The sequence below is a fragment of the uncultured Phycicoccus sp. genome, assembly GCF_947495705.1.
GTDB lineage: Bacteria > Actinomycetota > Actinomycetes > Actinomycetales > Dermatophilaceae > Phycicoccus.
Genome location: NZ_CANLZR010000008.1, coordinates 1 through 113,939, shown reverse-complemented (window position 1 = coordinate 113,939; position 113,939 = coordinate 1). Strand labels below are relative to the sequence as shown.

The window sequence follows — 113,939 nt, the reverse complement described above, 5'->3', positions numbered from 1 at the left end:
GACCGGCGGAGCAGCTCCGCCAGGTCGGCCGTGGGGGCAGCCGCCCCCTCGGTGGCCGGAAGTGTCGGTCCCGAGGAGGCGGCTGTCATGAGAACCATCATCGCTGATCGGCTCAGCCCTCGGGGACGAGGACCTTGTCGATGATGTAGACCGTGGCGTTCGCGGTCTGCACGTTGCCGCAGATCACGGAGGCGTCACCGGGGGTCACGGTGAACTCCTCGCCGGAGCCCGCGACGGTGATCTTCCCGCCGCCGAGGGTCTCGTGCTCGCCGGCGACCTGGTCGGGAGCGAGGCGCCCGGAGACGACGTGGTTGGTGAGGACGTCGGTGAGCAGGCCCTTCGGGTCGGCCATCGCGGCGTCCATGGTCTCCTTGGGGAGAGCGTCGAACGCGTCGTTGGTCGGCGCGAAGACGGTGATGCCGTCCGCCGAGTTCAGCGTGTCGCCGAGACCGGCCTCGGTGACCGCGGTCACGAGGGTGGACAGGAGCGGGTTGTTGCTGGCCGCGGTGGCCACCGGCTCCTTGGACATGCCGTCGAACGAGCCGGCACCGTCGGCCGGGACGGCCGAGCAGGCCGCACCGAACGGCGAGTCCATGCTCGCGCTCTCGGTCTCCGAGGGGGAGGTGGAGGGGGCGGCGGACGTGGTCGCGGGTGCGGCGGCGGCGTCGGTGTCGCCGGTGTCCGTGCCACAGGCGGCCAGGGTCAGGGGGAGGGCGAGGGCCAGGGCGGCGACCTTCATACGGGTGGAACGCATTTGAGGAGCTCCTTGCGGATCGGGGTGGTTTCTTCGTGCAGTGGTGGTTCGGCACCCCCCGGTCGGTGGATTGCCTGCGTCGCAACTTTTTTCGCGTCCCCTCACGATGGGTTGCCCGGGTGCGGCGGGAACAGGCCGACGGCCGGCACCGAAAGGGGTGCCGGCCGTCGAGAGCGAGGAGCGGGGGTCACTCGATGGTGACGATCACCGAGTGCCAGCCGGTGGCCCCGCGCGGGAAGGGGGACTGCCGGTCCTCGGTCTGGGTGTTGCCGTCCTCGTCCGTCGCACGCGCCTCGAGCGTGTGCCGCCCGGGGGTGGCGTCCCAGCGCAGGAACCACTGGCGCCAGTAGTCGATGCCGGCGTCGGGCCCGAGCTCGGCGGGCATCCAGGTGCCGCCGTCGACGCGCACCTCGACCCCGGCGATGCCGCGCTGCTGCGCCCAGGCCACGCCGCCGATGAACGTCTCGCCGGCCGGCTGCCGGCTGAGTGGCCTCGGGGTGTCGATGCGGGACTCGGTGTAGATGGGGGCCTCGGTCGCCCAGTCGCGTTCGGTCCAGTACGCCGTGTCCTTCGCGTACGTCGTCGCCGTCAGCTGGGTCAGCCACTTCGTCGCGCTGATGAAGCCGTACAGCCCGGGGGTGACGAGCCGGGCGGGGAATCCGTGCGCGGCCGGCAGCGGCTCGCCGTTCATCCCGACCGCCACGAGGGCGTCGCGGTCGTCCATGAGCGCCTGGAGCGGGGTCGAGATGGTCATCCCGTCGGTGGAGCGGCTGAAGATCTGGTCGACGCCGTCCCGGACGCCGGCGCGCTCTAGGAGCGTGCGGACCGGCACCCCGAGCCAGCGGGCTCCGCCGACGTAGGGGCCGCCGACCTCGTTCGAGACACACGTCAGGGTGACGTCCTTCTCGATCATCGGCAGGTCGAGCAGCTCCTGGTAGCTCAGTGTGAACGGGTTGTCGACGTCGCCGTCGATCGTCAGCTGCCAGGAGTCGGGGTCGACCCGGGGGATGACGAGGGCGGTGTCGATCCGGTAGAAGGCGTCGTTCGGCGTGCGAAAGGAGCTGACACCACGCACCATCTCCTCCAGCCCCTGGGGGAGCGGCTCGAGGGTGACCGACGGGGCGGGCAGCACGACGTCCGCGGCCACGCTGGTGCGGCTGAACGCCTGGCCGAGCCCCCCACCCGCTGCGGCGACGGCCCCGAGCCCGGCGGCGGCGGCCAGCACGGTGCGACGCCCGCTCGTCCCGTCACCGTGGGCGGTGCGGTCGGGCCCGGCGCCGGCGGCGGGGTCGGCCGCCGCCGCCCCGGCCCGGTCGAGGACGCCGAGGAACCACTGGGCCGCGAGGACGCCGACGACGGCGGTCACGACCCCGGGGAGGAGGTCGACGGGCTGGCTCGTCGGCCGCAGCCCGGCCGCCGCGGCCGCGAGCAGTGCCAGGGCCCCGACGAGGGTGAGGCCCAGGGAGCGTCGGTCACGGGCGAGCAGCCCGATGGCGCCCGCGAGGAGCAGGGTGACAATCGTGACCGAGCCGACGAGGATCGGCTTGTCGGCCGTGCCGAATGTCGAGACCGCCCACTCCTTGACCGGGGTGGGGGTGGCGTCGATGACGGTGGATCCCACCGCGAGGACGGGGGAGGCCGAGGGCGAGACGAGCGCGGCGACGAGATGCCCGGCGCCGGCTCCTGCCGCGGCGGCGAGGAGCGTGCCGGCGGCGTACCACGCGGCGCGCGGTCGGTGCGGGGCCGGATTCCGAGGTGTCGTCGTCATGACCGTGGTTCGGAGCGGGCCGGGCTCCCGGATGGTGGGTGTCGGGACACCGGTCCATCCTCCCGGGAGCCGGGCGCCCGGGGCGAGCAGGGTTCGCCTACCGTAAGGACCGTGACACCAGCACGCGGCCCCCGGTTCTTCCCGTTCATCCTCACGGGTGCGGTGCTCGGGTTCCTCCTGGGAGCCGGCATCGCCGCCAGTGGGCGGTTCGAGGACACCGACTCGGTCCTCCTGCAGCAGGGCCAGTACTCACCGTCCGCCGGGATCGGCTACGTCGGCCTGCTCGGCGCGGCGCTGTTCGCGATTCTCGCGGCCCTTGTCGCGCTGGCACTCGACTGGTGGGCGCGCCGGTCCTGACCGGGCTCGCTGTGGGAGACTGGGGCACGTGCCACGCGGAGACGGACGCCTCAGCCACGACCTGATTCCGGGCGAGAAGGCCCCCCAGGACGCCTGCGGGGTCTTCGGCGTCTGGGCCCCGGGGGAGGACGTCGCCAAGCTCACCTACTACGGCCTCTACGCGCTGCAGCACCGCGGCCAGGAGTCCGCCGGCATCGCGACGTCGGACGGCAAGCGGCTGCTCGTCTACAAGGACATGGGGCTGGTGTCGCAGGTCTTCGACGAGCGCTCGCTCGCGTCGCTGCGGGGCCACCTCGCCGTCGGGCACTGCCGCTACTCCACGACCGGCGGGTCCACCTGGGAGAACGCCCAGCCGACCCTGGGCGGCCACGCCGGGGGGACGGTGGCGCTCGCGCACAACGGCAACCTCACGAACTCCGCCGAGCTGCGGGACCTGCTCGAGGGCCGCCGGGGTGCAGAGGGGCCGCGCGGCGAGATCGCGCGCGGGAACACCACGGACACCGCGCTCGTCACCGGTCTGCTCGCCGACGACGCCGACCGGACCCTCGAGGGCGCCGCGCTCGAGGTCCTCCCCCTCCTGCGCGGCGCGTTCTGCTTCGTCTTCATGGACGAGCAGACCCTGTACGCGGCGCGCGACCCGCAGGGCTTCCGGCCGCTGGTCATCGGCCGCCTCGAGCGCGGGTGGGTCGTGGCCTCCGAGACCGCGGCCCTCGACATCGTCGGCGCCTCGTTCGTCCGTGAGGTGGAGCCGGGCGAGCTCATCGCCATCGACGAGGACGGGCTGCGCTCGCAGCGGTTCGCCCCGGCCTCGCCGAAGGGGTGCGTCTTCGAGTACGTCTACCTCGCGCGCCCGGACACGACGATCGCGGGGCGGGGCGTGCACGAGGCCCGGGTCGAGATGGGGCGACGGCTCGCCCGGGAGCACCCGGTCGAGGCCGACATGGTGATGCCCACCCCGGAGTCCGGGACCCCGGCCGCCATCGGGTACGCGCAGGAGTCCGGGATCCCGTACGGCCAGGGCCTCGTGAAGAACTCGTACGTGGGGCGCACGTTCATCGCGCCGTCCCAGACGATCCGGCAGCTCGGGATCCGGCTCAAGCTGAACCCGCTCCGCGACGTCATCAAGGGCAAGCGCCTCGTCGTCGTCGACGACACCATCGTGCGCGGCAACACCCAGCGGGCCCTGGTACGGATGCTGCGCGAGGCCGGGGCAGCCGAGGTGCACGTGCGCATCTCGGCCCCGCCGGTCCAGTGGCCCTGCTTCTTCGGGATCGACTTCCCGACCCGGGCCGAGCTGATCGCGACCGGTCTCGGGGTCGAGGAGGTCTGCAACTCCATCGGGGCCGACTCCCTCGGGTACATCTCCGAGGACGGGATGATCCAGGCCACCGAGCAGCCGCGCGAGCGGCTCTGTACGGCGTGCTTCAGCGGGTCCTACCCCGTGGCGCTCCCGGAGGACGGGCGGCTCGGCAAGGGCGTCCTCGAGCTCGAGCTGCCACTCGGGGACGACGCCGCCCGCGCTGAGCGGACGGTGGGCGAGCGGCACCCGCAGCGGCAGGCGCCGATCGTCGACGTGCCCGTGCTCGACGTCGAGGGGGTGCGCACCTCAGCCGGTGGTGGCGCCGGCGAGGCCATCCTTCGCCCCTGACCGTCAGCGGCGCTCCACCCAGCCGCGCGGCGGGTAGAGCGGGATCTCACGCACCGCGTCGTCCGCAGGCGCCTCGTCGTCGGCGCGCACGACGGGGATCTCGCCGGTGTCGCCGAGCCGCCGGGGACTGCCGAGGTTGGAGCTGCGGTACCAGGTCTCGGGCTCCACGCGGGGCGGCGGGGGATGGCCGGCCCGCGACACCTCGACGCCGCCGGTGCCGGGGAGGTCGTCGGGGCCGTCCTGCGGCCCCCGCGCGCCGCCGCCGCCGTCCTCGTCGTCTCCGTCGTCCCGGCGTCGCCGTCGCGGGGCGGCGATCCGCGGCCAGGTGCGGCTCGCGTCGCCCCTCTTGGTGCGCGGCCGCTCGCCGAAGATCTCGGAGTTGAGGGCGGCGTTCACCTCGTCGGGCTCCGGCACGAACGTGAGGTCGCGGATGGCCTGGTGCTGGCCGGCGCTCTCGATGACGATGGTCCCGTAGCCGAGCAGCTCGCCGACGACACCCCGGGTGTAGGTCATGTCGGTGACCTTCGTCAGCCGCATCATCGGGACGCGCCGGGTGAGGACGCCTTCGTGCTTGAGGATCCGCTTGTTCGTCGCGACGAACCAGCGGTACCGGCGTTCGACCTCCATCCAGCCCAGCTTCAGCAGCCCGAGGAGCACGACGAGGCCGACGAGCTCGATGAGGCGAGGCGCTGCCTGGACGCGGAACACGAGCAACCACCACACCCAGCCCGCGACGAGCGGCCAGACGAGATGGCGGAGCAGCACGACCGGGTGCTGGCGGGTGCGGATGACGATCCGCTCACCCTCGGCGAGCTGGTGGAGCAGGCTGCGCCGGACCCAGCCGGGCATGACCGCGAGATCCGCCTCGACGGTCTCGGGGGTCCCGTCGCGGACGACGGCGCCATGCCGTCGCATCGCCTAGCCCCGGAGCAGGCTGTCGAAGAAGCGCCCGATGTTCTCCACGCCGTTCAGAATGACGTCCCAGGCGGAGCCGATGATGTCGGCCGCCTCCTGCGGGGAGGTGAGGATCGCGTACAGCAGGAAGATGACGACGAGCCACATCACGATCTTCTTGACCGGTGGCATGTTCACGTCCTCCTGCAGCGGGCGAGCCGGGTGCACGCCACGTTGTCCGATCGTCCCACCTGTGACGGGTGTGACGGATGATGGCCCGGCCCGTGGCGTGTCGCCCCGGCCGGCGCGGGTGGGGCGCGGTTACTGGGCGACGCCGTACAGCCGGTCGCCGGCGTCGCCCAGCCCCGGCACGATGTAGCCGACCTCGTTGAGCCGCTCGTCAATCGCCCCAGTGACGAGCGTAACGGGGCACTCCACGGCGGCCATCGACTCCTCGAGGTGAGCGATGCCCTCGGGGGCGGCGAGCAGGCAGACGGCGGTGATGTCGTCGGCCCCCCGCTCGAGGAGGAAGTGGATGGCGTCGGCCATCGAGCCGCCGGTCGCGAGCATCGGGTCCAGGACGTAGACCTGGCGGCCGGACAGGTCGTCGGGCAGCCGGTTGGCGTAGGTGATGGCCTCGAGCGTCTCCTCGTCGCGCTGCATCCCGAGGAACCCGACCTCGGTGCTCGGCAGGAGCCGCACCATGCCCTCAAGCATGCCGAGCCCGGCCCGCAGGATGGGGACCACGAGCGGCTTGGGGTTGGACAGCTTGATGCCGGTCGTCGGGGCCACCGGGGTGCGGATCTCGAACGGCTCGATCCGCACCTCCCGGGTCGCCTCGTAGGCCAGCAGGGTCATGAGCTCCTCGGCGAGGCGGCGGAACGTCGGCGAGTCCGTCCGCTCGTCCCGGAGGTAGGTCAGCTTGTGGGCGATGAGCCTGTGGTCCGGGTTGATGACGCGCATGGGTGAAACTTAGCGCGTGCCGTTCCCTCCCGATCCGCTCGACGTGTCCCGGATGCGGCATGCGCTGGCGCTCGCCGGGCAGGCCGGGCGCGCCGGGGACGTGCCGGTCGGGGCGGTGGTCGTCGGGCCGTCGGGTGAGGTGCTCGGTGAGGGCTGGAACGTCCGCGAGGCGGAGGGCGACCCCACGGGGCACGCCGAGGTCGTCGCGCTGCGGGCTGCGTCGCGGGCCGTCGGGCAGTGGCGGCTCGAGGGCTGCCAGCTCGTCGTGACGATGGAGCCGTGCCCGATGTGTGCCGGCGCGCTCGTCCTCGCGCGGGTGGCACGGGTCGTGTTCGGGGGGTGGGACCCCAAGCTCGGGGCGTGCGGCTCCGTGTGGGACCTGCCGCGCGACCGCCGCGTCACCCACCGTGTCGAGGTGGTCGGGGGTGTGCTCGAGGCGGAGTGCGGTGACCTCGTGCGCCGCTTCTTCGACGGCCACCGGGCCTGACCCGGCCGATTTTCTGGGGGACGCCGGGCTCGGGTAGCCTCTCCGGCGGTGGCGTGTCCGAGCGGCCTAAGGAGCACGCCTCGAAAGCGTGTGAGGGTTTACGCCCTCCGTGGGTTCAAATCCCACCGCCACCGCCAGACAGGAAAGCCCCCGGGAGCATGCGACCGGGGGCTTTCCCGTGGGCCCGGCGCCCCGGACCGTCTTGACCCCGCGCCTAGGGTGAGGGGACGCACCCCATCGGGAGGACGACATGGATCTGTTGACCCGAACCGAGCTCGTCTCGCTCGCGCAGCCGGGACCGGACGGCACCTACGTCTCGCTCTTCATGCCGACCCACCGCGTCGGGGAGCGCGTCGAGGCCGACCAGCTGCGGTGGAAGAACCTCGTGAACCGGGCCGAGGCGCTGCTGCTCGAGGACCTGCGCCGACCCGACGTCGAAGCCCTGCTCGCCCCGGCCCACCAGCTGCACGACGACCCGATCGCCTGGCGGTACATGAGCGAGGGGCTGGCCATGTTCCTGGGGCCCGGCGGGAACCGCACCTTCCAGGTCGCTGCGCCGATGCCCGAGCTGGCGACGGTCGGCGCGCGGCCGGTGCTGGGCCCGACGCTCCGCCTCTGCTCCGGGGACGAGCGTTTCCTCGTGCTCGCCCTCAGCCAACGCGACGTGCGCCTCCTGGAGGGCAGCCGCAACACGATGGAGCCGGTCCACCTGCCGGACCTTCCCACCAGCCTGCGCGACGCCGTCGAACCCGAGGAGCCGCGGTCCCACACGATGGCCAGGCCGGCGGACAAGGCCGGGCGCGGCGGGCCCGCGGTGTTCTACGGCCACGGCGCCGGGGACCGGCACCTGAAGAAGGACGAGGTGCTGCGCTTCCTCCGCTCCGTCGACGCGGGTCTGCACGCCGTGCTGGCCCGGGAGAGCGCCCCGATGGTGCTGGTGGGTCTCGACCCCCTCGTGAGCGCGTACCGCGAGGTCAGCACCTACGGGCACGTGCTGGACGACGCGGTCGAGCACAACGCGGACCAGCTCGAGGCCGACGGGCTCCACGAGATGGCGTGGCCCCTGGTGGAGCGGCGGCTCCGCGAGGAGCGGGCGAGGGTGGTCGACCGGTTCCACGAGCTGGCCGGCGCCGGCCGCGCCTCCGGCGAGCTGCCGGTGGTGGCCGAGGCGGCCGCCCAGGGGCGGGTCGAGACGCTGTTCGTCAGGGCCGACCCGTGGTGCTGGGAGCAGGCGGCCGACGGGACCCCGGCCGTCGTGGCCCTGGGGGCCGACGAGCGGTACCTCGGGTGCGAGCAGGTCGACGCCGCCGCGGTCGCGACCTTGACCACCCGTGGCCAGGTGTACGCGACCTCGGAGACCGTCGTTCCCGGCAGCGAGGTCGCCGCGATCTTCCGCTACTGACGGCTCCGGGGCCGGGGCAGGTACGGCAGGAGCCGCAGACCTCGGCCTGCGGCTCCGGGTCGTAGTCGTCAGATGAGCTCGGGGACGCGCAGGTGCGCCACCGCCAGCTCGAACTCGGCCACCTCGGAGATCCGGGTGCCCGATTCCTCGGCTGCCTGGGCTCGGGTCCGGTCGGCCAGGGGCCGGGTCTGTTCGAGGGCCGCCTGGCTGTCCCACGTGGTCGTGATGACGGCCCTGCCCCTCGAGCGGTTGACCAGCAGGCTGGCGCTGCAGAAGCCGCCCCAGCTCTCCAACGTGGGCAGGACCCCGCGGAACACCTCGACCATCCGGTCCGCCTCGCCGGGTTGGCCGTCCATCCAGCTCACCCGCGTGCAGGCACCGTCGGCCGTGCGGTGGTCACGGTGGAGTGCGGTGATCTCCCACTCCTCGACCTCGGGGTCCGCGCCGAGGATCTCCCCGGCCCGGTCCCGGATGGCGGCCAGCTGCCCGTCGCTGGCTCGCATCGTCTCCTCGTTCTCCCAGGCGCTGGTCGCGATGCAGCGGCCAGTCGTGCGGTCGACCATCATGGACAGACCGATGCAGCCGTCGATGTCGCGGATGAGCGGTAGTACCTCATCGCGGCAAAAGGCGATGCCGTCGTCGATCGAGCCCGGTCGCGCTTGGAACGTCGTGGCGCGCGCGTGCACGGGCCACCTCCTCACCTCGAGGCGGCGCCTCGGCCGGCGCCGCCGGCACCACCACTGTCCGCCACCAGGGTCTTCGTTGGCAACCCCTCAGGGCCGGGGCGCTCGCCTCAGCCCGGGGTCCCGAGCGTGACCTGCCCGTCCCGGACGTGCCACCGCTGGTCGAGCCGGACGCCCTCCAGCAGCCGCCGGTCGTGTGACACGAGCAGGAGTGAGCCGTCGTAGGAGTCCAGGGCCTCCTCGAGCTGCTCGATGGCCGGGAGGTCGAGGTGGTTGGTCGGCTCGTCGAGGACGAGGAGGTTGACCCCCCTGGCCTGCAGCAGCGCCATCGCGGCGCGGGTGCGCTCGCCGGGCGAGAGCCGGCCGACCGGGCTCGTGACCTGGTCGGCCTTGAGGCCGAACTTGGCCAGCAGGGTCCGGACATCGGCGGGTGTCATCTGGGGCACTGCGGCCTCGAACGCGTCCCCGAGCGGCAGGTCCTCGGCGAGCCCGGTGCGCGCCTGGTCGATCTCGCCGACCGCCACCGAGGCACCCAGGCCGGCCCGGCCGGACTGGGGGACGATCCGGCCGAGCAGGAGCCGGAGCAGCGTCGTCTTGCCGGCGCCGTTGGGGCCGGTGACACCGATCCGGTCCCCGGCGCTCACCTGGAGCGAGGCGGGGCCGAAGGTGAAGGAGCCGAGCCGCGCGGTGGCCTCGTCGAGGGTCGCGACGACCGAGCTGGACCGCGGGGCGCTGCCGATGGTGAAGCGCAGCGCCCATTCCTTCCGGGGCTCCTCGACCTCCTCGAGGCGGGCGATGCGGGACTCCATCTGACGGACCTTCTGCGCCTGCTTCTCGGAGGACTCCACCTGCGCCCTCCGGCGGATCTTGTCGTTGTCCGGGGCCTTCTTGATGGCGTTGCGGACGCCCTGGGAGCTCCACTCCCGTTGGGTGCGGGCGCGGCTGACCAGGTCGGCCTTCCTCCCGGCGAACTCCTCGTAGGCCTCGCGGGCATGGCGGCGGGCGACGGCCCGTTCCTCGAGGAAGGCGTCGTACCCGCCGTCGTAGACCGCGACCCGCTGCTGGGCGAGGTCGAGCTCGACGACGCGGGTCACGACGCGGGAGAGGAACTCGCGGTCGTGGGAGACCAGCACCACCCCCGACCGCAGGCCGCGGACGAACCGCTCGAGGCGTTCCAGCCCGTCGAGGTCGAGGTCGTTGGTCGGCTCGTCGAGCAGGACGAGGTCGAAACGGCTCAACAGCAGCGCGGCCAGCGCCGCGCGGGCGGCCTGCCCACCCGACAGCGACGTCATCAGGGCGCCCGCGTCGACGTCGAGGCCGAGGTCGGCCAACATCGGCGGGAGACGCTCGTCGAGGTCGGGGGCGCCGCTGGCCTGCCAGTGGTCGAGGCTTCGCGCGTACGCATCCTCGGCCGCACGCGAGTGGTCCTCGGCGCCGAACGCGGCGGCTGCGTGCTCCATCGCAGCGGTCGCCGCGGCGGCTCCCGTGCGGCGGGCGACGTAGTGGCCGACGGTCTCGCCGTTGATGCGCTCGTGCTCCTGGGGCAGCCAGCCGACGAAGGCATCGGCGGGTGCGGTGGCGACGGTGCCGTCGAGCGGGTCGAGGTGACCGGCCAGGATCTGCAGCAGCGTGCTCTTACCGGCGCCGTTGGCGCCGACCACGCCGACGACGTCGCCGGGCGCGACGGTGAGGTCGAGGCCCTCGAAGAGGGTGCGATGAGCGTGGCCGCCGGCCAGGTGCTTGGTGACCAGGGTGGCGCTCATCCGGCGATCGTAGTTGCGCGCCGTCCCCCGGCGACGCGCCGCCGGGACATCCACGGACGGCTGAGCGCCGAACCACAGGCGGTCCACAGTCGCCGTCGAGAGGCTCCATCCATGGACACGGTGCTCGCCCTGCTGCTGGCCGAGCCGGTCTGGGTCGTCTACGCCGTCGTCGGCGCCGTCGTGCTCCTCGAGGGGGCGGTACCGGCGGGGCTACTGCTCCCTGGGGAGGCGACGGTCCTCGTCGGCGGGGCCACGGTCGCCCTCGGCCGGACCGAGCTGCTGCCGATGGCGCTCGTCGTCGTGGCGGCGGCCGTCGCGGGCGACGGTCTCGGCTTCCTCCTCGGCCGCGCCGCCGGGCCCCGGCTCCTCGGTTCGCGGCTGTTGCGGACCCGGCGGGAGCGCCTCGACACACTGCGCGAGGCGATGGTGCGCCGCGGCCCCACCGCGCTCGTCGCCGCTCGGTGGACCGCGTTCGTCCGGACGATGGCGCCGGCGCTCGCGGGGGCGTCCGGGATGACCTACCGACGCTTCGTCGGGTGGAACGCCGTCGGTGCCGCGACCTGGGGCGTCACCAGCGTCGGGCTGGGTGCCGCCGCCGGGCGCTCCTACGCGCAGGTGCAGACCTGGCTCGGCGGCGGGGGCGCGGCCCTCCTGGCTGCGGTGCTCCTCGTCGGCGCCGTTGCGGCGCTCCACCGGCGCCGGTCCGCCGCGCCGGCCCGTCCGGCTCAGGACGGGGTGGGGGCGGGGCACATCGGCGGCTCGGTGCTCGTCGTGGCCGGGGCGAGGCCCTTGAACTCCGTCCCGAGGGCGACCTCCACGGTGGCGTCGGTGCGCTTGTCCTTGACGGCCTTGGTGCCCTCGGGCATCACGTCGAGGACGACGAGGGCCTTGGGCCGTCCCTCCTGGCCGTAGCGGACCTCGGCGACCTTCGGGGTCGGCCGGTCGGACGGGTCGTTCGCGACCTTGTCGATGACGAACCCGCGCTGCTCGAGGAGTGCGGCGCTGCGGCCCGCGAGGCCGTTGCGGCTCGTCGCGTTGTAGACGCTGATCTCGATGTCGGCCGGCAGGATCACGTCGGGGTCGTACGGACTGCACGTCGGGGTCGGGGGCGCGGCCCGGGCAGCCTGGCGGTCGGCCTCGTAGTAGGACAGGCCGTACCAGAACGCGAAGAACAGGCCGAGGAGGAGGACCCCGATCGTGATGAACGCACGACGCTGCCGCTGCCGGCGCTCCATCGAGAACGGGGACTCCGTCGTGTACTCGCTCATCGGGACCCGGCCTAGAGGGTGAGGACTCGGGCGTGGAGGGTGGGCCGCTGGTGGAGTGCTGCGCGGAGGGCCCGGTGCAGGCCGTCCTCGAGGTAGAGCGTGCCCTCCCACTCGACGACGTGCGCGAAGAGGTCGCCGTAGAACGTGGAGTCCTCGGCGAGCAGCTGCTGCAGGTCGAGCTCGCGCTTGGTCGTGACGAGCTCGTCGAGGCGCACGAGCCGCGGGGGCACGCCCGACCACTGCCGGCCCGAGTACCCGTGGTCCGGGTAGGGCCGGTGGTCGCCGACGGCCTTGAAGATCACGTCCCCACTCTATGCGGGTGCCGTCGCCGAGCCCGGGTGCGAAACCCCGGGCCGGGCTAGATTGACAGGCGTGAGCGAGACCAGCGACGACAACCTCCTCGACGAGATCCGTGCCGGGTACGGCTTCGAGGGGCCCGCACTCGAGTTCGGCGCGGCGGTCGTCGACGGCGCCGCCCACCCGGACGTCACCGTGCGGATCCCCCTGGCGGCGATGAACCGGCACGGCCTGGTCGCCGGCGCCACGGGCACCGGCAAGACCAAGACCCTGCAGCTCATGGCCGAGCAGCTCGCCGAGCAGGGCGTCCCGGTGTTCCTCGCCGACATCAAGGGCGACCTGTCGGGGATGGCGAGTCCCGGGCAGCCGAACGACAAGATCGCCGCCCGGTCCCAGGACGTCGGGATGACGTGGGAGGCCACGTCCTTCCCGGTGGAGTTCTACTCCCTGGGCGGGGAGGGCACGGGTGTCCCGATCCGGGCGGCCGTCTCGACCTTCGGGCCGACGCTGCTCGCGAAGGTGCTCGGCCTCAACGCGACCCAGGAGTCGAGCCTCGGCCTGGTGTTCCACTACGCCGACAAGCACGGGCTCTACCTCGACACACTCGCCGACCTGCGGGCCGTCGTGCAGCACCTCACCTCCGACGAGGGCAAGGCCGACCTCAAGGACCTCGGCGGTCTGTCGTCCGCGACCGCGGGCGTGATCCTCCGCGAGCTCATCACGTTCTCGGACCAGGGCGCCGACGCGTTCTTCGGGTTGCCGGAGTTCGACACGACCCATCTCCTGCGGACCACCGAGGACGCCCGCGGCCTCGTCTCGATGCTCGAGCTGCCGGCCGTCCAGGACCGACCGCAGCTGTTCTCGACGTTCCTCATGTGGCTGCTCGCCGACCTCTTCAACGACCTGCCCGAGGTGGGGGACTCCGCCAAGCCGAAGCTCGTGTTCTTCTTCGACGAGGCCCACCTCCTCTTCAACGACGCGAGCAAGGAGTTCCTCGACGCCATCCAGCAGACCGTCCGGCTCATCCGGTCCAAGGGCGTCGGGGTGTTCTTCGTGACGCAGTCCCCGAAGGACGTCCCCGCCGACGTGCTGGGGCAGCTCGGGAACCGCGTCCAGCACGCCCTGCGGGCGTTCACCCCCGACGACGCGGCGGGGCTCAAGGCGGCCGTGAAGACCTACCCGCACACGGCGTACGACCTGGAGGAGCTGTTGACGACGCTCGGCACCGGCGAGGCCGTCGTGACCGTGCTGTCCGAGAAGGGCGCCCCCACGCCGGTGGCGTGGACCCGGATGCGGGCGCCGGAGTCGCTCATGGCGCCCTCCCCGGCCGAGGTGCTCGAGGCCGCCGTCGCCGCCTCCCCGCTCCTGGCCCAGTACGGCGAGGCGCAGGAGCGGGAGTCCGCGCTCGAGATGCTCGACAAGGCAGCCTCGGAGCGGGTCAAGGCCGAGGAGGCGGCCGCCCAGGCAGCGGAGCAGGCGAAGGCCGACGCGGCAGCCGCCAAGGAGGCCGAGAAGGCCCGCGTCGCTGCCGAGAAGGCAGCGGAGAAGGAGCGGCTTGCGGCCGAGAAGGCGGCCGGGGCCGAGGCGAGTCGCGAGGCGGACGAGCCGGGGATGGTCCAGCAGGTCGTGAAGTCGTCGGCGTTCAGGTCCATGCTGCGCTCGGCGGGCACCGTGATCGGTCGCGAGATCACCCGCTCGGTCTTCGGGACCGCCAAACGTCGGTGACGACGGGCCGGCTCGGCCCCGTCCCCGTGTAGGGTCCCTGCGGTGTCGGGGGATGATCTGCAGGTCACAGCGTCGCGGTTCGGGCACGGTTACGTCCTGAGCCGGGGCGGGAGCGTGCCCGAGGCCGCCTCGGACTGGGCGACGCTCGACGTGGGAGCCGCGCAGCTGCGCACGCATCCGCGCACGGTCGTGTCGACGGCCCGGACGCCCCTGTCCGGCCGCGCGCAGGTGGTCCTCATCGGCCAGCCCCTCGACGTCGACGCCGGCACGTCCGACGGCGGCCGCATCGCCGCCTCCGTGCTGGCCGCCCTCCGTCACGGCCTGGACGCGGCGGTCGAGAGGGTCGCCGCGCTGTCGGGCCGCTACACCGCCGTCCTGCGGTCGGGGTCGCGGCTGCACGTCATCCCGGACTCGCACGCCACCCAGCCGGTCTTCTGGGCCACTCGGCCCGCGGCCGCCACGGGGGCGGAGGTCCTGGCCGTCGCCTCGCACGCCGTCCTCGCCGCCGATGTCGTGGGGGCCGGGCTCGACGAGAAGGCCCTCGCGCTGCACGACGGCATCCGCGAGTGGCGCAAGAACCGCACGATCTTCATGCCGGGCCTCACGACGACCCACGAGGGCGTGCTCCCGGTCTTCGCCAACTGCCTCCTCGACGTCGACCTCGACCGGCCCTCCGCCGCCCACCACCGCAGGTTCTGGCCCCACGAGCGGCGCGAGAAGGCGTCGGTCGACGACGTCGTCGCCGAGTTCACCGAGCGTTTCGTCGAGCTGACCCGGCTCGCCATGAGCCTCGGGCCCAGCGCGATCAGCCTGACCTCGGGGCTGGACTCCCGGATGACCCTCGTGGCGGCGTCGTGCCTCGCCCGCGCCGACGACTTCGCCTTCACCTATGTCCGCCCGCAGGACCTCGTGTCTCAGGAGGGGGTGCGCAGCGACCTGTTCGGTGCGAGCCGGCTGGCCTTCGCGGCGGGGCTGCGGCACCGCGTCATCCAGTGGCGGCTCCCCGACGAGGACGACCCGTTCCTGGTGGCCCACCGGCAGAGCTTCCCGGGGCTCAGGTCGTCGCTCGGCGCAGCCACCGCCATGTTCCACGACCTGCCGCACGACATCGTCGAGCTCCAGTCGATCCTCGCCGAGACCGGGACGTACTTCTACCGGCGCACCGCGTCGGGCCCCGACCCCCGGGCCATCGCCGCCCTCACCTTCGGCCCGCCCACGGCCAACCGACCCGAGTACGTCGCCGAGTTCGAGCGGCTCGTCGACTACACCCAGTTCACCCGAGACCGGCTGCTGGGCTACAACTGGCACGACCTGACGTACTGGGAGCACCGGATGGTCAAGTGGGCCGCCCGCAAGTTCCAGGAGGGCGACATGTCACACCGGGTGGCCCTGCCCTTCGCGGACCGCCGGCTCATCGCACTCATGCTGTCCGTCCCTCCGGAGGACCGGCTCGCCAAGACCCTCTTCTCCCGCTTCCTCGCGCGGCGTCCGGACCTCGCGACCCTGTGACGCCGGGCTGTCAGAGCGTGAGCACGGCCCGCGCGTAGGCGCATTCGAGGTCGGCGTCGGTGACGGTGCGCCGGACGTCCGGCTCCGGCTCGAAGGCCACCTCCCAGCCGTCCTCGAGCCGCCGAACGGCGACCAGCCGGTTCCCGAGCAGCTCGCGCAGCTGGTCCTCGCGGGGGAGCCACACCGCCTGGTCGAGGGTCACCGAGTCCAGCGCCCACTCCGTCGTGCCGTTGAAGCCGAGCAGCGGCTGCCCGCGGTAGGTCTGGACCTCGACGGTCAGGTCGGAGACCCAGAAGACCTGCGCGGTCAGCTGGTCGGCGTCGATGACGAACCGGTCGCCGGCGGTGGGCTCCCAGAGGACGCCGGCGGCCACGAGGTCGCGGGCGAGCTGGACGGTGATCACACCCCATCCTCACCCGGGGGCGGCCGGTTCGGGGACCCCGCCCGCCGTCCCCGTCGAGGACCCGATACCCTGAGGGGTATCGACTACCCTTCGGAGGTTGCCATGCCCCACACCCACGGCGGCGCCGTGCTCGACGACCTGCGCGAGCCCGCGAAGCGACTCCGGGCAGCCATCCCCGGCGTCTACGCCGGCTTCAGTGCCATGCACAAGGAAGCGCTCGCGGCCGGTGCGGTCGACGAGAAGACCAAGGAGCTCATGGCCCTCGCGATCAGCGTTGCCCAGCAGTGCGACGGGTGCATCGCCTCGCACGCCCGCGGCGCGGCGATGAAGGGGGCGACGCCCGAGGAGGTCGCCGAGACCCTCGGCGTCTGCATCCTCATGGCCGGCGGGCCGGCCACCGTCTACGGCCCGCGCGCCTACGACGCCTTCCTCGAGTTCCACGCGAAGTACGCCCGGGACTGACCGCGCCGCGGCCGTCAGCCCCCCGGGCGCAGCACCGGGGCGAGGGCGTCCAGCACGGAGGCGTCCTCGATGGTCCCCGGCACCTTGGGCGTCTTCCCGTCGGCGAGCTCGCGCATCGTCTTGCGCAGGATCTTCCCCGACCGCGTCTTCGGCAGGGCCGCCACGACGTCGACCTGCCGGAGGCTCGCGACGGCGCCCACCTCGTCGCGGACGCGCTGCACGAGCTCGGCGGTGATGCGCCCGCCGTCCGCCGCCGCGTCGACACTCCCCTTGAGGACGACGAGCCCCCGCGGCACCTGGCCCTTCATCTCGTCGGCCACCCCGATGACCGCGCACTCGGCCACGTCGGGGTGCCCCGCGAGGGCCGCCTCGATCGACCCGGTCGACAGACGGTGCCCGGCGACGTTGAGCACGTCGTCGGTGCGGCCCATCACGTAGAGGTAGCCGTCCTCGTCGAAGCGGCCGCCGTCCCCGGTGAGGTAGTAGCCGTCGTACACCGACAGGTATCCGGCCACGTACCGGTCGTCGTCGCCCCAGAGCGTCGGCAGCGTCCCCGGCGGGAGGGGGAGGCGGATGGCGATGGCGCCCTCGGTGCCGGCCGGCACCTCCGCCCCCTGGTCGTCCAGGACCCGCACGTCGTAGCCCGGCACTGGCACCGACGGTGACCCGGCCTTGATGGGCATCGGGTCCAGGCCGCGCAGGTTCGCCACGATCGGCCACCCGGTCTCGGTCTGCCACCAGTTGTCGACGACGGGCACGCCGAGGACCCCGGTCGCCCACTCGTAGGTGTCGGGGTCGAGGCGCTCACCGGCGAGGAAGACCGCGTCGAGGCAGGTCAGGTCGTACCCCTTGGTCAGCTCGCCGCGCGGGTCCTCGCGCTTGATCGCGCGGTAGGCGGTCGGGGCCGTGAACATCGCCCGGCAGCGGTAGGTGGAGATGACCCGCCAGAACGCTCCGGCGTCGGGGGTGCCCACCGGCTTGCCCTCGTAGAGCACTGTCGTGGCCCCGGTGAGGAGCGGCCCGTAGACGATGTAGGAGTGGCCGACGACCCAGCCGACGTCGGAGGCGGTGAACCACACGTCACCGGGCCCGATGCCGTACACGTTCTCCATCGACCAGCGCAGCGCCACGGCGTGCCCGCCGTTGTCGCGGACGATGCCCTTGGGGCGGCCCGTCGTCCCGGAGGTGTAGAGGATGTAGAGGGGGTCGGTGGCCTCGACCTCCACGCAGTCGGCCGGCTCGGCGTCGGCGACGAGCTCGTCCCAGGTCATCTCCTCCCACTCCGTGTCCCGGACGCCGACGGCGGCCGGGGCCTGCTCGCGCTGGAGCACGACGACGGCCTCGGGCTTGTGGCCGCTGCGGTCGAGTGCGCCGTCGAGCATCGGCTTGTACTCGACGACCCGGCTCGGCTCGATGCCGCAGGAGGCCGAGACGATGACCTTGGGCTCGGCGTCCTCGATGCGTGCGGCCAGCTCCGCCGGGGCGAACCCGCCGAAGACGACGGAGTGGATCGCCCCGAGCCGGGCGCACGCGAGCATCGCGACGACGGCCTCCGGCACCATCGGCATGTAGACGATGACCCGGTCGCCCTTCCCGACCCCGAGTGAGGCGAGGGCGCCGGCGAAGGTCGCCACCCGCTCGAGCAGCTCGGCGTACGTGAAGGTCCGCGAGGTGCCGGTGACCGGGCTGTCGTGGACGAGAGCGGCCTGGTCGCCGCGCCCGTCCCGGACGTGCCGGTCGAGGGCGTTGAAGCAGGTGTTGAGGGTGCCGCCCCGGAACCACCGGTAGAAGGGTGGGTGGGAGTCGTCGAGGACGGTCGGGGGCTCGGTGAGCCACTCGATCCCGGCCGCGGCGTCGCCCCAGAACCCCGCGGGGTCGGCCAGGGACCGCTGATGGGCTGCTGCGTACGCGCCGGTGCTCATGGCCCCATCGTGGCGTGGGTGGCCGGAGCGCGGCCAGGGGTGCGGCCCGCCCGTCCGGCGGGCGAGCCGTGCCGTGCGACGAGCGGCACGGTGGTGGTCCCGCCCGGGTTCGACGGCGGGACCCGAGCACGTAGCCTGTCTGCGGCAGGTCGGAGCACGGGAAAGCGGGTAGGCGGATGCGGCGTGGGGCGCGCGTGCTCGTGCTGCTCGCCGTGCTCGTGGTGGGAGGCGTCCTCCTGTTGACCCGGGAGGCCGCCTACGTGGCCACCGCCACCGTGACGGCGGTCGACGCCGGCGCCGCCGGCCAGGTGGAGGCCCGCGCCACCGCGGCGGGCTTCGCCGGTGAGGTGGCCGAGGCGCTCGCCGCGGAGCCGGCCTCGGCCCTGCCCGCCCTCACGGTGACGCGCTCCGGCGCCGAGGTGCGGGTGGGGGCACGCGACGTCGACCCCGCCCGCGCGCAGGACACCGTCGACACCGCGGCGTACCTGCTGGCTCGCGGCGCCACCGCGGACGCCGTCGAGGACACCACGTCCTCCACGCTGCCGACGGAGCCGGTCAACCGCTCCTCGCTGTTCTGGCTCGCGCTGGCGACGGCCGCGCTCGTCGTCGCCGGCCTCGTCGGGTCACGGCTCACCTCCCCCGAAGGGGACCGGGGATGAGCTCGCACGCCGGCTTCCGTGCCGACATCCAGGGCCTGCGCGCGGTCGCGGTGCTCACCGTCGTGCTGTGGCACGCGAACCCGGCGATCGTGCCGGGAGGGTTCATCGGCGTCGACGTCTTCTTCGTCATCTCGGGCTTCCTCATGACGGGGGTGCTGCTCTCCCAGATCGAACGGGACGGGCGCGTCGACCTGCCGGCCTTCTACGCGCGCCGCGCCCGCCGGCTGCTCCCCGCGGCGGTCGTGGCGCTGCTCGGCGCGGCCGCCGTCACGGTCGCGCTGCTGCCCGTCACCCGGTGGATCGACGTCGGGAAGGACATCGCGGCGAGCGCGCTGTACGTCGTCAACTGGCGGATGGCCAGCTCGTCGGTCGACTACCTCGCCCACGAGGGCCTGCCGAGCCCCGTGCAGCACTTCTGGTCGCTGTCGGTGGAGGAGCAGTACTACGTCGTCTGGCCCCTCCTGCTCGGCCTGCTCGCCGTGCTCGGGCACCGGCTGGGGGGCGGGCTGCGCCGCTGGGCCCTGGCCGGACTCACCGTCGCGATGGCGCTGTCCCTGTGGGCGTCGGTGGTCCTCACCGCGGAGTCCCCGGAGCGCGCCTACTTCGTCACCGAGACCCGCGTGTGGGAGCTCGCGATCGGGGGGTTCGTCGCCGTCGGCGTCCGCCGGTGGCCCCGCATCCCGCGCGGTGCTGCGCTGCTCCTCGGCTGGGGCGGGCTCGGTGTCGTCCTCGTCGCCTCCTTCGTCATCTCGGCCGAGACCCCGTTCCCCGGGTGGGCCGCCCTCGCGCCGACCCTGGGCACCGCCGCCATTCTCGTCGCAGGGCCGGCCGCGGGGGCACGCGGCCCGGTGCTGCTCCTGCAGCCCCGGCCGATGCAGTTCGTCGGCGACATCTCGTACAGCCTCTACCTCTGGCACTGGCCCTTCGTCGTCGCGGTGATGGCGATGACCGGGGAGGGCACGCCGTCGGTGCCGCTCGGGCTCGCCGCGGTCGCGGCCTCCGTCGTCCCGGCCTGGCTCTCGTACCGCTTCGTCGAGGAGCCCTTCCGCATCGCGGGGTCCCACCTGCCGCCGCGGGAGCGCCGGATCCAGGCCCTGTGGGGAGGGGCGCAGCTCTCGCTCGTCGGCGCCGTCATCGGTGTCGTCCTCGCGCTGCTCGTGTGGCCGCCACCGGTGCCGACCCAGGCCGGCACGCGCACGCTCCCCGTCGACGTGCTGGCTGCCCGCGGGCCGACGGGCGCCCAGCTGCTGGGCGAGGACCCCGCGACCTCGCCCGCCGGGGAGCCGGTGGACGACCCGGGCCCCGTCCAGCCGCCGGTCGAACAGATCGCCAACGACCTGCACACCGCGCTGCCCCGGGACCCCTGCCAAGCCGACCTCGTCGGGTCCGACCTCGTCCCGTGCGCCCTCGGTGACCCCGACGGCGCGCGGAGCATCGTCGTCATCGGGGACTCGCACGCCGCCCAGTGGGGCGCCGCCCTCGACATCATCGGCCGGGAGCAGGGCTGGCGCATCACCGTCCTCGCGAAGTCGTCGTGCGCGCCGGTGCTCGGCTACACGCTGCCGAAGGCGGGTCCCGGGGGCTATGACTCGTGCACCGTCTTCAACGAGAACACCCAGGCCGCCGTCGCGGAGCAGCAGCCAGACCTCGTCCTGCTCTCCTGGGCCCGCTACACCGGCGAGGTCGACCCCGAGGCGTTCGTGGCCGGGCTCGAGACGGCGATCGACGGCTTCGCCGCCCACGCCGGGGGCGTCGGCATCATCCGGGACACCCCGAGGCCCGGCTTCAACATGGCCGACTGCCTCGTGGGTAACGCGGGCCGGTTCACCGAGTGCGCCTTCCCCCGGAGCGAGGGCACGGGGCGGATCGGGACCGGGATGGCCGAGGTGCTCACCACCCGGCCCGAGGTGGGCGACATCGACCTCACCGCGCGGATCTGCCCGCGCGAGACGTGCGCGCCGGTCGTCGGGGGCGTCGTCGTCTACCGCGACACCAACCACCTCACCGACACGTTCGTCCGCTCCCTCGCGCCCTTCCTCGGCTCGGCGATCGAGCGGCTGCTCGAGGACTCCGCCACCTCCTGAGCCGGTCGACCGGGGGCTCCGCCCGGCGCGGGTTCCATGACTCCGCGGTCGCTTCCCGTTGCCGGATCGTCGGTACGTGACTAAGTTACGTACCGACCCACAACGCTGTGAACGAGTCACACCCGGAGGAAGCATGACCTGGACGCTCTCCCGACGCACCGCGCTCACCGGCTCCCTCGCCCTGGCCTTCGCCGGCGCGAGCGCCCCCGCAGCCTCCGCCACGGGGCGCCGGCCCGACGACGGGCGGGTCCACGGATGGGTCACGTCGACGATGGCCCGGATGACCCTGCACGAGAAGATCGGGCAGCTGTTCGTCCAGCAGGTCTACGGCAGCGACGCGAGCACCCCCGACGCGCGCAACGTGCCGCTCTACGGGCTCGCGACGCCCGCCGAGATCGTGCAGAAGTACGCGCTCGGCGGCGTCATCTACTTCGCGTGGACCGACAGCGTCAAGAACCCCGAGCAGATCACCGGGCTCAGCAACGGCCTCCAGGAGGCGGCGCTGGGCCGCCGCGACTCCAAGGTGCGTGTCCCGCTGACGCTCAGCGTCGACCAGGAGCAGGGAGTCGTCACCCGGATCGGCCCGCCCGCCACCCAGTTCCCCGGGTCGATGGCCCTCGGCGCCGGACGCAGCACCGACGACGCCCGCACCGCCGCCGCCATCACCGGCCAGGAGCTGCGGGCCATGGGCATCACGACCAACTTCGCTCCGGTCGCCGACACCAACGTCAACCCGCTCAACCCGGTCATCGGCACCCGGTCGTTCTCGTCCGACCCCGACCTCGCGGCCGCGATGGTCGCGGCCCAGGTCGCCGGGTACCAGGGTTACGGCGGGGTCATGGCCTCGGCCAAGCACTTCCCCGGGCACGGCGACACCGCCACCGACAGCCATGTCGCGTTCCCGGTCATCACGCACTCCAGGGCGGAGTGGGAGCAGCTCGACGCGCCGCCCTTCCAGGCCGCCATCACCGCCGGGATCGACATGGTGATGACCGCGCACCTGGCCTTCCCGGCGCTCGACGACTCCGGCGACCCGGCCACCCTCAGCCGCCCGATCCTCACCGGGGTCCTGCGCGAGGAGCTCGGCTTCGAGGGCGTCATCATCACCGACTCCCTCGAGATGCAGGGTGTGCGCGACCGGTACGGCGACGCCGAGGTCGCCGTGCGCGCCCTGCTCGCCGGTGCCGACCAGCTGCTCATGTCGCCGGCCCTCGAGGACGCCTTCGCCGCCATCGTCGACGCCGTCGAGACCGGGCGCATCGACCGGTCCGAGCTGGACGCCAAGGTCCGCCGGGTCCTCACCCTCAAGGCGCGCCGCGGCCTCGTCGAGGAGGCGTTCGCCGACCCCGACGCCCTCGACGACGTCGTCGGGACCCCCGAGCACCTCGCGGCGGCGGCGGCCATCACCGACCGGACGACGACGTTGCTGCGCAACGACGACGGCGTCCTGCCGATGAGCCTGCCGGGGGCCGACGTCCTCGTCGCCGGCTACGGGGTGTCGACGACGGCCACCCTCGCCGCCGGGCTCCAGCGGCACGGCGCGACGACGACGGTGCGCCAGACCGGGACCTCGCCCACCGACGCCCAGATCGCCGACGCCGTGGCCGCCGCGGCGGGCCGGGACGCGGTGGTCGTCACGACGATGAAGGCCTGGGACACCAGGGTCACCGACAAGCGGGCCGGCCAGCAGAAGCTCGTGGCCGCCCTGCGCGACACCGGCGTGCCCGTCGTCGTCGTCGCGACCCGGGACCCCTACGACATCGCCTACCTCGGCGACGCCCCCACCTACCTCGCCACCTACAGCTACAGCCCGGTGGCCATCGAGGCCGTGGCGCGCGTCATCGCCGGCGAGGTCACGCCCACCGGCACGCTGCCCGTCGACATCCCGGTCGCGGGGGACCCCAACACCGTCCTGTTCCCCTACGGCTTCGGCCTCGGCTACTGACCCGTCCCTCGAGGAGAGATCACAGATGACCCGTATGGACCGCCGCCAGCTCTTCGCCGCCTCCGCCGTCGGGGCGGCCGCCACCGCCGTCGCGGCCGCCCCGGCCGCCTGGGCCACCGGCTCGAGCCCGATGCCCAGCCGGCCGGTCACCCCCGGCGCCGACCGGGCCGCCGCCGGCGGCTGGAGCGTGCTCTCGGGCCGCACGGTCGGCGTCGTCACCAACCCCACCGGCATCCTGACGAACCTCCACAGCATCGTCGACGAGATGGTCGCCTCGGGTTCGGTCGACGTCGGTGCGGTGTTCGGGCCCGAGCACGGCTTCCGCGGCACGGCCCAGGCCGGGGAGGCCGAGGAGACCCAGACCGACCCGCGCACCGGGGTCACCGTCTACGACACCTACGGGGCGGGCGTCGACACGATGACCCGGATGGTCCGCGAGTCGGGCGTCGACACCGTGGTCTTCGACATCCAGGACGTCGGGGCGCGCTTCTACACCTACATCTGGACGATGTACACGGCGATGCGGGCCGCGGTCCGGGCCGGCGCCGACTTCGTCGTCCTGGACCGTCCGAACCCGGTCGGTGGCATCGCGCGCGGGCCGATGATGACGACACCGTTCACCTCGGGGGTGGGCGCGAAGGAGATCGTGCAGGCGCACGGGATGACCGTCGGTGAGCTCGCCCGCTTCTTCGAGGGCGAGTTCCTCGAGGGCGACGAGGGTGCGCGCCTGCAGCGCCTGGACGTCGTCGAGGTCAAAGGCTGGCGCCGCGACGTCACCCACGCCGGCACCGACCTGCCCTGGGTCATGCCCAGCCCGAACATGCCGACCCCGGACACCGCGCTCGTCTACCCCGGGACCTGCCTGTTCGAGGGCACGAACCTGTCCGAGGGGCGGGGGACCACCCGGCCGTTCGAGCTCGTCGGGGCGCCGTTCGTCGACCACCGCTGGGCCGAGCGGCTCGCGGGCCGCGACATCCCCGGGGTGCAGGTCCGGGAGGCGTACTTCAACCCGACCTTCAGCAAGCACGCCGGCAAGGTCTGCGGGGGCGTCCAGGTGCACGTCGCAGACCCGCGGGCGGTCGACGGGCCGCGGCTCGGAGCCGAGATGCTCGTGGCCGCCAAGGCCCTGTACTCGGACTTCGCCTGGCGCAAGGACAGCTGGGACACCAAGCGTCCGTACTGGGTCGACAAGCTGACCGGGTCGCAGCGGCTGCGCGAGATGGTCGACGCCGGCGCCTCGGCCGACGACGTCGTCGCCGCGTGGCAGGACGAGCTCGCCGCGTTCGAGCGCACCCGGCAGCAGTACCTCATCTACCCGGGGCCCACGAAGTGACCCGCCGGGCCCTGGCAGCGGTGGCCGTGGCCGGCGTCGTCGTGTCCGGCGTCGCCGGCGCCGCACCGGCCGCGGCCCACGACTTCGACCGACCCGAGAAGGGGTTCATGCCCGCCTCGACGATGCTGCGCGACGGCTCCCCACGGGACGTCGGGCTCGACCCCGCCCCGATCGAGGCGGCCGCGGAACGCGTCGCCGGGTACGAGGTGGCGCCCGAGGGTGGCCACCCGATGTACTCCGGCGCCGTCGGGGTCATGGGCCACGACGGGACGGTCGTCGCTCGGCACGCCAGCGGCCACGCGGTGCGCTGGCAGGACGCGAGCACCGAGCTGCCCCGCGACGAGTGGGTCCCGATGCGCGAGGACACGATCTTCGACCTCGCCTCGGTGAGCAAGCTGTTCACGTCCATCGCCACGGTCCAGCTCGTCGAGGACGGGCGGGTCGACCTCGAGGCGCCGGTGGCGACGTACCTGCCGGAGTTCGCGGCGAACGGCAAGGAGTCCGTCACGGTCCGGATGCTGCTCACGCACACGTCGGGGTTCACCTCCTGGCTGCCGTTGTACAGCCGCTACCCCGACGAGGCGTCCCGGATCCAGGCCGTCATGGACCAGCCCCTGCGCAACGCGCCCGGCTCCGCGTACCTCTACAGCGACCTCAACCTCATCACCCTCGGTGTCCTGGTCGAGCGGCTCACCGGCAAGGGCCTCGACGAGGTGGTGCACGCCGAGATCGCGGCCCCGCTCGGGATGGCCGACACCGGCTACAACCCCGAGGACCGGGAGCGCACGGCCGCCACCGAGTACCAGTCCACGCCGCCGCGCGGGCTCGTCCGGGGCGAGGTGCACGACGAGAACGCCTGGTCGCTCGGCGGGGTCGCCGGGCACGCCGGCGTCTTCTCGACCGCCGACGACCTCGCGATCCTCGCCCAGGCCCTGCTCAACGGCGGCGCCTACGACGGGCAGCGGATCCTCGACCGGCGCAGCGTCGAGCTGCTCATCACGAACTTCACCGAGGCGTTCCCCGGTGACGCGCACGGCCTCGGCTTCGAGCTGGACCAGCGCTGGTACATGGACGCGCTGTCGGGGCCGCGGACCGCAGGACACACCGGGTACACCGGGACCTCGATCGTCATCGACTTCGACAGCCGCTCGTTCGCGATCCTGCTGACCAACCGGGTCCACCCCTCGCGCAGCTGGGGCAGCAACAACCCGGCACGCCGCGACTGGGCCCACGGCCTCGCGGCAGCGATGCCGATCACCCCGAAGCACGGTGACTCCGCCTGGTACGCCGGTGGCGTGAACGCGACGACCGCCACCCTCACGGCCCCGGCCGAGGTGCCCGAGGGCGGGGCGCGGCTCGGCTTCGACCTCCTCCTCGACACCGAGGCGAGCGACGTCCTGACCCTCGAGACCTCGACCGACGGCGGGTCCACGTGGACGGCGCAGCCGTTCTCGGTGCGGGACCGGGGCGAGACCGTCGAGTCCGACGGCACCGTCTCGGGCACCTTCCAGCGCCGTTGGACCCAGGTCCGCGCGGAGCTCCCGGCCGGCGACCTGCTCGTCCGCTGGCGGATGACGACCGACGGGCTGTACCTGGGCCGGGGTGTCGTCGTCGACGGGGTGAAGGCCACCTCCGGGGCCGGTGTCGTGCTCGACGGCGAGAAGGGACCCGGCGCGTTCGAGGCCGATGGGTGGAGCCTGCTGGGTCCGGACGCCTAGGTTTGACCGCATGGCCTCCAGTCCCGCGCCCGACGCGGCCCCGCCCCTGCTCGTGCGGATCCGCGGGCTCCGCCCCTCGCTGTCGCCCGCAGAGGACCGGGTCGCCGAGCAGGTGCTCGCCGACCCACGGGCGGCGTCGGCGCTGACCATCTCCGAGCTCGCCGTCACGGCGTCGACCTCGGAGACGACGGTGCTGCGGTTCTGCAAGCGGCTCGGGCTGCGCGGCTACCCGCAGCTGCGTCTCGCCCTGGCCGAGGCCGGGACGGGGCAGCGGGTCTCGGCGGCGCCGACCACCGACATCAGCGCCGACGACACCGTCGACGACGTCATCACGAAGGTGGCGTTCGCCGACGCGAGCGCCGTCGAGGAGACCGCCCAGACCATCGACCGGGGCGCGCTCTCGGCCACGGCCGCCGCGATCGCCGCGGCCGGGAGGGTCGACGTCTACGGAATCGGGGCGAGTGCGCTCGTCGGGATGGACCTCCAGCAGAAGCTGCACCGCATCGGCTCGGTGGTGTTCGCCTGGAACGACCCGCACATCGCGCTCACGAGCGCCACGCTGCTCGGCCCCGGCGACGTCGCCATCGGTGTCTCGCACTCGGGGACGACGACCGAGACCGTCGAGGCGCTGGCGCTCGCGAAGAGCCGCGGTGCGACGACGGTCGCCATCACGAACTTCCCCGTGTCACGGCTGGCGGCGGGGGCGGACTTCGTCCTCGCGACGGCCGCCCGCGAGTCGAGCCTGCGCTCCGGTGCCACGGCGAGCCGCATCGCGGCCCTCACCGTCGTGGACTGCCTCTACATCGCCGTCGCCCAGCACGACCTGGCCCGGGCGGAGTCCGCGGTCGAGAGCACCCGGCAGGCGGTCGCCGGCCACCATGTCCGTTACTGATTCACGCCATTGACTCCAGTGCTGTAGGAAAGTAACATCGACCGGGTGAACACCGAGGCGAGCGTCAGCGCCCCCACCGAGGAGCGCCATCCCGGGACGACGGGCATCGACGCCCTCGACACCCTCGACGTGCTCCGCCTCATCAACCGGGAGGACGCTCTCGTGGCCCCCGCGGTCGCGCAGGTCCTGCCGGTGCTCGCCGCCCTCGTGGACGCCGCTGTCTCGGCCGTCGAGGCCGGCGGCACCATCCACTACGTCGGGGCGGGGACCTCCGGCCGTCTCGCCGTCCTCGACGCCGCCGAGCTCCTCCCCACCTTCAACGCACCCCCCGGACTCGTCGTCGCACACCACGCCGGAGGCGCCGAGGCCATCCTGCGCGCCGTCGAGAACGTCGAGGACGACGCCGACCAGGGCCGGGCCGACCTCGATGTCGTCGGCGGGGGCGACGTCGTGGTCGGCCTCACCGCCTCCGGCCGGACCCCGTACGTCGGTGGTGCGCTCGCCCTCGCCCGTGAGCGGGGCGCGGTGACCGCCCTGCTCACGGCCAACCCGGCTGCCGAGCTCGCTCCGCTGGCCGACCACGTCCTCGCGGTCGACACCGGCGCGGAGGTCATCACCGGCTCCACCCGGCTCAAGGCCGGCACCGCCCAGAAGATGCTCCTCAACGCGTTCTCGACCGCCGTGATGATCCGCCGGGGCCGGACCTGGTCCAACCTCATGGTCGACGTCGTCGCGACGAACGCCAAGCTGCGCGGGCGCGTCGTGCGGATCCTGCGCGAAGCCACCGGCGCGACCGAGGACGCCGCCCGGGCCGCGCTGGAGGCCTCCGACGGCGAGCTGAAGCCCGCCCTCGTCAGCGTGCTCGCCGAGGTGGACGTCGCGCTGGCCCGCTCCGTGCTGGAGACCTGCGACGGGTCGGTTGCCCGGGCGCTGACGGCCATCCGTCGCCCGTCCTCGGGGCACGATGACACCCGCACCGACTCCCGCAGCACCGGGGCCACCGCCCCGCAGAACCCCCGGGCCCTGGCCCATGTCCCGACAGGAGACCCCGCATGACAGCCCGTACCACCCGGTTCCGTGCCGCACTCGCCCTGGGTGCCGGTGCCCTCGCCCTCGCCGCCTGCGCCCCCTCGGCCGACACCGGGGACGGCGGCGGCGACGGCGACACCACGCTGACCGTCTGGTCCTGGCGGGTCGAGGACAAGGCCGCCTACGAGAAGATCTTCGACGCCTACGAGCAGTCCCACCCCGGCGTCACCGTCGAGTTCAAGCCGTTCAAGGCCACCGAGTACAACAAGATCCTCGCCACGGGGCTCGCCGGCTCCGACGGCCCGGACGTGCCGCAGGTGCGGTCCTACGGGGGGCTCCAGACCACCGTGGCCTCCGGCGCGCTCATGCCGCTCGACGACGCCGTCGACCTGTCCGCGTGGGACGAGGGCATCGTCGCCGGCGCGCGGGGCAAGGAGGACGGCAAGCTCTACTCGGTGCCGCTGGCCCGCCAGGCCACCGTCCTGTTCTACGACAAGGCACTGTTCGCCGAGCACGGTGTCGACGTCCCCACGACCTGGGACGAGTTCATCGCCGCCAACGAGGCGTTCCTCGCGAAGGACATCACCCCCCTCGCGGTCGGGGCCAAGGACGACTGGACCCTGCCGATCGTGCACGAGGTCCTCGCGGCCCCGCGGTTCGGCGGCAGCCAGTTCCAGGACGCTGTCGCGTCGGGCGAGACCGACTTCACCGACCCCGACTGGGTCGCGTCGGTCGATGTGCTCGGGGACCTCGAGAAGTACATGCCCAAGAGCGTCACGGGGGTCGCCGTCACCGACGCGATGACCCTGTTCAGCTCCGGTCAGGCCGCGATGTACCCGGGCGGCTCCTTCGACCTCGCGACCCTGCAGACCGCCAACCCGGAGATGGACCTGGGGGTCTTCCAGGTGCCCCCGCCGCCGGGCTCGCCGAGCGGGTCGGATGCCACCACCGCCGCGTGGGCCGACGGCAACTTCGCCGTCAACGCCGCCTCCCCCGACAAGGAGGCCGCGACCGAGCTCGTGACGTGGATGGCGACCCCGGAGTTCGGCCAGATGGTCGCCGACGAGATCAAGCAGATCTCGGCGGTGCCGGGTGTCACCTACTCCGACCCGGTGCTCGCCCAGGTCGCCGCCGACCTCGACGACCGCGGCTCGTCCTACCTCCTGCTCACCGACTTCCGGTACGGCTCCCCGTCGGGCACCGACCTGCTCGGCAAGGGCGTCCAGGAGTTGTTCCTCGGCAGCAAGACCGCCGAGCAGGTGAGCGCCGAGCTCGACAAGGGCGTCAAGACCTGGTTCCAGCCCGCGTCCTGACCCGTCCGCACCACCGGAGCACCCCCGGCGGCCGGCGCGCCCGACGCCCGGCCGCCGGGTGAACCGGTGGTGACCGCCACGACTCCCCGAGTCCCGACCCCCCTGGCGATGACATGAGCCGACGCACCGGACTCCTCTTCCTCACCCCCGCCCTCGCGCTGTTCGGGGTGTTCGTCCTCTACCCGATGCTCACCGCGTTCTCGTACGCCTTCTACGAGTGGCAGGGCACGAGCCGCGGGGGCTTCTCGGGGCTGACGAACTTCACGGCGCTGTTCACCCGCGCCCCGTTCACCACCGACCTCCCGCGCGCGCTGTGGCACAACGTCGCGTTCTTCCTCGGGACGATGGCCGTGCAGAACACCGTCGGCCTCACCATCGCCTTCCTGCTCCACCGCCGCGACCGGTCCCGCCGCCTGCTCCAGACCCTGTACGCGATGCCGTACCTCGTGAGCCCCATCGTCATCGGCTACCTGTGGACCCTGTTGCTGTCGCCGACGTTCGGGCCGGTCAACACCCTGCTCACGAAGGTCGGGCTCGAGTCGTGGGCGCTGCCCTGGCTCGGCGACCCCGACACCGCGCTCTGGGTCGTCATCCTCGTCAGTGTCTGGCAGTGGATCGGCTTCCCCGTCCTGCTCTACGGCGCCGCCCTCGGCGGGGTGCCCGAGGAGCTCACCGAGGCCGCCCGCGTCGACGGGGCCTCGCACGTGCAGGCGTTCCGGCGGATCACCTTCCCGCTGCTCGTGCCCGCCATCGGCACCGTGAGCGTCCTGACGTTCATCTTCGCGATGGAGGCGTTCGCGTTGCCCTACGCCTTCGGCGGGTCCACCGGCAACCCGGCCGGCGCCACCGACTTCATCTCGCTGCTCTTCTACCGGACCGCCTTCGACTCCGGGGCCACCGACGCCATCGGCACCTCGTCGGCACTGGCGACCCTGCTGTTCCTGCTCATCTTCGGAGGGGCGTACGCCGCCACCGCCGTCCTGCGCCGCCACGAGCGGAGGATCACGACATGAGCGTCGTCCCCGCCGGGGTCGGCACCGCCGACGAGGCCGTCGAGGTCCCGGTCGAGACCCCGCCCGGCAGGCCCAGTGGGCCCTCGCGCAGGCCGCGCCGGCGCCGGAAGCCCGTCGGTGGCGCCACCGCGAGCGTCGCGCTGTGGGCGTACGCGGCTCTGGCGCTCATCCCGCTCGTCCTCATGGTCAGCAGCTCGTTCCGCAGCAACGGCGACCTCATCTCCGACCCGCTCGGAGCGCCGTGGCCGCTGTCGGTCGACTCCTACCGGGAGGCGTGGACGACGGGGAACTTCGCCACGTACTTCGGCAACAGCCTCGCCGTCACCCTGGGCGCGGTCGTGCTGTCGACGACGGTCGCGACGATGGCGTCGTACGCGCTCGCGCGGGGCCGGTCGCGCATCTTCCGGTGGCTCGAGTCGCTGTTCCTGTCCGGGCTGATGCTGCCCATCCACCTCGCGATCCTGCCGATCTTCTACCTCTTCGACGGGGTCGGCCTCATCGACTCCCGGCTCGGCCTGGCCCTGATGTACGGCGCGTCCGGGGTGCCGTTCTCGATCTTCGTCCTCACGACGTTCTTCCGGCAGCTGCCGGGCGAGCTCGAGGAGGCCGCGGTGCTCGACGGGGCGTCCACCTGGCAGACGTTCTGGCGCATCATGGTGCCGCTCGTCAAGCCCGCCGTGGCGACGGTCGCGGTCTTCCGGTTCGTGCCGATCTGGAACGACTTCCTCTTCCCGCTCGTCCTCCTGCGCGACGATGCGAAGTACACCCTGCCCGTCGGGCTCACCCAGTTCTTCGGCGAGAACGCGACGAACTTCTCGGCGGTCTTCGCGGGGCTGGTCATCACGACGATCCCGCTCATCGTCCTGTTCCTCGTCGCCACGAAGCAGATCGTCGCGGGCTTGACCGCGGGCATGGCCAAGTGATCGGCTCACGGCCGTGAGCACGCTCGTGGCGGTCGACGTCGGGGGGTCGGGGCTGCGGCTCGTCACCGACACCGGGGCGGGCCCGCGCCCGGTGCGGTGCGCCCCGGGGGTGCGCGTCGGCGCCGGCGGCATCGACATCGGCGCCCTCGCTGCCGACGCCCGGGCGCTCCTGGCCGCCGAGGGGGTCGAGGCGGCGGACGCGCTCTGCTGGTCGACGCGCGGGCTCCTCTTCCTGTCCGAGCCGGCCGAGGTGCTCGCTGCGGTCGAGTCGGCGCTCGGGGCCCGTCGCACGGCCGTCGTCAGCGACGCCGTCGCCAACCTCGTCGGAGCCCTCGGCGAGGTCGTGCCCGGGGCCGTGGTGGCCGCCGGGACGGGGGCCGTGGCCTTCGGCACGGACTTCGCCGAGCACTGGGCCCGGGTCGACGGCTGGGGCCACGTCCTCGGCGACCGGGGATCGGCGGCGTGGGTGGGCCTCGAGGGCCTCAGGGCGGCACTGCGGGCCCGGGACGGTGTGGGCGGCGGGTCGGCGGCGGTCCTGGCTGCCGCCGGCACCCTGCTCGGCCCGGTCGGCTCCTGGCCGCGGCGGGTCATGACCGGTGCGGACGCTCCAGAGGTGCTCGCCTCGGTCGCGCCCCTGGTCACGGAGGCCGCCGAGGCCGGCGACGTGGTCGCCGCCGGCATCTGTGCCGCGGCAGGTGCCGCGCTCGGGGACTCGCTGCTCTCGGCGGCTGCCGGGCTCGAGGCGCCGCGCCTCGTCGCCACCGGCGGCCTGCTCGGTGCCCGGCCGGTGTGGGCGGCGCTCGAGGCGCACGTGGCGGGCGCCGGGTCCGCGGTGCGGCCGGCGGTCGGCGGAGCGCTGGACGGAGCCCTCGTCCTCGCCCGTCGCCTCGCCGAGACCGGGGACGTGCCGCGGCACGGGGAGTACGTGCACGTCGGCGCCCGGCCCGCCTGACAGACTCGCTCGCCATGGAGACCCCGCAGCACTGGGTCCGGGTCGAGGGGCACAGCCCCCACCTCGGGCGGTCCGGCGGGACCCTCTCGGTCTGGGGGTGGTCCTCGGAGTCCGACGCCGACGCGGAGCAGGTGGGCCGCCGGCGGCTCGCCGAGACGCTGGCCCGCATCGAGCGGGAGGGTCGGCTGACGCCCGGTCACGGCTACTACCCCCGGACGCCGCTGCGCGAGCCGGTCCTCGAGGAGGTGACGTCGGCCGACGGCCGACGCATCGGCGTCGTCACCCGCAACCGGATGGGGTGCGAGGTGCTGTGCTCCGACGTGCTGCTCATCGCGGACGTCGACGTCGCCGAGCTCGCCGACGAGGTCCCGGCGACGGCCCTGCGGCCGCCCGCGCACGCGCGGTCCGGTGGCATCGGCTCGCTCCTGCGCCGGTTCCTCCTCGGGCGCCCCGACCCGACGCCGCAGACCCCCGGCGTCGAGGACGCCGCGGGGCTCGACGAGCCGGAGTCGCCGGCCCTGCCGTCCACCGGCTACGAGGCGTACCCGGTGGACCCCGCCGAGCCGGAGGCGGGACCCCGCGTGACCGCGACCGGGCCGGAGACCCCGTCGGTCGCCGAGTGCCTCGCCGCCGAACCCGCCTGGGAGTTCGCGCGCACCCACCCCGACCTCGGCGTGCGGGTGTACCGCACGGCGGCCGGGCTGCGCGTCATCGTCACGGGGGCCGACGCCGCGCCCGCCTCGGAGTCGACCCGGCGGATCCTCACCGAGCTCGGGACCGACCCGCTGTACGTCGAGCTGTGCGCGACCCACGACAGCTACCGGGCCCGGCTGACCCCCAAGCCGTTCCGGGTCGGCGAGCCCGCTCTCGCGGTGCGCTGGCCGTGCGCCGACGAGGAGCAGGAGCGGCAGTGGCTGAGCTGGGTCGACCGCTACGAGGTGGCGTCAGCGGGGGCTGCGGTGTGCCGGCTCATCAGCGCCTCCGGGCCGGTGCCCGGCGCGGACGAGCAGCGCCTCGTCGAGCTGCACGACGAGCGCACCGGGGTCGGGGTCAAGGCCCCGCTCGCCTGAAGAGGGGGCTCGCCTCGTCCCTCGGCGAGTGACGCCCACTCACGGCATCGCCCACCCCGACAACAGGAAACCCCCGGTCGCAAGCTCCCGGGGGTTCCAGTTGGCGGAGGATGGGGGATTTGAACCCCCGAGGGTTTTATCCCAACACGATTTCCAATCGTGCGCACTAGGCCACTATGCGAATCCTCCGCCGAGGAGGCTACCCGAGCAGAGGCGCCCAGCCGAAATCGGGCCCCGGAACCGGTCGACAGGGGCCGGAGCCTGCTGCCAGGATCTGCTCATGACGACGGGGGAGTCGGCCCAGGCAGCCGCGCCGGACGCGGCGGTCGGCCCGCACCCGGGCCTGGGCAGCGCGCCTCGGGGCCGCCGCCGCACCGACCTGGCGACCGGCTGGGTCATGGTCCTGCTCTGGGCAGCCTGGCTGGTCCTCACCGCCATGACCCAGCCGCGACTCGTCACTCCCGATCGGCTCGCCGAGGACCTGGCGGCCGGCCGGGTCGTGACGTGGCAGGTCGTCGAGGTGCGCAGCGACCGCGACCAGATGGAGGGCTGGGCCGCTGACATCACGACCAACCCGCTGCCGCTCTCGGGTGGGGAGGCCGATCTGACGGCAGCCCAGCTGGGGCCGCCCGCCCTGGCGTACTGGGTGGACGGCCGGGTCGGACGGATGCGCATCGTCGACCCCGCCCTGGCGGCGCCCGGCGGGCCCGCGCCGGCCGTGGACCGGGTGCGCGGCGCCGGCGTGCCGGAAGCATCCGAGATGCGAGACGTCTCCGTCGTGCTCGGTCTGGAGCGGGACTGGCCGGCATGGGCTGCCGGGCCGCTCGGGCTGCTCTTCCTCGCGTCGGTCGTCCTCGGGCCGGCCCCGACCCGCGGGACGCGCTGGTTCTGGTTCTGGCTGGTCTGGGGGACCCTCGGCCTCGGCGTGCTCGCCTACGCGGTCTGGGAGGTGCTGCGGCCGGCCCCCCGGCAGGGCGCACCGGGGGCTCCGCGCCGGCTCCGCGGATGGTCCGGGCTCGTCGTCGCGATCGTCGGCTCGCTCGTCCTCACCGGCCTCGTGGATGGTCTCGCCGACGTCACCCACTGGCTCTGGCTCGTACGGCCCTGACCCGGCCGGTCAGGGCCCGGAGGCCGTGGCCCCGGGAGGACCGACCAGGAGCAGCACCGCCGTGGCCGTGAGCACCATGGCGCCGCCGGCCGCCGTCGCGACGGCCGGGCGCGCCAGGGCGCGGGACAGGACGTGCTCGGCGGGGTGGCCCGGGGCCTCGCCGTCCGGCCCGAGACGCCACCGGTTGCCCAGCCGCCCGGTGCGCTCGACGCGGCGCTCGATCCACAGCGTGGCGAACGGCGGGATGCCGGCGGCGAGCGCGGCCGCCCCCAGGCGCCACGACCAGCGCTGGTCGACCCAGACCAGGACCGTGACGAGGGCGTACGCGAGGAAGACCACGCCGTGGACGAGGCCGAAGACCGCGACCCCCAGCTCGGTGGTGGCGGTGACGTACTTGAGGAACATCCCGACGAGCAGGAGGCTCCAGCTCACCACCTCGGCGCGGGCGAGGGCGGGGAACAGCGTGCGCGGTGTCATCGGGTCCTTCGGTCGGGGTCCTCCATTCTCGGTGATCCGCCCGCGGCCGCCGCACCCGGGCCGGACATGGGCCGACGGCCGGCCCCGGGTGAGGGGACCGGCCGTCGGAGTTCGGGCGGGCGCGGGTGCGCTCAGTCGTGCGCGCCGGGGATGACCCGGTCGTGCCGCAACGAGGTCGCCCGGGTCTCCTTCGCGAGAAGGACCGAGACGACGGTGATGAGCGAGGCGGCCGCGAGGTAGATGCCGACGGCGGTCGTGTTCTTCGTCTCGACCGACCCCAGCAGCTGCAGGGCGATGATCGGCGCCAGGGCCCCAGCGAAGATCGAGGCCAGCTGGTAACCGACCGACGCCCCGGTGTAGCGCACCGAGGTCCCGAAGAGCTCGGAGAAGAACGCGGCCTGGGGCGCGTACATCAGGGAGTGGAAGAACAGCCCGACGAGGACGGCCAGGAGGATCTTCGGCCCGCTGAGGGAGTCGACGAGCCCGAAGAACACGAAGCCCCACACGCCGACGCCGACGGCACCGACGAGGTACAGCGGGCGTCGCCCGACCCGGTCCGAGAGCGCCCCGATCGCCGGGATGAGCACCGACTGCATGGCGGCCCCGCCGAGCAGGGCGCCGAGGACGACACCCTTCGTGGCGTCGAGGTAGGTCGTGACGTAGGTGATGACGACGATGGTGAAGATGTAGTACGAGATGTTCTCGGCCATCCGCATCCCCATCGCCAGCAGGACCTCCTTGGGGTAGCGCTTGACGACCTCGAGGATCGGCAGGTGGCTGCCGCCGGTGGCGTCCATCTCGGCCTTGGCCTCGGCGAAGACGGGGGAGTCCTCGAGGCTGAACCGCACCCAGAGGCCGATGAGGACCATGACCGCGGACAGCAGGAACGGGATGCGCCAGCCCCAGGCGACGAACGCCTCGTCGGACTGGAAGAGCGCCAGGAGCCAGAGGACGGCGGTCGCGAGCAGGTTGCCGAACGGCACACCGGCCTGCGGCCAGCTCGACCAGAAGCCGCGGTGCTCGTCCTTGCCGTGCTCGGCGACCATGAGGACCGCCCCGCCCCACTCGCCGCCGACGGCGAAGCCCTGGAGGAGGCGCAGCACGAGGAGGAGGATCGGCGCCGCGACGCCGATCGTGGCGTAGGTCGGCAGCAGCCCGATCGCCACGGTGGCCCCGCCCATCATGAGCAGCGAGACGACGAGCATCTTCTTGCGTCCCACGCGGTCGCCGTAGTGGCCGAACACGACCCCGCCGAGCGGACGCGCCACGAAGCCGAGCGCGTAGGTGCCGAAGGCGAGGAGGGTGGCGGTCAGCGGCTCGGACTCGGGGAAGAACAGCGTCCCGAAGACGAGGGCGGCGGCTGAGCCGTAGAGGAAGAAGTCGTACCACTCGACGGCGGTGCCGACGACGCTGGCGAAGACGATCTTGACGATGCTCGCGCGGGGCGGCGCTGAAGGCGCGGGCCCGGCTGCTGGGGTGACGACGGTGTCGGACATGGACGATGAAGATAGGGCCGGGGGGTGCGGTGGATGGTGTCGCGTGCCGACACAAGTCGTGGTCCCCGGTGGGGTGAGGTCACACTCACGGCGGGGCGACCTGACGATCCGCCGGCCCGCCGCCGGTCGGGTGGCCCGCGAATTTCCCCGGAGGCGTCCCGTCCCCGTACGATCGAGCACGGCACCCCGCGTGGTGGTACCTCACCGAACTCCCCCAGGGCAGGAATGCAGCAAGGGCAGGTGGGCTCTTCCAGGTACGCGGGGTGTCCTCGCGTCCGGGGACGGTCAGCGGGCGGAGGTCACCGGCTCGTCGGCGGTCTCCGGGCCGCACACGCCGCCGCAGCCGCCGGCGCCGCACCCGCAGCCACCGGCCGGCGCCTCCGCGGCCGTCTCCTCGGCGCCGGAGCCGCACGCTCCGCCACAGCACCCGCCGCCACAACCCCCGCCGCCGGTGGCCACCTCGGGCTCGGTGCCCTGGAGGTCCCAGACCTGGCGGATGGACTGGAGCAGCACGTCGACGGGCTGGGCGCCCGCGACGCCGTACTTCTGGTCGAGGACGAACATCGGCACCGACGAGATGCCGATCTGCGCGGCGAGTGCCTCGTCGGTGCGGACGTCGATGCCGAAGTCGTCACCCTCGAGCAGGCCCCGGACCGCGGCCTCGTCGAGCCCGGCCTCCACGGCCAGGCGCACGAGCGTCTCGGGGTCGCCGATCGCGGCGCCCTCGGAGTACCAGGCGCGCATCACCCGGTCGGTGACGACGTCCTCGAGGTCGACGGAGCGGGCGTAGTGGACGAGCCGGTGCGCGTCGTAGGAGTTGCCGCCGACGAGGCGCTCCCACTGGAAGTCGAGGCCGACGGCCGCGGCGTCCTCGGCCATCCGGGTGTGCTGCGCCCGCATCTGCTCGGGGCTCGTGCCGTACTTCTCGGCGACGCGGTCGACCTGCGGGGTGTCGAGGACCGCCGGCGCGTTGCGGTCGAGCTGGAAGCTGTGCCACACGACGCCGATCTCGTCGGCGTGCTCGAACTGCTCGAGGGCCAGCTGGAGGTGGCGCCGTCCCAGGTGACAGAACGGGCAGAGGATGTCGGACCACACGTCGATACGCACCCCCCGAGGGTAGGTCACCGGCCGCGCCGGGTGTCTCCCGGCGGCACTAGGGTCGGGGGATGAGCACCGCCTTGTACCGCCGCTACCGACCCGAGACGTTCGCCGACGTCATCGGGCAGGAGCACGTCACCGAGCCGCTCATGCAGGCGCTGCGCACCGGGCGGGTCGGGCACGCCTACCTCTTCTCGGGCCCCCGCGGCTGCGGCAAGACGACCAGCGCGCGCATCCTCGCCCGCTGCCTCAACTGCGCGCAGGGCCCCACCCCCGAGCCGTGCGGCACGTGCGACTCGTGCGTCGCGCTGGCCCGCGGCGGGTCCGGCACCGTCGACGTCATCGAGATCGACGCCGCGAGCCACGGTGGCGTCGACGACGCCCGCGACCTGCGCGAACGCGCCTCGTACGGGCCCGCGCAGAGCCGCTACAAGATCTACATCATCGACGAGGCGCACATGGTGACGCCGCAGGGCTTCAACGCCCTCCTCAAGATCGTCGAGGAGCCGCCCGAGCACGTGAAGTTCGTCTTCGCGACGACCGAGCCCGAGAAGGTCATCGGCACGATCCGCTCGCGCACCCACCACTACCCGTTCCGGCTCGTCCCTCCGGCCCGCCTCCAGAGCTACATGGAGGAGCTGTGCCGGCTGGAGGGGATGCAGGTGGCGCCGGGGGTCCTCTCGTTCGTCGTCCGGGCCGGGGGCGGCTCGGTCCGTGACTCCCTCTCGGTCCTCGACCAGCTCATGGCGGGCTCGGGCGATGCCGGCCTCACCTACGAGTCGGCGGCGGCGCTGCTCGGGTTCACCGACGCAGAGCTCCTCGACGCGACCATCGAGGCCCTCTCGGCCGGCGACGCCGCGGCCGTCTTCCGCGCCATCGACCGGGTCGTCGAGACCGGCCTCGACCCGCGTCGGTTCGTCGAGGACCTCCTCGAGCGGCTGCGCGACCTCATCGTGGTCCAGGCCGTCCAGGAGGGCGCCGGGCAGGTGCTGCGGCACCTCCCCGAGGACCAGATCGAGCGGATGCGCCGCCAGTCCGCCACCTTCGGGGCGGGGGCGCTCTCGCGTGCCGCCGACATCGTCAACGCCGGGCTCACCGAGATGACCGGCGCCACCGCGCCCCGGCTCCAGCTCGAGCTCATCGCGGCCCGCATCCTCCTGCCGGGCGCGGCCGGCGAGGCCGGCTACGCGGCCCGCCTCGACCGGCTCGAGCGGCGCCTCGACGTCGGTGGGGTCCCCACCTCGGCCGCCGGCGCCGCTGCCCCCCAGCCGCGCCCGGCCGCGGCACCCGTCGCTCCCGCTGCGCCTGCGCCTGCGCCTGCGGCTCCAGCTCCCGTCGCGGCACCCGCCCCGACGCGTGAGCCGGAGCCCGCCACCGCCGGGCCGGCCCCGGTCGCCGCTGCCCCCGGCGAGCCCGAGGCGCCGCCCCCGCGTCCGGCCGAGCCCGATCCCGCGCCGGCTCCCGAGCCGACGCGCGCCTCCGCGGCGCCCGCCCCCGCGCCTGTGCCCGACGCCCCGGTCGCCCGCGGCCCGGGCGGGATCGACACCGACGCCCTGCGCCGCTCGTGGCCGGACGTCCTCGAGTGGCTGAGCCGCCACAAGCGGGTCACCTGGACCTTCGTGTCGCAGAACGCGCAGATCGCCGAGTACGACGGCTCGCGGGTCGTCCTGTCGATCTCCACCGTCGGCCTCGCCGACACCTTCCGCCGCGGCGCGCACGCCGAGTACGTCCGCCAGGCACTGATCGACGTCCTCGGTGTCGACGCCCGAGTCGAGGGCGTTCCAGGCGACGGCCCGCCCGCCACCCCTCCCGAGCAGCCCGCCCCGGCGTCCCGCCCGGTGCGCGACGAGGCGCCGCCCGTGGACGCCCCCGATGACCCGGGGCCCGCGAGCCCGGACGGCCCCGTTGCCGGTTCAGGGGCGCAACCGCCCCGGGCCGCCGCGCCGAGCTGGTCCGACGCCCCGCCGCCGGGCTCCGCCCCGGCCTGGGCCAGCCCGCTCGAGCAGGCCCGCGCCGCGGTCGCCCAGGAGGCCGAACAGGAGCAGGTCCGCGTCGAGCACGTCGTCGACGACACCGCCATCAGCCACGACGACGAGTCGATCGACGACCTCACCGACGTGGGGGTGCCCGTCGTCGAGCGCATCCTCGGCGGCACGGTCATCAGCGAGGAACAGCGATGAGCCGTGCGGCGTACCGCGTCGGCCACCTGGCCGTCGCGCCCGCCGCCAAGCTCATCTGGCGCCCCACCGTCACCGGGCGCGAGCACGTGCCCCGGTCGGGCGGGGTCCTCCTCGCGAGCAACCACCTCTCGTTCATCGACTCCTTCGCGATCCCCATCGTCGCGCCGCGCCCCGTCAGCTTCCTCGCGAAGTCCGACTACTTCACGGGTCCGGGTCTCGGCGGTGCCGTCCGGCGGGAGTTCTTCCACGCCATCGGGGCCATCCCCGTCGACCGGCACTCGTCCCGGGCGGCGCAGGAGTCCCTCGACGCGGCGTTGGCCGTGCTGCGCGCCGGCCGGGCCTTCGGCATCTACCCCGAGGGCACCCGCTCGCGGGACGGCCGGCTCTACAAGGGCCGGACCGGAGTGGCGTGGCTCGCGCTCACCGCGGGTGTCCCCGTCGTCCCCGTCGGGCTCGTCGGGACGGACGAGGTCCAGCCCGTGGGCAGCAGCTTCCCCCGGCCCGCGAAGGTCCGGGTCTCCTTCGGGCGGCCCATCAGCCCCGAGCCCTACGCCGACCTGCCCGCGGGCAAGGCCCGGCGCCTGCTCACCGACGCCGTGATGGACGCCATCGCCGACCTCAGCGGGCAGGAGCGGGCCGAGGTCCACAACGAGCTGCCACCGGGGTCCACGGGGGCCGCCGTCGGCATCTGAGCGGCCGCCGGAGATACTGGGGGGAGGTACCCCTACACGCGACGGAAGGACCCCCCATGGCCACGACCCAGCAGTTCCACGCCACCGGGCTCACCTGCGGCCACTGTGCGCACGCGGTGAAGGAGGAGCTCCTGGCCGTGCCGGGCGTGCACGACGTCGACGTCGAGGTCCTGGTCGACGGCGCCTCGACCATCACCGTGACGACCGAGCACCACCTCAGCGACGAGCAGGTCGCGGCAGCGCTCGACGAGGCCGGCAGCTACGTGCTCGTCCACCCCTGACCTCCCCGACTTCCACCGCCCGGGCGGCGGAGCCGTCGCGGGGGGTGCGGAGGCCGTACGCTCGAGGTGTGTACGAAGGCGCGGTCCAGGACCTCATCGACGAGCTCGGCAGGCTGCCGGGCGTCGGTCCCAAGAGCGCCCAGCGCATCGCCTTCCACCTGCTCCAGGCCGACCCCGCCGACGTCGAGCGGCTCACCCACGCGCTGGCCGAGGTCAAGGCCCGGGTCCGCTTCTGCGAGGTGTGCTTCAACGTCGCGGAGGCCGAGCGCTGCCGCATCTGTGCCGACCCGCGCCGCGACAGGACGGCGATCTGTGTCGTCGAGGAGCCCAAGGACGTCGTCGCCATCGAGCGCACCCGCGAGTTCCGGGGCACCTACCACGTGCTGGGCGGCGCCATCAGCCCCATCGACGGCATCGGCCCGCAGGACCTGCGGGTGCGCGAGCTGCTGACCCGTCTCGCCGACACCAGCGTCACCGAGGTCATCATCGCCACCGACCCGAACCTCGAAGGTGAGGCCACTGCGAGCTACCTGTCGCGGATGCTGCGCGACGTCGGCGTGCCCCGGGTCACCCGACTGGCCTCCGGCCTCCCCGTCGGCGGCGACCTCGAGTACGCCGACGAGGTGACCCTCGGGCGGGCCTTCGAGGGGCGGAGGCTCCTCGATGCCTGACACCTCCCTGACGGACGCCGCGGCCGAGCAGGCCGCCGTCGCCGCCGACTGGGCTGCACTCGCGCGCGACACCGCGGACGATGCCCGGACCTACCTGACCACCATCCGCCACATCGCCGCCGGGGCCGCACCTGAGGCGTCGCTGCCGATGCTCCTCCTCGCTCTGTCGGACATCCTCGTCGCCGGGGCACGGCTCGGCGCCGTCCAGGACGTGGTGCCCGAGGAGCGCTTCGAGCCGGACGCCCCCGACCCCGAGCTCGCCCCGCTGCAGCAGAGCCTCGCCAACCTCTTCGAGGGACTCGACGAGTACGCCGACGTGGCCGACCCGCTCACGAGCCCCGAGCTCGCCGTGGGGTCGGTGTCCAACGACCTCGTCGAGGTGGCGGCGGCGCTCGCCCACGGGCTGGCCCACCACGCCGCCGGCCGGCCGTTGGAGGCCCTGTGGTGGTGGCAGTTCAGCTACCTCTCGCACTGGGGGGAGCGGGCGGCGTCCGCGCTGCGGGTCGTCCAGACCCTCCTCGCGCATGTGCGTCTCGACGCCGACGAGGAGACCGTCGCCGAGGCGGAGTTCGACGCGCTCCATCCCTGAGGCCCTGCCGGGCTGACAGCGGCCGCCGCCTCGTCAGTGCGGGCCGGTCGCATGGCACGGGGTCAGGCGGGGTCGGGGAGCTTCCCGGACCGGACGGCCTCCTTGATCGTGTCGCCCGCGTCCCAGTCGTTGACGTGCATCGCGGCGATGACAGCACCGTCGCGCCGCCAGAAGGCGCGGAACTGCTTGTCCGCCAGGCTGCCCTGGATGACGACCTCGTCATCGGCGCCGGCGCTGCCTACGTACTCCATCCCGAGGTCGTACTGGTCGGTGAAGAAGTAGGGCGGCTCGGCGTACTCCTCGTCGGCCCCGGCGAGGTTGTGGGCGGCGACCTTGGCCTGCTTGATCGCGGTGTCCCAGTGCTCGACCCGGATCCGACGGCCGAGCCGCGGGTGCGCGTGGTTCGCGATGTCGCCGACGGCGTAGACCGACGGCACGGAGGTCCGCAGCCGGGCGTCGACGAGCACCCCGTTGTCGACGTCGAGCCCGCCCGAGCGGGCCAGGTCGACCCGAGGGGTGACCCCGATGCCGACGACGACGAGGTCGGCGCCCTCGAGATCGACAGGCGTCACCTCGGTGCCGAGGCGGAGGTCGACGCCGTGCTCGCGGTGCAGGTCGGCGAAGACGGCCGCGACGGTCGGGCCGAGGACCCGCAGCAGCGGCAGCTCCTCCATCTCGAACACCGTCACGTCCGACCCCGCGGACCGGGCCGCGGCGGCCGCCTCGAGGCCGATCCAGCCGGCGCCGACGACGACGATCCGGGCGCCCTCGCCGAATGCGGACTTGAGGCGGTCGCTGTCCTCCACCGTGCGGAGGTAGGCGACCGGCACGTCGGCCGAGTCGGCGAGGGGCAGCGTCCGCGGCTCCGCCCCCGTCGCCAGGAGCAGCTGGTCGTAGGTGAAATCGCCGCCGGTGGTCGACAGGGTGCGGCTGTCGGTGTCGAGGCCGGTCGCGGTGACCCCGAGACGCAGGTCGACGTCGTGCTCGGCGTACCACTCGAGCGGATGGACGAGTGCCTTCTCGAACGGGTCGTTACCGAGGAGGTACCCCTTCGAGAGCGGCGGGCGCTCGTACGGGGCGTGCTCCTCGGACCCGACGAGCACCACAGGCCCCTCGTATCCCTGGTCCCTCAGCTCGGTGGCGGCGGTGGCTCCCGCGAGCCCGGCTCCGACGATGACGATCGACATGGCACCGACGCTACGCCGCACCGGGGCCGGTGTGGGCCGCGACCATCCCAGATGTACCTGCTTCGACCAATAGGTCACGCCAGGTACGGGAACGTCCGACCCGACGTCCCGGATTCGACCAATAGGTCACGCCAGGTACGGGCCGGGGTCCGGGGCCGGTGTACCTGAGGTGACCTATTGGTCGATGTGGGGGCGGACCGAGGGTGGGTGCCGGACGCGGCAGGCTTCCGCGATGTGGCCGTGAGGTCCGCCCTGTGGACCGCTGGCTACAGTTGGGGCGACCCCAGCGGACCCACCCACCCGGAGACCAGCGTGCCCATCGTCGTCCAGAAGTACGGCGGCTCCTCGCTCGCCGACGCCGAGAGCATCAAGCGCGTCGCCAAGCGCATCTCGGAGACGAAGAAGGCCGGCAACGACGTCGTCGTGGCGGTCTCGGCGATGGGGGACACCACCGACGAGCTGCTCGACCTGGCCCAGGACGTCAGCCCCCTGCCGCCCCCTCGCGAGCTCGACATGCTCATGACGGCCGGCGAGCGCATCTCGATGGCCCTCGTGGCCATGGCCATCACCGACCTCGGCCACACCGCGCGCTCGTTCACCGGCAGCCAGGCCGGCGTCATCACCGACAGCGTCCACGGCAAGGCCAAGATCATCGACGTCACCCCCGGCCGCATCACCGAGGCGCTCGGCAAGGGGCACGTCGTCATCGTCGCGGGGTTCCAGGGCGTCAGCCAGGACACCAAGGAGATCACGACGCTCGGGCGGGGCGGCACCGACACCACCGCCGTCGCGCTGGCCGCGGCGCTCGAGGCGAGCGTCTGCGAGATCTACACCGACGTCGACGGGGTGTTCACCGCCGACCCGCGCATCGTCCCGACGGCCCGCAAGATCGACCGCATCTCGGCCGAGGAGATGCTCGAGCTCGCCGCCTGCGGCTCCAAGGTCCTGCACCTGCGCAGCGTCGAGTACGCCCGCCGCTTCGACATCCCCATCCACGTCCGGTCCTCGTTCTCGCAGAAGATCGGGACCACCGTCACCGACCAGCCCGCCCCCGAAGGAGTTCCCGTGGAAGCCCCGATCATCGCCGGCGTCGCCCACGATCGCAGCGAGGCCAAGGTCACCGTCGTCGGCGTCCCCGACCGCACCGGCATGGCTGCCAAGATCTTCGAGTCCGTCGCCGCGGCCGAGATCAACATCGACATGATCGTGCAGAACGTGTCGGCAACCGAGACCGGCCTCACCGACATCTCCTTCACGCTGCCCAAGAGCGACGGCCCGACCGCCGTCCAGGCGCTGCAGAAGATCCAGTCCGAGGTCGGCTTCACGCAGGTGCAGTACGACGACCAGATCGGCAAGCTCAGCCTCGTCGGCGCCGGCATGCGCTCCAACCCCGGCGTCTCGGCCACCTTCTTCAGCGCGCTCGCGCAGGCCGGGGTCAACATCGAGATGATCTCGACCTCCGAGATCCGGATCTCGGTCATCACCCGGGACGAGCTGCTCGACGACGCGGTCCGCGCCGTCCACAGCGCCTTCGGTCTCGACTCCACCGACGGGGAGGCCGTCGTCTACGGGGGCACCGGCCGCTGACGATGGCGCCCAACCAGCCGCTCGACCCCGCACCCAGCCTCGGGATCATCGGAGCGACCGGTGCGGTCGGCCGGGTCGTGCTCCAGATCCTCCCGATGCGGCGGCACCGCTGGGGCCGGCTCCGGGTCGCGGCCGGGACCGAGGATGTGGGCAGCGTCCTGCGCATCGGTGACGAGGAGGTGACGGTCGAGGCCGTCAGTGCCGAGTTCTTCGACGGGATCGACGTCGCGATCTTCGACATCCCGACCGGGATCGCCCGCGAGTGGGTCGAGCTCGCCGCCGCGCGCGGGGTCGTCTGCATCGACAACAGCACGGTCTTCCGCACCGAACCCGAGGTCCCGCTCGTCGTGCCGGAGGTCAACCCGCACAAGGTCGCGGACCGGCCGCGGGGCATCATCGCCAACCCGGGCGCCACGGTGATGACGATGATCGACGTGCTCGCCGTCCTCCACGGCGGCTGGGAGCTGACAAGCCTCGTCGTCACGACCCTCCAGGCGGCCTCCGGTCTGGGGCGGACGGGCATGGCCCGGCTGCACGACGAGCTCGACGTCGTCCACGGCGACCGCGAGCTCGGCACCCGGCCCGGCGACGTGCGCCGCCTCGTCGAGCACGAGCTCGGCCTCGACTCGCCGTTCCCGGCGCCGCTGGCGCTCAACCTCGTCCCGTTCGTCGGGCACCACGTCGGCGACGGGTGGACGTCCGAGGAGGTCAAGGTCCGCGAGGAGACACGCAAGATCCTCGACCTGCCGCACCTGCCCGTCTCGGCGACGTGCGTACGGGTGCCGGTCATCTCCTCCCACTCGGTGACGGTGCACGCCACCTTCGCCCAACGCATCAAGGTCGAGGACGCCCGGCAGGCCCTGGTCGAGGCTCCCGACGTCGTCGTCCTCGACGACCCCGACGAGCCCGAGTTCCCTACTCCCAACGACGTCGTCGGCGCCGACCCCCGCTTCGTCGGCCGGATCCGCCAGGCCCCGGACGCCCCGACCACCCTCGACCTCTTCGTGTGCGGTGACAACCTGCGCAAGGGCGCCGCGCTCAACATGCTCCAGACCGCCGAGCTCGTCGGGCGCACCCTCTGACGCGAAGCCCTGCCGCAGCGCTCGGCATTGACACCCCACGGGGCCGGGTCGACCATGGCCGGAGGCGGGTGCTCACCCCGACACCCGGCAGACCGAACGGGAGGCCGTGATGAACGGCAAGCGTCTCGTCGCGGTGCTGGTCCTGGCCCTGATGAGTCTCGGACTCGTCGGGCCCGCCCACGCCGCCACCACATTCACCGCGCGGCTCAGCGCCGGGCAGGAGGTGCCGGCGAACGAGAGCAAGGGCCGCGGAGCGGCCGTGTTCCAGCTGTCCGCCGACGGTACCGAGCTCAGGTACCGGCTCATCGTCGCGAACATCGACAACGTCGTTGCGGCCCACATCCACGTCGCGCCCGAGGGCGCCAACGGGCCGGTCGTCGCCTTCCTCTACGGCAACGCCGCGGCGGGCGGCGGCGCCGTCAACGGCGTCCTGGCGACCGGCACGATCACGGCTGCCGACCTCGTCGGCCCGCTCGCCGGCTCCGACCTGTCGGTGCTCGCCGCGACCATGGCTGCCGGGAACACGTACGTCAACGTGCACACCAACGACGGCGTGGCCCCGACGAACACGGGCCCGGGCGACCTCGCCGGTGGTGAGATCCGCGGCCAGATCGGCTGACCACGAGGCTCGCCCTCACCCCCCGGCAGGGTCGGCGCCCGGCGGCTGCCAGCGGCGGATGACCTCGTCGGCCGCCTCGGCGCTGGGCCGGTAGCCCCCGACCGCGCGGATGAACGCCGCGCCGCTCAGCGCGCGCAGGTCGAGCTCGGTGTCGGCATCGACGGTGGCCGTGCGCGGCACCGGGCGCAGCAGGGCGATCTCGCCGAACCCGTCCCCGGGCCCCAGGTCACGGCGGTACTCGCCGTCGACGCTGACCCGGGCCCGGCCGTCGACGATGACGTAGTAGTCGTCCCCGGCCTCCCCCTGGCCGAAGACCCGGTCGCCTGCCGGCACCAGGCGCGGCACGGCGCGGGTCGCGAGCTGCTCGATGACCGGCACCGGCAGCGGCCGCAGGATGGAGACCCGCTGCAGCAGCTCCACCTCGTGGGTCCGCACCTGGACGTCGCGGTCGACACCCCGCAGCCCGGGTGAGAGCAGGAGGGGGAGCCCGGCGAGGGCGAGGCCGAGGGCGAGCAGGGCGCCGCGGACCCCGAACAGGTCGACCAGCAGCGGCGCGCCCAGTGACCCGAGGGCCATCGCCAGGGTCCACAGCATCTCGGCGGCGCCCAGGACGCGCCCCAGCACCCGGTCGGGGGTCAGCCGTTGGATCAGCGTGAAGGCGGTGACGTCGACGAGGGCGTTGCCGACGCCGACCACCGCGAGCAGGGCGAGGGTCAGGAGCCAGGACGAGGTCGCGGCGACGACAGCGAGCGGCAGGCCCCACGTGGCCATCCCGACGCCGAAGAACACGGCCATCCGGGGGCTGCCCGCCAGCCGGAAGGTCGCGGATGCGCCGAGCAGGGCACCCGCGCCGAACGCCGCCCAGAGCAGACCGACCGCACCCTCGTCCAGGGCGAGCAGGTCGATGACGACCACCACCGCGAGGACGTTCAGGGCGCCACGGACCGCCACCTGGGCCGCCCCGATGCCCACCAGCAGGCGGATCCGCCCGTCGCCGGCCAGTGCCCGCCACCCGTCCACCAGGTCCCTGGTCACGCGGGCGGGCGGCGGGGTCTCCAGCTCCGGAACCTCCACCCGGATGCCGACCAGCTGCCAGGTGGCCACGGCGGTGCACGCGGTGGCCACGGCGAACCCGACGCCGGGGCCCTGCGCCGCGAGCGCGGCCCCGGCGAGAACGGGGCCCAGCAGAGCGGCCACGCCGTCGAGCAGGCTGCGGGTCGCGTTGGCACCGGTGAGCTCCGCCGGTGTGGTGCACAACGACGGCAGGAGGGCCACGTGCGCCGGGCGGAAGACGACGAAGGCGAGGGTGGCGAGCACGACACCGACGTACACCGGTGGCGAGGGCGTTCCCAGGAGCGCGCCGAGGGTGACGCCCAGGAGGGCGATGGTGCGCACGGCGCTGCTCAGCACGAGGACCCGTTGCCGCGGGACCCGGTCCACGAGGAGCGAGCCGAAGGGCAGGGCCACTCCGGCGGGCAGCAAGCGCAGGAAGCCGATCAGTCCGACCTCGGCGGCGCCGCCCTGCTGGTACGCGTAGACCGCGAGCGCGGTGAGGAAGGCGCCTTCGGCGGTCCAGGCGGCGAGGGAGGCGACCTGGGCCCGCCGCATGACCGGCCTGGTCATCGCGGCCGCGAGGGCACGACGTTCGGACGTGCCGGGTCGGCGGGTCACCACGGACCCGTCCGGTGAGCCGGCCGGCGGACCACCTTCGCACCGTACTCCTGCGGCCGTGGACGCCGATAGATTCGGCGCGTGAGCGACGCGCGTGAGCCGGTGCCCTTCGAGGTGTACGAGACCGGGGTGTACCTGCACGGCACGAAGGCGAACCTCGCGGTGGGCGAGCTGCTCGTGCCGGGCCGGCATTCGAACTTCGAGGAGGGCCGGGTGATGAACTACGTGTACTTCACCGCGACCCTCGATGCCGCGGTCTGGGGTGCCGAGCTCGCCTCGGGCGAGGGGCGGGGACGCATCTACCTCGTCGAGCCGACGGGCGACGTCGAGGACGACCCGAACGTCACGGACAAGAGGTTCCCCGGGAACCCGACGCAGTCCTTCCGCAGCCGCGAGCCGCTGCGGGTGGTCGGTGAGCTCTCGACGTGGGTCGGCCATTCGGAGGCGAAGCTCACCGCCATGCGCGAGGGGATCGAGGCGCTGAAGCGGCGGGGCGCGGCGCGCATCGAGGACTGAGCGCAGCGCGGCCGGCGTGTCCCCATCGTGACCGGCGCCACGCAAACGGGCCGGGTCTTGCGAGAATGGGTGGCGCTGCGCTGCCCGCCCCGAAGGAGCCCATGTCATGACCGTCCGCACCGTCGCCATGCTCACCGCCGGAGGCCTGGCCCCGTGCCTGTCCTCGGCCGTCGGGGGGCTCATCGAGCGGTACACCGCGGTCGCCCCCGACGTGCGGATCATCGCCTACCTCGGTGGCTACGCGGGCCTGCTCAAGGGCGACTACGTCGAGGTCACCTCCGAGGTGCGCGAAAAGGCCCACCTGCTGCACCGGTTCGGCGGCAGCCCGATCGGCAACAGCAGGGTCAAGCTCACCAACGTCGCGGACTGCGTCAAGCGCGGCCTCGTCCAGGAGGGCCAGGACCCGCTGCACGTGGCGGCCGAGCGGCTCACCGCCGACGGGGTCGACGTCCTGCACACCATCGGGGGCGACGACACGAACACGACCGCCGCCGACCTCGCCGCCTACCTCCACGAGAACGACTACGAGCTGACCGTCGTCGGGCTGCCGAAGACGATCGACAACGACGTCGTCCCGATCCGCCAGTCCCTCGGTGCGTGGACCGCGGCCGAGCAGGGCAGCCGCTTCGCGCAGAACATCATCGCCGAGCACTCCTCCAACCCCCGGATGCTCATCGTCCACGAGGTGATGGGCCGGCACTGCGGCTGGCTCACCGCAGCCACCGCCGCCGAGTACCACCGCTGGGTCGGCGAGCAGGAGTACGTCCCCGCCATCGGCAACGACCCGCGGGCCTGGGACGTGCACGCGGTCTTCGTGCCCGAGCGCCACATCGACGTCAAGGGCGAGGGCGAGCGTCTCCGCGCCGTCATGGACGAGGTCGGCTGCGTCAACATCTTCCTGTCCGAGGGCGCCGGCGTGGCCGAGGTGGTCGCAGAGCTCGAGGCCGCCGGGCAGGAGGTCCCCAAGGACCCGTTCGGCCACGTCCAGCTCGACAAGGTCAACCCCGGCGCGTGGTTTGCCAAGCAGTTCGCGGAGGTCCTCGGCGCCGAGAAGACGATGGTCCAGAAGTCCGGGTACTTCTCCCGGTCCGCCCCGGCCAACGCGCAGGACCTCGCGCTCATCAAGGAGTGCACCGACCTCGCCGTCGACGCCGCCCTGCGGGGCGAGCCGGGAGTCATCGGGCACGACGAGGAGCGGGGCGACGAGCTGCGGCCCATCGAGTTCCCCCGGATCCGCGGCGGCAAGGCCTTCGACGCCACGGCGCCGTGGTTCGTCGAGCTGCTGGGGTCGATCGGGCAGGCATGAGCCCGAACCCTCCGACGCCGGCCCGCAGATGAGGGAGACCACGGGCCTGGTCGACGGCTGGTGGGTCGCCGTCGTCATCTACGCACTGCTGCTCGTCGGGCAGCGGCTGTGGCGGGCCCGGACCTGGGTGCCGCCGGAATGGCCCGACGCCGACTACGGGTGGAAGGTCACCCATCTGCACTGGGTGCCGTTCCACGTCCTCGACGTCGTCTTCGGGGTGCCGCTGCTGTTCGCCTTCGTCTTCGCGCTCGTCGCCATCTGAAGGGCGCCCCTCGCCCCGAGCCGCCCGACCCGGCAGGATGAGCCGATGCTCGAGGATCTCTTCCTCCTTCCCGAGGAGCGCGCCAACCCCGACACCCGGGTCGATGCCCGGCACCCCGCGGGCGTCGCGTGGAGCACGGGCAACCGGGTCCGCCCGATCGTCCACGGGGCCCCCTACTTCGCGGAGCTGCACGAGCGGATCGGCCACCTGGGAAAGGGCGACCTGCTCTTCTTCGCGGACTGGCGGGGCGACCCGGACGAGCGGCTGACCGACGACCCCGGCTCCACCCTGTCGGCGACGCTCGTCGCGGCGGCGCGCCGGGGCGTGGTCGTCAAGGGGCTGCTGTGGCGGTCGCACTGGCGCCACTTCGGCTTCCACGCGGAGAAGTCGCGCAACCTCGGGCTGGCCATCGAGGAGGCGGGCGGGGAGTGCCTGCGCGACATGCGGGTCGCCCCGGGCGGGTCGCACCACCAGAAGTTCGTCGTCCTCCGGCACGCGGACGACCCCGCACGGGACATCGCCTACGTCGGCGGGATCGACCTGTGCCACAGCCGGCGCGACACCATCGAGCACGAGGGTGACCCGCAGACCATCCCGATGCCGCAGGTGTTCGGGCCACGGCCCGCGTGGCACGACGTGCACTGCGCGGTGCAGGGGCCGGCGGTCCACGACATCGAGACGACCTTCCGGGAGCGATGGGAGGACTCCACCCCGCTCACCCTCAACCCGGGTCGTCTGCTCTCCAGCCTCATCCAGAGGGAGGACCTCGACCCCGGCCCGTTGCCCGAGCAGGCCCCCCCGCCGCCCTCACCCGAGGACGCGCACGAGGCGGTGCAGGTCCTGCGCACCTACCCCGACCTGCTGACCAAGGGGTTCGACTTCGCCCCCGACGGGGAGCGCAGCATCGCCCTCGCCAACGCCAAGGTCGTGGGGACCGCCCGACGCCTCATCTACCTCGAGGACCAGTACCTCTGGTCCGAGGACGTGGGCCGGCACTTCGGCGACGCCCTGCGCGACAACCCCGAGCTCCGGCTCATCGCGGTCATCCCGATCACCCCGGACATGGACGGCGAGCTGTCCGCAGCCGGGCAGGAGTACGGTCGCCGGCTCGCGATGGACCTGATCCTGGAGGCCGGGGGAGACAGGGTCGCGTTGTACGGCCTCACGAGCCCGCAGGGCTTCCCGGTCTACGTGCACTCCAAGGTGTGCATCATCGACGACCGCTGGGCGAGCATCGGCTCGGACAACTTCAACCGGCGGTCCTGGACCAACGACTCCGAGATCGCGTGTGCGATCCAGGACGAGCGGGTGACCGGCGGTGACGCCGCGGCCCCGCGCGACGCGCTCACGCTGCGGCTGCGCCGTGAGCTCGTCGGGGAGCACGTCGGTCTCGACCCCGACGACGTTCCGGACGACCCGGACCAGGTGTGGGACCTCATGGCCGAGACGGCCGACGCGCTCGACGCCTACTACGGGGACTCCGGGCCCGACCGGGGCCGTGTCCACGTCCCCCGTCCCCGGGCTCCGATGCGGGGGACGGCGGTGCGCTGGCGGCGGCGGGGGAAGCCGGCGGCGGGCTCGCCGGGTGTCGAGCGGCCTCGGGGTCGGCTCCGCCGGATCGGGCCGCCCGAGCTGACGCGCCTGCAGCTGCTGTGGGCCTCGCGGGTGTACGACGCCTTCGACCCCAACGGCGTCCTGGGCCGGGGGGACGACCCGATCCCCCCGAGCTGACCGGGCGGACCCGGCCGTCCCGTCGATTCGGGCGGGACCCGGCCGTGTGGGATTCTGGGTGGCCGACCCGTGCTGTCCCCGTTCCCGCCCTCAGGAGCCTCCGCGTGCCCGACGCCCCCGCCAGCGACTTCCGCCCGGTCATCCTCGGTGGCGACATCACCGCCTACACCCTCGTGCGCACCTTCCACGAGGCCTACGGGGTCCGCCCGCTCGTCGTCAACATGACCGACGGGGGTCCGATCGCGCTGTCGACCCTGTGCGAGCACGTGTACGTCGAGGGCTTCGAGGCCGAGGGAGTCTTCGTCGAGACGCTCGAGCGGCTCGGCCGCGAGCACGGGGGTGAGGGGCGCCCCGCGCTCCTGCTCGTCGCCGCCGGCGACTGGTACGTCCGGATGATCATCGAGCACAAGGACCGCCTCGCACCCTGGTACACGATCCCGTACATCGACCTCGACCTGCTCGACCGCGTCGTGCGCAAGGACGTGTTCTACGGGATCCTCGACGAGGTCGGGGTGCCGTACCCGGCGACGGTCGTCGTCGACATGGCGACCGACGCGGGGGAGGAGCGCGACCTCCCGTTCGGCTTCCCGGTCGTCGCCAAGCCCGCCGACAGCGCCCGGTACCACTACGCGTCCTTCGAGGGGAAGAAGAAGGTCTTCGTCTGCGACACCCCCGAGCAGCTCGAGGACACCCTGCGCCGGGTGCGCGCGAGCAGCTACGACGGCAACCTGCTCCTCCAGGAGTTCATCCCCGGCGACGACACGAACATGCGCGTGCTCACGTGCTACTCGGACCGGGACGGCAAGGTCCGCTTCGGGTCGGTGGGGCACGTCCTCCTCGAGGAGCACCACCCGCTGGCCATCGGCAACCCGTGCGTCATCATCACCACCGAGATCGACGAGGTCATCGAGCAGGCGCGCCGCTTCCTCGAACACATCGGCTACGTGGGGTTCAGCAACTTCGACCTCAAGTACGACCGCCGCGACGGGACGTACAAGTTCTTCGAGATCAACGTCCGGCTCGGCCGCTCGAACTTCTACGTGACCGCGAACGGCGACAACGTCGCCGAGTGGTACGTCCGCGACTGGGTGCGCCACGAGCCGATGCAGGGCCTGACCATCGCCCGCGGCGAGCACCTGTTCACCTTCGTCCCGAAGTACGTCGTCAAGCACTACGTCCTGGACGAGGCCCTGCGCGACAAGGCGCTCGGGCTGATGCGGGCCGGCCGCGCCAGCGACCCCAACCGGTACGGCCCCGACCTCACCCTGAAGCGGCGGGTGTACAACCTCGCCTACCACGTCAACCAGGTGCGCAAGTTCCGGGCGCACTTCACGGACCGTCGATGACTGCCGCCGACCCGGTCCACGGTCAGCCCGGCGGCGTCGCCGGCGGGCTCGGTCCGGTCGCGACCGTGCACTTCCTGCGCAGGGTCGTCGAGCTGACCGATGCACGCCGCGACCAGGACCATGTCGATCTGCTCGTGTGGCAGCACGGGTCGATCCCGGATCGCACGGGGTTCCTCCGCGGGGAGAACGAGAGCCCGGAGCCCGCCCTCGTCGCGGACGCGGTGGCGCTCGAGCGGGCCGGGGCGCGGTTCGTCGCCGTCCCGTGCAACACGGCGATCGTGTGGGTCGAGCCGATGCGGGCTGCCGTCGGCATCGAGGTGCTCGACATCGTCGCCGAGACGGTGGCCGCGGCGCGCGAGGCGGTCCCCGGCATCACCCGGCTCGGGGTGCTCGCGACCGACGGCACCCTGGCGGCCGGTACCTACGCGCGCGCGGCGGAGCGTGCCGGTCTCGAGCTCGTCGTCCCCGACGACGCCGACCAGCGCGCGGTCATGGCCGTCATCTACGACGGCGTGAAGGCCGGCCGGCCGGTGCCGCGCGGGGACTTCGACCGGCTCGTCGAGCATCTCCGGGGCAAGGGCGCCCAGGCGGTGGCCCTCGGGTGCACCGAGCTGTCGGTGCTCCGCGGCGACCTCGGGATCGAGGACGAGACCATCGTCGACTCCCTCGACTCCCTCGCCCGGGCGACGATCCTGCGCGCCGGGGGCCGGCTGCGGGAGTCGCGGCGCGTCTGACGCGCGGTGGTCAGTCGGCCAGGTCGCGCAGCCGGGCCGCGACCGTCTCGGGCCGGGTGTCGGTGACCCACCCGCCGACCGCGCTCTCGGAGCCCGCGAGGTACTTGAGCTTGCCGGGGCCCCGCAGGACCGACATGACCTGGAGAAACAGCCTCGAGACGTCGCGTCCGGTGCGGGTCGGGGCCTGGTGCCAGGCCGCGATGTACGGCAGGGCGATGGGTAGCCCGCCGTCGCCGACGTGGTACCGGTCCAGCCGCCGGAGGAGGTCGAGGTAGACGGTCGCCAGCTCGTCGCGCTCCGCGTCCCCGAGTGCGACGAGGTCGGGGACGTCCCGGTGCGGGGCGAGGTGGACCTCGACGGGCCAGCGTGCCGCGTACGGGACGTAGGCGGTCCAGTGCTCACCCGAGAGCACGACACGGGACCCATCGGCGCGCTCGGCGGCCAGCAGGTCGGCGCCGAGCAGCCGCCCGGTCCGGCCGTGGTGCTCGGTGGCCCGGGCCAGGATCTCGGCGGTGCGTGCCGGCACGTACGGGTAGCCGTAGATCTGGCCGTGCGGGTGGTGCAGGGTCACGCCGATCTCCTGCCCCCGGTTCTCGAAGCAGAACACGTGGGCGATGTCGGGACTGCGACCGAGCGCGGCCGTCCGGTCGGCCCACACGTCGATGACGGTGCGGACGCGGTGCGGGCTGAGGCGGGCGAACGTGGACTCGTGGTCGCTGGTGAAGCACACGACCTCGGTGCGCCCGACCGCCGCGGAGTGCAGGAAGAAGTCGGGGGCGCTGACGTCGTCGTGCGCGACCGGGGCGTACGAGGGGAAGCGGTTCTCGAAGACCACGACGTCGTAGTCGACGTCGGGCACCTCGGACGGCACGCTGCCGTGGCCCGTGGGGCACAGCGGGCACTCGTCCTTCGGGGGCAGGAAGGTCCGGTTCATCCGGTGGCCCGCGACCGCGACCCAGTCGCCGACGAGGGCGTCGTAGCGCAGGTGGCCGGCCGCGGCACGAGGGCCCAGCTCGCGGGTGTCGACGGCGGTGCGGGCCGGGGCCTCGGCGGTGTCGTCGAAGTAGATGATCTCGCGGCCGTCGGCCAGGGTGCGGGTGGTCCGCCGAATCGCGTGAGTGAGGGTCATCCCGCCTCCTCCGCGGTGGTCTGCGCGCTCGCGACCGTGGCGGGGTCGGCGAGGACGACGTTCTCGATGGTGTCCTCGAGCACCTGCCGGGCCGGTGCCGGGATGCCGGCATCGGTGATGAGGGTGTGGACCGCGTCGAGGTCCATGAAGGTGGAGAGGCCGACGATGCCGATCTTGCTCCGGTCGGCCAGGACGCAGACGGACCTGCTCGACGCCACGAGCGCCCGGTTGGTCTCGGCCTCGACGAGGTTGGGGGTGGTGAGGCCGGCCGCCCGGTCGACGCCGTGCGCGCCGAGGAAGAGCCGGTCGACGTGCAGCCCGCGCAGGGCGTTGATCGCGACCGGGCCGACGAGCGCGTCGGACGGGGTGCGCACACCGCCGGTGAGGACGACGACGTGGCCGGCCGCCTGGGACTCGTGCAGCAGCTGTGCCACCGGCACGGAGTTGGTGACGACCGTCAGCTGGGGGACGGACCGGATCGCCTTCGCCAGCTCGTACGTCGTCGTCCCGGCCGAGATGGCGATGGTCGCGCCGGGGTGGACGAGGCGGGCCGCCTCCGCGGCGATCGCCTGCTTCTCGGCCGTCATGAGCATCGACTTGGCCGCGAAGCCCGGCTCGTCGGCGGCGCGGGGCTGGGTCGCGACGGCGCCGCCGTGGACCCGTTCGAGGAGCCCCTCCCCGTCGAGGCGCTCGATGTCGCGTCGGACGGTCATGTCGGAGACGCCGAGCCGCTCGACGAGCTCGGACACCCGGGCGGCGCCGTTCTGCTCCACGAGCGCGAGGATGGCGGCGCGGCGCTGACTCGCGAGCATGTCAGCCCTCCCTCACCACGGCCGCCGTGCGCGGCGCGACGGTCGTCACGGGCCCGACGTCGGCACCCGTCACGAGGTCGTGCCCCGAGATCGCGACCTCGCACGGGGCGTCGGTGTGGTTGAGGACGAAGACCCAGGAGCCGGAGTCGCCGCTGCGGCGGACGACCTCGACTCCGGCGGGGACGTCGGCGACCGCCGCGACGCCGGCCTCGGCCATGACCCTGCCCAGCAGCGTCGCGAGGGTGTCGTCGTCCGGCAGGGTGCCGAGGTACCAGGCGACACCGGCGCCGACCTCCCGTCGGGCCGCGGCAGGGCGGCCGGCGAGCGGGCCGGCGGCGTAGGCGAGGACGGGGGTGGCGCCCGCGAGGCGGGCGTCCTCCGACCAGACGGTGCCCTGACCGCCGCCCTCGAGGCCGACGACCTCACCGACCCGCAGCGGGAAGAACTCCTCGACGCGCACGCCGAGGAGGTCACGGAACGCGCCGGGGTAGCCGCCGAGACGGACGTGGTCGTGGGCGTCGGCGATGCCGGAGAAGTACGTGACGACGACGTGGGCCCCGGCCTCGGCGGCCGCGGCGACGGCGGCGGCCGCCGCGTCGGACACGAGGTAGAGGGTCGGCACGACGACGACGCGATAGCGCGAGAGATCGGTGTCGGGGTGCACGACGTCGCAGACGACGCCGCGGTCGCGCAGCAGGCGGTGCACGGTGTGGGCCGCGGTGACGTAGTCGAGCTCGGCCGAGGGCATGCACGGACCGGCGACGGCCCACTCGGCCTCGTAGTCCCACAGCAGGGCCACGTCGGCCTCGACCCGGGAGCCGACGAGCTCGCCGAGCCGCCCGGCGACCGCCCCCAGCTCGCACACCTCCCGGAACCGGTCCGAGTCCTCGCCCGCGTGCGGGACGAGCGCCGAGTGGAACTTCTCGGAGCCGGCGCGCGACTGCCGCCACTGGAAGAAGCCGATCGCGTCTGCCCCTCTGGCCACGTGGGTGAGGGAGTCGAGGATGGTGTCGCCGGGGAGCTTGGCCGGGTTGACGGGCTGCCAGTTGACGGCGCTCGTCGACTGCTCCATGAGCATCCAGGGAGCGCCTCCGGCCAGGCCCCGGGTGAGGTCGCCGTGGAAGGACAGCTCGGCCCGGGGGTGCTCCAGCGCGTCAACGACGTAGTGGTCGGTGCTCACGACGTCCTGGTGCGGTGCCCAGTCGTGGTAGTCCAGCAGGCGGAAGCTGCTGAGCGTCATGAAGTTCGTCGTCACCGGCACGTCGGGGGAGTGCCGCCGAATGACCTCCTTCTCGGCGAGGAAGAACTCCAGGAGGGTGTCCGAGCCGAAGCGGTGGTAGTCGAGCTCGTGCGTGGGGTTGCCGAAGGTCGTGGACAGCCGCGGGGGGAGCACGTCGTCCCACGCCGAGTAGCGCTGGCTCCAGAAGGCGGTGCCCCACGCCGCGTTGAGGTCGTCGAGGGTGCCGTAGCGGCGCTCGAGCCAGCGGCGGAAGCCCGCGGCGCAGGTGTCGCAGTAGCAGGGGAGGTTGTGGCAGGCGTACTCGTTCGACACGTGCCACATCGCGAGCGCCGGGTGGTCGTGGTAGCGAGTGGCCATCCGGTCGGTGAGGTCGAGGGCGGCGTCGCGGTACACCGGGGAGGACGGGCACCAGGCCTGGCGGCTGCCCGGCCACCGGACGCGGCCCTCGCGGTCGACAGGGAGGATCTCGGGGTACGCCGCGCTCAGCCAGGGCGGCGGGGTGGCCGTCGCCGTGGCGAGGTCGACCGCGATGTCGTTGTCGTGGAGCATCGTCATGATCTCGTCGAGCCAGCCGAACTCGTACTCGCCCTTGGTCGGCTCGAGCCAGGACCACGAGAACACCCCGAGGGTCACGAAGCTCACGCCCGCGTCGCGCATGAGCCGCATGTCGTCGGCCCAGACCCCGCGAGGCCACTGCTCGGGGTTGTAGTCGCCGCCGAAGGCGATGCGGTCGTCGGGCCATGGACGCATGGCCGACAGTGTGTTCGCGAAACGAACATCTGTCAACAGATACCAACACCTGTCGTGCGGCCCATGTCCGATGGCGTGCGATAGCCCGCTGATCCCCAGGATGCGGCGATCCCAACGTCACAACTTGGTGTCGGGGTCTTGACACGCTGCGGCTTCCTGTCCAGACTCCGGGGAAGCAGATGTTGGTTTCTGATCGAATATGTCAGAACCTGCCACTCGTCAAAGGAGACACCATGGCACGCCCGGCCTCGCGCGACACCTCCCTCACCGTCCCCGCCTCGTTCAGTGCGGTCAACCGCCGGAGCCTGCTGCGTGGCGCCCTCGGCGCGGGCGCGCTGCTCACCGTCCCGGGCGCCCTGGCCGCCTGCGGTGGCGACACCGCCACGTCCGGTGGCGGCGGTGCGTCGGCCGCTCCCGGCCCGGTGAAGTTCGGCATGAACGAGGCGAAGGGCTCCGGTCCCGCCTACGAGCGGCTCCAGGCGATGGCCGACGCCTACGCGCAGAAGGCCGGGGTCGAGGTCTCGGCCAACGCGGTCGACCACAACACCTTCCAGGAGAGCATCAGCACCTACCTGCAGGGCACCCCGGATGACGTGTTCACGTGGTTCGCCGGCTACCGGATGGCGCAGTTCGCCGAGAACGGCGTCATCGCCGACATCAGCGACGTGTGGCCCATCGACGGCCTGAGTGACGCCTTCAAGGAGGCCTCCACCGCGCCCGACGGCAACCAGTACTTCGTCCCGGTCAGCTACTACCCGTGGGCGGTCTTCTACCGCAAGTCGGTCTTCGAGAAGAACGGCTGGGCCGAGCCCACCTCGCTCGACGAGCTGAACGCGCTCATGGAGGACATGCAGGGCAAGAAGGTCACCCCCTTCGCGTTCGCGGCCAAGGACGCCTGGGCGCCGATGGGCACCTTCGACATCCTCAACATGCGTCTCAACGGCTACGACTTCCACATGCAGCTGACCAAGGGCGAGCAGAAGTGGGACAGCCCGGAGGTCCGCAACGTCTTCCAGACGTGGAAGACGCTGCTGCCCTACCACCAGGAGAACGCGCTGGGGCGCACCTGGCAGGAGGCCGCCACGTCGATGGCCAACGAGGAGTGCGGCATGTACCTGCTCGGCACCTTCGTCGTCGACGGGGTCCCCGCGGAGACCCAGGACGACCTCGACTTCTTCACCTTCCCCGCCCTCGACGCCAGCATCGGGTCCGACGCGCTCGACGCCCCCATCGACGGGTTCTGCGTCGCGGCGGCCACCGACAACGAGGAGGCGGCCAAGGCGTTCATCGGCTGGCTGGGCACGGCAGAGGCCGCCGACGCCGCCAACAGCTCGGCCTCCGCGCCGTTCATCGCCGCCAACTCGAACGCGAGCACCGAGGCCTACGGCGCCCTGCAGAAGAAGTCCGCCGAGGTGGTCCAGAACGCCAAGTCCATCGCGCAGTTCCTCGACCGCGACACCAACGCCGACCTGGCGAACACCGTGATCACCGCGTCCATCCAGGACTTCCTCAAGAACCCCGACAACATCGACTCGATCACGACGTCCATCCAGCAGCAGGCCGCCTCGATCCTCGGCTGACGCCGGGTCGAGGAGCGATCATGACCACCGCCACGCCCACGCAGGACGCCCCCCGGGTGAAGAAGCGCCGAGGGGCGGCCCGGGTCGAGAAGCGCAGAGGCACCCGCGACCGTCTCGTCATCGGGGCGATGGTCGGGATCCCCACGGTCCTCGTCGTCTGGCTCGTCTGGCTGCCGGCGCTGGCCTCGGTGGCGCTGTCCTTCGCCCGGTGGAACGGGTTCAAGCTCAGCTCGCTGGAGTGGGTCGGGACGCAGAACTACACCGACATCACGACCATCTACCCACCGTTCTGGCCGGCGATCCAGCACAACCTCATCTGGCTCGTCTTCCTCTTCGTCCTGCCGACGACCCTCGGGATCCTGCTGGCTGTGATCCTGGACCGCGAGATGTGGGGAAGTCGCTTCTACCAGACGGCGTTCTACCTGCCGGTCGTGCTCTCGATGGCGCTCGTCGGCTTCATCTGGCAGCTCTTCTACTCCACCGACCAGGGTCTGATCAACGAGGTGTTCGGGTCCAACGTCGACTGGTACGGGGACCCCGACATCAACCTGTGGGCGGTGCTCGTCGCCACGGCGTGGCGGCACACCGGGTACATCATGTTGATCTACCTGGCCGGCCTCAAGGGCGTCGACGCGTCGCTGCGCGAGGCGGCGTCGGTCGACGGGGCCAGCGAGGTGAAGACGTTCTTCCACGTCATCTTCCCGGTGATGCGGCCGATCAACCTCATCGTGCTCGTCATCGTCGTCATCGAGTCGCTCCGGGCGTTCGACATCGTCTGGATCATCAACAAGGGCCGCAACGGCCTCGAGCTGATCTCGGCCCTGGTGTCGCAGAACGTCATCGGCGAGGCCACCCGGTACGGCTTCGGCTCTGCCCTCGCCGTCATCATGATGGTCATCTCGTCGGTGTTCATCACGATCTACCTACGGATCGTCTTCCGGGAGGAGCGCCGATGAGCGCCACCACCGCCCCCCCGACCGCCGTCGGGACGCCCCGCGTCAAGGAGCGTGGCCCCGGCGGCGGGGTGATCAACCGCCGCCGCGGCTCCGTCGCCACCGTCATCATGTTGGTTCTGGCGATCGCCTGGCTCTTCCCGCTCCTGTGGGCGCTCTACAACTCCTTCCGGGAGTACTCCTACACCCAGGTCAACGGGTACTTCTCCGTCGGCGGGTGGACCCTGGACAACTACCAGGAGGCCTGGAGCCGCGGCAACTTCGGGCTCCACCTCAAGAACTCGCTGCTCATCACGGTCCCGGCGGTGGCGCTGACGCTGTTCCTGTCCTCGCTCGTCGCCTTCGTGCTGGCACGGTTCTCCTACCGGTTCAACCTCACCCTCCTCGGGGTCTTCCTCGCGGCAAACCTCCTCCCGCCGCAGGCCCTGCTCATCCCCGTCTTCCGGATGTTCCGTGAGATCCCGCTGCCGACGTTCATGAGCGAGAGCGGCACGATGCTCAACAGCTTCTGGGCGCTGATCTTCGTCAACACCGCGTTCCAGATGGGGTTCTGCGCGTTCGTGCTGAGCAACTACATGAAGACCCTTCCGCACGAGATCTACGAGTCCGCGGAGCTCGACGGGGCGAGTGTCTGGCGCCAGTACTGGCAGCTGACGATGCCGCTCGTCCGGCCGGCCCTGGCCGCCCTGGCCACCCTGCAGGTGACCTGGATCTACAACGAGTTCTTCTGGGCGACCGTCCTCATCTCGCGCGGCGAGAAGTTCCCGGTCACCAGCGCGCTGAACAACCTGCGCGGGCAGTTCTTCGCCGACACCAACCTGGTCGCCGCCGGGTCGATCATCGTCGCCCTGCCCGTCCTCATCGTGTTCTTCGTGCTGCAGAAGCAGTTCGTCTCCGGCCTCACGCTGGGCTCGACCAAGGGGTGAGCGCCACCACGACCGTCCTGCGTGGCGGTGGAGCGTGTCTGGTCCTGGTGCAGGACGGCGATTCCCTCCCAGCCGTCCTGCACTGGGGCACAGATCTGTCCGAGGATGCCCTCGCCGACCTTGTCCTCGTGCGGGACGGTCCGGCGGCGCACAACGCCCTCGACGACCCGTGGGACCTCACCGTGCTTCCCACCTCGGCAGACGGCTGGCTCGGTACTCCCGGTATCGCGGTCCACCGGGCCGGGGGTTCGGCGGCGCCTCGGTGGGAGGCCACCGTCGGTGCAGAGGGCGGGCGATGCGTCGTCCGGGCGTATGCCGAAGCGGTCGCCGCTTCCGTCGAACTGAAGTACGCCCTCGATGTTCACGGGGTGCTGACCGTGTCGTCGACGGTGACCTCGACGGCGTCCCCGGGCGAGCCGCCTTTGGAGCTGGCCGCCCTGCGGATGCTCCTGCCCCTGCCGACCCGGGCCGACGAGGTGCTCGACCTCACCGGCCGCTGGATGCGCGAGCGGATCCCGCAGCGACACCGCGTCACCGACGGCTCGTTCGTGCGCACCGGTCGGCGCGGCCGCACCGGCGCCGACGCGACCCTGCTCCTCACGGTCGGCGAGGCCGGCTTCGGGTTCCGCCACGGCGAGGTCTGGTCGGTCCACGTGGCGTGGAGCGGCAACCACGAGCACCTCGTCGAGCGGCTGCCCGAGCGGGCCGGGGCCCACACCTCGGTCCTCGGCGGTGGCGAGGCGCTGGCCCCCGGGGAGGTCCGGCTCGGGGCGGGGGAGACCTACACGGCCCCCGACGTGGTCGCCGTGTGGTCCCCGGTGGGACTGGACGGGGTGACCAACGCCCTCGTGCGCCACCAGCGTTCGGGTCCGGACTACCGCGCGGGGACCCCGAGGCCGCTGGTCCTCAACACCTGGGAGGCCGTCTACTTCCGGACTGACCTGGACCAGCTGACTCGCCTCGCCGACACCGCCGCGTCGGTCGGGGTCGAGCGTTTCGTCCTCGACGACGGCTGGTTCGGCGCGCGCCGCGACCAGTCCCGGGGGCTCGGCGACTGGCAGGTCTCGGCCGCCGTGTGGCCCCAGGGGCTGGGCCCCCTCGTCGACCACGTCAAGGGACTCGGGATGGAGTTCGGCCTGTGGTTCGAACCCGAGATGGTCAACCTCGACTCCGATGTCGTGCGCGCCCACCCCGAGTGGGTTCTGGGTCCGGTCGCGGGGCCGACCGCGACGTCGCGCCGGCAGCACGTCCTCGACCTGGCGAACCCGGAGGCGTTCGACTACGTCCTCGACGCGATGAGCGGCCTCGTCTCGGAGTACGGCATCGACTACATCAAGTGGGACCACAACCGCGACCTCCACGAGGCCGTACGCACCGATCGCTCCGGCGTGGACCGGCCGGCCGTCCGGGCCCAGACCCTGGCGACCTACCGGCTGCTCGACGAGCTGCGACGTCGCCACCCGCGCCTCGAGATCGAGTCGTGCTCCAGTGGCGGCGCCCGGGTCGACCTCGGGGTCCTGTCGCGCACCGACCGGGTGTGGCCCTCGGACTGCAACGACGCCCTCGAACGGGTCGCGATCCAACGGTGGACCGGGCTTCTCGTCGCGCCGGAACGGATGGGCAGCCACATCGGCCCGCCGAGAGCCCACACGACGCACCGCGACCTCGACCTCTCGCTGCGGATGCTCGTCGCGCTCGGCGGCCATGCCGGGCTCGAGTGGGACATCTCCCAGTGCTCGGAGACCGAGCTCGACGCGTTGCGGGCCTGGGCGGGGCTCTACCGCGAGCTGCGCCGGCTGCTGCACAGCGGGGCCATCGTGCGCTCGGACCACCCGGACCCCTCGCTCAGCGTGAGCGGGGTGGTGGCGGCAGACCGCACCGAGGCGGTGTTCACCGTCGTCCAGATGGCGTCCGGCCGGGGGGTCAGCCCGGGACTGCTGCCGCTCCCCGGGCTGGACCGTGGACGCCGCTACCTCCTGCGGGTCCGGTCCGAGGCCGGCCTGCCGGAGACGGTCCAGAACCGAGGACCGGACTGGTTCCACCAGGCCCATGCAGAGGGAGTCGTCGTCTCCGGGGGCTTCCTCGACGCCGTCGGGCTGCCGCTGCCGGTCCTGGCCCCGGCGCAGGGCTTCCTGCTGCACCTGACCGCCGTCGGCTGAAGCCGCGGCGCCGCGAGCCAGGCTATGCCGATCCCTGGCCGGGCTATGCGCCAGCCGTCCGGCCGTCCCCGGTGGCGTCGGAGGTGGCGCGAGCTCTCGTAGCGTCGGTCCCGACCGCGACAGACGACCTCAGGAACACGGTGGACGAGCAGATCCTGGCGACCCAGAAGTGGCTGAACACGACGTACGCCGCAGCGAATGGGTGGGTCCCGGTCGTCGAGGACGGCCTCACCGGCTGGGACGTCATCTACGGGCTTCGGCGGGGTCTGCAATGGGAGCTCGGCATCTCGCCTGTGGCGTCCGGGTTCGGAGACCAGACCCGAGCGGCATATCAGGCCCAGATCGGGCGGATCGACGCCGCGAGCCCGACCCCCGGCAACGTCCTACGGATCCTCAGTGGCGCGCTGTGGTGCAAGGGGTACGCCGGCCTCTACGACGGTGCTGCCGTCTCGTTCTCCTCGATGGAGTCCTCGGTCAGCACGGTCCGTGACCATCTGGGTCTCGGCCCGGACAACCCCTTCGTCGACGTGAAACTCATGGCGTCGCTGCTGTCGATGGACGCCTACAGGATCCCGTTCTTCGGGGACGGGACCGCCGCGGTCCGCGAGGTTCAGCAGTGGCTCAACGGGACGTTCTCGCATCGTCGGGACTTCGCTCTCGTCCCCTGCGACGGGATATTCTCGCGGCAGGTGCAGACCGCGCTGCTGTTCGCCCTGCAGTATGAGTTCGGCATGGCCGACGGCGTCGCGAACGGCAACTTCGGCCCCGGCACCCGCAACGGGCTGAAGACACAGGCTCCGGTCGGTCCGGGGAGCGTTGACGGCGCCAAGAACTTCGTGCGGCTCTTCCAGGGCGCGATGCGCTTCAACCGGATCGACGCCCCGTTCACCGGCACCTTCGACGCGCAGACGAGCAGCGAAGCCTCGACCTTCCAGTCCTTCATGGAGATCCCGGTCACGGGCGCGGGCGACTACACGACCTGGTGCAACCTGCTCGTGTCCAACGGTGACACGACGATCGCCACCAAGGGGTTCGACACCAACCGTCAGCTCACGTTGGCCCAGGCCAACGGCGCACGGTCCAACGGGTACACGCACGTCGGCCGCTACACCGTGGGCAGTGGGAAGTTCATCACCTCCGGGGAGCTGGACGCGCTCAAGGCCTCCGGCCTCAAGCTGTTCCCGCTCCACCAGAGGTTCAACAACAGTGCTTCGACGATGACGCGAGACGCCGGGCGGACCCAGGGCCTCGAAGCAGTCGAACGGTGTCGCACCCTCGGCTTGCCGTCCGGCAGCCTCGTCTTCTTCAGCGTCGACTTCGACCCCGTCGGCGAGACGATCCACGGCCCGGTCCTGGACTTCTTCGAGGGCGTGAACGACGTCATGGGCTCCGTCCTCAACGGCAGCTATGAGGTCGGCGTGTACGGCACGCGCAACGTCTGCCAGGTGATGCTCGACGAGGGCAAGGCCAAGGGCGCCTTCGTCGCGGGCATGTCGACCGGCTTCTCCGGGAACATGGGGTTCCCGATGCCGACCGAGTGGCACTACAACCAGATCGTCGAGGTCACCGAGAACCTCGGGGGGACGTCCATCCCCGTCGACCACGACGTGGTGTCGTCCCGGGCTGCTGCAGTCGACCTCTCCACGGTGGTTGGCCCACCGGTCGAGCGCGACGGCTCGACCTCCGCTACGGGCTTCGACGTCGTCTTCGAATGGATCTGCCGCGCCGAGGTGGCCTGCGAGCGGGCGATCAAGGAGGCCGACAGCGCCCTATACCCGGTGAAGCAGTGGGTCGTCGCCGTCCCCGACTACATCCTCCACCACCTGCGAATCCCCGAGTACTGGAACGGCGCGTACAGCGGGCTGTGGGGTCTCTACACCCCCCAGGGCGACCCCGACGAGTACGCCGCCGTGGCTCGGGCCGTCAGCGAAGGCGCACTGGAGGACCTGTCCCCGACGCGACCCAGCAGTACCCGGGACGTGCCGCACTGGGCCGCTACGATGCTCGGCTACCGCACCTGGGGGATCGAGACCGCGCACGACGACTACGGGCTCGGCGACCTCGGCGGCTGGCCGCTCGACCTCCTTCAGGCCTGGGGCGTCTACCAGAAGCTGGCGTCTGGTCCGGACCTATTCACCTGGATGACGGACAACCTCGGGTCCTCGGACTCCTCTGGATTCGGGTACGGCGACGTGGTCGCCGATGTCGACGCGTGGCTCATCGCCGCAGCGCTCAAGGAGTCGTCGGGGGGGACGCTGTCCTCGTCGAGCCGGGGCGTGTTGAGGATGACGACGGCCCAACGGATCGGGGCGTTCTACGCGGAGCGCTTCGGCTCGTCGGAGTCGAACATCGCGACCGCGTTCGCCAAGCTCGCCGACGGCATCGACGTGGGCCCCGTCGACAACTTCCCCTTCACGGTCGACAAGCTCCGAGAGGCCTCCGGAGCCTCCAGGATGCCGACCGAGGCGGAGGCGCGGACCTGCGGGCAGGCCTTCGGTCGCGTACTCGGACGGCTCGGAGCATGATCGCGGTCGTGGACTCCGCGTCGACTGGCACCCCCGCGGCCAGGCCGTCGCGATGGAACCTCGTCACGGCCGCGCTCGCACTGGTCCTCACCGTCCTCGGCGCGTTCTGGATCGGGTTCGGCGGCGCGTACCTCGGGCGCGTCCTCGTCACCCAGCGGGGCGTCGTGAGTCTCACGCTGGCCCCGAGCCTGCCGTGGGCCGTGCTCGCCCTCCTCACCGCGCTGGGCCTCCTGCTCCTGACCTCCCCGCGGGGCTGGGTCGGACGCGTCGACCCGGTGGGGGTCTTCGGTGCGCTGTGGACCCTCGCCTGGCTCGTCGGCCTCTCCGCCGCAGGCTCGGTCTTCGCGCTTTCCGGGCCTCAGGCGCACTGCGTCTATGCCGGGTGCTGGCCGCGAGGCTGGCAGGAGCTGCTCGCCGGGGCCCCGCTCGTGGTTGCCGCCCTTCTCGTTCTGGGAATGGCCACGGCTGGGCGTCGGATGGCCCGCCCGGTGCGGGCGGTCCTACCCGCCGTCGTCTACCTCGCCCTGACCGTCGTGCAGGTCGCCGTGTGGGACAGCCTTTTCGTCCCGGTCCTCGACGGCCCCCCGCCGTTCACGTTCTGAGCCAGGAGGTCATCGTGAACCAGTCCCAGTCCCAGTCCCAGCGACCGTCGGTCACCACCGGTCGCCGCGTTGTCCTCGGCGGCGGCGTCGCCGGCATCGGCCTTCTGTTCGCCGGGCCGGTGGCCCAGGCAGCCCCGGCCGGCGGCGCTCTCGAGGTCACCCCCGTCGGTGGGACGTCGTGGGTCGCAACCGGCCCGAGCGCTCACGTCGAGGTGCCGGAAGTGCTCGGCGCCAGAGTGCGGGTCCGCAGCGGTCAGGTCGATGCCGGGTCGGTCGTCACGGTGTCTTGGGACCACCGCGTGTACGACTGGACGAGTCCCAGTCTGTGGGGGGACGACGGCTCACCGGTCGGGGTTCGCCTGATCGGCACGCTGGTCCGGGACGACACCGGATCCACTCGTGCCCGGGTGCGGGTCACCGGCCCGCTGGTCGCCGGCCGCTCCTACGTCCTGGCGCTCGGGGCCCGGCGGAGCCTCCGCTTCCCGGACGACGTCGTCACCGATCCGCTGCCGCTGGGTGTCGTCGTCGGCGACGGAGGAGACTCTGGCGCCCGCCGCACCATGTCCCCGACCGACACGTCCTCCGTGGCCCTGTGGGGCGCCACGGTCGGCGTCGGCTGGCGGCCCGTCCGGTGGGGCACCGGTTTCCACAGCTGGGTGCCCGAGCTCGTCACCGTGCGCGCGGTCGGGCCCGGCGCTGTGCCGGCAGGTAGCGTCGTCCAGGTCCGGCTCGACGCCCGCCTCGTCGACGCGATCGCGGCCGAGTCGAGCGACGGCTCGGTCCTGGCCAGGTCCCAACGGATCGGCGGCGGGCTGGTTGGCCTCCGCTGGCAGCTCGCGAGGGCTCTGCCGGCCCAGCAACGGGTCACCGCGCGCATCACGTCGAGCCCCGCCCGCCCCTCAGGGCCCCTCTACGGGCTGCAGGCGCCGATGGTCTCCTGCCACGCGGCCGGCCGGTCCACCGGACAACGGATCACCGGGTTGGAGTCGGCGAGCCGGCAGGACAGCGCAGCGGACCCGGCCAGCGCGGTGCTGTACGGCCTGGACCTCGCGGGAGCCGGGCGCGGCTGACCGGCCGGCCGTGGCACTCGCTCGGCCCCCGCACCCGGCCTGGGTCGGGGGCCCATCGCGTCCCCGGCTCAGGCCTGGTCGGTCGGTCGCAGCAGGACCTCGTTCACCGCGACGTGGTGCGGGGCCGTCAGGGCGTACATGACGGCGCTCGCCACGTCCCCGGCCTGCAGCTGGCGGTACGTCGCGACCCGGCTGTCGATGGCCTTCTTGCTCTCGTCATGGGTGATGTGGGTCCGCAGCGCGGTCTCGGTGGTCCCCGGCTCGATGACGATGACCCGCACCCCGAGCTCGGTCACCTCCTGCCGGATGCCCTCGCTGAAGCCGTTGACCGCGAACTTGCTCGCGTAGTACGCCGACGCGCCTCGCCCCACGGCGCGGGCGGCCATCGAGGACATCTGGACGACCGAGCCCTTCGACGCGACGAGGTGCGGCAGGGCGGCGTGGGTGAGGTACATCAGGCCCAGCACGTTGATCTCGATCATGGCCGTCCACTCGGCGGTGTCGGCCTCCAGGGCGGGCGCCAGGAGCATCATCCCCGCGCAGTTGGCGAGGATGTCGAGGCGGCCGTGCTCGGCGACGACCGCCTCGACCGCGGCTCGGCCGGCCGGCTCGTCCCGCACGTCGAGCTCGACGACCCCCACGGTCGCCCCACGCGCGGCGAGCTCCTCCCGGGCGCTGTCGAGCCCGGCGCGGTCGATGTCGGCGAGGACCACCGTCGCTCCCTGCGCGGCCATGGCCACGGCGCACGCCCGGCCGATCCCGGAGGCCGCCCCGGTCACGAAGGCCACCTTGTCGTCGAGCTCACCAGTCACGTCCTGCACACACCCTTCGGTCGGTTCTCGGTCGCGAAGACCGTAGCCGCGCCCGGGGAGGCCGGGGCGGATGGGCACTATGCGTTCGGCCGGCGAGCTATGCAGGCCCGGGCGCAGCGCTCACGCGGCCCAGCGGACCGGGAGCCCGTGCCCACCGACGGTGCTGAGGAGGCGCTCCTCGCCGCCGGGCCAGGTGCGGAGCCGGACCTCGAAGAGCCCGGCGGCGTCCGCCTCGAGCGAGAGCCGGGCCAGGGGGGCGGCGGCGGTCGCGCGGGCACCGTGGTGGGCCAGGAGGTCGTCCAGCTCGGCCCGGGTCCCCTCGTCGAAGTACGTCGTGACGACCGAGTGCGTCACGACCGTCGCGACCCCGGCGCCGTCCTCCCCGAGCCGGTCCGCGAGCCAGGTCAGCGCGTCGGCACGCTCGATCCGGGGGCGCGGGGTGGCGGCACGGAACACCTCGATCGCCGCCGCCAGACGCGCACGGCGGACGTCCTGGTCCGGCCACACGAAGGACAGCAGCGTGAGCCGGCCGTCCTCGGTGGTGACGTCCACCGGGTCGAGGTCGCAGCCCGCCCGCTCGGCCACCTGCGCGTCGGTCAGGGCCGGCGCGGGGCCGTCGAAGACCTCGTCGATCCGGACGGGGGCCTGCGGGTCACCCCAGGACCACGAGCCGGACCGGTAGTGATGGGCGTCCCACACGAGGTTGAGCCCGGCGCTGGTGCCGATCTCGAGCAGGCGGAGCGGTAGGCCCGTCCGGGCCGCGACGGTGGTGTACCCGCCGAGCAGGGCCGCCGAGCGCCCCACCTCGTTGGTCTGGGGCGGGCGCTGCACGAGCTCACGCAGCTCGTCGGTGTGCTCCGCGAGCACCGCCCGCAGGTCCTCCCACAGGGCGCCGTCCGGGGTGCCCCCGACCGACGGGTAGTGACGGGCCAAGACCGGGACGCGCCCCTCCAGGACCAGCCGGTGCACCGAGCCCAGGAGACGCAGGGCCGGGTAGGCCCCCTCGGGGCAGCCGGCGAGGTCCTGCAGCACCGACCAGGCCGGTCCGCCGGAGCGCACGTCCGCCGCGACGTCGTCCAGGAGCCCCGCGTACATCGGCGAGCCGAGGCGGTTGCACAGCCGCGCCTGGATGAGGCACAGGTGCGCCAGGTGGTCCTTCACGTGGGTCCCTCCGGTCGGGGTGGGCCGCCGCGGTCGCGCGGTGGACGTCGTCACTGTAGGGAGCCCTCGGACCCCGTTCCGAGGCGTCGCGTATGCCCGCCGCGCCGGGGTTATGCCGATGGCCCGGAGGCGGGGGAGGTGCCGGGTGGCGGCCTCTAGCGTGGCCGGACCAGTCCGACCCGAGGAGCGTCACCGTGCCTGCTACGTACGAGCCCGGCCGTGGTGCGTCGGCCCACCACGCCGCCGAGAACGTCCGCTGGCTGGCCGACCTCGTGGCCGACTCGGCGGACCCACCGACCGACCTGGTGGCGGGCCGCTTCGTGGACGCCTTCCTCGCCCGTCACGACCACGACGTGGCAGGGCTGCTCCGGGAGTGGCGCCGCGGCGGCCCGTTCGAGGTCGTCGGCGTCAGCGCCGCCCTCCACAAAGGGTGGGCCACACTCGAGCAGGAGGACGGGCAACGGCGGGTCCTCGCGCTGACGGTCGACACCACCGGCAAGATCCGCCGCGTCGTCGTCGAGGACGACTCCGACGAGCGGTCGCACCGGGGCTTCGCCGACATCGACGCCGCACTCGACGCCGTCGCCCCGGTCGAGAGCACCGCCTTCGTCGCGCGACGGGGGTCGGAGGGCTGGGTCCCCCTGTACACCCGGGAGGCCCAGCGGCCCATGCCTGGCGGGTCCGTCTTCAAGGTCTTCGTGCTCCTCGCCCTCGTGTGGGCGGTGGAGGACGGTACGGCGCGATGGTCCGACGAGCTGGTGACGGGCGTCGAGACGCGGAGCCTGCCCACGGGGGAGATGCAGGACCTCCCCGACGGTACCCGGGCCAGCGTCGCGCAGGTCGCCTACAACATGTACGCGCGCAGCGACAACACCGCCTCCGACCTGCTGATCCGCTACCTCGGGCGTCCCGCGGTCGAGACCGCCGTCGCCCGCGCGGGCCATGCCCGGCCCGAGCTGCTGCGGCCGTTCGTCACCACCCGCGAGCTCTTCGACATCGGGTGGGGCCATTCCGGCCCGTCCGCCGACCCGGACACCCTCGACGTCTGGGCGGCGGGGTCCGAGGCCGCCCGGCGTGCGCTGCTCGACGCGCACGAGCACCCGATCGACGTCGCGGTCGGCGACCTGACCCGGACCGCGCACCCGCAGGGCCTCGACTGGTGGATGTCGGCCGCCGACGTCGCCGCTGCGCTGGGGCTGCTCTGGGACGCGGGGTCGCGGGCCACGGACGGCCCGCTGGCGGAGATCCTGCGGGCCAACCCCGGCCTCGACATCGACCGAGGCGCCTGGCCGCGCTCGACCTTCAAGGGCGGCTCGTCGCCCGGTGCCGTGATGTTCGCCTGGCTCGTCGAGAGCCCCGACGGGGAGCAGTTCGCCGTCGTCCTCCAGCAGCGCTGCGCCGTCGTCGGGGTGCTGCGCGACGGGTTGCCCCTGCGGCGCCTCGGTGACGCCATCCTGCACGGCCTCCTGTCGTGACCACCCGTGACAAGGGGCTCGCGCTCGTCGTCGCCGTCATCTGGGGCCTGAACTTCCTCGCGGTGCGGCTCGCCCTCGACGCGTTCCCCCCGTTCTTCCTCGCGGCCCTGCGGTACCTCCTCGTCGCGGTCCCGGTCGTCCTCCTCGTCCCCCGGCCCCGGGTGCCGTGGCGCTGGCTGGTCGGCTACGGCCTGGGGTTCGGGGTGCTCCAGTTCGGGATGCTCTTCCTCGCCATCGACCTCGGCATGCCGACCGGACTCTCCTCGGTGGTGCTCCAGATGGGAGCCCCGATGGCGATCGCGCTCGGCGCCCTCCTTCTTCGCGAACGGCCCAGCCCGCACGGGGTCCTGGGGGCCGGTCTGGCGGTGGGCGGGCTGGGGCTCATCGGCTGGGAGCGCGCGGATGGCGGTGGCCCGTTCCTGCCGTTCGTCCTGACCCTGTTCGCGGCCCTCGGCTGGGCTCTCGGCAGCCTCTCGAGCCGGCTCGCCCAGCCGGACAGCGCGCTCCGCTTCGCGTTGTGGATGGCCGTGGTGCCGCCCGCCCCGCTCCTCGCGCTGTCGGCCGTCATGGAAGGGCCCGCTGCGGGCTGGGACGCGACGGTCCAGGCCGTGCGGACCGCCGCGGTGTCGCCACTGCTGGCGCTGGCCTACATCGTCGTCCTCGGCACCGTGGTGAGCGCCGCGCTGTGGAGCGCCCTGCTCAAGCGGTACCCCGCGGGTGTGGTCGCGCCGTTCTCGATGCTCGTTCCGGTCGTCGGCATGGCCGCCGCCTGGGCGGTGCTCGGGGAGCGTCCATCCCCCTGGTCCCTGGTCGGAGCGGCCGTCGTGCTCGTCGGGGTGGCGGTGGGGATGCGTCGACGGGCGCCGATGCCGGGACACCCCACGACAGGAAGAGATACCGGGTGCCCGGTACGGTTCGGGGCATGGGGCCCCTCGACTACGCCGTCACGATCGACCGAGCCCTCGTCCACCGGTGGAGCATCGCGGAGGTCTTCCTCACCGACCTGAGGTGCGCCGGGCCGGGCGATGTCCGGGCCGCCGCCCAGTGGCCGCGACAGCACCCGTACTTCGACGCGGGTGACGCCACCTACTGCCTCCTCATGGCCGCCGAGACGTTCCGGCAGACGACCATCGCCGCCCTCCACGACACCGGCCTTGCGGCGGACGGCGACCTGTTCGTCATGCGGCAGATGGGGTTCGCGTGGGTGGGCGAGCCGCCCGTGGTCCGTGATCGACCGCTCGACCTGTCGGTGTCCCTCGCGATGACCCCTGGAGCCCGGGCCGGCCGGTTCGACCTCCAGGTGAGGATCAGCGACGCCGGAGGGGACCTCGTCACCGGCTCCGGTGTCGTCGTCGTGCTGAGGCCCCCGGTGTATGCCGCGCTCCGCCGGGGGCGGACGGCGCCCGGCCACCGGGTCGATCCCGACGCGACCATCGCCTGCGCGGCCGTGGGGCGCACGCGCTCGCAGGACGTCGTCCTCACCGGGCCCCAGGCCGGCCCGTGGGGTCTGCGGGTGGACACCACGCACCCGACGTTGTTCGACCACCCGTCCGACCACGTCCCCGGCATGCTGCTGATGGAGGCGGCGCGGCAGGCCACGCTGCTCCGCGGTGGCGGGCGGCGGGTCGTCTCGATCGACGCCGACTTCGGCGCCTACCTCGAGCTCGACGCCTCCACCACGGTCGACGTCGAGCCGGGTGCGCGGGACGGGGCGTTCGTCGTCACCGTTCGACAGGGCGACACCGTGGGAGCCCGGCTCGTGGTCTCCGTCGACTCGTGACGGGGATCGCGGTGGCCGTGCTCGGGGCACGCGGCTTCATCGGGTCGGCCGTCGTGGCGGCGGCCCAGGCCGACCCGAGGGTGTCGACGGTCCGCCCGGTGTACCGCTCGGGGAGTGACTCCGGCCCCGATGTGGTGACGGCCGACGTCCGTGACCGTGACCGCCTCCGCAGCGCCCTCGACGGGGTCGACGTCGTCGTCAACGCCGCGCACGTCATCGGGTCCGGGCCCGACCTGGCGGTCAACGAGGTCGGCCCGGGGCTCGTCGCCGAGACGGCCCACGCGGGGGGCGCGCGCTGCCTCGAGATCGGCACCGCCGCGGTGTACGGCCGCGGGCCCCTGCGCGGCGGCGCCGAAGGCGACCTGACCCTCCACCCGGACTCGGCGCTGAGTGCGAGCCGTGCGGCGGGGGAGGCGCGGGCGCTCGATGCGGGCGCGGTCGTGCTGCGCCCGATGATCGTCGTGGGCCGCGGTGACCGGTGGGCGGTCCCCGCCGCCGCCGCCGCGGCGGCGGCCGACCCCCGGGAGCCCACCGCCCGGGTCAGCGCCATCGACGTCGACGAGCTCGCCCGGCTCGTCGTGTCGGTGGCCCTCGCACCGGACCTGCCGCCGGTCCTGCACGCGGCGCGTCCCCGGCCCACGCTGCTCGCCGACCTGCTCGGGGCCGCCGGGTACCGGACGCCGCCGGGCGCGGGGGTCGAGGCGCACGTGCGCGCGATGCTCCACACCGACCGCTGGGTCGACGCCGACCTCGCCTGGGCACTCGCCGGGTGGGAGCCCGAGGGGCCGCTCGTCGGGGCCGCCTCCCGTCGCTGGTACGGCTCGCCGGCGGGCTAGACGGGGTCGGAGACCGTCCTCCGTCGAGCCGGGGGCGGGCGGACGTCGACCCTCGTGGCCAGCTCGGGGCGCACGATCGCCGGGACGAAGAGGCGCCAGAAGTGCTCGACCCGCTCGGCGAGGTCCGCCCGCCGGCTCAGCGCGTCGCTCGTCAGCTGGAGTCCGGTGATCGCGGAGGTGATCACGTAGGCGCAGTCCGCGGGGCGCGTGGTGCGGGCGAGAGTGCCCGCGGCGCGGGCTCGCAGCAGGAGGGCCTCCACTGCCTGGATCCACGTCGAGTAGCCCCGGGCGACGACATCCGGGCCCGCGGCGCGGTCGATGGTCATCCGGATGCTCGCCCGCATGAGGGGGTCCGACAGCAGGGCGTCGACGAACGCGTAGGAGAGGTCGACGACCGCCTGGACCGGGGCGTTCCCGGGGGCCAGGTGGGCGCTGAGCCATTCGCCCTGCTCGGCGACGATCGCCTCGGCGACCGCCTCCTTCGACGCGAAGTGGAAGTAGAGAGCGCCCTTGGTGATCCCGCTCTCCTGCACCATCTCGGCGATCGTCGCTGCCTCGAAGCCCCGGCGGTCGATGACGACCGCGGCGCCCCGCAGGGCGTTGCGGCGCGTGTCGATGGCGCGTTGCTGCTGTGGCACTCCGGGCTCCTCCTGCGTCGGTCATGTCCGGCCTGTGACCTGCGCACTTACCCCGTGCGTAGCCCCGGTGAACCTTCAACCACCCACCATACGCGGCGGCGCCCGCGCGTTATGTCCCCTCCGGGGAGGTCATGCCAGGACGGCCCCGGAACCCCTGCCGGGCGGGCGGCGCGGGGCAGGCTGCGGGGGCAGCGAAAGGAGCGTGCCGTGACGAGCCCGACCCAGTGCCCGCACATCCCCTACCCGGCCCCGCGAGAGGACCCGCTCGACCCCCCGACCGCGCTCACCGACCTCGGCGGGGAGCCGGCCCGGGCCGTCCTCTGGGACGGGTCGGTCGCCTGGGTCGTCACCTCGCACGCCGTGACCCGGCGGCTCCTCAAGGACCGCAGGCTCTCCGCCAACACTGCCGCACCCGGGTTCCCGATGATGACCTCGGCGTCCCAGGTGCTCCGCAACGAGCCACGGTCCGCGTCGTTCATCCGGATGGACGAGCCCGACCACGGCCGGCTGCGCGCCATGCTCAGCCCCCGGTTCCGGCCGGTGGACGCCGAACGGATGCGCGACGTCGTCGGCGCTCTCGTCGACGAGCGGCTCGACGTCCTGGAGGGCCAGGACGAGGCCGACCTCGTGGCGGCCGTCGCGGCGCCCTTGCCGGCGGCGGTCATCGCCACGCTGCTCGGCATCGCCGACGAGGACCGGGAGTTCTTCGAGGACCGCAGTGCCCGCCTCATCGACCGCACCCGCACGATGGACGAGGTGCGTACCGCCCGCGAGGAGCTCGACGCCTTCCTCGACGCCGAGGTCGACAAGCGCATCGTGCGACCGACCGAGGACCTCATCTCCGCGGTCGTCCACGAACAGCTGCTGCCGGGCACGATCGAGCGGGCCGACGTCGTCCCGATGTGCCGGCTGGTCCTCGTCGCAGGTCACGGGACGACCGCCAGCCAGCTGGCGCTCAGCCTGATGTCGATGCTCGTCGACGCCCCGACGCGCGCCGCCGTCGCGGCGGGCGGGCCCGGTCTCGTCGCCGTCGTCGACGAGCTGCTCCGGTTCCACACCATCGTGCAGAACGGCCTGACCCGGGCTGCCGTCGAGGACGTCGACCTCGGTGACGTCACGATCCGCGCCGGCGAAGGCGTCGTCTTCGCGATCGGCGCGGCCAACCGCGACGCCGAGGCATTCGCAGACCCCCAGGACCTCGACCCGGGCCGGGACGCGCGGCGGCATCTCGCCTTCGGCCACGGCCCCCACCAGTGTCTCGGCCAGTGGCTCGCCAAGGTCGAGATCGAGGAGTGCCTGTCCCGGGTCGTCACCCGCTTCCCCGACGCCGCCCTGACCCAGCCCGTGCAGGCGCTGTCCTTCCGACACGCCGCGTCCAGCTACGGACTCGACGCGCTGCCCGTGCGGCTGCGCCGCGCCTGACCCCACCGACCGCGCCCGTCCGGACTCCGGCGGGCTCCCGTCCGCCGAAAGCGAGCCTCCATGTCCTACAACGCCGCCCTCACCGGGCCCGTCAACGCGTCCGACGTCGAGGGTGGCGTGTTGCGGTACGTCCGCACCGACGACTTCGACTCCCTGGACTTCGGGAACACGTACTACGGCTACTCGTGGAACTTCCTGCGGCTGCTCGGCCGGACGATGACGACGTTCGCCCCGGCGACCGGGGAGCGGGGGCGCGAGGTGGTCCCGGACCTCGCCGAAGGGCTCGGGCAGAGCGCGGACGGGGGCCGGACCTGGACCTATCGGCTCCGCCACGGGCTGCGCTTCGAGGACGGGAGTCCCGTCACCGCCCACGACGTCCGGTACGCGATCGAACGCAGCAACTACGGCCTGGACGTCCTCGGCGCCGGGCCGATGTACCTGCGCCACCTCCTCGAGGGGGAGTGGGACGGGCCCTACGCCGACCCGGACGGGCATGCGCCGGGCATCGAGGTCCCGGACGACCACACCATCGTGTTCCGCCTGCGGCGGCCCTTCGCGGCGTTCGACAAGGTGATGACCCTGCCGAGCTGCACCCCGGTGCCGCGCGACGCGGACACCGGCGCCGCCTACGGGCGGTCCCCGGTCGCCACCGGCCCCTACCGCGTCGAGTCCTACGAGCCCGGGACGCGGCTCCGTCTCTGCCCGAACCCGCACTGGGACCGGGCGACCGACCCGGTGCGGCGCCGGACGGCCGCCGCCGTCGAGGTCCTCCTCGGCCGTGGCCCGCTCGAGGTCGACGAGCTGCTGCTCGACGGCGAGGCCGAGATCGACCTCGCCGGCTTCGGGTTGCAGCCCGAGTCGGTGTCCCGCGTCCTGGACGACCCGCAGCGCCGCGACCTGCTCGACAACCCGCTCCAGGGCTTCACGTGGATCTACTGCCTCGTGAGCTCGGTGGCGCCGATGGGCAACGTGCACGCCCGCCGGGCCGTGCAGTACGCGACCGACAAGGCCGCGATGCAGGACGCCTACGGAGGGCGGCTGTGCGGCGACATCGCCACGACGGTGCTCCCGCCGACGATCGAGGGCTACGCCGACCACGACCGCTATCCGGTGGGCGTGGACGGCTCCGGGGACCTCGAGGCCGCTCGTCGCGAGCTGGCCCTCGCGGGGATGCCCGAGGGCTTCTCGACGAAGATCGCCGCGCGCACGGACCGTCGCAAGGAGTATCTGGCGGCCGAGGCACTGTCGCGGGGGCTCGCCCGGGTCGGCATCGACGCACCGGTCCAGGGGTTCACCTCCGGCGGCTACTTCGAGCACCAGGCGGGTAGCCCGGAGTTCCTGCGCGAGAACGGCATCGGCATCGTCATGTTCGGCTGGGGGGCGGACTTCCCGGACGGGTACGGGTTCTTCCAGCAGATCGTCGACGGGCGCGCCATCAAGCGCAAGGGCAACCAGAACATGGGCGAGCTCGACGACCCGGTCGTCAACGAGCTGCTCGACGTCGGTGCCGAGTGCGAGGACCCGCGGGAGCGGGAGCGCATCTGGCGGGACGTGGACCGGCTCGTCATGGACCACGCGGTCATCGTCCCCTACCTCTACCCCCGCTCGCTGCTCTACCGCGGCCCGCGCGCGACGAACGTCTACGTCGCGGGGAGCTTCGGCATGTACGACTACATGAGCTGCGGCGCCACCGTCTAGCGCCGTCCGTGGGGGGTCGTTATGTCGCTCCGACCGCGGCTATACGCACCCCCCGTCCTGCCATGGCGTCCCGGCCCGGGTCGGGAGACGGTTGCTCCCGACGCCACGAGATCGCCTGGCCTCACCCCCCGTTCCACAAGGAGACCCTGATGCACAAGACCGTTGCCGAGAAGGCCACCACCACGGCGGCCTCGGCCCTCCTCACCCGACTGCACGAGCACGGCGTCGAGCGCGTCTTCGGCATCGTCGGTCGCGAGGCTGCCGCCATCCTGTTCGACGAGACCCCCGGGATCGAGTTCGTCCTGACCCGCCACGAGTTCAGCGCGGGGGTCATGGCCGACGTCGTCGCGCGCATCACGAACCGTCCGCAGGCCTGCTTCGCCACCCTCGGCCCCGGGATGACCAACCTCTCGACCGGTGTCGCGACGTCCGCGCTCGATCGCAGCCCGGTCATCGCCATGGCCGCCCAGTCCGAGTCGCACGACCTCTTCCCCAACGTCACGCACCAGTGCCTCGACTCCGTCGGGATGATGGCGCCGCTCACCAAGTGGTGCGGGCAGCTCGAGCGCGGTGACGACATCACCGACCTCGTCGACAGCGCCGTGAGCGCCGCGATGGTCGAGCCCGTCGGCCCGAGCTTCATCAGCCTCCCGGTCGACCTCCTGGCCTCCGGCGTCTCCGACGAGCCCACCGAGGCTCCCGTGACCGGTGGCGTCCGGGGCCTGCAGGACCCCGACTGGGCCCGTGAGGCCGACGCCGCGCTGCGCCTGCTCAAGGAGGCGAAGCACCCGGTGCTCGTCGTCGGCACGGCGACCATCCGCGCCGAGGCCGTCGAGCAGCTGCGCGAGTTCGTCGAGAAGCACCAGATCCCGGTCATCACGACCTACGTCGCCAAGGGTGTGCTCCCGCAGGACCACCCGATGACCTACGGCGCAGTGAGCGGCTACATGGACGGGATCCTCGACTTCCCGGCCCTGGACACCCTCTTCGGCCCGGCCGACCTCATCATCGCGCTCGGCTACGACTACGCCGAGGACCTGCGCCCCTCGATGTGGCAGCACGGCGAGCCGGCCAAGGTCGTGCGTGTCTCGCCGACGGTCAACCCGATCCCGCGCGTCCTCACGCCGGACGTCGACATCATCGTCGACCCCCGGTCCTTCCTCCAGTACGCCCTCGACAACGCGGGCGAGCTGTCGAACACCCCGCACGACGTCGAGCCGCTGCGCGCCCGGGTCCGCGAGTTCCTCTCCGACCCAACCGAGTACGACGACGGGATGCGGGTCCACCAGGTGATGGACACGATGAACAGCGTCATCCAGGGCGAGGGAACGATCGTCAGCGACATCGGCTACTTCCGGCACTACGGCGTTCTCTTCGCCCGGGCCGACCAGCCGTACGGCTTCCTCACCAGCGCCGGGTGCTCGAGCTTCGGCTACGGCCTCCCGGCCGCCATGGGTGCCCAGATCGCCCGCCCCGAGCAGCCGGTGTTCCTCATCGCCGGTGACGGCGGGTTCCACTCCAACAGCGCGGACCTCGAGACCGTCGCCCGGCTGAACCTGCCGATCGTCATGGTCGTCGTCAACAACGACCGCAACGGCCTCATCGAGCTGTACCAGAACCTCGGCCACGGCAAGTCGCACGCCCCGGCCGTCGGCTTCAGCTCGGTCGACTTCGTCGCGCTCGCCAAGGCCAACGGCATCGACGGTGAGCACGCGAGCACCCGCGCCGACCTGGCCGCGGCGCTCCGCAAGGCGAAGGACGAGCGGCGCCCGTACCTCATCGAGGTCCCGATCGCCTACGACTTCGCCGCCGGCGGTGACTTCGGCGCCCTGGACGTGTGACCCCGATGACCAGCGACGCGATCCCCGCGGCCGTCGCGTGCCATGTGAGCACGCGCGGCCCCGGCCCCACCCGCCTCAGCGCCCGAGCGAGCGAGGAGACGCTGCGGCTCGCCGGCCAGGCCCGGTGGCAGGTCGACGCGACCGTCGTGGGCTCCGCCCCTCAGGGTGCGGTGGCGAGGGCGGGGGACCTCGCGGTCCTGCTGGTCGGAGAGATCCCGGACGACGGCGGCCCCGAGGCCGTCCTGCGGCTCTACCACGACCTGGGGCCCTGGGCCTTCAGCGAGCTGGCGGGGCGCTTCGCGGCCGTCGTCGTCCACGGGGCCGGTGAGCGGGTGACGGTGAGCGTCGACCACGCCGGCACGGTCCCGCTCTACGTCGTCCACACCTGGGACGGCGACATCGACGTCGCGACCGAGGCGAAGGTGCTCGCCGGGCTCGGTGACCGGGGCCGGCCCCTGCCGGGGACCGACGAGGTCCCCGGACTGCGGGGCGTGCGTCGCCTCCGGGCCGGCACGTGCCTCACAGTGCAGGCCTCGGGTCACTCCCGGGCCCGCGACACCTGGACCGTCCCGGCCCACCGGGAGCGGGTCGACCCCGATGCGGCCGTCGCCGAGGTCCGCGCCGTCCTGGAGGAGGCCGTCGCGTGGCAGGTGCGGGAGCCGATGACCACGGTCCTGTCCGGCGGCATCGACTCCAGCGCGGTGGCCGCCACGGTCCGGGCCCACTCCGGCCGGGTCGCGACCGTGACGATGGGGACCGACCGGTCCGACGAGTTCGCTCCCGCGTCGCTCGTCGCACGCCACCTCGGGGCGCGGCACACGCAGGTGTCGACGACGGTCGACTCCGTCCTGGCCGAGCTGCCCTTCGTGGTCGCGCTCACCGAGTGCGCCGACCCGGCCGTCAACGAGTACCTGCTCCCCCTGGCCCGCCTGTACCGCGAACTGCCCGCCGGCTCCCGGGTCATGACCGGCTACGGCGCCGACATCCCGCTCGGCGGGATGCACCGCGGCCAGGCCGACATGGCACTGGAGGAGCTGATCGTCGACGACATGTCGACCTTCGACGGGTTGAACGAGCTGTCGCCCAACCTCGGCAGCCACCTCGGCCTGTGGACCAGCCACCCGTACTGGGACCGCGCCGTCCTCCAGCGCCTCACGACCCTCGCCGCGGGGCTCAAGCGACGCGAGGGGATCGACAAGTGGGTCCTGCGCCAGGCGTTCGCCGACGCGCTGCCGGCCGAGACGGTCAGCCGGCCCAAGCTCGGGATCCACGAGGGCTCCGGGACGACGAGCCACTGGTCCGAGGTGCTCCTCGGCCGGGGGGTCGCCGCCGGGCGCGTCCAGGCGGCCAAGGCCCGGATCTCCCGGGACATCTACGACCTCGTGGTCGCCGGCGGGCAGGAGCCCGGGGACGTCGACCTCGGGGCGGTCACCACGGCTGTCGTCGCGCGCGAGGAGCTCACCGGATGAGCCCCGCCCCGCTGGCCGACTACTCCGCCCTGGCGGGGAGGTCCATCGCCGTCGTCGAGCACATGCTGCATCACCCGTACGTGCTCGGCGTCCGCCAGGCGCAGGAGGCAGGGGCGCGCATCACCCTCCTCATGCAGGACGTCGACTGGTACTCGCACGGTCGGCCCTGGGCGGAGGCGCCGCTGGCGCTCGTCGACGACGTGGTCCACGTCGACACGACCGATGTCGACGCGGTGCTCGGCGCCGTCACCGATGCCGCGGGGAGCCCGCGCTTCGACGCCGTGACGTCCTTCTCGGACTACCACACCGAGGTCGCCGCGACCGTCGCCCAGCGACTCGGCCTGCCCGGGCCGAACCCGGACGCCCTGCGCCGGGCGAACCACAAGCACCTGCTGCGCGGCGCGTTCGGCGACGACGAGGGCAACCTGCGCCACGCCCTCGTCGGAGACCTCGACGCGGCCCTGAAAGCGGCAGCCGACCTCGGCTACCCGGTCATCGCCAAGCCACCGGCCGAGGCGATCAGCTACGGCGTGCGCCGCTGCGACGACGACGACGAGCTGAGCGCCGCCGTGGCGGAGCTGTCCGGCGTCACGAGCAGCCTGCGGGGGCAGCCCCGCACCGGGGAGGTCCTGCTCGAGGAGTACGTCGATGGCGTCGAGGTCAGCGTGGAGTCGATGTCGTTCGGCGGCACGACGCACATCTACGGCGTCACCTCCAAGGACCTCTTCGGGGACCCGTACTACATCGAGTGCGGGCACACCTTCCCGGTGCCGCTGTCCGAGGAGTCCCGCGCCGAGCTGTACGGCGTGGTCCGGCGGGCCCTGGCGAGCATCGGCTACGACTACGGGCCGTGCCACACCGAGGTCCGGCTCACCGACCGGGGCTGGCGTCTCATCGAGGCCAACCCGCGCACCCCGTCGAGCTGCATGACGATGCTGGTCACCGACGTGACCGGCCGCAGCCCGATCCTGGACGCCTGGCTGCTCGCTGTCGGTGAGGTCCCGGACGTGGCGCCCGTGACGTGGACCGGGGGGGCCGCCGTGCGGATGCTCTACCCGCAGGCCACCGGGGCCCTCCAGCGGGTCGACGGGGTCGAGGCCGCGGCCGCCGACCCGGCCGTCCAGGTCCTGCTGCACGTGCACGAGGGCGAGGAGCTGATGGCCCGGATGGACAACTCCTCGTGCGTCGGGTTCACGTACGCGACCGCCGAGGACCCGGCAACGGCCGCAGCCATCGCCGACGACGCCGCCGCCAAGCTGACTTTCGTGGGGAGCTGACCGTGTACGCCCGGGAACAGACGACCTCCTCACCGCGGTACGCCCAGGTGGCGACCTTCATGCGCCTCCCGCTCGAGCTCGCCCCGACCGGCCGGGACGCCGTGGTCGTCGGAGCCCCCTACGACGGCGGGACGAGCTACCGGCCCGGTGCCCGTCTGGCCCCGCGCCAGATCCGGCACGAGTCCTGCCTGCTGCACGGGGTGGGAATCGACCGGGGACCGGGTGTCTTCGACCTCCTCGACGTCGTCGACGGCGGTGACATCGACCTCAGCCCGTTCGACATGCAGCTCGCCGTCGACGAGGCGACCCGGGCGCTGACGCGGCTGGCCGCCGACAACGGCGCCGTCCTGATGCTCGGCGGGGACCACTCGCTCACCCTGCCGGCGATGCGCGCCGCCGCTGCGAAGCACGGCCCCCTCGCGGTGCTGCACCTCGACGCCCACTCCGACACCAACGAGCCCGTGTACGGCGGGCTGCACCACCACGGCACCCCCTTCCGCTGGGGGCTGGAGGAGGGAGTCATCGCCCCCGGGGCCCTCGTCCAGGTCGGCATCCGGGGGCACAACCCGGCGCCCGACTCCCTCGACTGGGTCCGGTCCCGTGGGGGCCGGGTCGTGCGCGCCGACGAGGTCGAGGGTCGCGCCGAGGTCGACGCCCTGGCCGCCGAGATCGCCGGACAGCTCGCGGGTCGGCCGTTGTACGTCTCCGTCGACATCGACGTCCTCGATCCCGCGTTCGCCCCGGGGACCGGGACACCCGCCCCCGGCGGCCTGACGAGCCGTGAGGTGCTGCGGCTGCTCCGGGTCGTCGGCGACCTCGACCCCGTCGGCTTCGACGTCATGGAGGTCTGCCCCCCCTATGACGTCGGGGGCGTCACCTCGCTCGTCGCCGCCGAGATCGGTGCCGAGCTGCTCTACCAGTACGCAAGGTCGAGACCCGGTACCCAACACCACACCGACAGCACCACAGGAGGAACCCCGATGACCATTTCCGTGACCGAGCAGCCGATCGTCGACGTGTCGGGGGAGGAGGCGGCGCTGCACGCCCTGCGCACCTCCCTGCCCGAGGTGCCGCGCGCCGACCTCCACGGGTACCTCGAGAGGGCTGTCGGGAGCGCAGAGCAGCTGCCCGATGCGCTCGCCGCGCAGCTCGACGACTTCCGGGCCCGCGGGAACCAGGAGGGCTACCTCCTGCTCACCGGCCTGCCGCAGGACGCCGACCTGCCCACGACCCCGACGAGTACCCCGGCCCCCACGGAGCGGCCCCTCATCGCGGGCGAGGCGTGGCTCGCGCTCGTCGGCGGCCGGCTCGGGCTGGCCACCGGCTACGAGGAGCTGCGCTCGGGCACGGTCTACCACGACGTCTACCCCTCACCGGGCGCGCACTACCTGTCGTCGGAGACCTCCGAGACCCTGCTGGAGTTCCACACCGAGATGGCGTACCACCGGCTCCAGCCACGGTTCGTCATGCTCGCCTGCTCGCGCGCCGACCACGAGGGCAAGGCCGCGACCCTCGTCGCGTCGATCCGCAACGCGCTGCCCCTGATGTCGCACGAGGCGGTGGACGTCCTCTTCGACAGCCCGATGCCGTGCAACCTCGACGTGGCCTTCCGCGGCGGCGAGGACCCCGGGCCGCAGGCGCAGGTCACGGTGCTCTACGGGGACCGTGAGGACCCCTTCCTCGGCTACGACCGCGAGCTTCTCGTGCCGCACGACGAGGCGCACGCCCGGGCCCTGGAGGAGCTCTCCGGCGCGCTCGACCAGGTGACCCGCAGCGTCCAGCTGCACCCGGGCCAGCTGCTCATCGTCGACAACTACCGCACGACGCACGCCCGGACGCCGTTCACCCCCCGATGGGACGGGGCCGACCGCTGGCTCCACCGGATGTACATCCGCACCCGCGATCTCGTGCCCGACGGCACGCGGTCCGGCGACGTCGTCGCCTTCGTCCCGCGCTGACGTGGTCCTGCGGGTCGAGGAGGTCTCGGTCGAGGAGGCGTGCCGGGCCGGGTGGGACGACCTGCTCACGGCCGAGGACGGCTTCCAGCAGTCGGGCTGGCTCAGGATGCAGGAGCAGCTGCTCGGTGACCGGCTGCGCGTCGTCTGTCTCTGGGACGGGTCCGACCTGGCGGCGGGCCTCGTGACGGTCGGTACCGACGCCACGAGCCCCTGGACGATGGCCCGGCCGGACCTGCTGTTGGACGTCGACGCCGAGGCCTCGCTGCCCGCCCTGACCTGCGGCGGACGGCATCTCGGGAACACCCGGGCCGTCGTCCGGGCCGCCCGGGACGTCGCGCTCCTGGACCTGCTCATCGACGACGTCGCGGCCCGGGCCGAGACCCGCGCCGACCGCTGTGTGTTCTTCCCGCACGTGCGGGACGACGACCCGCTCGCCGGGCGGCTCGCCGCCGCCGGCTTCGTCCCGTCCGCCGTCGACCCGTACTGCGTCCTGCCCGTCACGGGCACGTTCGAGGACTACCTGTCCGGGGTGAGCCAGAGCAAGCGCCGCGGCATCCGGCGGGACCGTCGGGAGGTGCGCGAGGCCGGGTTCGACCTGGACCTCGTCACGCTCGCGGACTGCGACCTCGACCGGCTGGCCGAGCTGGATGTGGCGTTGCTGCGCAAGCACGGCAGCGTCGCCGACCTGCGGCAGAGCCGGGCGGTGCTCGAGGGGCTGGCCGGCGGTCCGGACGCGCTCGTCACGACGGCGTCCCTGGACGGCGCCGTGGCGGGCTTCGGGGTGATGCTCGAGCACGAGCGCCACGGGTCGCGCCAGTGGTTCGGCAACCGCGCGGGCTTCGACTACGAGCGTCAGGGTGAGGTCCCGCTGTACTTCGAGGTGCTGTTCTACTCGCCCTACGAGTGGGCGGCCGAGCGCGGCGTCGACGCGATCCACGTCGGGATGGGCAGTACCGGGGCCAAGGTGGGGCGCGGCGCGGTGGCGCACCCGCAGTCGTGCTGGGTGCGATGGACCGCGGCATGAGGAGCGACGGGGCCCGGAACGCGGCGGTCGGCGCGGTCCACCGGCCGTCCACGCGCCGTGGGGGAGTGGCGCGGATGGGGTCTGCGGCCGGCGTCGACTCCCTCGACCCCGCGCGGACGTACTACATCTGGGTCAGCCTCCTCCAGCGGATGCTGAGCCGAACCCCGATGGCTTACCCCTCCGGCCCCGGGCCGGCGTCCCGCCTCCCCGTCCCGGACCTCCTCGCGGAGCCGCCGGCCACCGCCGACCGGCGGGTGTGGACCCTCACCCTGAGGTCAGGGGTCGCCTACGACGACGGCACGACCGTGACCGCCGACCACCTCCGGCACGCGATCGAGCGCACCTACGATCCGGGCGTGACCGGGGGGCTGCGCACGATCCACGCGCTGCTGGCCGGGACGCAGGGGTACGGCGGGCCCGCCGCGGGTGAGCACCTGGACTGCCTGCGCGTCGAGGACCCACAGACCCTGACCGTCACCCTCGCGGCACCCTTCGCGGACTTCCCGCACGTCCTCGCGCAACCAGCGCTGGCGCCGGTGCCACCGCAGCGGGACACCTACGGCGGGTACGAGCGGTCCCCGGCGTGGTCCGGCCCGTACCGGGTGACCCGGCACGACGAGGGGCGGGCGCTGGAGCTGCGCCGGAACCCGTACTGGGACCCGGGCAGCGACCCGGTGCGACCGGCGCTGCTCGACGGCGTCGACGTCCGTCTCGGCCTGGAGCACCACGAGGTCGACGAGGCGGTGCTGCGCGGGGAGCTGGACCTCAGCGTCGAGGGGCGTGGCGTCCAGCTCGCGACCCAGGAGTGGCTGGCGCGCGACGACGTCCTCATGGACCGGGTCGACAACCCGGCCACCGGGTTCCTGCAGTTCGTGTCGATCCACCCGTTCGTCGAGCCCTTCGACTGCGTCCACGTCCGGCGGGCGGTCCAGCACGCCGTGGACCGGGTCGACCTCCAGCGCGCGCGGGGTGGGCCGGCCCTCGGCGGGGACATCGCCACCGAGCTGTTCCCCCCGACCTTCGCCGCGCACCGGCCGTGGGAGCGGTACGGGACCGGCCCCGACCGCCGCGGTGACCTCGACGCGGCCCGGGCAGAGCTGGCGCGCTCCCGGCACGGCGGCCGCCTCCGCGGCCGGATCGCCACCCAGCGCGGCAAGTTCCACGACGTCGCCGAGTCGCTGGCCGCCTCGGTGGCGCGGGTGGGCATCGAGCTCGAGGTCGTCGACCTCGACATCGCGACGTACTTCTCGCAGGGCGTCGGCCACCCGCGGACGCTGCGCGAGCAAGGGCTGGGCCTCGCGGTCACCGACTGGGGCGCCGACTACCCGACCGAGCACGGCTTCCTCACCCCCCTGGTCGACGGGCGGATGATCCGTCGCGGCGGGGGCAACTGGAACCTGCCCGAGCTCGACGACCCCGAGATCCACCGTCTCGTCGACGAGGCCGTGGCCGGCGACGCGCCGGCGGCGCTCGCTGCCTGGCGCGAGGTCGAGGCCCGGGTCATGGAGCACGCTGTGCTCCTGCCCGTGGTCCACGACCGCACCGTGCACGTCCGCGGTCCTCGGCTCACCAACGTCTACGTCCATCCGGCGTTCGGGCTGTACGACGTCCACGCCCTCGGCCTCGAGGAGAGTCCATGACCACCACCGGCAGCACGACCCAGGTCACGTGCGAGCAGCTCGGGACCGACTCGCCGTCGCTCGGTGAGTGGGTCCGGATGCGGGCCCTCGCCCACATCGCCGACGGGCGCCCCGGACCCCCGGTGTGCGGGATCGACGCCGTCGGCTCGCTCGCCGTCGACCCGCCCGGCGCCCGTGCCACCGACCTCGTCGCGACGAGTGGCGACGAGGTGGCGGGCTGGGCCCGCCTCGTCGTCCCGGCCTCGGCCGCGGCGCCCGCGGTCGTCGACGCCCTTGTCGTGCACCCGCGCTGGCGAGCCCACGGGATCGGCCGCCGGCTCGTCGACGCAGCGCTCGAGGTCGGTGCCGCAGCCGGCCGGGCCGAGCTGCGGGTCGCCGTCCCCGAGGCACTGCTGCCCAGGGCCCGAGCCTGGGGCGCGGCCCTCTGCGACGTCTCACGTCAGGTGCACCAGGTGCTCGAGGTCGGCGCCGGCACCGGACCCCCGCCCGCGGTCCCGTCGGACGTCCAGGTCGCCTCGTGGCGCGCCGTCGCACCCGCGTCCCTCGCCGAGGGGGTGGCGCGGCTGGACGGCCACGGCGACGTCGGGGTGCTGCGCGCCCTCGAGGTGATGCGTCGGCGGCGCGGACGCACCGCGCTGCACACGGCCTTCCTCGACCAGCGGACGGGCGACGTGCTCGGGTACACGAGCATCTCGCTGCCCGCGTCCTCGCCGGCCGACCCGGAGCAGGGCATGACCGTGGTCGACCCCCGGGCCCGGGGTCGTGGGTACGGCGAGGCGCTGAAGCGGCTCAACACCGCGGCCCTGCTCCGGGAGCGGCCGTGGGCGCAGCGGGTCTGGACCGCCAACGACGAGGACAACACCGCGATGGCATCGTTGAACCGTCGCCTCGGCTTCCGGCCGTGGCAGTACCGACACGTTCTGGGATGGAGTCTCCGACCATGACCCTCGAGCACGACTTCGTCGTCCACACCGGTGCTGCCGGCGTCGTGGCCGACGGCCGGGACGACCTCACCGTCATCGTCGGACCCGAAGGGACGACGAGCGCGCTGATGATGACCCGGTCCCGCACCGCCGGGCCATGCGTGGCCCTGAGCCGGCAGGCCCGGGTGGGCGGCGTGCGCGGCGTGGTGGTCCTGGCGCGCAACGCCAACGTCGCCACCGGCGAGCAGGGCTACCGGGACGCGGTGGAGGTCCGCGACACGGTGGCCGCCGCGGTCGGCGCGGCCCCCGACGAGCTCGTCGTCTGTTCGACCGGCGTCATCGGCCGCAGGTACCCGATGGAGGCGATCCGGTCGCACCTCGCGAGGCTCACCTGGCCCTCGGACGGCACGCTCGCCGACGCGGCGGCGGCGATCATGACCACCGACACCCGACCCAAGCTGCGGGTGGCCGCCGCCGACGGCTTCCAGGTCGTGGGCATCGCCAAAGGCGTCGGCATGATCGAGCCCGACATGGCGACGATGCTGTCCTTCGTCGTCACCGACGCCCGGGTGGGGCAGGACGACCTCGACGCGGTGTGGCGGCGGGTGGTCGAGCGCACGTACAACTCGGTGTCCATCGACACCGACACGTCGACGAGCGACACGGCGCTGCTCCTGGCGAGCGGCTCGGCGGGCGAGGTCGACGTCGAGGCGCTCGAGGCGGCCCTGCTCGAGGTCTGTACCGGCCTCGTCCGCGACATCGCCTCGGACGGCGAGGGGGCGAGCACGCTCATCACGTGCACGGTCTCGGGCGCGTCCTCCCCGGCGCAGGCCCGCACGGTCGGCAAGGCCGTCGTCAACTCGCCGCTGGTCAAGACGATGGTCCACGGGGCCGACCCGAACTGGGGCCGGGTCGTCATGGCCGTCGGCAAGTGCGTCGACGAGCCCGACATCACGACCGAGGCCCTGACGGTCTCGTTCGGTGGCCAGGAGGTGTTCCCCGCGGAGGCGGGCGACGCGGTGCTCCATGCGGTCGAGGAGCACCTGCGTGGCGACGAGGTGCGGATCGGGGTCGGCCTCGGCCTAGGCGCGCACGCCTGGACCGTGTACGGCTGCGACCTGACGGAGGGCTACGTCCGGACGAACGCCGACTACACCACGTGACCCGTGCCCGGGCCGACCGGCGGCTCCCTGCCCCGGTCGGCCGAGAGTGACCGTCGGCAGGGCGGCCGAGACACTGGCGTGGAACCGGGCGAGCGCCGCGTCGACGCGTTCGACCATCGCCGAGGCCTCTGCCGTCAGGGTGGAGCCGGTGGCGGTTCGCACCACCAGATGGGTGCCGACGCGGTCCTCGAGCTTGCGCAGGCGTCGGGTCAGCGCCGGCTGGGTGAGGCAGAGCTCGCTCGCAGCGCGGTTGAGGCTGCCGTGCCGGTCGATGGCTCGCAGGACCGTGACGTCGTCGAGCCCGAGCGACCGCACGCGTCCGCGAGCGGGCGGCGCCGGCGCCGCGTCGAGTATCGGGGCGCTGAACATCCGGCGCGACCGGTCACGGAACATCGCCTGAACCTCGGGGAGCCTGCCCCGGACGTCGCAGCGCCGGTCGGTGTACAGCACGGCGCGCCGGCTGGCGCCCTCCGGCCGGATCCGGGTCAGCCCCAGCCCGTCGTACCCGGGGCACTGCGACGCGGTGACCAGGCCCGCGGCCCGACCGGACAGGATGAGGATGCGGTGTGCCTGGCGGCTCTCCACGACCCGCACCCTCGCCGAGTCGGCCGGGAGCCCCAGCACCGACTCGAACAGATCCGCCTGGCAGGCGGTCGTGACCCAGACGAGGTCGTCGGGGAGGTCCGCGATGCGGGTGGCCGTGGCCGGTACGTCCTGGCCCACGACCCACAGGTCCTCCTCGAACAGGGGGACCCGGACCGCGTCCCGGGCCGGACGCCCCCCACCGGGCAGCTCCCACAGGGCCAGCGCGTCGGCGTAGCCACCGTCGAAGAGATCGACCGCATGGGCTCCGTCGGTGGCGGTGACGTCGATGACCAGCGGGGGGTCGAGGCTGGCCAGCGGGTCGACGTCGAGGTCGCACGCGAGAGACGAGGCGATGCGGACCGAGTGGTGGCCCTCGTCGGCCACCTCGGTGTGCGTCTCGAGCCAGCCGTGGAGATCCAGGGACGCCCTGAGCAGCACCCGTCCGTGGGCGGTGAGCCCGGGACCTCCCGACTCGTCGGCGACGAGGCGGGCCCCGTTCTTCGCCTCGAGCCGGCGGATGAGCCGGAGGGCCGAGGCGCGCGACAGGCCGGCCGCGAGGGCGGCTGCGCGCAGGCTGCGGCGTCGGAGCACGGCGGAGAGCAGCGAGCACTCGGCGGCGGTGAGCGCGTCCATGGTGTCCCTTCGATGAAAGAAACCGTCCGGTCGGTCGGTTCCGTAGTAGCGTAGGTGCCGGATTCCCACACCGCGAACTGAGAGGACGTGAATTTTTTGCGTCGTGACGGACCCGCCCGGGAACAGGGCCTGTCCCGGGTCGCTGCGCTGCTGGTCGCCGCCCTGGTGCTCACCGCCATCGGCGGCGGGATCTGGTGGTGGCAGGGCCGGCAGCAGGCCGCCGTGCGCGCGGCGTCGGCCTATGCCGCCTCGGCTGCTGCCGCGCTGGAGCGCGGCGAGCTTCCGCCGGGCGTCGACGTCGAGGACCGCGCTGCCGCGCAGGAGGCGCTCGACCGGGTCCTGGGCGGGATGGGCGACCTCGAGCACCGGGTCGAGGTGAGCGAGGTGGTGCTCGAGGACGGCGAGAGCTCAGGACGGGTCGTGCTCACGCATGCCTGGCGCATCCAGCAGGACAAGGATCCGTGGACGTACGAGACCACGCTGCCGGTCGAGCGTCGAGGCGAGGACTGGCAGGGCCTGTGGTCGACGCCGGTCGTGGCCGACGGGCTCGAGACGGGGGAGCGGATCCGGGCCGTGCGTCTGGATCCCGAGCGCGCGGACGTCCTCGGCGACGGTGACGCGCCCTTGGTCGCGATGCGGGAGGTGGGTCGTATCGGCATCGACCGGAGCGAGGTCCCGGACGCCGCCGAGGCGGTCCGCAGCGCCGAGCAGCTGGCGGCCCTGGTCGACATCGACGCCGACGCGTACGCCGCACGGGTCGAAGGCGCCGGTGCGCAGGCCTTCGTCGAGGCGATCACCTACCGGGTCCAGGCGCCGGAGCTGCTCGTGGTCGAGGACGAGATGACCGACATCCCGGGAGCACGCGTGGTCGGCGCAGAGCTGCCCCTGGCGCCGACCTCGTCGTTCGCACGCCCCATCCTCGGGGCCTCCGGTCAGGCGACGGCCGAGATCATCGAGAAGTCCGAGGGGCGGGTGCGAGCCGGCGACCTCGTCGGGCTCAGTGGGCTCCAGGCTACCTACGACGAGTCCCTGGCCGGCACGCCCGGGTATGCAATCGAGGCGGTCGACCTCGACACCGAGGAGGTCCGGCGCCTCCGCGAGGTCGCTGCGACGGACGGGACCCCGCTGCGGACCACACTCGGCGAGGCGCACCAGTCCGCCGCGGAGGCGGCCCTCGAGGACGTCGAGCCGGCCAGCGCCGTCGTCGCGATCCGGCCCTCGGACGGGCACGTGCTCGCGGCGGCCAGCGGCCCCGGCAGCAAGGGGTACTCCACGGCGACGCTCGGGCAGTACGCGCCCGGCTCGACCTTCAAGTCGGTGTCGGCGCTCGCGCTGCTGCGCGCCGGCCTGACCGAGAGGAGCGTCGTCGACTGCCCGCCGACCACGGTCGTGGACGGTCGCACCTTCAAGAACTTCGACGACTACCCGCCCGAGCGGCTCGGGCGCATCTCGCTGCGCACCGTCGTCGCCAACTCGTGCAACACGGGCCTCATGGAGCAGCGCGGTCGGCTCGAGGCGGCATCGCTGCCCGACGCGGCCGCGGCGCTGGGCCTGACGGCCGAGCCGAGGCTCGGTGTGCCGGCCGCGCTGGGCAGCGTCCCGGCGCCCGGCAGCGACGTCGAGACCGCCGCGTCGATGATCGGTCAGGGCAAGGTGCTGGCCACACCGCTCGGGATGGCCACGGTCGCTGCGAGCCTGCAGCGTGGGGCCCCGGTGGCGCCGCTGCTCGTGCGCCCCGACGGCCCCGACGGCCCGCCGGCGGCGGCGCCGTCCCCCAGCCTCACCGAGGCCGAGCACACCCAGATGCTCGACATGCTGCGCGCCGTGGTCACCGAGGGCGGTGCCCGCTTCCTCGCCGACGTCCCCGGGGAGCCCGTCCTGGCCAAGACGGGCACCGCCGAGTTCGGCGAGGCCTCCGACGACGGCTCGCTCGAGACCCACGCCTGGATGATCGGCATCCAGGGCGACCTCGCCGTCGCCGTCTTCGTCGAGCGGGGCAGTGGCGGCAGCAGCGTTGCCGGTCCGGTGCTGCGCGACTTCCTGGTCCGGGTGGCCGACACCACCTGACCCCGGTGTGGCCGCGGTCAGCGCGGCGCGGTGCCGCCCTCCCGCGTGCGGTCGCGCAACGGGCGACCGTCCGGGTCCCGCCGTTCGGCGAGGAGGGCCAGGCGTCGCAGTGTTTCGGTGTTGCGCGCCTGGATGGCCGCCTGCCGCAGGGGCATCGGGACCAGCCGGCCCGGCCCGCTGTCGGCGTCCTCGCGGATCTCGACGAGGCACGAGGCGCCCTCGTCGTGGAGGTCGATGAGGACCTGCGCCTCGCCGAACGGCCATCCCTTGGCCCGGAGCATCAGCCGGCGGCGGGGCTCGCTCTCCTCGACCCGGGTCTCGTCGGACAACAGCAACGGCCAGACCCCGACGCTGTGCTCGATGTGGGCGTCGGGCGCGGGCCAGGTGTCCGCGACCGACCGGACCCGCGCAGCCCCCACGACCCAGGTCGGGTAGCTCCAGCCATCGGCGAGGACCGACCAGACGTCCGCGGACGAGGCCTCGACGAGGCGACGGACGGCGGGGCGGTCGGCAGCAGTCGGTGTCATGGGGGTCCGGTACCCCGCGGGCGCGGCGCGGAAACGAGAGACGACGGAGCCGCAGCACCTGGACGCGTGGCGGGGGCCTGCGTGGGGTAGAAGGTACCTACCGACCGATCCAGGAGGAGCCCCGATGACGACGCAGATCCCCGCCCAGTCCCAGCAGTGGCCGGGCCGCACCGACGACCTCCACCCGTCCCCCGACCACGGCGAGGAGTCCTGGGTGGGCCGGGACCGGCTGGTGGGCAAGCGCGTCCTCGTGACCGGAGGCGACTCCGGCATCGGCCGGGCCGTCGCCCTCACCTTCGCGCGGGAGGGCGCCCAGGTCGTCCTCACCCACCTGCCGGAGGAGGCGGACGACGCCCGCGCGACCGTCCACCTCGTGGAGGCCGCCGGGGGACGCGCGGTGGCGATCCCCGCCGACCTGCGCACCCATGTCGCGGTGCTCGAGGTCTGCGACCGGACCCGCTCCGAGCTGGGTGGGCTCGACGTCCTCGTCTGCAACGCCGCGTACCAGATGACCCACGACCTTCTCGAGGACTTCCCGCCGGAGCAGGTCGAGCGGACGTTCGCGACGAACGTCTTCGCGACGTTCTGGCTCGTCCGTGAGCTCGCCGCGGACCTCGAGGAGTCCGGCGGCAACGTCGTCGTGACGACGTCGATCCAGGCGTACCAGCCCTCGGACCACCTGCTCGACTACGCCGCGACCAAGGCCGCGCTCAACAACCTCGTCGCCAACCTGGCGCAGGAGCTCGGCTCGCGCGGGGTGCGCGTCAACGCGGTGGCGCCCGGCCCGATCTGGACGCCGCTCATCCCCGCGACGATGGCGCCGGAGAAGGTCGAGGGGTTCGGGGCCGACACCCCGCTCGGGCGGGTCGGCCAGCCCGTCGAGGTGGCGGCGGCGTTCGTCTTCCTCGCCTCCGACGAGGCGAGCTACGTCTCGGGGTCCGTGCTCGGCGTGACAGGCGGCAAGCCGGTCTTCTGACAGCGGTTCGCCCGTGCGGCCGGGCTCAGCGGGGCTGCTCCGGTCCGAGCCCGGTCGTCGTGGCGTCGGTCCGCCCCTTGAGCTCGACGAAGATGACGTGGGTGTCGGTCTCGCCGATGTTCTCGCCGGCGTGCCGCTGCGCCGGGAGCCAGCCGGTGGTGCCCGCCGCCATCTCGACGTCCCGGGTGTGCCCGTCCGGCGCGTGCAGCCGGCGCTGGAAGTCGCTCAGGGTGTACATGACGCTGTCGGGGTGGTCGTGGGCGGTCGTGCGGTCGCCGGGGTGGTCGAGGTAGTCCAGCACCCGGACGTGGTCGTTCTCGAAGACCACCCGGTACTTGTCGGGGTCGGTGCGCGCCGGGTCGTCCGTCATCGAGCTCCTCCTCGGGGATGGCGGTCTCCGACCTGGAGCGTCGCTGTGCGACGTGATGATCCTCCGTCCCCCTGCCGTCCTGTCAAGGAGCACCGACCTGGGGGCGCGGTGACCCGGGCGGGCCGTCACTCCCAGCGGCGAGCCTTGCGGTACCGCGGGTTCCACCAGACCCTGTGCACCAGCCGCAGCGGTGCCGGGAGCTCGTCGAGGACCCTGCGGACGTCCGCGGGGGAGGCGCCGTCGAGGAGCCACGGGCTCAACGCGGCGATCTCGCTGTAGGACAGCTCCTTCATCGACGCCTTGTTGAGAGCGTTCCACTCGGGCTTGGTGACCAGGGTCCTGATGAGCGGAAAGGCGTCCCGCTCCTCGTGCGCCAGGTGGGCGCCGAGCAGGTCGAGGAAGCCGGTGATCCGCTCGGCGACCTCCTGGACTCCCGCCTCGCGGTCGGCGAAGGCGGCGTCGACGGCCGCGATCGCGGGGTCGATGCGGGCGTGCTCCTGCTCCATCGCCTCGAGGACCGCCAGGTCGTCCGGTCGACCGGTGAGCTTGCCGCGGATGACCGGCCAGATGTGGGCGTCCTCGATCGTGTGGTGGTGGTGGAGCGAGGTGCTGAAGCCGTGCCAGCCGAGCAGGAGCGCTTCGTGCGCCTTCTCGTCCTGGGTGCCGTAGCGCTCCGCGGCATCCGCCAGCCGGTGCCCGTCGCGCCGGAAGGCGCTGTGCAGGATCCGCATGACGTCCATGTCGGCATCGCTGAGCGTCGTCGGGGTTCGAGTGATGGCCACGGGTCGTCTCCTCTCCGTCCGGGAGACGCGGCAATGTCCTGACCTGCGTGGACGTGCGTCTCGCCTCCAGGCTCGAGCCGGCGGGAGGGCTTTCTCAATCCCACTTCCGGGGGGATACTCGGCTCATGGTCCTGGCCGACCATCGACTTCGGGCGCGGGTCCGGGACGCGGCGAGCGCGGCACCCGACAGCGAGGCGTTCCGGCAGGAAGTGCTGGACGCGATCCACGCGCATGTCCCGTTCGACGCGACGTGCCTGGGCGGGACCGACCCCTATGTCCTGGTCCCCACCTCTCTGACGACGCGGGGCTACGAGGATCCGCGGGCGTACGCGATGGCCGTCGAGCTCGAGTACGGCGACGTCCTGCATCCCGACAGCTTCGAGTCGCTCGTCCGGGAGCGGGTGCCGGTCCGGACCCTGCGGGAGTCCAGTGGCGACCGGGCGCGAAGCACCAGGCGCTTCGCCGACCTGCTGGCTCCCTACGGCCTGCGCGACGAGGTGCGCATGGTGTTCCGCGGCAGCGACGGGCTGGTGTGGGGGATCTGCTCGATGTCACGTCGTGGGCAGCGGCAGTTCGACGCCGATGAGGAGGCCCTGCTCGGGTCGGTGGTCACCGAGATCGGGGACGGCCTGCGCGCCATGCTGTTCCGCGACAGCGTCCACCGTCTCGAGCCCGGCAGCGACGGGCCCGCGGTCGCGGTCCTCGGTCCCGACAACGAGTTCGACTCGGCCACACCCGCGGCGCTGGAGTACTTCGAGCGCCTGGCCTGGGGCGGTGCCGGGTCGCCGGTGCCGGTGGCGCCCGCCGCCGCTGTGGCGGCGCGGCTGCGTGCCTCGGGTCAGGAGAGCGTCACGCTGCGGACCCGCACTCCGGATGGCGAGTGGCTCCTCATCCGGGCCGGGAGGCTCGATGGCGAGCATCCGCCCCGCACGGTCGTCCTGACCGTCGAACGGGCCCAGCCGCCGGAGCTGGTCTCGCTGCTGGCCGCCGCACACGGCCTCACCCGGCGCGAGTGCCAGGTCCTCCTGCTCTCGCTGCGTGGCGCCAGCCGGGACGAGATGGCCGCGGCGCTGTTCATCAGCCCGTACACGGTGCAGGACCATCTCAAGAGCATCTTCGCCAAGACGGGGGTCAACAGCCGGCGCAGTCTCGTCTCCCGCCTCGTGAACACCGAGTGCCTCCCACGGGTGGGCTCGGCCGTGGGAGCCGACGGCTGGTTCGCACGGGTGGGACCCCCGACGCCGGAAGGGCCCTGAGCGCGTTCACCGCGACCAGGGCCCTTCCGCCGGATGTCGGGGTGACAGGATTTGAACCTGCGGCCTCGTCGTCCCGAACGACGCGCGCTACCAAGCTGCGCCACACCCCGTGGCATGTCGCCGGACCCGGGGGCCACGGCGACACCCGAGGATAGCCGACCACCCGGACCTGCCCGAAATCGGCCCATGCCTGCGGCAGCGGCGGTGTCCCGCCGGGTCAGTGGTCGCGGGCGACGAGGGTGAGCAGCGTCGCCTCGGGTCGGCACGCGAACCGCACCGGGGCGTACGGCGAGGTGCCCAGCCCGGCCGACACGTGGAGCCAGGCGGCGTCGTCCGGGGCCTGCGAGGAGGGACGGACCCCGCCACGACGCCCGGCCGACCCGGCGCCCGGCCACCATCGCGACAGCCCCTTGGCCCGCCGGGTGTCCAGGTCGCAGTTCGTCACCAGCGCGCCGTAGAACGGCACGGCGAGCTGGCCGCCGTGAGTGTGGCCGGCGAGGACGAGCGCGGCGCCGTCGGCCGTCATCGCGTCGAGGATGCGCTGGTAGGGGGCATGGACCAGGCCCATCGTCAGCGCGACGTCCGGCCGGGCCGGGCCGGCGACGTCGTCGTAGCGGTCGAAGTCGACGTGCGGGTCGTCGACGCCGACGAGCTCGACCTCGTGCTCGCCCATCGTCACCACGGCCCGGGCGTTGTCGAGGTCGGCCCAGCCGCCGCGCCGCAGGCCTGCGACGAGCTCGCCCACCGGCAGGTCGCCGCGGGTCTTCGGGGCGAGGGCGTAGTTCGGCGTCAGATACCGGGCCGGGTTCTTCGGTACCGGCGCGAAGTAGTCGTTGGACCCCAGGACGAAGGCGCCGGGGAACTCGAACAGCGGCTCCATCGCGCGCAACAGCGGCGGGACCGCGTCGACGTGCGCCAGGTTGTCACCCGAGTTGACGACGAAGTCGGGGCGCAGGTCCGCGAGGGAGCGCACCCACTCGATCTTCCTGCGCTGGCCGGGGGTCAGGTGCAGGTCGGACACCTGGAGGATCCGGACCGGCGCCGAGCCGGGCGGGAGCACCGGGACGGCGAAGCGTCGCAGCGTGAACCAGGTGCGCTCGACCAGGCCCGCGTACGCGACCCCGGCCACCCCCGCGCCGAGGGCGACGCCCACGGTGCGCAAGGCGCTGCGGGCGACGGGGTCCATCCGCACATCCTCGCAAACACCCCGCCCCGAATCCCCGGTGCCCTGCTCGTGGTCGGGGTGGGAGACTGCCCCCATGACCGAGACGAGCCTGAAGGACCAGCTCCAGCGCGACCTGCACGACGCGATGCGCGCCCGTGACAAGGTGCGCTCCGGCACGCTCCGGATGACGTTGACGTCGGTGACGACTGCCGAGGTCGCCGGCGACGAGGCGCGGGCGCTCCCTGACGCGGAGGTCCTCAAGGTCATCGCCAAGGAGGCGAAGAAGCGGCGCGAGTCGGCGACCGCCTACCGCGATGCCGGGCGGGACGAGCTCGCCGAGATCGAGGAGGCCGAGCTCGTCATCCTCGAGGGCTACCTGCCGGCCCAGCTCGACGACGCCGAGCTGGGAGCCATCGTCGAGCGGGCGGTCGCGTCCACCGGCGCGAGCGGGATGGCCGACATGGGCCGGGTCATGCAGGCCGCCCAGGCCGAGGTCGCGGGCCGGGCCGACGGCGGGCGGGTCGCCGCCCTCGTCAGGGCGGTACTCGCGGGTCGCTGACCCGGCGGCGCTAGTCCTTCTTTGGTGGCGGGGTCTTCTTCGTCTTCGTCGGCTTCGGCTGCGACGTCGTCTTCGGGGCCGAGTTCGACACCGGCTGGCCCGAGGAGATGAGCAGCCCGATGTCGGAGCCGGCGAGCGCCTGCTTGGACGGGGTGGTCCCGCCGACGGTCCCCTGGGGGGCGTTGCTGCGGATGTAGCCCGCCACGTGGCTGCTGAAGCCCGCGGCCTTGAGGATGGCGGCCGCGGAGTCGGGGTTGCGGGCGTACACGTTGGGCAGGTTCTCGAGGTTGCCCCGCTTCACCTTGTCGCTCGGAGCGGGGAAGTCCTTGGCAGGGAGGTCGGCGGTGACGCGCTTCATGACCGCCGCCCACACGGGTGCGGAGACCGTGCCACCGAAGACGTCCTGGAAGCAGCCGTAGTCGCCGAAGCACTTGCCGTTGAGCGAGTAGAACTTGCCGTTCTTGTCGGCGACCTTGACGTTGCCGATCCACACCGCGGTCGAGACCTGCGGGGTGAACCCGACGAACCAGCCCTGGTTGTGCTTCTCGGTCGTGCCGGTCTTGCCGGCCGCCGGCCGCTGGTCGACGTTCCACAGCCCGTCGGCGGTGCCGCCCGAGCGGAGGGTCCCCTTGAGCAGGTACGCGGCGCCGTCGGCGGCGTCCTTGGAGATGACCTGCTTGCACTTGGCGGCCGGGACCTTGATCTCCTTCTTGTCCGGCGTCGTGATCGACACGATCGGGTTGGGCTCGCAGTACTTGCCGCTGGCCGCGATGGTCGCGAAGGCGCTGGCGATGCTCAGCGGGGTCGTGGTGCCCGACCCGAGGGTGACGTTGGAGATGGTCGCCTCGATGGGCTCGCCGTCGCCCTGGCGCAGGCCCATCTTCGTCATCGTCTTCTGCACGTTGCAGGGGCCCACGTCGATGGAGAGCTGCGCGGCCCAGGTGTTGATGGACTTCGAGATGCCCTCGGACAACGTCATCTGCCGGCCGCCGATGGCGTAGTCGTTCTTGACCTCCCACGGCTCGCTGGCGCCGCACTTGACGCCGAGGACGTCCGGGCCGTCGAAGGTGTGGGGCGTCTTCGCGTCGGCGAAGGGGACCTGCATCGTCGCGTTGAGGGGCATGCCCTGCTCGAGAGCGGTGACGAGCCCGAAGATCTTGGCCGTGGAGCCGAACTGGTACCCGTAGGGGCCGCCGCCGTACACCTTCGGGACGTTGACGTTGGTCTGGTCCTTGTCGAAGTCGGCGGCCTGCGCCATCGCGAGGATCTTGCCGGTGCCCGGCTCGACGATGGTCACGGCACCGCCGAGGTTGCTCTTGTTGCCGACCGGGACGGCCTTCTCGATCTCCTGCTGGGCGGCCTTCTGCATCGAGGAGTCCAGCGAGGTGCGGATCGTCAGGCCGCCCTGGTTGATGCGCTTGAGGCGCTCCTCCGGGGTCTTGCCGAGGGCCGCCATCTCGGGGGCCTTCTGGAGGTAGGCCATGACGTAGGCGCAGTAGTACGGCTGCGACGAGCGGTGACAGACCCCCTTGACGGGCTTCTTCTTGATCATCTTCGCGACGTCGGTCTTCTTCGCCTTCGCGACATCCTCGGCCGAGGCCATGCCGAGCGCCTCCATCCGGTTGAGGACGAGGTCGCGGCGGATCTGGGCCTGCTCGGGGTTGAGCACCGGGTTGTACGCCGTCGGCTGCTGGACGACCCCCGCGAGCAGCGCGGACTGGGCGAGGTTGAGCTTGTTGGCGCGGACGCCGAAGTAGTTCAGGGCCGCCGCCTCGACGCCGTAGGCCTGGTCGCCGTAGTACACGAGGTTGAGGTAGCCCTCGAGGATCTGGTCCTTGGTGTAGTTCTCCTCGACGTTGATCGCGTACTTGAGCTCCTGGACCTTGCGCGCGTAGGACTTCTGGACCGCGGCCTTGGCCGCCTCCTCGTCGCCGCGGCGCAGCGCGTTCTCCTGGAGGGAGATCTTCACGTACTGCTGGGTCAGCGTGGAGGCGCCCTGGACGTCGCCGCCCTGCACGTTGGACACCATCGCCCGGGTGAAGCCGCGCAGGTCGAGCCCGCCGTGCTCGTAGAAGCGGGCGTCCTCGATGGCGATCTGCGCGTTCCGCATCGTCTTCGAGATCTTCTTCAGCGGCACGATGATCCGGTTCTCGTCGTACGGGTTGGCGATGAGCTTGCCGTCGGCGTCGAGGATGCGCGACTGCTGGGCGAGCGGGGAGACCGTGAAGTCGCTGGGGAGCTCGTTGAAGAAGTCGACGCCCCCCTTGGCCGCCTGGCCGCTCGCCCCGATCGCCGGGATGGCGATCCCGGCCATGAGGAGCCCGGTGACCGTGCTCAGCACCACGAAACCGAGGAGGAGTCTGAGCACGGCGGGGATGTTCTGGGCGCGACCGTCCATGCCCGAAAGGGTAACCCGGCGACCCGCGCATAGCAGATTCGGCAACGCCGGTCCTGGGCGGCCTGTCCGGACGAGGCGCCCCATCGTCCGTTCGGCCGCCCCGTCGACCGTTCGGCCAGCGCCTCGACCGATTCGGACGATACCCGCTGGTCCTCGTCCTGCCTACGGTTTCAGTAGGTCCTCAACGACAGGCGAGGACACCGGAAACGAACGGCGAAACGAGGTGGACATGAGCATCTCCCCGGAGGTGGCCCCGGTCGTGGGCCAGTGGGTTGCGGAATGGGCTCCGCTCGGCCGCTGCGCCGGCAGTGACCCGGACGCCCTGTTCGTCCAGGGCAAGGCCCAGCGCGCCGCCAAGGTCGTCTGCAAGGGCTGCCCGGTCGTGGCCGAGTGCCTGGCCGACGCCCTCGACAACCGCACCGAGTTCGGCGTCTGGGGAGGGATGACCGAGCGCGAGCGCCGGGCCCTCCTGCGTCGCCGTCCCGATGTCAGGTCCTGGACGGCCCTGCTGTCCGCCGCCAAGGCGAACAGCGCCGAGGGTGCGATCGCCTGACCCCACAGCTCCCCGGAGGGGCCGACCACCCCCTGCAGCCAGTCGTGACAACCCCTGCAGTCACGAGTGGCACGGTCGGCCCCCCGGGGCTTCTTCATGTCCGGGGCCGGTCGACCCGGCCGGGCGTGGTCGTCAGCCGGTCGCGAGAGCCTGCGCCACCCGCCGGAGACCGTCGAGGTCGTGGATGTCGGTGGGGGCGGCCGGCACCGTCGAGACCGGGACCCCCGGGTGTGCGGCGACGAACCGCCGCACGTGCCCCTCGTGACGGGAGGCGACCTCGGCGAGTCCCGTGTGGAGGCGCAGCAGCGCTGCGGTGAGCCCCGGCGCCGGGCCGGCGCCGTTGACGTCCTCGGCACGGTCGTCCAGCTGCTCGGCGGCCGCCTCGGCCCGCGCCCCGCTGAGCCCGGGCGCGCCGAGCACCTGCATCCGGTTGACGACGACGCCCGCGAGCGGCATCCCCTCGGTCTCGAGCCGGTCGACGAAGTACGCGGCCTCCCGCAGGGCGTCCCGCTCGGGCGCGGCGACGACGACGAAGGCCGTCGAGGGCTCCTTGAGCAGGGCGTAGGTGACATCCGCGCGTTCCCGGAAGCCGCCGAACATCGTGTCGAGCGCGGCGACGAAGGTCTGCACGTCACTGAGGAACTGGCCGCCGAGCACTCTCGAGAGCGTCGTCGCCGCGAGGTTGGCCCCGAACGAGAAGACCTTCAGGTACGCCCGTCCGCCGGCCTTCGCCGGGGCCATGAGGAGGCGGATGAAACGGCCGTCGAGGAAGGACCCCAGCCGCTTCGGAGCGTCGAGGAAGTCCAGCGCCGAGCGGGACGGCGGGGTGTCGACGATGACGAGGTCCCAGGTGCCCTCGAGGTCGGCCTGGGCCCGCAGCTGGCCGAGCTTCTCCATCGCCATGTACTCCTGGGTGCCGGCGAACGAGCTGGAGACGGACTGGTAGAAGGGGTTCTCGAGGATCTGGGCGGCCTTCTCGGGCGTCGAGTGGGCGAGCACGACCTCGTCGAAGGTCCGCTTCATGTCGAGCATCATCGCGTCGAGGGACCCGCCGGCGTCGGCGCCGACGGACCCCACGGGCCGCGGGGTGTTGTCGAGCTCGGAGAGGCCGAGGGACTGGGCGAGCCGGCGCGCCGGGTCGATGGTGAGGACGACGACGCGGCGGCCGGCCTCGGCCGCGCGGACCCCCAGGGCGGCAGCCGTCGTGGTCTTGCCGACCCCACCGGACCCGCAGCACACGATGATGCCCGTCGCGGGGTCGGTGAGGAGCCGGTCGACCTCGAAGCGGGCCGGGGCGTCCCGCGGCATCAGCGGACCCCCTGCTCGACGAGTGCGTCGGCAAGCACGGAGACGCCGCCGTCCTCGACCCCGCCGGCGAGCGCGGGCAGCCGCAGGACCGGGTGGCCGAGGGCCTCGACCTCGGTCGTGAGCTCCCGTTCGAGGGCGAGGCGCTGCGCGTGTGCGCGCCCTTCGGCGAGGAGGCCGCCCACGGTGCGGGCGCCCGACCGGACCCCGACCGTCGCGAGGTCGGCGCGGACCTGCTCCTCGACCTCGTCCGCGTCGAGGTCGGTGTCGAGCACCGCGGGCGGGACGGTGTCGCGGACCTGGTTGACGACGAGGGCGCCGACCCGGAAGCCCTCGCCGGTGAGCTGGGTGACGGCATCCGCCGTCTCCTGCACCGGCATCTCCTCGAGCAGGGTGACGATGTGCACCCGGCTGCGAGGGTCGTGGAGCATCCGGGTGATCGACTCTGCCTGGGAGTGGATGGGCCCGACCCGGGCGAGGTCGGCCACCTGCTCGTTGACCCCGAGGAAGCGGGCGACCCGCCCGGTCGGTGGGGCGTCGAGCACGACCGCGTCCCAGGCCAGTGGGCCGTGGCCGCGGCGCGCACCGGTCGTGCGGCCCACCGCCTCGTAGACCTTGCCGATGAGCAGCACGTCACGCACGCCCGGCGCGATGGTCGTCGCGAAGTCGATGACGCCCATCTTCTCGAGGGCGCCCCCGGCCCGGCCGAGCTTGTAGAACGTCTGGAGGTACTCGAGCAGCGCCGCCGTGGCGTCGACGGACAGGCCCCACAGCTCCCCACCCGACGGGTCGTGGACGAGGCGGCGCTCCTCGATGCCGAGCGGCGCGACCTCGAAGGTCTGGCTGATGCCCTGGCGGCCCTCGACCTCGACGAGCAGGACCCGCCGGCCCTGGCGGGCCAGGGCGAGACCGAGCGCACTGGCGACGGTCGTCTTGCCGACGCCGCCCTTCCCGGTGACCACGTGGAGGCGCACACCGTCCAGGGCGGTCTCGAGGGCAGGGGCCGGCATGCGGTCCAGGGTATGACCGAGCCTCGTGGCGGTCAGTGGAGGGTCAGCTCCTCGATCTCGGCGAGGACGAGGAGGTAGGCCGGGTGGTCGGGGTCGATGAGGTCGAAGTGGTCGGCCCCGCGGGCCACGGCGGTGGTCAGCGGGGCGTCCGCCGGCCGGCCCTGCGCGTACGCCTCGACGACGGCGGTGGGCACGACGTCGTCCAGCTCACCCGAGACCAGGGCCGCGGGGGCGGTGAGCGGGTGCCGTGCGGGGTCGGCCGCGGCCCAGTCGTCGGGGCGGTCCTCGGCCGACCCGGCGAGGAAGGCGCGGGTGGCGTCGTCGCCCAGGTGCAGCCGGTCGGCCTGGGCGAGGTCGGCGACGGGACCGAGGCCGACCACGCCGAGCAGCCCGGCCACCCGGTCCTCGGACGCGAGCCAGAGCACGAGATGGCCGCCTGCGGAGTGGCCGACGAGCACGAGGTTGTGCGGCAGGTCGGGGTCCGCTCGGGTCGCCTCGACCTGTGCCCGGACCGCGTCGGCGGTACCGGGCCAGCCACCCCCGGGCATGCCGGTGCGGGGGTACTCCACGCTCGCGACGTGGAAGCCGTCGCGGGCCAGCGCCTCGGCGAGCGGGGCGAGGTGGGCGCGGTCGTACTGCTCGCGCCAGAACCCACCGTGGACGAGCACGACGGTGACGCCCCGGGCCCGGTGCGGTTCGGGCTCCCACACGTCGTAGACGTCGGTCTGCCTCGGCCCCGTCACCTCCGTGCGGTCGGGCGGGCGGGCGGTGCGGGTCATGATCTCGGCCTCGTCGCTCACCCTCGCCACCGTAGCCCTCACGGGCCCGGGGATAGGGTGACGCCCATGCAGACCTGGGAGTACGCGACCGTTCCGCTCATCGTCCACGCGACCAAGCAGATCCTCGACCAGTGGGGTGAGGACGGGTGGGAGCTCGTCCAGGTCCTCGCGATGCCCGAGGGCAACCTCGTCGCCTACCTCAAGCGCCCGAAGGCCTGAGCGGTGGGCGCCGTCGAGGACCGCATCGCCGAGCTCGGGCTCACCCTGCCGGAGGTCGTGCCGCCCGTCGCGGCGTACGTGCCGGCCGTGCTCGACGGCTCGCGGGTGTACGTGTCGGGTCAGGTGCCGTTCGTCGACGGCGCGCTGCCCGAGACCGGGGCGGTCGGTGAGCTCGTCGGCATGGTGACGCCCGAGCGGGCCAAGCACCTCGCCGCCGTGTGCGCGCTGAACGCCATCGCGGCGGTCAAGTCCGTCGTGCCCGACCTCGACCGGGTCGAGCGGGTCGTCAAGGTCACCGGCTTCGTCGCCTCCCACCCGTCGTTCACCGGGCAGCCCGGTGTCGTCAACGGCGCCAGCGAGCTGTTGGGCGCGGTCTTCGGGGACGCCGGGGTCCACGCCCGGTCCGCCGTGGGGGTGGCCGCACTGCCGCTCGGCGCACCCGTCGAGGTCGAGGTGATCGTCCACGTCCGCGACTGACCCCGCGGGTCCCCGGGTGTCGCGCCGGCCGGTCCGCGACCCCGACCTGCTCGCCCGGGCCGAGGAGTGGCTGCGCGCCGGTGCGGCCGACGTGTCCAGCCCCCGCCCCGCGGCCACCGTCATGCTCGTGCGCGACGGGGACGCCGGCCCGGAGGCGTACGTCCAGCGCCGTGTCGCGACGATGGCCTTCGCGCCGTCGATGCTCGTGTTCCCCGGCGGGCGCGTCGACCCGGCCGACCACCACCTCGACCCCGCGACCCCCGGGCTCGCCGACCTGGCGGCGCACATGGGCGTCGCGCCCCGGGCCGCCGCGCCGTTCGCCGCCGCCGCGGTCCGCGAGGTCCACGAGGAATGCGGGGTCCTGCTCTCCGTCGAGGGGCTGCGCGGCCGGGGCCACTGGGTCACCCCGGCGTTCGAGCCGCGGCGCTACGACACCTGGATCCTCGCCGCCGCCATGCCCGAGAATCAGCACGCCCGCGAGACGAGCGGGGAGTCCGACGGCGGCGGGTGGGTGCATCCCGCCGACGTCCTCGCGAGGGCGGACGCCGGGGAGGTCCGGATGATGCCGCCGCAGGTGTGGGCCCTCGAGGCGCTGGCGTCCTTCGCCGACGTCGCGGCGTTCCTCGCCCACCGGCCGCGCATCGTGCGGGTCGACCCGGTGCTCGAACGTGACCCCGACGGCACCCTCGTGCTGCGCACCGACCTGCCCTGACTCCGCGCCTACAGTGGGCGGATGAGCGCCCAGCCGCCGCCGTCGACGCGGGCCCCGTGGGCCGGGGGCGCCGTCACCGCGCGGGCACACTGCCTCCTCGCCCCCAACCCCGGCCCGATGACGCTCGACGGCACGAACACCTGGGTCCTGCTCGAGCCGGGCAGCACCGACGCCGTCGTCGTCGACCCCGGACCGCACGGCGAGGCGCACCTGCAGGCCGTGCTCGACCACGTCGCCGGCCGAGGCGCCCGGGTGGCGCTCACCGTCCTCACCCACGCCCACGACGACCACGCCGAGGCGGCGCCGCGCTTCGCCGAGCTGACCGGCGCCCCGACGCGGGCCGTGGGCACCGGCCACGACGACCTCGCGGACGGCGACGTCGTGCGCGCGGGTGGGCTCGAGCTGAGGGTCGTCGCCACTCCCGGTCACACCTCGGACTCCGTCTCGCTCGCGCTCCCGGCCGACCACGCCCTGCTGACCGGCGACACCGTCCTCGGCCGCGGGACCACCGTGGTCGCCCACCCCGACGGCGAGCTCGCGGCGTACCTGGACTCCCTCGACCGGATCGCGGCCCTCACCGGCGGGGGAGCGGTGGCGACGATCCTCCCGGGCCACGGTCCCGTCGTGCCCGACGCCGCCGCGATGGTCGAGTTCTACCGCGTCCATCGGGCAGAACGGCTCGAGCAGGTGCGCCAGGCGCTCGCCGACGGGGCCGCCACCGAGGACGACCCGGTCGACGGGGTGCTCCGGCGGGTCTACGCCGAGGTGTCACCCGAGGTGTGGCCCGCGGCTCGGCTGTCGATCCGGGCCCAGCTCGACCACCTCGCCGCCACCGGCGCCTAGGTGAGACCTCGCGCGGTCAGCGGGCGCGGCGGCGCAGCCGCTCGACGTCGAGCAGGAGCACCGAGCGGGCCTCGAGCCGGAGCCAGCCGCGGGACGCGAAGTCCGCCAATGCCTTGTTCACCGTCTCGCGGGAGGCGCCGACGAGCTGCGCCAGCTCCTCCTGGGTGAGGTCGTGCGGCACGAGCACCCCCTCGTCGACGGGCCGCCCGAACCGGCCGGCGAGGTCGAGGAGGGCCTTGGCGACCCGGCCGGGGACGTCGGTGAACACGAGGTCGGCCAGCACGTCGTTGGTCTTGCGCAGCCGGCGCGCGAGCGCGCTCAGCAGCGTCAGTGCCACGCCCGGCCGCTGCCCGAGGAACTCCTTGAGCTGGTCGTGGCCCATCGAGACCAGCTGCGTCTCGGCGACCGCGGTCGCCGTCGCGGTGCGAGGCCCCGGGTCGAACAGCGAGAGCTCGCCGAACATCTCGCCGGGGCCGAGGATCGCCAGGAGGTTCTCGCGGCCGTCGGTGCTCGTGCGGCCGAGCTTGATCTTGCCCTCGGCGATGACGTACAGCCGGTCGCCCTGGTCGCCCTCGTGGAAGAGGATGTCGCCGCGTTCGAGGCGGGAGCGGCTCATCGTCGCGAGGAGCGTCTCGGCGGCCTGGTCGTCGAGGGGGGAGAAGAGCGGCGCTTTCCGCACGACGTCGTGGTCCACGTCGGACAGTGTGCCAGAACGTCCCCGGTGGGCCGGGGTGGTCCGGCCCGCTGTCGGCGGCGGCCCGTACGCTGGCCGCGTGCCAGCCCGCCCGTCACCCGCCGTCCGCCGTGCGGCCACCGGCGAGGAGTCGCCCGTCGCCCGCACGCGCCGGGCCCGGCGCATCGCCGCAGCCCTGTACGACCGGTACCCCTACGCGCACTGCGAGCTCGACTTCGACTCCCCCCTCCAGCTGCTCGTCGCGACCGTGCTGTCGGCGCAGACCACCGACGTCATGGTCAACAGCGTCACCCCCACGCTCTTCGGGCGCTGGCCCACGGCCGCGGCCCTGGCCTCGGCCGACCGCGCCGAGATGGAGGCCGTCCTGAAGCCCACCGGCTTCTTCCGGGCGAAGACGAACTCCGTCATCACCCTCGCGCAGGCCATCGTCGAGCGCTTCGAGGGTGAGGTGCCCGCGCGCATGGAGGACCTCGTCACCCTGCCCGGGGTGGGGCGCAAGACCGCCAACGTCGTCCTCGGCAACGCCTTCGGTGTCCCCGGGATCACCGTCGACACCCACGTCGGCCGGCTCGCCCGCCGCTGGGGCTGGACCCAGGAGACCGACCCGGTCAAGGTCGAGAAGGACATCGCCGCCCTCATCCCGCGGCGCGACTGGACGATGCTGAGCCACGTCGTGATCTTCCACGGGCGGCGCACCTGCTTCGCCCGCAAGCCGGCCTGCGGCGCCTGCCCCGTCACGCGGTGGTGCCCCGCGTTCGGCGAGGGCGAGACCGACCCCGACACGGCGCGGCGGCTCCTGAAGTTCGAGCTGGCCCCCGGCGCGGTCCTGCCCGACCCGCCGCCCGGTCCGCTGCCTGACGAGACCTGAGCGTCCGCCCCAGCAGAGGTATCTACGATGTCCGCCATGACCTCGGCACCGGCCTGGCTCCGCGGGCTCGCCGGACGGGACGACGTGGGTGGCCACCCGTGGTTCGCCGCCCACCCGGCTCCCGTCGGCGCGCGCCGTCGCTCCGCCGTGCTCGTCCTCTTCGGTCCCGGCCCCGACGGTGAGCCGGACGTCCTCCTCACCGAGCGCTCCCACACCATGCGGTCCCACCCCGGCCAGGTCTCCTTCCCCGGCGGCGCCATCGACCCCGGCGACGACGGCCCGGTCGGTGCGGCGCTGCGGGAGGCCGAGGAGGAGGTGGGGCTCGAGCCCTCCGGCGTCGACGTGCTCACCGTCCTGCCCTCGCTCTACCTGGCGCCGAGCGGCAACGCCGTGACCCCGGTGCTCGGCTGGTGGCCCGCTCCGGTCCCGGTCCGGGTCGTCGACACCCGGGAGGTGGCCCGGGTCGTCCGCGTCCCGCTCGACCACCTCCTCGACCCGGCCCGCCGCTTCACCGCGGCCTTCGGTCCGTACCGCGGGCCGGGCTTCGAGGTCGCCGACCTGTTCGTCTGGGGGTTCACCGCGACCCTCCTCGACGCCGTCCTGGACCTGGCGGGGGTCAGCCGACCCTGGGACCGCGACGTCGTCCGCGACCTGCCCGACTCCGTCCGATCCCCCTGGATGCGGATGATCGACGAGGGGGAGGGCGCATGACCGGGTCGACGACCCTCGACATCGTCCTCGTCGTCGCGCTCCTGGCCTACACGGTCAGCGGCTGGCGGCAGGGCTTCGTCGCCGCCGTCCTCGGGGTCGTCGGGCTCATCACCGGCGCCTACCTGGCCGTCCGTTTCGGCCCCACCCTGCTGGGGTCCCATACCGACATCGACGTCGCCACGCCGGTGGGCACCCTCGTGCTCATCGGCATCGTCCTGCTCGTCGCGACGCTCGGCCAGGGGCTGATGCTCGCCCTCTCCTCCACCGTGCGGGCGCGCATCCAGACCTCCGGGCTCCGCCTCGTCGACAGCCTCCTCGGGGCGGTGGCGGTGCTCGTGGCGGCGGTGCTCGTCCTCTGGGTGGTGGCCGGCGCCGTGCGCACCGGAGGCCCTGCCGCGCTGCGGTCCGCCGTCGCGCGCTCGACGGTGGTCCAGACCGTCGACGCCGTCGTCCCGCCGTCGGCCTCGCGCATCGTCGACGACGTGACGAGCGCCCTCGACCGCGGGGGCTTCCCGAGGGTCTTCGAGGGCCTCGGTCCCGAGCCGATCTCGTCGGTGCCGCCACCGGACGACGACCTGCGCCGGGACCCCGACATCGAGCGGGCGGTCGGGTCGGTCATCCATGTCCGGGCCGACGCCCCGCGCTGCGGCCAGGCCCAGGTCGGCAGCGGCTGGGTGATGTCCCGCGGCCATGTGGCGACCAACGCCCACGTCGTCGCGGGCGCCACGAGCGTCCAGGTCGACGTCGGCGGGACCGGCCCCGAGCTGGACGCCACGGTCGTCGCCTTCGACCCCGACCGTGACATCGCCGTGCTCTCGGTCCCCGGTCTCCGGGCGCCCGTCCTCGGCCGGGGCGAGGACCTCTCCCGGGGTGCGGACGCCGTCGTCGCCGGGTTCCCCGGGGACGAGGGGCTCTGGGTGGGCGCGGCCCGGGTCCGCGCCGTCCTCACCGCGCGGGGCGCCGACATCTACGGGCAGGCGGGCACGACCCGCGAGATCTACTCGCTGCGGGCGCAGGTGCGCCAGGGCGCCTCGGGCGGCCCGCTGCTCGACGCGGAGGGGGATGTCGTCGGGATGGTGTTCGCGACCTCGCTGGACGACGACGACACCGGCTACGCCCTGACCCTGGACGAGATGAGCCCGGTGCTGACGGCGGCCGCGCGATCCACCGCGGCGGTGTCCACCGGCCGCTGTGCGGCCGGGTGACGAGGCCGGGCCCGCCCTGGGTCAGCTCTGCTGCCGCTTGAGGACCGCGACCGTCTGCTTGCCCTGCTCGATCGCCCGCTCGGGGGCCGGCTTCGCCCGCTGGAGAGCGTTCTTGCCGAGGATCCCGAGCACGGCGGCGACGAGGAACAGGACGCCGGTGACGATGAGGTAGCCGGCCCACACCGGCAGCCAGATGGCGAGGACCCGCGCCAGGCTGTGGAAGAGGAAGATCAGGCCGAGCAGGCCGAGGAACGCGGCCCCGCCGAGCAGCCCGGCGCCGGTCGCCATGACCTTGGCGCCCTGGCTCACCTCCGCCTTGGCGAGCGCGATCTCACTGCGCACGATGCCTTGGAGGTCGTGTGTCGCGTCGGCGACGAGCTGCCCGATGGTTCGCTCGGAGCTCTCGGTGGCCATGGATCCTCGCCTCAGGTCGTCGTCGTGCCCCGTGGGGCCGTCGACCCCGACCTTACCGAGTGTCGGTGCTGCCGGGGTCGGTGGTGCCGGAGGCGGCCCGGGCGTCCTGCTCGTACAGGTCGGGGATGCCGTCGCCGTCGTCGTCGCGGGTCTCGTCCTCGTGGATCCGACGGTAGACCGCGTTGCGCCGCCGGAGCACGATCGCGGCGAGCGTGGCGGCCAGGACCGACCCGACGAGGACGGCGAGCTTGACGTGCTCGTCGCGTTCGGAGCCCTGGCCGAAGGCGAGCTCGCCGACGAGGAGGGAGACGGTGAAGCCCACACCCGTGAGCAGCGCCAGCCCGGCGATGTCGGACCAGGCGAGGTCGTCGTCGAGCTGGGCCCGGGTGAAGCGGGCCATGAGGTACGTGGAGCCGAGGACCCCGATGAGCTTGCCGACGACGAGCCCGAGGATGACCCCGATCGCCACCGCATCGGTGATCGTGTCGACGAAGCCGCCGCCGATGAAGGTGACGCCCGAGGCGAAGAACGCGAACGCGGGGACGGCGAAGCCCGAGGAGATCGGCCGGAGCCGGTGCTCGAACCGGTGGGCGACGTCCTCCTCGGCACTCATCGTGCTGAGTCGAGGTACCCCGTTGGCGCGGGGCTTGACCGGGACCGTCAGGCCCAGCAGGACGCCGGCGACGGTGGCGTGGACCCCCGAGGCGTGGACGAAGCCCCAGGTGAGTGCGGCCAGCGGGAGGAGCAGCCACCACTGGCCGAGCCGCCGCTGGGTGAGGAAGGCGAAGGCTGCCAGGGGGACGAGCGCCACGAGCAGCGGCGCGACCTCGAGGTCGGACGTGTAGAAGATCGCGATGATCGTGATGGCGATGAGGTCGTCGACGACGGCGAGGGTGAGCAGGAACGAGCGCAGCCCCGAGGGCAGGTGCGAGCCGATGACGGCCAGCACCGCGAGGGCGAAGGCGATGTCGGTGGCGGTGGGGATCGCCCAGCCGCGGGCCGCGTCGCCTCCGGCGCCCATGATGTTGACGACCCCGAGGAAGACCAGGGCGGGGACGACGACGCCCGCCACCGCCGCGAGCACCGGCACGGCCGCCTTGGCCGGCGTCCGCAGCTCACCGACGAGGAACTCGCGCTTGAGCTCGAGCCCCGCGACGAAGAAGAAGATCGCGAGGAGCCCGTCCGCCGCCCAGTGGCCGAGGCTGAGGCGCAGGTGGCCCCAGTCCGTGCCCACCTTCAGGTCCCGCAGCGCGAAGTAGGACTCCCGCCACGGGCTGTTCGCGAACGCGATCGCCACCACTGCCGCGACGAGGAGGACGGCGCCACCGATCGTCTCGGTGCGCAGCGCGTTGGCGACGAACTGCGCCTCGGTCCAGGACGGCCGGTGGAACAGGCCGTTGCGGCTCGGAGGCGGGGTCGCGCCGGGGGACGTGCTCATCGCGGCTCCTGACGAAGGGGGCGGACCGCGCGACTCGGTGTCGGACGCACGGCGATGACATGCCGACCAGACTTCCCGGCTCTCCGCGGGCAACCCTACCGGCCCCGGAAGGCCGGGTCGTTCCCGTCAGTCCGCGGAGCCGGTGGACATGCCGTCCTTGATGAGGCTCATCACCGAGCTGTCGGCGAGTGTCGTCACATCGCCCACCTCGCGGTTCTCGGCGACGTCCTTGAGCAGCCGGCGCATGATCTTGCCGGACCGCGTCTTCGGCAGCTCGGGCACGATCATCACCTGCCGGGGCTTGGCGATCGGACCGATCTCCTTGGCGACGTGGTTGCGCAGCTCCTGGACGGTGTCCTCGCCGTGGTCGGTGGCGTCACCGCGGAGGATGACGAAGGCGCAGACGGCCTGCCCGGTGGTCTCGTCCGAGGCTCCGACGACGGCGGCCTCGGCGACCGAGGGGTGGGACACCAGCGCCGACTCGATCTCGGCGGTCGACAGCCGGTGGCCCGAGACGTTCATGACATCGTCGACCCGGCCCAGCAGCCAGATGTTGCCCTTCTCGTCGTACTTCGCGCCGTCGCCCGCGAAGTAGTACTTCGGGCCGAACCGGCTCCAGTACGTCTCCTTGTAGCGCTCGGGGTCACCCCAGATGCCGCGGAGCATCGCCGGCCACGGCTTGGTGAGCACGAGGTACCCGACCTTCTCGGCCTCGGTGAAGGGGGCGCCGTCGTCGTCGAGGATCTCGGCGGCGATGCCGGGGATGGGCCGCTGTGCCGAGCCGGGCTCGAGGGTGGTGACGCCCGGCAGCGGGCTGATCATGATGCCGCCGGTCTCGGTCTGCCACCACGTGTCGACGATCGGCGCCGCGTCGCCGCCGATGTGCTTGCGGTACCAGAGCCACGCCTCGGGGTTGATCGGCTCGCCGACGCTGCCCAGCACCCGGATCGAGCTCAGGTCGAACGTCGCGGGGATGTCGGCGCCCCACTTCATGAAGGTGCGGATGGCCGTGGGTGCCGTGTAGAGCACCGACACCTTGTACTTCTCGATGATCTCCCACCAGCGGCCCTGGTGCGGGGTGTCCGGGGTGCCCTCGTACATGACCTGGGTGGCTCCGTTGGCGAGCGGCCCGTAGACGATGTACGTGTGGCCGGTGACCCAGCCGACGTCGGCGGTGCACCAGTAGACGTCGGACTCGGGGTGCACGTCGTGGACGACGGCGTTCGTGTAGGCCGCCTGGGTGAGGTAGCCGCCCGACGTGTGGAAGATGCCCTTCGGCTTCCCGGTCGTACCCGAGGTGTAGAGGATGAACAGCGGGTGCTCGCTGTCCATCGGCTGGGCGTCGTGGGTCGTGGGCTGGCCGTCGACGAGGTCGTGCCACCAGACGTCGCGCTCGTCGTCCCACTCGACCTCGGTGTCGGTGCGCTTGACGACGAGGACCTTCTCGACCGGTGACGCGTCGTCGCCGTGGTGGATCGCGGCGTCGACGGCCGCCTTGAGGGGCGCGGGCTTGCCGCGGCGGAACTGGCCGTCGGTCGTGACGACGAGCTTGGCGTCGGCGTCGGCGATCCGCGTGTGCAGCGCTTCGGCGGAGAAGCCGCCGAAGATCACCGAGTGCGGGGCCCCGATGCGGGCACAGGCCAGCATCGTGACGACGGTCTCGGGGATCATCGGCATGTACACCGCGACCCGGTCGCCCTTCTCGACCCCGAGCGACTCCAGGGCGTTGGCGGCCTTGGCGACCTCACGCTGGAGGTCGGCGTACGTGACCGTCCGGGTGTCGCCGCCCTCGCCCTCGAAGTGGATGGCGACGCGGTCGCCGTTGCCGTTCTCGACGTGGCGGTCGACGCAGTTGTACGCGACGTTGAGCTCGCCGCCGACGAACCACTTCGCGAACGGCGCCTCGGTCCAGTCGAGGGTCTGCTCGAAGTCCGTGGACCAGTCGATCCGTTCGCGTGCCTGCCGGGCCCAGAAGCCCTCGTGGTCGGCCGCCGCCTCGTCGTACATGGCCGCGGTGCCGTTGGCCTGCTCGGTGAACCCGGGCTGGGGGCTCAGGTCCATCTCGTGCAGGTGGCTCGACAGGCTGTCGTCGCTCACGGCTGGCTCCTCCTCGTCGTCGAGAACTCTGAGGGCCCAGCCAACCCGACCCGGACGCCGGAGGCAACCGCCGGGGCCACCGCCGGCCGCTCAGCGTGCGACCGGCTGCGACGAGCGGTGCCCGGCTGCACCCGAGCGGCGTGTCCTCGACCTCCGGCTCAGTCGGTGACGTAGGCCGCCAGCGCGTCGGCGACCGCTGCGGAGACCGAGCCGGTGCCGCCGAGGACGACGATCCGCTGGGGCTTGAGGCGGGTGAGCTCGTCGGCGATCGGGGTGGGGATGCCGCCGGAGCGGACGAGGAGGACGGGGCCACGCTGGACGCCCGCGGCGGGGGCGCCGGAGAGGGCGTCGGGGAACTTCGAGCCGGTGGCGACGTAGGCGACGGGGACGCCGGGGTCGAAGGTGCGGGCGCTGATCGTGGCCGACGCGGCGTACCGGTCGGTGCCGGACAGGCGGGTCACGTCGCCGGTCGTGTAGCGCCGGAGGTCGTCGGCGACCGCTGCGGAGACCGAGCCGGTGCCGCCGAGGACGACGATCCGCTGGGGCTTGAGGCGGGTGAGCTCG

General features: G+C 73.0%; 104 protein-coding genes, 3 tRNA genes, 1 other RNA gene and 1 pseudogene (1 of these 109 running past the window's edge). 70 read left to right on the top strand and 39 right to left on the bottom strand.

Annotated features, from left to right (window positions below; genetic code table 11):
* From sigK to Q0963_RS12330, 3 genes are all read right to left on the bottom strand, one after another.
* Positions 1–89, bottom strand: the 5' end (the start) of a protein-coding gene (gene sigK / locus Q0963_RS12340; protein ID WP_299446245.1) for an ECF RNA polymerase sigma factor SigK. The gene continues 514 nt to the left of window position 1, outside the view; only the first 89 of its 603 coding nucleotides appear in the window; it begins with the start codon at positions 87–89; its stop codon lies off the left edge, out of view.
* A gap of 23 nt (positions 90–112) precedes the next feature.
* On the bottom strand, positions 113–754 hold the full coding sequence (locus tag Q0963_RS12335) for a fasciclin domain-containing protein (protein WP_299446243.1): 642 nt from the start codon (positions 752–754) through the stop codon (positions 113–115).
* Between the two features lie 187 nt (positions 755–941).
* Complete coding sequence (locus Q0963_RS12330) at positions 942–2,522, bottom strand: molybdopterin-dependent oxidoreductase (RefSeq protein ID WP_299446241.1); 1,581 nt, start codon at positions 2,520–2,522, stop codon at positions 942–944.
* 111 nt (positions 2,523–2,633) lie between these two features.
* Here Q0963_RS12330 and Q0963_RS12325 point away from each other — a divergent pair, with 111 nt between their 5' ends.
* A complete protein-coding gene (locus Q0963_RS12325; RefSeq protein WP_299446240.1) occupies positions 2,634–2,879 on the top strand; it encodes a hypothetical protein in 246 nt (81 codons plus the stop codon).
* 28 nt (positions 2,880–2,907) lie between these two features.
* Positions 2,908–4,527, top strand: a complete 1,620-nt coding sequence (gene purF, locus Q0963_RS12320; protein WP_299446238.1) for an amidophosphoribosyltransferase — start codon at positions 2,908–2,910, stop codon at positions 4,525–4,527.
* A 3-nt stretch (positions 4,528–4,530) separates the two neighbouring features.
* On the opposite strand, the gene Q0963_RS12315 is transcribed toward purF, so the two are convergent.
* The 3 genes from Q0963_RS12315 to upp all read right to left on the bottom strand — a co-directional run bounded on the left by Q0963_RS12315 (position 4,531) and on the right by upp (position 6,384).
* Complete coding sequence (locus Q0963_RS12315; RefSeq protein WP_299446236.1) at positions 4,531–5,442, bottom strand: PH domain-containing protein; 912 nt, start codon at positions 5,440–5,442, stop codon at positions 4,531–4,533.
* A gap of 3 nt (positions 5,443–5,445) precedes the next feature.
* A complete protein-coding gene (locus Q0963_RS12310) occupies positions 5,446–5,613 on the bottom strand; it encodes a hypothetical protein (RefSeq protein WP_299446234.1) in 168 nt (55 codons plus the stop codon).
* Positions 5,614–5,742: 129 nt separating this feature from the next.
* Positions 5,743–6,384, bottom strand: coding sequence for a uracil phosphoribosyltransferase (upp, locus tag Q0963_RS12305; RefSeq protein ID WP_299446232.1), 642 nt, complete (start codon positions 6,382–6,384; stop codon positions 5,743–5,745).
* Between the two features lie 52 nt (positions 6,385–6,436).
* Here upp and Q0963_RS12300 point away from each other — a divergent pair, with 52 nt between their 5' ends.
* From Q0963_RS12300 to Q0963_RS12290, 3 genes are all read left to right on the top strand, one after another.
* On the top strand, positions 6,437–6,871 hold the full coding sequence (locus tag Q0963_RS12300) for a nucleoside deaminase (RefSeq protein ID WP_299446360.1): 435 nt from the start codon (positions 6,437–6,439) through the stop codon (positions 6,869–6,871).
* A 47-nt stretch (positions 6,872–6,918) separates the two neighbouring features.
* Positions 6,919–7,008: transfer RNA gene (locus Q0963_RS12295), tRNA-Ser, on the top strand.
* A 113-nt stretch (positions 7,009–7,121) separates the two neighbouring features.
* Positions 7,122–8,273 carry a hypothetical protein gene (locus Q0963_RS12290; RefSeq protein WP_299446229.1) on the top strand — a complete coding sequence of 384 codons (1,152 nt, stop codon included), beginning with the start codon at positions 7,122–7,124 and terminating at the stop codon, positions 8,271–8,273.
* Positions 8,274–8,341: 68 nt separating this feature from the next.
* Here the strand turns inward: Q0963_RS12290 and Q0963_RS12285 are convergent, their stop codons facing one another.
* Positions 8,342–8,959 carry an antibiotic biosynthesis monooxygenase gene (locus Q0963_RS12285; protein WP_299446226.1) on the bottom strand — a complete coding sequence of 206 codons (618 nt, stop codon included), beginning with the start codon at positions 8,957–8,959 and terminating at the stop codon, positions 8,342–8,344.
* Positions 8,960–9,066: 107 nt separating this feature from the next.
* Complete coding sequence (locus Q0963_RS12280; RefSeq protein ID WP_299446223.1) at positions 9,067–10,719, bottom strand: ABC-F family ATP-binding cassette domain-containing protein; 1,653 nt, start codon at positions 10,717–10,719, stop codon at positions 9,067–9,069.
* On the opposite strand from Q0963_RS12280, the pseudogene Q0963_RS12275 reads away from it, so the two are divergent.
* Positions 10,672–11,298 (top strand): annotated as a pseudogene (locus Q0963_RS12275) (DedA family protein); the annotation flags it as partial. The gene Q0963_RS12280 and the pseudogene Q0963_RS12275 overlap by 48 nt on opposite strands.
* 146 nt (positions 11,299–11,444) lie before the next feature.
* Here the strand turns inward: Q0963_RS12275 and Q0963_RS12270 are convergent.
* Both Q0963_RS12270 and Q0963_RS12265 read right to left on the bottom strand, forming a co-directional pair.
* Positions 11,445–11,987: a LytR C-terminal domain-containing protein gene (locus Q0963_RS12270; RefSeq protein ID WP_299446220.1), complete on the bottom strand. Its 543-nt coding sequence runs from the start codon at positions 11,985–11,987 to the stop codon at positions 11,445–11,447.
* An 11-nt stretch (positions 11,988–11,998) separates the two neighbouring features.
* A complete protein-coding gene (locus Q0963_RS12265) occupies positions 11,999–12,289 on the bottom strand; it encodes a type II toxin-antitoxin system VapB family antitoxin (protein ID WP_299446218.1) in 291 nt (96 codons plus the stop codon).
* Positions 12,290–12,359: 70 nt separating this feature from the next.
* On the opposite strand from Q0963_RS12265, the gene Q0963_RS12260 reads away from it, so the two are divergent.
* Both Q0963_RS12260 and Q0963_RS12255 read left to right on the top strand, forming a co-directional pair.
* Positions 12,360–14,009 (top strand): helicase HerA-like domain-containing protein, encoded by a 1,650-nt coding sequence (locus Q0963_RS12260; protein ID WP_299446216.1) that lies wholly within the window; start codon positions 12,360–12,362, stop codon positions 14,007–14,009.
* 42 nt (positions 14,010–14,051) lie between these two features.
* Positions 14,052–15,518, top strand: coding sequence for a hypothetical protein (locus tag Q0963_RS12255; RefSeq protein ID WP_299446214.1), 1,467 nt, complete (start codon positions 14,052–14,054; stop codon positions 15,516–15,518).
* Positions 15,519–15,528: 10 nt separating this feature from the next.
* On the opposite strand, the gene Q0963_RS12250 is transcribed toward Q0963_RS12255, so the two are convergent.
* A complete protein-coding gene (locus tag Q0963_RS12250; protein ID WP_299446212.1) occupies positions 15,529–15,921 on the bottom strand; it encodes a hypothetical protein in 393 nt (130 codons plus the stop codon).
* 102 nt (positions 15,922–16,023) lie between these two features.
* Between Q0963_RS12250 and Q0963_RS12245 the strand changes: the two genes are divergently transcribed.
* The gene (locus Q0963_RS12245; RefSeq protein WP_299446209.1) at positions 16,024–16,383 is read left to right on the top strand and encodes a carboxymuconolactone decarboxylase family protein; all 360 of its coding nucleotides are present in this window, start codon (positions 16,024–16,026) and stop codon (positions 16,381–16,383) included.
* A gap of 14 nt (positions 16,384–16,397) precedes the next feature.
* Here the strand turns inward: Q0963_RS12245 and Q0963_RS12240 are convergent, their stop codons facing one another.
* Positions 16,398–18,305, bottom strand: coding sequence for a propionyl-CoA synthetase (locus Q0963_RS12240; protein ID WP_299446206.1), 1,908 nt, complete (start codon positions 18,303–18,305; stop codon positions 16,398–16,400).
* 176 nt (positions 18,306–18,481) lie between these two features.
* On the opposite strand from Q0963_RS12240, the gene Q0963_RS12235 reads away from it, so the two are divergent.
* From Q0963_RS12235 to Q0963_RS12180, 12 genes are all read left to right on the top strand, one after another.
* Complete coding sequence (locus tag Q0963_RS12235; RefSeq protein ID WP_299446203.1) at positions 18,482–18,964, top strand: hypothetical protein; 483 nt, start codon at positions 18,482–18,484, stop codon at positions 18,962–18,964.
* Positions 18,961–21,048, top strand: a complete 2,088-nt coding sequence (locus tag Q0963_RS12230; RefSeq protein ID WP_299446200.1) for an acyltransferase family protein — start codon at positions 18,961–18,963, stop codon at positions 21,046–21,048. Before Q0963_RS12235 ends, Q0963_RS12230 begins: the two co-directional genes overlap by 4 nt.
* A gap of 133 nt (positions 21,049–21,181) precedes the next feature.
* Complete coding sequence (locus Q0963_RS12225) at positions 21,182–22,993, top strand: glycoside hydrolase family 3 protein (protein ID WP_299446197.1); 1,812 nt, start codon at positions 21,182–21,184, stop codon at positions 22,991–22,993.
* 25 nt (positions 22,994–23,018) lie between these two features.
* Positions 23,019–24,326, top strand: a complete 1,308-nt coding sequence (locus Q0963_RS12220) for a DUF1343 domain-containing protein (RefSeq protein ID WP_299446194.1) — start codon at positions 23,019–23,021, stop codon at positions 24,324–24,326.
* Positions 24,323–26,044 (top strand): serine hydrolase domain-containing protein, encoded by a 1,722-nt coding sequence (locus Q0963_RS12215; protein WP_299446191.1) that lies wholly within the window; start codon positions 24,323–24,325, stop codon positions 26,042–26,044. Before Q0963_RS12220 ends, Q0963_RS12215 begins: the two co-directional genes overlap by 4 nt.
* Positions 26,045–26,054: 10 nt before the next feature.
* Positions 26,055–26,936 carry a MurR/RpiR family transcriptional regulator gene (locus tag Q0963_RS12210; RefSeq protein WP_299446188.1) on the top strand — a complete coding sequence of 294 codons (882 nt, stop codon included), beginning with the start codon at positions 26,055–26,057 and terminating at the stop codon, positions 26,934–26,936.
* Between the two features lie 45 nt (positions 26,937–26,981).
* A complete protein-coding gene (locus Q0963_RS12205) occupies positions 26,982–27,992 on the top strand; it encodes an N-acetylmuramic acid 6-phosphate etherase (protein WP_299446185.1) in 1,011 nt (336 codons plus the stop codon).
* Positions 27,989–29,278 carry an extracellular solute-binding protein gene (locus tag Q0963_RS12200; protein WP_299446183.1) on the top strand — a complete coding sequence of 430 codons (1,290 nt, stop codon included), beginning with the start codon at positions 27,989–27,991 and terminating at the stop codon, positions 29,276–29,278. Before Q0963_RS12205 ends, Q0963_RS12200 begins: the two co-directional genes overlap by 4 nt.
* Before the next feature lie 113 nt (positions 29,279–29,391).
* Positions 29,392–30,291, top strand: coding sequence for a carbohydrate ABC transporter permease (locus Q0963_RS12195; RefSeq protein ID WP_299446180.1), 900 nt, complete (start codon positions 29,392–29,394; stop codon positions 30,289–30,291).
* Positions 30,288–31,214: a carbohydrate ABC transporter permease gene (locus tag Q0963_RS12190; RefSeq protein WP_299446177.1), complete on the top strand. Its 927-nt coding sequence runs from the start codon at positions 30,288–30,290 to the stop codon at positions 31,212–31,214. The genes Q0963_RS12195 and Q0963_RS12190 overlap by 4 nt, the downstream gene beginning before the upstream one ends.
* A gap of 13 nt (positions 31,215–31,227) precedes the next feature.
* The gene (locus Q0963_RS12185) at positions 31,228–32,166 is read left to right on the top strand and encodes a BadF/BadG/BcrA/BcrD ATPase family protein (protein WP_299446175.1); all 939 of its coding nucleotides are present in this window, start codon (positions 31,228–31,230) and stop codon (positions 32,164–32,166) included.
* A 14-nt stretch (positions 32,167–32,180) separates the two neighbouring features.
* Positions 32,181–33,236, top strand: a complete 1,056-nt coding sequence (locus Q0963_RS12180) for a hypothetical protein (protein ID WP_299446173.1) — start codon at positions 32,181–32,183, stop codon at positions 33,234–33,236.
* Positions 33,237–33,337: 101 nt separating this feature from the next.
* On the opposite strand, the gene Q0963_RS12175 is transcribed toward Q0963_RS12180, so the two are convergent.
* Positions 33,338–33,425 (bottom strand) — tRNA-Ser (locus Q0963_RS12175).
* A gap of 91 nt (positions 33,426–33,516) precedes the next feature.
* Here Q0963_RS12175 and Q0963_RS12170 point away from each other — a divergent pair.
* Positions 33,517–34,344, top strand: coding sequence for a hypothetical protein (locus Q0963_RS12170; RefSeq protein ID WP_299446171.1), 828 nt, complete (start codon positions 33,517–33,519; stop codon positions 34,342–34,344).
* 9 nt (positions 34,345–34,353) lie between these two features.
* Here Q0963_RS12170 and Q0963_RS12165 read toward each other — a convergent pair whose 3' ends face one another.
* Together Q0963_RS12165 and Q0963_RS12160 are read right to left on the bottom strand one after the other, a co-directional pair.
* The gene (locus Q0963_RS12165; protein WP_299446169.1) at positions 34,354–34,821 is read right to left on the bottom strand and encodes a DUF3817 domain-containing protein; all 468 of its coding nucleotides are present in this window, start codon (positions 34,819–34,821) and stop codon (positions 34,354–34,356) included.
* 131 nt (positions 34,822–34,952) lie between these two features.
* On the bottom strand, positions 34,953–36,317 hold the full coding sequence (locus Q0963_RS12160; RefSeq protein WP_299446167.1) for an MFS transporter: 1,365 nt from the start codon (positions 36,315–36,317) through the stop codon (positions 34,953–34,955).
* Between the two features lie 177 nt (positions 36,318–36,494).
* On the opposite strand from Q0963_RS12160, the gene ffs reads away from it, so the two are divergent.
* Positions 36,495–36,591: signal recognition particle sRNA small type (gene ffs, locus Q0963_RS12155), an RNA gene on the top strand.
* Between the two features lie 11 nt (positions 36,592–36,602).
* Here the strand turns inward: ffs and Q0963_RS12150 are convergent.
* Positions 36,603–37,424: a DsbA family oxidoreductase gene (locus tag Q0963_RS12150; RefSeq protein ID WP_299446165.1), complete on the bottom strand. Its 822-nt coding sequence runs from the start codon at positions 37,422–37,424 to the stop codon at positions 36,603–36,605.
* A 59-nt stretch (positions 37,425–37,483) separates the two neighbouring features.
* Between Q0963_RS12150 and Q0963_RS12145 the strand changes: the two genes are divergently transcribed.
* From Q0963_RS12145 to Q0963_RS12125, 5 genes are all read left to right on the top strand, one after another.
* Entirely contained in the window at positions 37,484–39,595 is a 2,112-nt protein-coding gene (locus Q0963_RS12145) for a DNA polymerase III subunit gamma and tau (protein WP_299446163.1), read from the top strand.
* Entirely contained in the window at positions 39,592–40,287 is a 696-nt protein-coding gene (locus tag Q0963_RS12140) for a 1-acyl-sn-glycerol-3-phosphate acyltransferase (protein ID WP_299446161.1), read from the top strand. Before Q0963_RS12145 ends, Q0963_RS12140 begins: the two co-directional genes overlap by 4 nt.
* A gap of 56 nt (positions 40,288–40,343) precedes the next feature.
* On the top strand, positions 40,344–40,568 hold the full coding sequence (locus Q0963_RS12135; protein ID WP_299446159.1) for a heavy-metal-associated domain-containing protein: 225 nt from the start codon (positions 40,344–40,346) through the stop codon (positions 40,566–40,568).
* 68 nt (positions 40,569–40,636) lie between these two features.
* Positions 40,637–41,239 carry a recombination mediator RecR gene (recR, locus tag Q0963_RS12130; RefSeq protein ID WP_299446157.1) on the top strand — a complete coding sequence of 201 codons (603 nt, stop codon included), beginning with the start codon at positions 40,637–40,639 and terminating at the stop codon, positions 41,237–41,239.
* Complete coding sequence (locus tag Q0963_RS12125) at positions 41,232–41,828, top strand: DUF5063 domain-containing protein (RefSeq protein ID WP_299446155.1); 597 nt, start codon at positions 41,232–41,234, stop codon at positions 41,826–41,828. The genes recR and Q0963_RS12125 overlap by 8 nt, the downstream gene beginning before the upstream one ends.
* A gap of 62 nt (positions 41,829–41,890) precedes the next feature.
* Here the strand turns inward: Q0963_RS12125 and Q0963_RS12120 are convergent, their stop codons facing one another.
* The gene (locus Q0963_RS12120; RefSeq protein WP_299446153.1) at positions 41,891–43,015 is read right to left on the bottom strand and encodes an NAD(P)/FAD-dependent oxidoreductase; all 1,125 of its coding nucleotides are present in this window, start codon (positions 43,013–43,015) and stop codon (positions 41,891–41,893) included.
* 312 nt (positions 43,016–43,327) lie between these two features.
* Here Q0963_RS12120 and Q0963_RS12115 point away from each other — a divergent pair, with 312 nt between their 5' ends.
* The 3 genes from Q0963_RS12115 (at position 43,328) to Q0963_RS12105 (ending at position 46,303) form a co-directional block, all read left to right on the top strand.
* Positions 43,328–44,602, top strand: a complete 1,275-nt coding sequence (locus tag Q0963_RS12115; protein WP_299446151.1) for an aspartate kinase — start codon at positions 43,328–43,330, stop codon at positions 44,600–44,602.
* Between the two features lie 2 nt (positions 44,603–44,604).
* On the top strand, positions 44,605–45,684 hold the full coding sequence (locus tag Q0963_RS12110; protein WP_299446149.1) for an aspartate-semialdehyde dehydrogenase: 1,080 nt from the start codon (positions 44,605–44,607) through the stop codon (positions 45,682–45,684).
* Between the two features lie 109 nt (positions 45,685–45,793).
* Positions 45,794–46,303, top strand: coding sequence for a CHRD domain-containing protein (locus tag Q0963_RS12105; protein ID WP_299446146.1), 510 nt, complete (start codon positions 45,794–45,796; stop codon positions 46,301–46,303).
* A 15-nt stretch (positions 46,304–46,318) separates the two neighbouring features.
* On the opposite strand, the gene Q0963_RS12100 is transcribed toward Q0963_RS12105, so the two are convergent.
* Positions 46,319–47,974 (bottom strand): MFS transporter, encoded by a 1,656-nt coding sequence (locus Q0963_RS12100; RefSeq protein ID WP_299446143.1) that lies wholly within the window; start codon positions 47,972–47,974, stop codon positions 46,319–46,321.
* An 81-nt stretch (positions 47,975–48,055) separates the two neighbouring features.
* Between Q0963_RS12100 and arr the strand changes: the two genes are divergently transcribed.
* From arr to Q0963_RS12070, 6 genes are all read left to right on the top strand, one after another.
* Entirely contained in the window at positions 48,056–48,490 is a 435-nt protein-coding gene (gene arr, locus Q0963_RS12095) for an NAD(+)--rifampin ADP-ribosyltransferase (RefSeq protein ID WP_299446140.1), read from the top strand.
* A gap of 106 nt (positions 48,491–48,596) precedes the next feature.
* The gene (locus Q0963_RS12090) at positions 48,597–49,796 is read left to right on the top strand and encodes a pyrophosphate--fructose-6-phosphate 1-phosphotransferase (RefSeq protein WP_299446138.1); all 1,200 of its coding nucleotides are present in this window, start codon (positions 48,597–48,599) and stop codon (positions 49,794–49,796) included.
* A gap of 28 nt (positions 49,797–49,824) precedes the next feature.
* Positions 49,825–50,058, top strand: coding sequence for a hypothetical protein (locus Q0963_RS12085; protein ID WP_299446136.1), 234 nt, complete (start codon positions 49,825–49,827; stop codon positions 50,056–50,058).
* Positions 50,059–50,103: 45 nt separating this feature from the next.
* The gene (locus Q0963_RS12080) at positions 50,104–51,789 is read left to right on the top strand and encodes a phospholipase D family protein (protein WP_299446134.1); all 1,686 of its coding nucleotides are present in this window, start codon (positions 50,104–50,106) and stop codon (positions 51,787–51,789) included.
* A gap of 104 nt (positions 51,790–51,893) precedes the next feature.
* A complete protein-coding gene (locus tag Q0963_RS12075; RefSeq protein ID WP_299446132.1) occupies positions 51,894–53,135 on the top strand; it encodes a carboxylate--amine ligase in 1,242 nt (413 codons plus the stop codon).
* Positions 53,132–53,869: an aspartate/glutamate racemase family protein gene (locus Q0963_RS12070; protein WP_299446130.1), complete on the top strand. Its 738-nt coding sequence runs from the start codon at positions 53,132–53,134 to the stop codon at positions 53,867–53,869. The genes Q0963_RS12075 and Q0963_RS12070 overlap by 4 nt, the downstream gene beginning before the upstream one ends.
* Positions 53,870–53,879: 10 nt before the next feature.
* Here Q0963_RS12070 and galT read toward each other — a convergent pair whose 3' ends face one another.
* The 3 genes from galT to Q0963_RS12055 are packed head-to-tail and all read right to left on the bottom strand — an operon-like array spanning position 53,880 to position 57,800.
* A complete protein-coding gene (gene galT / locus Q0963_RS12065) occupies positions 53,880–54,998 on the bottom strand; it encodes a galactose-1-phosphate uridylyltransferase (protein WP_299446127.1) in 1,119 nt (372 codons plus the stop codon).
* Entirely contained in the window at positions 54,995–55,810 is an 816-nt protein-coding gene (locus Q0963_RS12060) for a DeoR/GlpR family DNA-binding transcription regulator (protein WP_299446124.1), read from the bottom strand. The genes galT and Q0963_RS12060 overlap by 4 nt, the downstream gene beginning before the upstream one ends.
* A gap of 1 nt (position 55,811) precedes the next feature.
* Positions 55,812–57,800, bottom strand: coding sequence for a beta-galactosidase (locus Q0963_RS12055; RefSeq protein WP_299446121.1), 1,989 nt, complete (start codon positions 57,798–57,800; stop codon positions 55,812–55,814).
* A 233-nt stretch (positions 57,801–58,033) separates the two neighbouring features.
* Between Q0963_RS12055 and Q0963_RS12050 the strand changes: the two genes are divergently transcribed.
* The 7 genes from Q0963_RS12050 (at position 58,034) to Q0963_RS12020 (ending at position 67,615) form a co-directional block, all read left to right on the top strand.
* Positions 58,034–59,380 carry an ABC transporter substrate-binding protein gene (locus tag Q0963_RS12050; protein WP_299446119.1) on the top strand — a complete coding sequence of 449 codons (1,347 nt, stop codon included), beginning with the start codon at positions 58,034–58,036 and terminating at the stop codon, positions 59,378–59,380.
* Positions 59,381–59,400: 20 nt separating this feature from the next.
* Entirely contained in the window at positions 59,401–60,336 is a 936-nt protein-coding gene (locus Q0963_RS12045; protein WP_299446117.1) for a carbohydrate ABC transporter permease, read from the top strand.
* Positions 60,333–61,259, top strand: coding sequence for a carbohydrate ABC transporter permease (locus tag Q0963_RS12040; RefSeq protein WP_299446115.1), 927 nt, complete (start codon positions 60,333–60,335; stop codon positions 61,257–61,259). The genes Q0963_RS12045 and Q0963_RS12040 overlap by 4 nt, the downstream gene beginning before the upstream one ends.
* Positions 61,256–63,418: an alpha-galactosidase gene (locus Q0963_RS12035; protein WP_299446112.1), complete on the top strand. Its 2,163-nt coding sequence runs from the start codon at positions 61,256–61,258 to the stop codon at positions 63,416–63,418. The genes Q0963_RS12040 and Q0963_RS12035 overlap by 4 nt, the downstream gene beginning before the upstream one ends.
* A 140-nt stretch (positions 63,419–63,558) precedes the next feature.
* A complete protein-coding gene (locus Q0963_RS12030) occupies positions 63,559–65,943 on the top strand; it encodes a glycoside hydrolase domain-containing protein (protein ID WP_299446109.1) in 2,385 nt (794 codons plus the stop codon).
* Positions 65,944–65,951: 8 nt separating this feature from the next.
* On the top strand, positions 65,952–66,545 hold the full coding sequence (locus tag Q0963_RS12025; protein WP_299446106.1) for a hypothetical protein: 594 nt from the start codon (positions 65,952–65,954) through the stop codon (positions 66,543–66,545).
* Between the two features lie 14 nt (positions 66,546–66,559).
* Positions 66,560–67,615, top strand: coding sequence for a hypothetical protein (locus Q0963_RS12020; protein WP_299446104.1), 1,056 nt, complete (start codon positions 66,560–66,562; stop codon positions 67,613–67,615).
* Between the two features lie 68 nt (positions 67,616–67,683).
* On the opposite strand, the gene Q0963_RS12015 is transcribed toward Q0963_RS12020, so the two are convergent.
* Together Q0963_RS12015 and Q0963_RS12010 are read right to left on the bottom strand one after the other, a co-directional pair.
* Positions 67,684–68,436 carry an SDR family NAD(P)-dependent oxidoreductase gene (locus Q0963_RS12015; protein WP_299446101.1) on the bottom strand — a complete coding sequence of 251 codons (753 nt, stop codon included), beginning with the start codon at positions 68,434–68,436 and terminating at the stop codon, positions 67,684–67,686.
* Between the two features lie 111 nt (positions 68,437–68,547).
* Entirely contained in the window at positions 68,548–69,588 is a 1,041-nt protein-coding gene (locus Q0963_RS12010; RefSeq protein ID WP_299446098.1) for a DUF2332 domain-containing protein, read from the bottom strand.
* A 194-nt stretch (positions 69,589–69,782) separates the two neighbouring features.
* Between Q0963_RS12010 and Q0963_RS12005 the strand changes: the two genes are divergently transcribed.
* From Q0963_RS12005 to Q0963_RS11990, 4 genes are read left to right on the top strand one after another with little or no spacing between them, the layout of a single operon-like run.
* Positions 69,783–71,063, top strand: a complete 1,281-nt coding sequence (locus Q0963_RS12005) for a serine hydrolase (protein ID WP_299446096.1) — start codon at positions 69,783–69,785, stop codon at positions 71,061–71,063.
* A complete protein-coding gene (locus Q0963_RS12000) occupies positions 71,060–72,070 on the top strand; it encodes an EamA family transporter (protein WP_299446094.1) in 1,011 nt (336 codons plus the stop codon). The genes Q0963_RS12005 and Q0963_RS12000 overlap by 4 nt, the downstream gene beginning before the upstream one ends.
* On the top strand, positions 71,986–72,843 hold the full coding sequence (locus Q0963_RS11995; protein ID WP_299446091.1) for a ScbA/BarX family gamma-butyrolactone biosynthesis protein: 858 nt from the start codon (positions 71,986–71,988) through the stop codon (positions 72,841–72,843). The genes Q0963_RS12000 and Q0963_RS11995 overlap by 85 nt, the downstream gene beginning before the upstream one ends.
* Positions 72,840–73,679, top strand: a complete 840-nt coding sequence (locus tag Q0963_RS11990; RefSeq protein ID WP_299446088.1) for an NAD(P)-dependent oxidoreductase — start codon at positions 72,840–72,842, stop codon at positions 73,677–73,679. Before Q0963_RS11995 ends, Q0963_RS11990 begins: the two co-directional genes overlap by 4 nt.
* Here the strand turns inward: Q0963_RS11990 and Q0963_RS11985 are convergent.
* Positions 73,676–74,317: a ScbR family autoregulator-binding transcription factor gene (locus tag Q0963_RS11985; RefSeq protein WP_299446085.1), complete on the bottom strand. Its 642-nt coding sequence runs from the start codon at positions 74,315–74,317 to the stop codon at positions 73,676–73,678. The two genes, Q0963_RS11990 and Q0963_RS11985, sit on opposite strands and share 4 nt — an antisense overlap.
* Positions 74,318–74,524: 207 nt before the next feature.
* Here Q0963_RS11985 and Q0963_RS11980 point away from each other — a divergent pair, with 207 nt between their 5' ends.
* From Q0963_RS11980 to argJ, 10 genes are all read left to right on the top strand, one after another.
* A complete protein-coding gene (locus Q0963_RS11980) occupies positions 74,525–75,739 on the top strand; it encodes a cytochrome P450 (RefSeq protein ID WP_299446082.1) in 1,215 nt (404 codons plus the stop codon).
* Positions 75,740–75,799: 60 nt separating this feature from the next.
* Positions 75,800–77,437, top strand: coding sequence for an ABC transporter substrate-binding protein (locus tag Q0963_RS11975; RefSeq protein ID WP_299446079.1), 1,638 nt, complete (start codon positions 75,800–75,802; stop codon positions 77,435–77,437).
* A gap of 149 nt (positions 77,438–77,586) precedes the next feature.
* Positions 77,587–79,278, top strand: coding sequence for a thiamine pyrophosphate-binding protein (locus Q0963_RS11970; RefSeq protein ID WP_299446076.1), 1,692 nt, complete (start codon positions 77,587–77,589; stop codon positions 79,276–79,278).
* Between the two features lie 5 nt (positions 79,279–79,283).
* Positions 79,284–80,747 (top strand): asparagine synthase-related protein, encoded by a 1,464-nt coding sequence (locus Q0963_RS11965; RefSeq protein WP_299446072.1) that lies wholly within the window; start codon positions 79,284–79,286, stop codon positions 80,745–80,747.
* On the top strand, positions 80,744–82,024 hold the full coding sequence (locus Q0963_RS11960) for an ATP-grasp domain-containing protein (protein WP_299446069.1): 1,281 nt from the start codon (positions 80,744–80,746) through the stop codon (positions 82,022–82,024). Before Q0963_RS11965 ends, Q0963_RS11960 begins: the two co-directional genes overlap by 4 nt.
* 2 nt (positions 82,025–82,026) lie before the next feature.
* Entirely contained in the window at positions 82,027–83,982 is a 1,956-nt protein-coding gene (gene cs1, locus Q0963_RS11955; RefSeq protein ID WP_299446066.1) for a clavaminate synthase Cs1, read from the top strand.
* A 1-nt stretch (position 83,983) separates the two neighbouring features.
* Positions 83,984–85,006 (top strand): GNAT family N-acetyltransferase, encoded by a 1,023-nt coding sequence (locus tag Q0963_RS11950; protein ID WP_299446063.1) that lies wholly within the window; start codon positions 83,984–83,986, stop codon positions 85,004–85,006.
* Positions 85,007–85,080: 74 nt separating this feature from the next.
* Positions 85,081–86,646, top strand: coding sequence for an ABC transporter substrate-binding protein (locus Q0963_RS11945; protein ID WP_299446060.1), 1,566 nt, complete (start codon positions 85,081–85,083; stop codon positions 86,644–86,646).
* A complete protein-coding gene (locus Q0963_RS11940) occupies positions 86,643–87,590 on the top strand; it encodes a GNAT family N-acetyltransferase (RefSeq protein WP_299446057.1) in 948 nt (315 codons plus the stop codon). Before Q0963_RS11945 ends, Q0963_RS11940 begins: the two co-directional genes overlap by 4 nt.
* The gene (argJ, locus tag Q0963_RS11935; RefSeq protein ID WP_299446055.1) at positions 87,572–88,732 is read left to right on the top strand and encodes a bifunctional glutamate N-acetyltransferase/amino-acid acetyltransferase ArgJ; all 1,161 of its coding nucleotides are present in this window, start codon (positions 87,572–87,574) and stop codon (positions 88,730–88,732) included. Before Q0963_RS11940 ends, argJ begins: the two co-directional genes overlap by 19 nt.
* Here the strand turns inward: argJ and Q0963_RS11930 are convergent.
* A complete protein-coding gene (locus Q0963_RS11930; RefSeq protein ID WP_299446052.1) occupies positions 88,652–89,950 on the bottom strand; it encodes a LysR family transcriptional regulator in 1,299 nt (432 codons plus the stop codon). The genes argJ and Q0963_RS11930 overlap by 81 nt on opposite strands.
* 87 nt (positions 89,951–90,037) lie before the next feature.
* Here Q0963_RS11930 and Q0963_RS11925 point away from each other — a divergent pair, with 87 nt between their 5' ends.
* Complete coding sequence (locus Q0963_RS11925; protein WP_299446049.1) at positions 90,038–92,017, top strand: penicillin-binding transpeptidase domain-containing protein; 1,980 nt, start codon at positions 90,038–90,040, stop codon at positions 92,015–92,017.
* A 17-nt stretch (positions 92,018–92,034) separates the two neighbouring features.
* Here the strand turns inward: Q0963_RS11925 and Q0963_RS11920 are convergent, their stop codons facing one another.
* A complete protein-coding gene (locus Q0963_RS11920) occupies positions 92,035–92,544 on the bottom strand; it encodes an SRPBCC family protein (RefSeq protein WP_299446047.1) in 510 nt (169 codons plus the stop codon).
* Between the two features lie 124 nt (positions 92,545–92,668).
* Between Q0963_RS11920 and Q0963_RS11915 the strand changes: the two genes are divergently transcribed.
* Positions 92,669–93,520 carry an SDR family oxidoreductase gene (locus tag Q0963_RS11915; RefSeq protein ID WP_299446045.1) on the top strand — a complete coding sequence of 284 codons (852 nt, stop codon included), beginning with the start codon at positions 92,669–92,671 and terminating at the stop codon, positions 93,518–93,520.
* A 25-nt stretch (positions 93,521–93,545) separates the two neighbouring features.
* Here Q0963_RS11915 and Q0963_RS11910 read toward each other — a convergent pair whose 3' ends face one another.
* Together Q0963_RS11910 and Q0963_RS11905 are read right to left on the bottom strand one after the other, a co-directional pair.
* A complete protein-coding gene (locus Q0963_RS11910) occupies positions 93,546–93,890 on the bottom strand; it encodes a cytoplasmic protein (protein WP_299446043.1) in 345 nt (114 codons plus the stop codon).
* A 125-nt stretch (positions 93,891–94,015) separates the two neighbouring features.
* Positions 94,016–94,672 (bottom strand): hemerythrin domain-containing protein, encoded by a 657-nt coding sequence (locus Q0963_RS11905; protein ID WP_299446041.1) that lies wholly within the window; start codon positions 94,670–94,672, stop codon positions 94,016–94,018.
* Positions 94,673–94,797: 125 nt separating this feature from the next.
* Between Q0963_RS11905 and Q0963_RS11900 the strand changes: the two genes are divergently transcribed.
* A complete protein-coding gene (locus Q0963_RS11900) occupies positions 94,798–95,928 on the top strand; it encodes a response regulator transcription factor (RefSeq protein WP_299446039.1) in 1,131 nt (376 codons plus the stop codon).
* A gap of 36 nt (positions 95,929–95,964) precedes the next feature.
* Here Q0963_RS11900 and Q0963_RS11895 read toward each other — a convergent pair.
* Both Q0963_RS11895 and Q0963_RS11890 read right to left on the bottom strand, forming a co-directional pair.
* A tRNA-Pro gene (locus tag Q0963_RS11895) sits at positions 95,965–96,038 on the bottom strand.
* Positions 96,039–96,145: 107 nt separating this feature from the next.
* Positions 96,146–97,114 (bottom strand): metallophosphoesterase, encoded by a 969-nt coding sequence (locus Q0963_RS11890; protein WP_299446037.1) that lies wholly within the window; start codon positions 97,112–97,114, stop codon positions 96,146–96,148.
* 73 nt (positions 97,115–97,187) lie between these two features.
* Here Q0963_RS11890 and Q0963_RS11885 point away from each other — a divergent pair, with 73 nt between their 5' ends.
* Positions 97,188–97,652, top strand: a complete 465-nt coding sequence (locus Q0963_RS11885) for a GatB/YqeY domain-containing protein (RefSeq protein WP_299446035.1) — start codon at positions 97,188–97,190, stop codon at positions 97,650–97,652.
* A gap of 10 nt (positions 97,653–97,662) precedes the next feature.
* On the opposite strand, the gene Q0963_RS11880 is transcribed toward Q0963_RS11885, so the two are convergent.
* The gene (locus Q0963_RS11880; RefSeq protein ID WP_299446033.1) at positions 97,663–100,050 is read right to left on the bottom strand and encodes a transglycosylase domain-containing protein; all 2,388 of its coding nucleotides are present in this window, start codon (positions 100,048–100,050) and stop codon (positions 97,663–97,665) included.
* Positions 100,051–100,309: 259 nt separating this feature from the next.
* Between Q0963_RS11880 and Q0963_RS11875 the strand changes: the two genes are divergently transcribed.
* Positions 100,310–100,603, top strand: coding sequence for a WhiB family transcriptional regulator (locus Q0963_RS11875; RefSeq protein ID WP_299446358.1), 294 nt, complete (start codon positions 100,310–100,312; stop codon positions 100,601–100,603).
* A 132-nt stretch (positions 100,604–100,735) separates the two neighbouring features.
* Here the strand turns inward: Q0963_RS11875 and Q0963_RS11870 are convergent, their stop codons facing one another.
* Genes Q0963_RS11870 through Q0963_RS11860 form a run of 3 tightly spaced genes read right to left on the bottom strand, consistent with a single transcriptional unit; the run spans position 100,736 to position 103,718 of the window.
* Positions 100,736–101,911 carry an ArsA family ATPase gene (locus Q0963_RS11870; protein ID WP_299446030.1) on the bottom strand — a complete coding sequence of 392 codons (1,176 nt, stop codon included), beginning with the start codon at positions 101,909–101,911 and terminating at the stop codon, positions 100,736–100,738.
* Complete coding sequence (locus Q0963_RS11865; RefSeq protein WP_299446028.1) at positions 101,911–102,918, bottom strand: ArsA-related P-loop ATPase; 1,008 nt, start codon at positions 102,916–102,918, stop codon at positions 101,911–101,913. The genes Q0963_RS11870 and Q0963_RS11865 overlap by 1 nt, the downstream gene beginning before the upstream one ends.
* Positions 102,919–102,950: 32 nt before the next feature.
* Positions 102,951–103,718, bottom strand: a complete 768-nt coding sequence (locus Q0963_RS11860; RefSeq protein WP_299446026.1) for an alpha/beta hydrolase — start codon at positions 103,716–103,718, stop codon at positions 102,951–102,953.
* A gap of 45 nt (positions 103,719–103,763) precedes the next feature.
* On the opposite strand from Q0963_RS11860, the gene Q0963_RS11855 reads away from it, so the two are divergent.
* Genes Q0963_RS11855 through Q0963_RS11840 form a run of 4 tightly spaced genes read left to right on the top strand, consistent with a single transcriptional unit; the run spans position 103,764 to position 105,948 of the window.
* Positions 103,764–103,916: a DUF4177 domain-containing protein gene (locus Q0963_RS11855; RefSeq protein WP_299446024.1), complete on the top strand. Its 153-nt coding sequence runs from the start codon at positions 103,764–103,766 to the stop codon at positions 103,914–103,916.
* 3 nt (positions 103,917–103,919) lie between these two features.
* The gene (locus tag Q0963_RS11850) at positions 103,920–104,393 is read left to right on the top strand and encodes a RidA family protein (RefSeq protein ID WP_299446022.1); all 474 of its coding nucleotides are present in this window, start codon (positions 103,920–103,922) and stop codon (positions 104,391–104,393) included.
* 16 nt (positions 104,394–104,409) lie between these two features.
* On the top strand, positions 104,410–105,105 hold the full coding sequence (locus Q0963_RS11845) for an NUDIX domain-containing protein (RefSeq protein WP_299446019.1): 696 nt from the start codon (positions 104,410–104,412) through the stop codon (positions 105,103–105,105).
* Between the two features lie 21 nt (positions 105,106–105,126).
* Positions 105,127–105,948: an MBL fold metallo-hydrolase gene (locus Q0963_RS11840; RefSeq protein ID WP_299446016.1), complete on the top strand. Its 822-nt coding sequence runs from the start codon at positions 105,127–105,129 to the stop codon at positions 105,946–105,948.
* Between the two features lie 16 nt (positions 105,949–105,964).
* Here the strand turns inward: Q0963_RS11840 and Q0963_RS11835 are convergent, their stop codons facing one another.
* Entirely contained in the window at positions 105,965–106,642 is a 678-nt protein-coding gene (locus tag Q0963_RS11835) for a Crp/Fnr family transcriptional regulator (protein ID WP_299446014.1), read from the bottom strand.
* A 79-nt stretch (positions 106,643–106,721) separates the two neighbouring features.
* On the opposite strand from Q0963_RS11835, the gene nth reads away from it, so the two are divergent.
* From nth to Q0963_RS11820, 3 genes are read left to right on the top strand one after another with little or no spacing between them, the layout of a single operon-like run.
* Complete coding sequence (gene nth, locus Q0963_RS11830; protein WP_299446012.1) at positions 106,722–107,510, top strand: endonuclease III; 789 nt, start codon at positions 106,722–106,724, stop codon at positions 107,508–107,510.
* A gap of 36 nt (positions 107,511–107,546) precedes the next feature.
* The gene (locus tag Q0963_RS11825; RefSeq protein ID WP_299446010.1) at positions 107,547–108,221 is read left to right on the top strand and encodes a CoA pyrophosphatase; all 675 of its coding nucleotides are present in this window, start codon (positions 107,547–107,549) and stop codon (positions 108,219–108,221) included.
* Positions 108,218–109,426 carry a MarP family serine protease gene (locus tag Q0963_RS11820; RefSeq protein ID WP_299446006.1) on the top strand — a complete coding sequence of 403 codons (1,209 nt, stop codon included), beginning with the start codon at positions 108,218–108,220 and terminating at the stop codon, positions 109,424–109,426. The genes Q0963_RS11825 and Q0963_RS11820 overlap by 4 nt, the downstream gene beginning before the upstream one ends.
* Before the next feature lie 21 nt (positions 109,427–109,447).
* On the opposite strand, the gene Q0963_RS11815 is transcribed toward Q0963_RS11820, so the two are convergent.
* The 4 genes from Q0963_RS11815 to Q0963_RS11800 all read right to left on the bottom strand — a co-directional run.
* Positions 109,448–109,840, bottom strand: a complete 393-nt coding sequence (locus Q0963_RS11815) for a phage holin family protein (RefSeq protein WP_299446003.1) — start codon at positions 109,838–109,840, stop codon at positions 109,448–109,450.
* A 52-nt stretch (positions 109,841–109,892) separates the two neighbouring features.
* Positions 109,893–111,278 carry a Na+/H+ antiporter NhaA gene (gene nhaA / locus Q0963_RS11810; protein WP_299446000.1) on the bottom strand — a complete coding sequence of 462 codons (1,386 nt, stop codon included), beginning with the start codon at positions 111,276–111,278 and terminating at the stop codon, positions 109,893–109,895.
* Positions 111,279–111,404: 126 nt separating this feature from the next.
* Positions 111,405–113,339 carry an acetate--CoA ligase gene (acs, locus tag Q0963_RS11805; protein ID WP_299446356.1) on the bottom strand — a complete coding sequence of 645 codons (1,935 nt, stop codon included), beginning with the start codon at positions 113,337–113,339 and terminating at the stop codon, positions 111,405–111,407.
* 194 nt (positions 113,340–113,533) lie between these two features.
* The coding region (locus tag Q0963_RS11800) for a cell wall-binding repeat-containing protein (RefSeq protein WP_299445997.1) at positions 113,534–113,939 on the bottom strand (406 nt) is incomplete at its 5' end.

Coding starts and splice junctions, on each gene's coding strand:
- Q0963_RS12180 (WP_299446173.1), top strand. CDS start 32,181: ATGGAGACCCCGCAGCACTGGGTCCGGGTCGAGGGGCACAGCCCCCAC.
- Q0963_RS11975 (WP_299446079.1), top strand. CDS start 75,800: ATGTCCTACAACGCCGCCCTCACCGGGCCCGTCAACGCGTCCGACGTC.
- Q0963_RS11890 (WP_299446037.1), bottom strand. CDS start 97,114: ATGGACCCCGTCGCCCGCAGCGCCTTGCGCACCGTGGGCGTCGCCCTC.
- Q0963_RS11960 (WP_299446069.1), top strand. CDS start 80,744: ATGAGCCCCGCCCCGCTGGCCGACTACTCCGCCCTGGCGGGGAGGTCC.
- Q0963_RS11825 (WP_299446010.1), top strand. CDS start 107,547: ATGACCTCGGCACCGGCCTGGCTCCGCGGGCTCGCCGGACGGGACGAC.
- Q0963_RS12135 (WP_299446159.1), top strand. CDS start 40,344: ATGGCCACGACCCAGCAGTTCCACGCCACCGGGCTCACCTGCGGCCAC.
- galT (WP_299446127.1), bottom strand. CDS start 54,998: ATGACCCTCACTCACGCGATTCGGCGGACCACCCGCACCCTGGCCGAC.
- Q0963_RS12160 (WP_299446167.1), bottom strand. CDS start 36,317: ATGTCCGACACCGTCGTCACCCCAGCAGCCGGGCCCGCGCCTTCAGCG.
- Q0963_RS11965 (WP_299446072.1), top strand. CDS start 79,284: ATGACCAGCGACGCGATCCCCGCGGCCGTCGCGTGCCATGTGAGCACG.
- acs (WP_299446356.1), bottom strand. CDS start 113,339: ATGGACCTGAGCCCCCAGCCCGGGTTCACCGAGCAGGCCAACGGCACC.
- Q0963_RS12210 (WP_299446188.1), top strand. CDS start 26,055: ATGGCCTCCAGTCCCGCGCCCGACGCGGCCCCGCCCCTGCTCGTGCGG.
- Q0963_RS11945 (WP_299446060.1), top strand. CDS start 85,081: ATGGGGTCTGCGGCCGGCGTCGACTCCCTCGACCCCGCGCGGACGTAC.
- Q0963_RS11920 (WP_299446047.1), bottom strand. CDS start 92,544: ATGACACCGACTGCTGCCGACCGCCCCGCCGTCCGTCGCCTCGTCGAG.
- Q0963_RS12330 (WP_299446241.1), bottom strand. CDS start 2,522: ATGACGACGACACCTCGGAATCCGGCCCCGCACCGACCGCGCGCCGCG.
- Q0963_RS12235 (WP_299446203.1), top strand. CDS start 18,482: ATGCGGCGTGGGGCGCGCGTGCTCGTGCTGCTCGCCGTGCTCGTGGTG.
- Q0963_RS11880 (WP_299446033.1), bottom strand. CDS start 100,050: ATGGACGGTCGCGCCCAGAACATCCCCGCCGTGCTCAGACTCCTCCTC.
- Q0963_RS12105 (WP_299446146.1), top strand. CDS start 45,794: ATGAACGGCAAGCGTCTCGTCGCGGTGCTGGTCCTGGCCCTGATGAGT.
- Q0963_RS12310 (WP_299446234.1), bottom strand. CDS start 5,613: ATGCCACCGGTCAAGAAGATCGTGATGTGGCTCGTCGTCATCTTCCTG.
- Q0963_RS12220 (WP_299446194.1), top strand. CDS start 23,019: ATGACCCGTATGGACCGCCGCCAGCTCTTCGCCGCCTCCGCCGTCGGG.
- Q0963_RS12055 (WP_299446121.1), bottom strand. CDS start 57,800: ATGCGTCCATGGCCCGACGACCGCATCGCCTTCGGCGGCGACTACAAC.
- Q0963_RS11840 (WP_299446016.1), top strand. CDS start 105,127: ATGAGCGCCCAGCCGCCGCCGTCGACGCGGGCCCCGTGGGCCGGGGGC.
- Q0963_RS12040 (WP_299446115.1), top strand. CDS start 60,333: ATGAGCGCCACCACCGCCCCCCCGACCGCCGTCGGGACGCCCCGCGTC.
- Q0963_RS11930 (WP_299446052.1), bottom strand. CDS start 89,950: ATGGACGCGCTCACCGCCGCCGAGTGCTCGCTGCTCTCCGCCGTGCTC.
- Q0963_RS12050 (WP_299446119.1), top strand. CDS start 58,034: ATGGCACGCCCGGCCTCGCGCGACACCTCCCTCACCGTCCCCGCCTCG.
- Q0963_RS12280 (WP_299446223.1), bottom strand. CDS start 10,719: ATGAGCGCCACCCTGGTCACCAAGCACCTGGCCGGCGGCCACGCTCAT.
- Q0963_RS12110 (WP_299446149.1), top strand. CDS start 44,605: ATGGCGCCCAACCAGCCGCTCGACCCCGCACCCAGCCTCGGGATCATC.
- Q0963_RS12140 (WP_299446161.1), top strand. CDS start 39,592: ATGAGCCGTGCGGCGTACCGCGTCGGCCACCTGGCCGTCGCGCCCGCC.
- Q0963_RS12080 (WP_299446134.1), top strand. CDS start 50,104: ATGCTCGAGGATCTCTTCCTCCTTCCCGAGGAGCGCGCCAACCCCGAC.
- argJ (WP_299446055.1), top strand. CDS start 87,572: ATGGAGTCTCCGACCATGACCCTCGAGCACGACTTCGTCGTCCACACC.
- upp (WP_299446232.1), bottom strand. CDS start 6,384: ATGCGCGTCATCAACCCGGACCACAGGCTCATCGCCCACAAGCTGACC.
- Q0963_RS11995 (WP_299446091.1), top strand. CDS start 71,986: ATGGGGCCCCTCGACTACGCCGTCACGATCGACCGAGCCCTCGTCCAC.
- Q0963_RS11820 (WP_299446006.1), top strand. CDS start 108,218: ATGACCGGGTCGACGACCCTCGACATCGTCCTCGTCGTCGCGCTCCTG.
- nhaA (WP_299446000.1), bottom strand. CDS start 111,278: ATGAGCACGTCCCCCGGCGCGACCCCGCCTCCGAGCCGCAACGGCCTG.
- Q0963_RS11855 (WP_299446024.1), top strand. CDS start 103,764: ATGCAGACCTGGGAGTACGCGACCGTTCCGCTCATCGTCCACGCGACC.
- Q0963_RS12170 (WP_299446171.1), top strand. CDS start 33,517: ATGACGACGGGGGAGTCGGCCCAGGCAGCCGCGCCGGACGCGGCGGTC.
- Q0963_RS12145 (WP_299446163.1), top strand. CDS start 37,484: ATGAGCACCGCCTTGTACCGCCGCTACCGACCCGAGACGTTCGCCGAC.
- Q0963_RS11915 (WP_299446045.1), top strand. CDS start 92,669: ATGACGACGCAGATCCCCGCCCAGTCCCAGCAGTGGCCGGGCCGCACC.
- Q0963_RS12085 (WP_299446136.1), top strand. CDS start 49,825: ATGAGGGAGACCACGGGCCTGGTCGACGGCTGGTGGGTCGCCGTCGTC.
- Q0963_RS12120 (WP_299446153.1), bottom strand. CDS start 43,015: ATGTCGATCGTCATCGTCGGAGCCGGGCTCGCGGGAGCCACCGCCGCC.
- Q0963_RS11940 (WP_299446057.1), top strand. CDS start 86,643: ATGACCACCACCGGCAGCACGACCCAGGTCACGTGCGAGCAGCTCGGG.
- Q0963_RS12190 (WP_299446177.1), top strand. CDS start 30,288: ATGAGCGTCGTCCCCGCCGGGGTCGGCACCGCCGACGAGGCCGTCGAG.
- Q0963_RS12060 (WP_299446124.1), bottom strand. CDS start 55,810: ATGCTCGCGAGTCAGCGCCGCGCCGCCATCCTCGCGCTCGTGGAGCAG.
- Q0963_RS11870 (WP_299446030.1), bottom strand. CDS start 101,911: ATGCCGCGGGACGCCCCGGCCCGCTTCGAGGTCGACCGGCTCCTCACC.
- Q0963_RS12245 (WP_299446209.1), top strand. CDS start 16,024: ATGCCCCACACCCACGGCGGCGCCGTGCTCGACGACCTGCGCGAGCCC.
- Q0963_RS11970 (WP_299446076.1), top strand. CDS start 77,587: ATGCACAAGACCGTTGCCGAGAAGGCCACCACCACGGCGGCCTCGGCC.
- Q0963_RS12315 (WP_299446236.1), bottom strand. CDS start 5,442: ATGCGACGGCATGGCGCCGTCGTCCGCGACGGGACCCCCGAGACCGTC.
- Q0963_RS12070 (WP_299446130.1), top strand. CDS start 53,132: ATGACTGCCGCCGACCCGGTCCACGGTCAGCCCGGCGGCGTCGCCGGC.
- Q0963_RS12300 (WP_299446360.1), top strand. CDS start 6,437: ATGCGGCATGCGCTGGCGCTCGCCGGGCAGGCCGGGCGCGCCGGGGAC.
- Q0963_RS11865 (WP_299446028.1), bottom strand. CDS start 102,918: ATGCCGGCCCCTGCCCTCGAGACCGCCCTGGACGGTGTGCGCCTCCAC.
- Q0963_RS12195 (WP_299446180.1), top strand. CDS start 29,392: ATGAGCCGACGCACCGGACTCCTCTTCCTCACCCCCGCCCTCGCGCTG.
- Q0963_RS11815 (WP_299446003.1), bottom strand. CDS start 109,840: ATGGCCACCGAGAGCTCCGAGCGAACCATCGGGCAGCTCGTCGCCGAC.
- Q0963_RS12270 (WP_299446220.1), bottom strand. CDS start 11,987: ATGAGCGAGTACACGACGGAGTCCCCGTTCTCGATGGAGCGCCGGCAG.
- Q0963_RS12225 (WP_299446197.1), top strand. CDS start 21,182: ATGACCTGGACGCTCTCCCGACGCACCGCGCTCACCGGCTCCCTCGCC.
- Q0963_RS11885 (WP_299446035.1), top strand. CDS start 97,188: ATGACCGAGACGAGCCTGAAGGACCAGCTCCAGCGCGACCTGCACGAC.
- Q0963_RS12200 (WP_299446183.1), top strand. CDS start 27,989: ATGACAGCCCGTACCACCCGGTTCCGTGCCGCACTCGCCCTGGGTGCC.
- Q0963_RS12165 (WP_299446169.1), bottom strand. CDS start 34,821: ATGACACCGCGCACGCTGTTCCCCGCCCTCGCCCGCGCCGAGGTGGTG.
- Q0963_RS12125 (WP_299446155.1), top strand. CDS start 41,232: ATGCCTGACACCTCCCTGACGGACGCCGCGGCCGAGCAGGCCGCCGTC.
- Q0963_RS11910 (WP_299446043.1), bottom strand. CDS start 93,890: ATGACGGACGACCCGGCGCGCACCGACCCCGACAAGTACCGGGTGGTC.
- Q0963_RS12045 (WP_299446117.1), top strand. CDS start 59,401: ATGACCACCGCCACGCCCACGCAGGACGCCCCCCGGGTGAAGAAGCGC.
- Q0963_RS12240 (WP_299446206.1), bottom strand. CDS start 18,305: ATGAGCACCGGCGCGTACGCAGCAGCCCATCAGCGGTCCCTGGCCGAC.
- Q0963_RS12335 (WP_299446243.1), bottom strand. CDS start 754: ATGCGTTCCACCCGTATGAAGGTCGCCGCCCTGGCCCTCGCCCTCCCC.
- Q0963_RS12290 (WP_299446229.1), top strand. CDS start 7,122: ATGGATCTGTTGACCCGAACCGAGCTCGTCTCGCTCGCGCAGCCGGGA.
- Q0963_RS12090 (WP_299446138.1), top strand. CDS start 48,597: ATGACCGTCCGCACCGTCGCCATGCTCACCGCCGGAGGCCTGGCCCCG.
- Q0963_RS11900 (WP_299446039.1), top strand. CDS start 94,798: ATGGTCCTGGCCGACCATCGACTTCGGGCGCGGGTCCGGGACGCGGCG.
- Q0963_RS12230 (WP_299446200.1), top strand. CDS start 18,961: ATGAGCTCGCACGCCGGCTTCCGTGCCGACATCCAGGGCCTGCGCGCG.